Source organism: Paenibacillus germinis, from assembly GCF_013141785.1.
GTDB lineage: Bacteria > Bacillota > Bacilli > Paenibacillales > NBRC-103111 > Paenibacillus_E > Paenibacillus_E phytorum.
Genome location: NZ_WHOC01000040.1, coordinates 1 through 107,837, shown reverse-complemented (window position 1 = coordinate 107,837; position 107,837 = coordinate 1). Strand labels below are relative to the sequence as shown.

Annotated in this window: 85 protein-coding genes, 4 pseudogenes and 1 other annotated feature; of the genes and pseudogenes, 19 read left to right on the top strand and 70 right to left on the bottom strand. The window is 44.6% G+C overall.

Annotated elements, in window-relative coordinates; translation table 11 throughout:
* Window positions 1-597 precede the first annotated feature (597 nt).
* From GC102_RS08165 to GC102_RS08135, 7 genes are all read right to left on the bottom strand, one after another.
* A complete protein-coding gene (locus GC102_RS08165; RefSeq protein WP_171689045.1) occupies window positions 598-2,040 on the bottom strand; it encodes an alpha/beta hydrolase family protein in 1,443 nt (480 codons plus the stop codon).
* A 79-nt stretch (window positions 2,041-2,119) separates the two neighbouring features.
* Window positions 2,120-2,809: a 4'-phosphopantetheinyl transferase family protein gene (locus GC102_RS08160; RefSeq protein ID WP_171689044.1), complete on the bottom strand. Its 690-nt coding sequence runs from the start codon at window positions 2,807-2,809 to the stop codon at window positions 2,120-2,122.
* Between the two features lie 15 nt (window positions 2,810-2,824).
* On the bottom strand, window positions 2,825-4,027 hold the full coding sequence (locus GC102_RS08155; RefSeq protein ID WP_171689043.1) for an ABC transporter permease: 1,203 nt from the start codon (window positions 4,025-4,027) through the stop codon (window positions 2,825-2,827).
* Window positions 4,027-4,713, bottom strand: coding sequence for an ABC transporter ATP-binding protein (locus GC102_RS08150; protein WP_171689042.1), 687 nt, complete (start codon window positions 4,711-4,713; stop codon window positions 4,027-4,029). Before GC102_RS08150 ends, GC102_RS08155 begins: the two co-directional genes overlap by 1 nt.
* Entirely contained in the window at window positions 4,710-5,819 is a 1,110-nt protein-coding gene (locus tag GC102_RS08145) for an efflux RND transporter periplasmic adaptor subunit (protein WP_171689041.1), read from the bottom strand. The genes GC102_RS08150 and GC102_RS08145 overlap by 4 nt, the downstream gene beginning before the upstream one ends.
* A 254-nt stretch (window positions 5,820-6,073) precedes the next feature.
* Complete coding sequence (locus GC102_RS08140; RefSeq protein ID WP_171689040.1) at window positions 6,074-8,182, bottom strand: hypothetical protein; 2,109 nt, start codon at window positions 8,180-8,182, stop codon at window positions 6,074-6,076.
* 186 nt (window positions 8,183-8,368) lie between these two features.
* Window positions 8,369-8,539 (bottom strand): hypothetical protein, encoded by a 171-nt coding sequence (locus GC102_RS08135; protein ID WP_171689039.1) that lies wholly within the window; start codon window positions 8,537-8,539, stop codon window positions 8,369-8,371.
* Window positions 8,540-8,731: 192 nt separating this feature from the next.
* On the opposite strand from GC102_RS08135, the gene GC102_RS08130 reads away from it, so the two are divergent.
* Complete coding sequence (locus tag GC102_RS08130) at window positions 8,732-11,215, top strand: beta-propeller domain-containing protein (protein ID WP_246320793.1); 2,484 nt, start codon at window positions 8,732-8,734, stop codon at window positions 11,213-11,215.
* A gap of 63 nt (window positions 11,216-11,278) precedes the next feature.
* Here GC102_RS08130 and GC102_RS08125 read toward each other — a convergent pair whose 3' ends face one another.
* From GC102_RS08125 to GC102_RS08115, 3 genes are all read right to left on the bottom strand, one after another.
* Window positions 11,279-12,508, bottom strand: a complete 1,230-nt coding sequence (locus tag GC102_RS08125) for an MFS transporter (protein ID WP_171689038.1) — start codon at window positions 12,506-12,508, stop codon at window positions 11,279-11,281.
* Between the two features lie 308 nt (window positions 12,509-12,816).
* A complete protein-coding gene (locus GC102_RS08120; RefSeq protein WP_171689037.1) occupies window positions 12,817-13,125 on the bottom strand; it encodes a hypothetical protein in 309 nt (102 codons plus the stop codon).
* A 119-nt stretch (window positions 13,126-13,244) separates the two neighbouring features.
* Complete coding sequence (locus GC102_RS08115; protein WP_171689036.1) at window positions 13,245-16,295, bottom strand: glycosyl hydrolase; 3,051 nt, start codon at window positions 16,293-16,295, stop codon at window positions 13,245-13,247.
* A 317-nt stretch (window positions 16,296-16,612) separates the two neighbouring features.
* Here GC102_RS08115 and GC102_RS08110 point away from each other — a divergent pair, with 317 nt between their 5' ends.
* Window positions 16,613-16,894 (top strand): ABC transporter permease family protein, encoded by a 282-nt coding sequence (locus GC102_RS08110; protein WP_216627981.1) that lies wholly within the window; start codon window positions 16,613-16,615, stop codon window positions 16,892-16,894.
* A 202-nt stretch (window positions 16,895-17,096) separates the two neighbouring features.
* Here GC102_RS08110 and GC102_RS08105 read toward each other — a convergent pair whose 3' ends face one another.
* Window positions 17,097-17,564: a NanQ anomerase/TabA/YiaL family protein gene (locus GC102_RS08105; protein ID WP_171689035.1), complete on the bottom strand. Its 468-nt coding sequence runs from the start codon at window positions 17,562-17,564 to the stop codon at window positions 17,097-17,099.
* 12 nt (window positions 17,565-17,576) lie between these two features.
* Window positions 17,577-18,542 (bottom strand): N-acetylneuraminate lyase, encoded by a 966-nt coding sequence (locus GC102_RS08100; RefSeq protein WP_171689034.1) that lies wholly within the window; start codon window positions 18,540-18,542, stop codon window positions 17,577-17,579.
* Window positions 18,543-18,674: 132 nt separating this feature from the next.
* Here GC102_RS08100 and GC102_RS08095 point away from each other — a divergent pair, with 132 nt between their 5' ends.
* Complete coding sequence (locus GC102_RS08095) at window positions 18,675-19,574, top strand: AraC family transcriptional regulator (RefSeq protein ID WP_171689033.1); 900 nt, start codon at window positions 18,675-18,677, stop codon at window positions 19,572-19,574.
* A 19-nt stretch (window positions 19,575-19,593) separates the two neighbouring features.
* Here GC102_RS08095 and GC102_RS08090 read toward each other — a convergent pair whose 3' ends face one another.
* The 8 genes from GC102_RS08090 to GC102_RS08055 form a co-directional block, all read right to left on the bottom strand.
* Entirely contained in the window at window positions 19,594-21,453 is a 1,860-nt protein-coding gene (locus GC102_RS08090; RefSeq protein ID WP_171689032.1) for a glycoside hydrolase family protein, read from the bottom strand.
* A gap of 93 nt (window positions 21,454-21,546) precedes the next feature.
* Entirely contained in the window at window positions 21,547-26,625 is a 5,079-nt protein-coding gene (locus tag GC102_RS08085) for a CBM96 family carbohydrate-binding protein (protein ID WP_171689031.1), read from the bottom strand.
* 97 nt (window positions 26,626-26,722) lie between these two features.
* Entirely contained in the window at window positions 26,723-28,318 is a 1,596-nt protein-coding gene (locus GC102_RS08080; RefSeq protein WP_171689030.1) for an extracellular solute-binding protein, read from the bottom strand.
* A gap of 57 nt (window positions 28,319-28,375) precedes the next feature.
* Window positions 28,376-29,266 (bottom strand): carbohydrate ABC transporter permease, encoded by an 891-nt coding sequence (locus tag GC102_RS08075; protein ID WP_171689029.1) that lies wholly within the window; start codon window positions 29,264-29,266, stop codon window positions 28,376-28,378.
* Between the two features lie 3 nt (window positions 29,267-29,269).
* Window positions 29,270-30,244, bottom strand: a complete 975-nt coding sequence (locus tag GC102_RS08070; RefSeq protein ID WP_171689028.1) for an ABC transporter permease — start codon at window positions 30,242-30,244, stop codon at window positions 29,270-29,272.
* A gap of 181 nt (window positions 30,245-30,425) precedes the next feature.
* Window positions 30,426-32,747, bottom strand: a complete 2,322-nt coding sequence (locus tag GC102_RS08065) for a helix-turn-helix domain-containing protein (protein WP_171689027.1) — start codon at window positions 32,745-32,747, stop codon at window positions 30,426-30,428.
* 46 nt (window positions 32,748-32,793) lie between these two features.
* A complete protein-coding gene (locus GC102_RS08060; protein WP_171689026.1) occupies window positions 32,794-34,413 on the bottom strand; it encodes a response regulator in 1,620 nt (539 codons plus the stop codon).
* Window positions 34,394-36,193: a sensor histidine kinase gene (locus tag GC102_RS08055; RefSeq protein ID WP_171689025.1), complete on the bottom strand. Its 1,800-nt coding sequence runs from the start codon at window positions 36,191-36,193 to the stop codon at window positions 34,394-34,396. The genes GC102_RS08060 and GC102_RS08055 overlap by 20 nt, the downstream gene beginning before the upstream one ends.
* Before the next feature lie 178 nt (window positions 36,194-36,371).
* On the opposite strand from GC102_RS08055, the gene GC102_RS08050 reads away from it, so the two are divergent.
* From GC102_RS08050 to GC102_RS08040, 3 genes are all read left to right on the top strand, one after another.
* Complete coding sequence (locus GC102_RS08050; RefSeq protein WP_171689024.1) at window positions 36,372-37,730, top strand: ABC transporter substrate-binding protein; 1,359 nt, start codon at window positions 36,372-36,374, stop codon at window positions 37,728-37,730.
* Between the two features lie 119 nt (window positions 37,731-37,849).
* Complete coding sequence (locus GC102_RS08045; RefSeq protein WP_171689023.1) at window positions 37,850-38,788, top strand: carbohydrate ABC transporter permease; 939 nt, start codon at window positions 37,850-37,852, stop codon at window positions 38,786-38,788.
* A gap of 11 nt (window positions 38,789-38,799) precedes the next feature.
* Window positions 38,800-39,639: a carbohydrate ABC transporter permease gene (locus GC102_RS08040; protein WP_171689022.1), complete on the top strand. Its 840-nt coding sequence runs from the start codon at window positions 38,800-38,802 to the stop codon at window positions 39,637-39,639.
* Window positions 39,640-39,731: 92 nt separating this feature from the next.
* Here the strand turns inward: GC102_RS08040 and GC102_RS08035 are convergent, their stop codons facing one another.
* The 9 genes from GC102_RS08035 to GC102_RS07995 form a co-directional block, all read right to left on the bottom strand.
* A complete protein-coding gene (locus GC102_RS08035) occupies window positions 39,732-40,535 on the bottom strand; it encodes a polysaccharide deacetylase family protein (protein ID WP_171689021.1) in 804 nt (267 codons plus the stop codon).
* A gap of 17 nt (window positions 40,536-40,552) precedes the next feature.
* Window positions 40,553-41,464, bottom strand: a complete 912-nt coding sequence (locus GC102_RS08030) for a carbohydrate ABC transporter permease (RefSeq protein WP_246320792.1) — start codon at window positions 41,462-41,464, stop codon at window positions 40,553-40,555.
* A 2-nt stretch (window positions 41,465-41,466) separates the two neighbouring features.
* Window positions 41,467-42,417 carry an ABC transporter permease gene (locus GC102_RS08025; RefSeq protein WP_171689020.1) on the bottom strand — a complete coding sequence of 317 codons (951 nt, stop codon included), beginning with the start codon at window positions 42,415-42,417 and terminating at the stop codon, window positions 41,467-41,469.
* 88 nt (window positions 42,418-42,505) lie between these two features.
* Window positions 42,506-44,185, bottom strand: a complete 1,680-nt coding sequence (locus GC102_RS08020; protein WP_171689019.1) for a type 2 periplasmic-binding domain-containing protein — start codon at window positions 44,183-44,185, stop codon at window positions 42,506-42,508.
* A gap of 99 nt (window positions 44,186-44,284) precedes the next feature.
* A complete protein-coding gene (locus GC102_RS08015; RefSeq protein ID WP_171689018.1) occupies window positions 44,285-47,074 on the bottom strand; it encodes a cache domain-containing sensor histidine kinase in 2,790 nt (929 codons plus the stop codon).
* Window positions 47,071-47,853, bottom strand: coding sequence for a response regulator transcription factor (locus GC102_RS08010; protein ID WP_171689017.1), 783 nt, complete (start codon window positions 47,851-47,853; stop codon window positions 47,071-47,073). Before GC102_RS08010 ends, GC102_RS08015 begins: the two co-directional genes overlap by 4 nt.
* Window positions 47,854-47,975: 122 nt before the next feature.
* On the bottom strand, window positions 47,976-49,049 hold the full coding sequence (locus tag GC102_RS08005) for a sialidase family protein (protein ID WP_171689016.1): 1,074 nt from the start codon (window positions 49,047-49,049) through the stop codon (window positions 47,976-47,978).
* Window positions 49,050-49,088: 39 nt separating this feature from the next.
* Window positions 49,089-50,039 carry a D-2-hydroxyacid dehydrogenase gene (locus GC102_RS08000; protein WP_171689015.1) on the bottom strand — a complete coding sequence of 317 codons (951 nt, stop codon included), beginning with the start codon at window positions 50,037-50,039 and terminating at the stop codon, window positions 49,089-49,091.
* Between the two features lie 23 nt (window positions 50,040-50,062).
* Window positions 50,063-51,232, bottom strand: a complete 1,170-nt coding sequence (locus GC102_RS07995; RefSeq protein WP_171689014.1) for a mandelate racemase/muconate lactonizing enzyme family protein — start codon at window positions 51,230-51,232, stop codon at window positions 50,063-50,065.
* Between the two features lie 364 nt (window positions 51,233-51,596).
* On the opposite strand from GC102_RS07995, the gene GC102_RS07990 reads away from it, so the two are divergent.
* Window positions 51,597-54,032 carry a sialidase family protein gene (locus tag GC102_RS07990; RefSeq protein WP_171689013.1) on the top strand — a complete coding sequence of 812 codons (2,436 nt, stop codon included), beginning with the start codon at window positions 51,597-51,599 and terminating at the stop codon, window positions 54,030-54,032.
* 262 nt (window positions 54,033-54,294) lie between these two features.
* Here GC102_RS07990 and GC102_RS40865 read toward each other — a convergent pair.
* The 7 genes and pseudogenes from GC102_RS40865 to GC102_RS07955 form a co-directional block, all read right to left on the bottom strand.
* Window positions 54,295-54,420: pseudogene (locus GC102_RS40865) on the bottom strand (alpha-L-fucosidase); the annotation flags it as partial.
* A gap of 45 nt (window positions 54,421-54,465) precedes the next feature.
* A complete protein-coding gene (locus tag GC102_RS40000) occupies window positions 54,466-60,426 on the bottom strand; it encodes a rhamnogalacturonan lyase family protein (protein ID WP_171689049.1) in 5,961 nt (1,986 codons plus the stop codon).
* Window positions 60,427-60,779: 353 nt separating this feature from the next.
* A complete protein-coding gene (locus GC102_RS07975) occupies window positions 60,780-61,541 on the bottom strand; it encodes an SDR family NAD(P)-dependent oxidoreductase (protein WP_171689012.1) in 762 nt (253 codons plus the stop codon).
* A 162-nt stretch (window positions 61,542-61,703) separates the two neighbouring features.
* Complete coding sequence (locus GC102_RS07970; protein ID WP_171689011.1) at window positions 61,704-62,654, bottom strand: aldo/keto reductase; 951 nt, start codon at window positions 62,652-62,654, stop codon at window positions 61,704-61,706.
* A 96-nt stretch (window positions 62,655-62,750) separates the two neighbouring features.
* Window positions 62,751-63,068, bottom strand: a complete 318-nt coding sequence (locus GC102_RS07965; protein WP_171689010.1) for an NIPSNAP family protein — start codon at window positions 63,066-63,068, stop codon at window positions 62,751-62,753.
* Window positions 63,069-63,329: 261 nt separating this feature from the next.
* Window positions 63,330-63,431: a YjcZ family sporulation protein gene (locus GC102_RS07960; RefSeq protein WP_171689009.1), complete on the bottom strand. Its 102-nt coding sequence runs from the start codon at window positions 63,429-63,431 to the stop codon at window positions 63,330-63,332.
* A gap of 2 nt (window positions 63,432-63,433) precedes the next feature.
* Window positions 63,434-65,242: an alpha-1,3-galactosidase-related protein gene (locus GC102_RS07955; RefSeq protein WP_216627980.1), complete on the bottom strand. Its 1,809-nt coding sequence runs from the start codon at window positions 65,240-65,242 to the stop codon at window positions 63,434-63,436.
* 519 nt (window positions 65,243-65,761) lie between these two features.
* On the opposite strand from GC102_RS07955, the gene GC102_RS07950 reads away from it, so the two are divergent.
* A complete protein-coding gene (locus tag GC102_RS07950) occupies window positions 65,762-66,946 on the top strand; it encodes an MFS transporter (RefSeq protein WP_171689008.1) in 1,185 nt (394 codons plus the stop codon).
* Window positions 66,947-67,197: 251 nt separating this feature from the next.
* Here the strand turns inward: GC102_RS07950 and GC102_RS07945 are convergent, their stop codons facing one another.
* The 3 genes and pseudogenes from GC102_RS07945 to GC102_RS07935 all read right to left on the bottom strand — a co-directional run bounded on the left by GC102_RS07945 (window position 67,198) and on the right by GC102_RS07935 (window position 70,133).
* Window positions 67,198-68,604 (bottom strand): MATE family efflux transporter, encoded by a 1,407-nt coding sequence (locus GC102_RS07945; RefSeq protein ID WP_171689007.1) that lies wholly within the window; start codon window positions 68,602-68,604, stop codon window positions 67,198-67,200.
* A gap of 716 nt (window positions 68,605-69,320) precedes the next feature.
* Window positions 69,321-69,629, bottom strand: a pseudogene (locus tag GC102_RS39345) (winged helix-turn-helix transcriptional regulator); the annotation flags it as partial.
* 45 nt (window positions 69,630-69,674) lie between these two features.
* The gene (locus GC102_RS07935; RefSeq protein ID WP_171689005.1) at window positions 69,675-70,133 is read right to left on the bottom strand and encodes a VOC family protein; all 459 of its coding nucleotides are present in this window, start codon (window positions 70,131-70,133) and stop codon (window positions 69,675-69,677) included.
* 199 nt (window positions 70,134-70,332) lie between these two features.
* Here GC102_RS07935 and GC102_RS07930 point away from each other — a divergent pair, with 199 nt between their 5' ends.
* Entirely contained in the window at window positions 70,333-71,088 is a 756-nt protein-coding gene (locus tag GC102_RS07930; RefSeq protein WP_171689004.1) for a YheC/YheD family protein, read from the top strand.
* A gap of 57 nt (window positions 71,089-71,145) precedes the next feature.
* Here the strand turns inward: GC102_RS07930 and GC102_RS40535 are convergent.
* The 15 genes and pseudogenes from GC102_RS40535 to GC102_RS07855 form a co-directional block, all read right to left on the bottom strand.
* A pseudogene (locus tag GC102_RS40535) lies at window positions 71,146-71,253 on the bottom strand (zinc-binding dehydrogenase); the annotation flags it as partial.
* Window positions 71,254-71,281: 28 nt separating this feature from the next.
* Window positions 71,282-71,860: an alpha/beta hydrolase gene (locus GC102_RS40290; protein WP_171689047.1), complete on the bottom strand. Its 579-nt coding sequence runs from the start codon at window positions 71,858-71,860 to the stop codon at window positions 71,282-71,284.
* A 194-nt stretch (window positions 71,861-72,054) separates the two neighbouring features.
* A complete protein-coding gene (locus GC102_RS07915; RefSeq protein WP_171689003.1) occupies window positions 72,055-73,308 on the bottom strand; it encodes an MFS transporter in 1,254 nt (417 codons plus the stop codon).
* A 217-nt stretch (window positions 73,309-73,525) separates the two neighbouring features.
* Complete coding sequence (locus GC102_RS07910; protein WP_171689002.1) at window positions 73,526-73,972, bottom strand: cupin domain-containing protein; 447 nt, start codon at window positions 73,970-73,972, stop codon at window positions 73,526-73,528.
* 100 nt (window positions 73,973-74,072) lie between these two features.
* A complete protein-coding gene (locus tag GC102_RS07905; protein ID WP_171689001.1) occupies window positions 74,073-74,516 on the bottom strand; it encodes an SRPBCC family protein in 444 nt (147 codons plus the stop codon).
* Window positions 74,509-74,829 (bottom strand): ArsR/SmtB family transcription factor, encoded by a 321-nt coding sequence (locus GC102_RS07900; protein ID WP_171689000.1) that lies wholly within the window; start codon window positions 74,827-74,829, stop codon window positions 74,509-74,511. The genes GC102_RS07905 and GC102_RS07900 overlap by 8 nt, the downstream gene beginning before the upstream one ends.
* A gap of 141 nt (window positions 74,830-74,970) precedes the next feature.
* The gene (locus tag GC102_RS40285; protein ID WP_312883194.1) at window positions 74,971-75,741 is read right to left on the bottom strand and encodes a carboxymuconolactone decarboxylase family protein; all 771 of its coding nucleotides are present in this window, start codon (window positions 75,739-75,741) and stop codon (window positions 74,971-74,973) included.
* 4 nt (window positions 75,742-75,745) lie between these two features.
* The gene (locus GC102_RS07890) at window positions 75,746-76,135 is read right to left on the bottom strand and encodes a MerR family transcriptional regulator (protein ID WP_171688998.1); all 390 of its coding nucleotides are present in this window, start codon (window positions 76,133-76,135) and stop codon (window positions 75,746-75,748) included.
* A 227-nt stretch (window positions 76,136-76,362) separates the two neighbouring features.
* A complete protein-coding gene (locus GC102_RS07885; protein WP_171688997.1) occupies window positions 76,363-77,238 on the bottom strand; it encodes a DUF8832 domain-containing protein in 876 nt (291 codons plus the stop codon).
* A gap of 258 nt (window positions 77,239-77,496) precedes the next feature.
* Window positions 77,497-78,564 carry a sensor histidine kinase gene (locus tag GC102_RS07880; protein WP_171688996.1) on the bottom strand — a complete coding sequence of 356 codons (1,068 nt, stop codon included), beginning with the start codon at window positions 78,562-78,564 and terminating at the stop codon, window positions 77,497-77,499.
* On the bottom strand, window positions 78,561-79,256 hold the full coding sequence (locus GC102_RS07875; RefSeq protein WP_171688995.1) for a response regulator: 696 nt from the start codon (window positions 79,254-79,256) through the stop codon (window positions 78,561-78,563). Before GC102_RS07875 ends, GC102_RS07880 begins: the two co-directional genes overlap by 4 nt.
* Window positions 79,257-79,280: 24 nt before the next feature.
* Window positions 79,281-79,901, bottom strand: a complete 621-nt coding sequence (locus tag GC102_RS07870; protein ID WP_171688994.1) for a nitrite/sulfite reductase domain-containing protein — start codon at window positions 79,899-79,901, stop codon at window positions 79,281-79,283.
* Between the two features lie 24 nt (window positions 79,902-79,925).
* Entirely contained in the window at window positions 79,926-82,355 is a 2,430-nt protein-coding gene (locus GC102_RS07865; RefSeq protein WP_171688993.1) for a heavy metal translocating P-type ATPase, read from the bottom strand.
* Window positions 82,356-82,457: 102 nt separating this feature from the next.
* Window positions 82,458-82,661 carry a copper chaperone CopZ gene (copZ, locus tag GC102_RS07860; RefSeq protein WP_171688992.1) on the bottom strand — a complete coding sequence of 68 codons (204 nt, stop codon included), beginning with the start codon at window positions 82,659-82,661 and terminating at the stop codon, window positions 82,458-82,460.
* 16 nt (window positions 82,662-82,677) lie between these two features.
* Window positions 82,678-83,010, bottom strand: coding sequence for a metal-sensitive transcriptional regulator (locus tag GC102_RS07855; protein WP_171688991.1), 333 nt, complete (start codon window positions 83,008-83,010; stop codon window positions 82,678-82,680).
* Window positions 83,011-83,304: 294 nt separating this feature from the next.
* On the opposite strand from GC102_RS07855, the gene sigZ reads away from it, so the two are divergent.
* Window positions 83,305-83,874, top strand: coding sequence for an RNA polymerase sigma factor SigZ (gene sigZ, locus GC102_RS07850; RefSeq protein WP_171688990.1), 570 nt, complete (start codon window positions 83,305-83,307; stop codon window positions 83,872-83,874).
* Window positions 83,875-84,301: 427 nt separating this feature from the next.
* Here sigZ and GC102_RS07845 read toward each other — a convergent pair whose 3' ends face one another.
* Window positions 84,302-84,466, bottom strand: coding sequence for a hypothetical protein (locus tag GC102_RS07845; RefSeq protein ID WP_171688989.1), 165 nt, complete (start codon window positions 84,464-84,466; stop codon window positions 84,302-84,304).
* Between the two features lie 392 nt (window positions 84,467-84,858).
* Here GC102_RS07845 and GC102_RS07840 point away from each other — a divergent pair, with 392 nt between their 5' ends.
* Window positions 84,859-85,380, top strand: a complete 522-nt coding sequence (locus tag GC102_RS07840; RefSeq protein WP_246320791.1) for a YceI family protein — start codon at window positions 84,859-84,861, stop codon at window positions 85,378-85,380.
* Window positions 85,381-85,558: 178 nt separating this feature from the next.
* Window positions 85,559-85,774, top strand: a pseudogene (locus GC102_RS07835) (DUF1801 domain-containing protein); the annotation flags it as partial.
* Between the two features lie 235 nt (window positions 85,775-86,009).
* Here the strand turns inward: GC102_RS07835 and GC102_RS07830 are convergent.
* From GC102_RS07830 to GC102_RS07790, 9 genes are all read right to left on the bottom strand, one after another.
* Window positions 86,010-86,816, bottom strand: coding sequence for a response regulator transcription factor (locus tag GC102_RS07830; RefSeq protein WP_171688988.1), 807 nt, complete (start codon window positions 86,814-86,816; stop codon window positions 86,010-86,012).
* 17 nt (window positions 86,817-86,833) lie between these two features.
* Window positions 86,834-88,669 carry a cache domain-containing sensor histidine kinase gene (locus GC102_RS07825; protein WP_171688987.1) on the bottom strand — a complete coding sequence of 612 codons (1,836 nt, stop codon included), beginning with the start codon at window positions 88,667-88,669 and terminating at the stop codon, window positions 86,834-86,836.
* A gap of 113 nt (window positions 88,670-88,782) precedes the next feature.
* A complete protein-coding gene (locus GC102_RS07820; protein WP_171688986.1) occupies window positions 88,783-90,417 on the bottom strand; it encodes an extracellular solute-binding protein in 1,635 nt (544 codons plus the stop codon).
* A gap of 40 nt (window positions 90,418-90,457) precedes the next feature.
* Window positions 90,458-91,333, bottom strand: a complete 876-nt coding sequence (locus tag GC102_RS07815; RefSeq protein ID WP_171688985.1) for a carbohydrate ABC transporter permease — start codon at window positions 91,331-91,333, stop codon at window positions 90,458-90,460.
* A 17-nt stretch (window positions 91,334-91,350) separates the two neighbouring features.
* Window positions 91,351-92,301, bottom strand: a complete 951-nt coding sequence (locus GC102_RS07810) for an ABC transporter permease (protein WP_171688984.1) — start codon at window positions 92,299-92,301, stop codon at window positions 91,351-91,353.
* 201 nt (window positions 92,302-92,502) lie between these two features.
* Window positions 92,503-93,012 carry a GyrI-like domain-containing protein gene (locus tag GC102_RS07805; RefSeq protein ID WP_171688983.1) on the bottom strand — a complete coding sequence of 170 codons (510 nt, stop codon included), beginning with the start codon at window positions 93,010-93,012 and terminating at the stop codon, window positions 92,503-92,505.
* A gap of 113 nt (window positions 93,013-93,125) precedes the next feature.
* On the bottom strand, window positions 93,126-93,656 hold the full coding sequence (locus tag GC102_RS07800; RefSeq protein WP_246320790.1) for a P-loop nucleotide/nucleoside kinase family protein: 531 nt from the start codon (window positions 93,654-93,656) through the stop codon (window positions 93,126-93,128).
* Window positions 93,657-93,730: 74 nt separating this feature from the next.
* Entirely contained in the window at window positions 93,731-94,177 is a 447-nt protein-coding gene (locus tag GC102_RS07795; RefSeq protein WP_171688981.1) for a GyrI-like domain-containing protein, read from the bottom strand.
* Between the two features lie 181 nt (window positions 94,178-94,358).
* Window positions 94,359-94,997: a cell wall hydrolase gene (locus tag GC102_RS07790; RefSeq protein ID WP_171688980.1), complete on the bottom strand. Its 639-nt coding sequence runs from the start codon at window positions 94,995-94,997 to the stop codon at window positions 94,359-94,361.
* A 470-nt stretch (window positions 94,998-95,467) separates the two neighbouring features.
* Here GC102_RS07790 and GC102_RS07785 point away from each other — a divergent pair, with 470 nt between their 5' ends.
* The 4 genes from GC102_RS07785 to GC102_RS07770 all read left to right on the top strand — a co-directional run bounded on the left by GC102_RS07785 (window position 95,468) and on the right by GC102_RS07770 (window position 99,450).
* Window positions 95,468-96,907 carry a DUF7948 domain-containing protein gene (locus GC102_RS07785; protein WP_171688979.1) on the top strand — a complete coding sequence of 480 codons (1,440 nt, stop codon included), beginning with the start codon at window positions 95,468-95,470 and terminating at the stop codon, window positions 96,905-96,907.
* A 257-nt stretch (window positions 96,908-97,164) separates the two neighbouring features.
* Window positions 97,165-97,569: a hypothetical protein gene (locus tag GC102_RS07780; RefSeq protein ID WP_171688978.1), complete on the top strand. Its 405-nt coding sequence runs from the start codon at window positions 97,165-97,167 to the stop codon at window positions 97,567-97,569.
* A gap of 38 nt (window positions 97,570-97,607) precedes the next feature.
* Complete coding sequence (locus GC102_RS07775; RefSeq protein WP_312883190.1) at window positions 97,608-98,315, top strand: glycosyltransferase family 2 protein; 708 nt, start codon at window positions 97,608-97,610, stop codon at window positions 98,313-98,315.
* A 274-nt stretch (window positions 98,316-98,589) separates the two neighbouring features.
* Window positions 98,590-99,450 carry an alpha/beta hydrolase gene (locus tag GC102_RS07770; protein WP_171688977.1) on the top strand — a complete coding sequence of 287 codons (861 nt, stop codon included), beginning with the start codon at window positions 98,590-98,592 and terminating at the stop codon, window positions 99,448-99,450.
* A 305-nt stretch (window positions 99,451-99,755) separates the two neighbouring features.
* Here the strand turns inward: GC102_RS07770 and GC102_RS07765 are convergent, their stop codons facing one another.
* The gene (locus GC102_RS07765) at window positions 99,756-100,316 is read right to left on the bottom strand and encodes an MOSC domain-containing protein (protein WP_171688976.1); all 561 of its coding nucleotides are present in this window, start codon (window positions 100,314-100,316) and stop codon (window positions 99,756-99,758) included.
* A gap of 94 nt (window positions 100,317-100,410) precedes the next feature.
* Complete coding sequence (locus tag GC102_RS07760) at window positions 100,411-100,668, bottom strand: SDR family NAD(P)-dependent oxidoreductase (RefSeq protein ID WP_246320789.1); 258 nt, start codon at window positions 100,666-100,668, stop codon at window positions 100,411-100,413.
* Between the two features lie 341 nt (window positions 100,669-101,009).
* Between GC102_RS07760 and GC102_RS07755 the strand changes: the two genes are divergently transcribed.
* Window positions 101,010-101,573 (top strand): CBO0543 family protein, encoded by a 564-nt coding sequence (locus GC102_RS07755; protein ID WP_171688975.1) that lies wholly within the window; start codon window positions 101,010-101,012, stop codon window positions 101,571-101,573.
* A 222-nt stretch (window positions 101,574-101,795) separates the two neighbouring features.
* Here GC102_RS07755 and GC102_RS07750 read toward each other — a convergent pair whose 3' ends face one another.
* On the bottom strand, window positions 101,796-102,149 hold the full coding sequence (locus GC102_RS07750) for a winged helix-turn-helix transcriptional regulator (protein ID WP_171688974.1): 354 nt from the start codon (window positions 102,147-102,149) through the stop codon (window positions 101,796-101,798).
* 134 nt (window positions 102,150-102,283) lie between these two features.
* Between GC102_RS07750 and GC102_RS07745 the strand changes: the two genes are divergently transcribed.
* Together GC102_RS07745 and GC102_RS07740 are read left to right on the top strand one after the other, a co-directional pair.
* The gene (locus tag GC102_RS07745; RefSeq protein WP_171688973.1) at window positions 102,284-103,174 is read left to right on the top strand and encodes an alpha/beta fold hydrolase; all 891 of its coding nucleotides are present in this window, start codon (window positions 102,284-102,286) and stop codon (window positions 103,172-103,174) included.
* The gene (locus GC102_RS07740) at window positions 103,171-103,686 is read left to right on the top strand and encodes a dihydrofolate reductase family protein (protein ID WP_171688972.1); all 516 of its coding nucleotides are present in this window, start codon (window positions 103,171-103,173) and stop codon (window positions 103,684-103,686) included. Before GC102_RS07745 ends, GC102_RS07740 begins: the two co-directional genes overlap by 4 nt.
* A 145-nt stretch (window positions 103,687-103,831) precedes the next feature.
* Here the strand turns inward: GC102_RS07740 and GC102_RS07735 are convergent, their stop codons facing one another.
* The 3 genes from GC102_RS07735 to lysS all read right to left on the bottom strand — a co-directional run bounded on the left by GC102_RS07735 (window position 103,832) and on the right by lysS (window position 107,393).
* Window positions 103,832-105,085: an ankyrin repeat domain-containing protein gene (locus GC102_RS07735; protein ID WP_171688971.1), complete on the bottom strand. Its 1,254-nt coding sequence runs from the start codon at window positions 105,083-105,085 to the stop codon at window positions 103,832-103,834.
* A 76-nt stretch (window positions 105,086-105,161) separates the two neighbouring features.
* Window positions 105,162-105,686, bottom strand: coding sequence for a protein-tyrosine phosphatase family protein (locus GC102_RS07730; protein ID WP_171688970.1), 525 nt, complete (start codon window positions 105,684-105,686; stop codon window positions 105,162-105,164).
* Window positions 105,687-105,932: 246 nt separating this feature from the next.
* Entirely contained in the window at window positions 105,933-107,393 is a 1,461-nt protein-coding gene (gene lysS, locus GC102_RS07725) for a lysine--tRNA ligase (RefSeq protein WP_171688969.1), read from the bottom strand.
* A gap of 88 nt (window positions 107,394-107,481) precedes the next feature.
* Window positions 107,482-107,749, bottom strand: a binding site (T-box leader).
* Window positions 107,750-107,837 lie beyond the last annotated feature (88 nt).

Below are 107,837 nucleotides of genomic sequence, written 5' to 3'. Positions count from 1 at the left end.
TTGTACAACAATTCGAACCCATTTATCGCGAAATGGCCTGTATGGGGCTAAATTGTTGTACATTCTGCAACATCGGAGGGATATGAGGTGGGATTTAGGCAGAATTGTTGCACTTTATACAACATCATTCGACCGAGAATGTGGATTCTATAAAATAAGGTATCTACGTTCGCGAGCATAGTGGATATGAGCTGCTAATCTAGGTTGACTGGGAACGAGGAGCCTCTATTTCGGCGAAAATGCCGATATGGGGCTGGTACGAGGAACGTAGCGGCGTTATTTTGGTGTTTTCACGGCTTTTACAGCACGAATACTGGAAATAGCGGTCCCTAGTTCCGCGAAAACGGGAAATAAGCGGTTTTGAGCAAAATAAGGTCTCTACGTTCCGCGAGCATCGTGTAGTACTGGGTAGAACAGATAATTCCAATCGATACACCGAAATAAAGCCAGCAGCTACGTTTCCCAAAAAATAGAAAGGGGGGTACCCTCAAGCTCTACCTCGAAACTTATACTTTCTGGCGTATGTGGCAAAAAGACCCGATAGAGGTCACTTTTTTCAAAGTATCCATCTTTCGGGTCACCGTTCACGTTTGCGAATCATTTTTTCTCTACGGTTACTTCCATAAAGGGCGATATCGGTTCATCCAAAATAGTAGATGCCTTTTGATTCAAATATTTATCGAAAAATGCGAGCACGTAGCTATTAATGATATGCCGTGCCTGCATGGGGGACAATTTCAAGCCATCCATGAGGCGAAGCCCGGGGGACCATAAATAATAGTCCGTAAAGCTCATATGCTTGATCCCACGGATGGTTACCGCATATCCGCCACCGTTTCCGAACAAGACGCGATTTCGAATCGGTATCTCCGTCTTATATTTGTCGTATGCTTGTTTGGTAACCCCGATCTTTGCCAATTGCTGTTCGGTCGGTTCCACATCCTTGTTCGACTCTACAACCTCCGTCTTCATCTGCATGAAGGGTTGTTTTAGGCCGTTTACAATGGTTTTGCCGAAAGGAGTTCCATCCATGTTGATGCCGGCTTTTAGCCGTTGATCCGCATAGAGCGTTTGGATCGTTGCCGCCCCTCCAAAGGAATGGCCCAGCATGCCGATTTTATCCACGTTTATTTTTCCGGTTAGCAGACCCTGCGGATCTTGTTGATTCAGCTTTTCGAATTGGTCCAGTACAAACTGAGCATCCTTCACCCAGACTTCGATCATTCGATCCCAGCCGTCAATGTCGATTACGGCAGGAAGCTTTTTCGTCTTGGGAGCGATGCGCTGATCAGGAAACACCGTCGTCATGGCATAGTAGGGATGCTGAATGGCGGCAACCAGATAACCGTTGCTTGCCAGTTCCTCCATTTGAGACGTGCTCGTAAACCGCGTACCTGGCAGTCCGTGCGAGAACACAATGAGCGGATATTGGGATTGTTTTACAGCGAGAGGTGGCATCACATAAGAGTTTGTTTTTACATAGCGCAAATAGTGGAAAATGAATGCAGGGATTTTGTATTCCTGCTGCATCGCTTGCCCAAACTGACGATACTCAGGTATATAAAGTGCCTTAGATGAGGCTTGATCGATTTGAGCAGGATACCACAATTGAACAAGAAGCTCTCGCCGATCATTGGGGGTGTCCGTTAATATTTCCTCTCTTGACGCATCGGTCCAATGATAGGTGACTGTCCCTACCGAATAAGGACCGGATGGAGAGTCGATTTTTAATACGGGAAGTAGGATAGGCAGTATTGCAGAAACAGCCAATAAGAACGGCAGCAGGAAGCTCCGAATTGAATGGGACTGCTTACTTCGCTCTTTACGGCGTCTAGTCTTTACAAACAAATACAGTAAATAGCCTGCTGTCAGAGCATAGAGCGGAACCATTTGCCATCTGTAGCCTTCGAAAATAAAATGAAACAGGGCAATACCAATAGCCAAGCAGCCTGTTACGCCAACCGCTTTTCGCCAAAACCATCTATCAACGATCCATAGCATTACATTGCCTACAAGCATCATGATCTCGAATATTCGCATGGAGCCCTCCCTTCCAGTCATCTTTACCATTATGTTCCAAATACGCACATGATATAAGAATTCGGATAGGATTGGTAATTTATGTCTCGAGCAAGTCGACGTCAATTTGAATGACTTTAACAGGAAAATGCCCGGATATCGCACATAGGGATAGTTTATAGGCCGGATCAATCTCATATTGTTTAAAATGATATTTCGTTATTTCGTCTCCGGCGATCAGCTGAATATCCGAACCTTGCTTGTTGATGCTGAACGAATCCAGAGAGAGGCTAAGCCCTCTCCCATCTGCTTTGATTAAGCTTTCCTTTAACGTCCAGATGTCAAAAAAATAGGCCAAACGATGCGAGGAGGGCAAAGTCATCAATTGCTCGTACTCCGAAGCGGAAAAATATTGACGGGCGATTTGCATATCAATCGAGTGAATCTTCTCAACATCGATTCCCACAGCATCTGAATCAATGGCGCAGACGACCCAGTCTCCAGCATGTGAAGCATTGAAGTAGACGGAATCTGTGCCGTCAAGGTGGGGTTTACCATAGGCATTCATGCCAAAACGAATCTTATGCCGAGGCAGCTTCGTCATCGTGCCAATCGCATACTTGACCAACAACTCCCCCACCAACGAACGAACAGCATCATCATATTTCAACATCCGCCGGACCTTGCTTTGTTTCTCCAGCGATAATTGATGAAACATCCGGTCAAACTTCTGTCTATCCAGTTCTTCCGATAGATGCACAGCAAAAACCTGCATCGTGAGCAGATACACACCCTCCTACTTCGCTTATTCGTATCTTAATGATTCAATAGGCTGCATGTTGGCCGCCTTTTTAGCGGGATACCAGCCAAAGAACAGACCTACAGCCGTAGAAAAGCCAAAAGCGATCGCGATCGTCCACCCTGACAAAATGAATTGCCATTTGGTGATCAGCGAAAAGGCAAACGAACCTAGTACGCCGATTGAAATACCAACAACCCCGCCAAGAAAGCAAAGAATGATTGCCTCCATCATAAACTGCTGCAAGATCAGCCCTGGCGTAGCTCCAATTGCTTTGCGGGTACCGATTTCCCTCGTGCGCTCCGTAACGGACACTAGCATAATATTCATGACGCCGACACCGCCGACTAACAAGGAAATGCCTGCAATAGAACCTATCAGAATCTGCATGACATTAAATACAACATCAAGGTTTCGCTGGAAATCCTCTACCTTCTGAACTTCATAATCACCGCTCTCTGCGTTATGTGCTTTGGCTAAATGGCTCGTTATCACTTTTCCGGCCTTATCCTTTTGCATGGGATCCGCGGTGTTTGCAATCACCATCAGTGAATCCAGTTCATTGTTAGTGCCCTCTTTGAGCAAAGGCAAGGAATCATAAGGCATATAAGCCGAATAATTATTACCATCCAGCCCTGATAAAATCGATTTATCGGACTTGTACACTCCAACGATCTCGTATTTATTTCCATCCAACGTGATCTTTCGGTTTACAGCCTGTTCTGCGGATCCAAACTGTTTGATTGCATAGTCCGATTCTACGACGATCACCTTTTGGCGCGACTTTTGTTCGCTTACGGTAAAAAATCGGCCCGATTCCGTTTTCAAGTTCATAAATTTGACGATGTCCGCAAACGTGCCTGTCACGTTAAAATTGATCACCGTGTCCCCCGATTTGGAAGACATGGTCATGGCTAATGAGCCTGAAGCAGCTTGAACGCCTTCTAGCCTGCTCACCTGCTTTAAATCCGTCATCGTTATTTGGATCTTATCGGCTTTGGTCGCGGTAGTGGACGGCGTTACGAAGAAAACGCCTGGAGAATATTTGGCGAGCTCGGATACGACGGAGCCTTTGCCAATTTGGCCGATGGATACAACCAAGACGACAGATGCAACACCGACGATAATGCCGATCATCGTAAGCAAAGAACGGAGTTTGTTCACTCTCAAGCTGTCCAAGGAAATCAATAGATTTTTCCATATACTCACTATCGCTCACTTCCCTTTCGGCGATCTTCGATGATTTCCCCATCTCCGAAGCGGAGTATGCGTTTGGCATGCTCGGCAATGTCCATTTCATGGGTAATGACAATCACCGTAGATCCTTCATCGTTCAGCTGAGTGAATAGCGCCATAATCTCATGAGACGACTTTTGATCCAAGTTACCTGTCGGCTCATCGGCCAGTAGTATGGCTGGATTCATCGTCAACGCTCTCGCTATCGCGACACGCTGCTTTTGTCCGCCGGACAATTCGCTCGGGCGGTGATGAACGCGCCCTCCCAAACCGACTTTCTCCAGCAAGCTGCTTGCCCGTTCCGTACGAACCGAAGATGCAATGCCTCCGTACAGCATCGGGAGCTCCACATTGCTCTGAACCGTTTGCCTGGCGAGCAGGTTGAAATTTTGGAACACGAACCCAATCTTCTTATTCCGAACCTTGGCTAATTCTTTTTCCGTCAACGATTGGACTTCTTGACTATCCAACTTATAGGTACCCCCACTTGGAATATCCAAGCAACCCAAAATGTTCATAAGCGTCGATTTGCCAGATCCCGAAGGTCCGATGATCGCTACGTAATCCCCTTTCTCGATCGTCAGATTCGTCGGTTTAAGGGCTTGAACTTCCAAGGCGCCGTTGCGATAAACTTTATGAATTCCCTCCAATGCGATCATTTGATTACCACCTGCACGCCTTCTTTCACGTCAGCGGAAGGTCCTTCAATAATCTGATCACCCGATTGCAGTCCTTCGAGAACTTCGATAAATTCGTCGTTTTCTTCCCCAAGCTTAACGTTCGTTCGAACAGCTTTATTATCAACAACCTTAAATACGTAAGACTGTTGACCATCCCGCTTTACAGCGCTAAGAGGCACGATATGGTGAGCAGCGTTCTCGATGGTTATTTGAACGGTCGCTTTATATCCGGGACGAAGCTCTACATCCGACTGTTCGAGATCGACCCTGAACTCAACGACTGACTCCTTGGCATCCAGCTCGGATGTGACGGCAACCGGTGATATATAGGAAATGCTTCCTGCATAGGTATTCGTGAATGCGTCGCCCGATACCTTAACCTTCATCCCTACTTTAGCTAAGTTGGCATCGTTTTCCGCCAAGTTCGCTTTGATCTGTAATTGAGACACGTTTGTAATCATAAATGATGATGTTCCCAACGTGATCTCTTGTCCTTCTTTGATGGAAATCCCAGTCACGATACCGTCGATATCAGCAAGTAATTGATTCTTTTCAAGCTTTTTCTGGATGTCATCGATATTGGACTCTGCGTCTTGAATTTTTAGATCGTACAATTTCGCATCAACAGCACTATTGTCGTCAAAGGATTCCAAACTCACAGCTGAGCCAGTTTCGCTCATTTCTTTTTTCACCGTTTCCAACGTTTGCTTTCTCACTTTTTCCTGATCTTTCAGAAACTTCTCCTTCTCAGCGAGATTCAATTGAAGTTGATGCCTCTCTTGTTTCAGCTTCGCATTCAAATCCGTCGTGGATAACGTAAGCAGCTCCTGACCTTTTTTGACAGGATCGCCTTTTTTGACGTGAATTTTCTCAATGATACCACCGGAGGTTACAAATTGTTCCTTGATGACTTTTGACTCAATCTTACCGTTCGCGAATACTTCTTTCGTTATATTCCCTTCTTTCGTTGTGGAGACTTTTACGGCAACCGCCGTACTTCCTTTTGAGGTTAAAACACCTGTAACTAGTACGGCAACAACCACTAGGACGACAACCAATACTCCCCAAAGCACTTTTCTCAACACGATCATTCTCTCCCCATTCTTTAGGTATCTAAATGTATGCTTTTGTGCCAAAAAGCACTAAAGTTTCTTGACACAAAAGCATGAGATGAATAGTTGAAACCCTTCTTGAAGGAGTGGAACAATCACAGATGGATGACTAGAAGGATGAATCATGATTATATTAACCTTGTTATGTTTTCTGTGTGTTATTTCCAAATAAAGGTTTTATTGAGATAAATGCGAAGTCCTGACGCTCCGATCAAATGCTCCCCACTTTAATCCGTTGTAATGAACCAGTCCGCCTTTTGGGTTGCCAATAGTTTTCTTTGCCCTTGAAATTCATCATATAAACTAAGCTTATACTGCTTCAAGAAAGAAGATTTGAATATCAAATCGGCATCTGTTACTTGTATTTTAAAGTTTTCATGTTTGCCGATTTTCAGCTTCGTCCCCACTGTTTTGGGCGTTTCACCTTCGACTGGATCGAAATCCTTCATCTCGAACGACTTCTCAAACGACTTTTCTCCACCACCATCTTCAAACACAAGTACCAGCTTGTGTCCGTCTACATTCGTTTCTAGATAGCCTTCGCGGCTGATTTCATAATTGAATTTAAGGGTAAACGTGCTGTTTTCGACCATTGATCCAAATTGATAGAGTGAAATCTGATAAGGGTATACGATAACGTTCTTCAGTGAGTCCTTCACATCAGCCTTTACTTCAGGAAGCATGAACGCCACGGGTTTCACGTAAGAATCGGGTTTGCCGCCGCTTTCAGTCAGCTTTCCTTCCGTTACGGACTCACCAATAATTAAGTGCATGTTTTCCGTCGAAAACCCTTTAGGGAGCGAAGCCGATACGTTCAGCAGTGCAGTGCCATTCGGACTTACTTTATTTTTGACTTCGGCAACCGAAGCTGGAAGCACCGTTCCGTCAGCTGCCCTGAAATGAGCGACTAGCTTTGTGGGCGCCGTATATCTTTTTTCCATATTTGTCGCTTCTACTTGTGCGATAACCAATGAGCTTGTCTGGCTTGTATAGCGATTAAGGCTGCGGATCTTAAAGTTGGTTTTTCTACCCGCATCGTCAAGGGTATACGGCTGATCCAAACTGTGGAAGGGAATCGCCAGCAGCTCGGATTGACTGGTAAACTCAACCACATCCGTTGTGACCGTGTCGCTTTCTTTCTCCTGAAGCACCAACTTCATTCGCGAATATTTAGATGTATAAGGAATTTTACCTACCATTTGTAAATTTAATGACGAATCGGATGCTATACCGACTGCACTCGCCGTTTGCACGACATTGGCTTCGATTTTAACCGCATCGTCTAGAAGAAAGTATCCGGTCAAATTCGGTATGGACAGCGTATCCGGACCTTTATTGCTTAAGGTAATATCTGCGCTCACTAGATCCTGATCTTCCCATGGGAGCCGGTATAAAGCATTCATTTCAGCCGTATAAACGCCGGATTTGCTTGTGAAAGAGTAGGCTTTGCCGATGGAACCGCCTTGATTCAAGGTTGCGGCAGGAAGCTGAAATGCGGCCACAGGCAGGTTGATTTTCAAATCGGTGGCAGTCTCCGTTATGACAAGCTCCCAATGATCCGAAGAAACGGCAATCGGAATCGTTCCGGATAACTGGATTTCTTTGCTTTCTTTCGGTTTGATAGCTAAATCTTTGAGTCCTTTCGTTTCCAAAGGATACAGAAGTCCTTCCGCTGTGCGAATCGAAAATAGGTAGGCCGGAATTGTAATCGCGTTTGAACCGACATTCTCTAGTGTTAAATAAACGGTAGGCACATGATATTTTTCGTTTTTGTTGCTGACGAGCTTCTTGATCGAAGCTTTTATGTCCGTTTCTCCGACTCGAAGGATCGATCCCTCTTGGGATGGGGTCACATCCGTGTAAGTATCGGGTACGGAGACTTCACCGAGCACTCTTTCGAATTTTGTCCGGTTTAAATCCCAATTCATAAACTCTACAACCAAATCTTGAAGCTGCGTGTTTTCATTCACGTTTGCATAATAAGTCATGTCCACACTCGAGCCTGGAGCAACGTAAGTCTTGTCTTTATCAGAAGGAAGTGAACGTGCGGAGAATTGGCTGCCTGATTTGTTTTTTAAGCGGATCCAATAATCGATCACTTTTAATGCGCTGCTGCCTCCATTGTGAATCGATATTTGGATGACAGCCAGCTTACTGTTCTGAGATGTCGTCAAATGAATTTGCTTTAATTCAAAGTAACTTTGTTCCGAAATGGAGACCTTTCCAATGATCGCGGATTCCTCCCCATTGGCAATAGCGGGTGTTACAGTGCTTAGAGTGAGCGAAATGGAAAATGCCAATGCTGCCAGTTTCATGATAGGCGACTTCATAATCATTATTTCATCCTTTCTCCAATTCAGGGATTTTTTGAAAGTATTCGTTGCAAATAGCTATAATCCTCTGGCTTCATAATTACTTCATTTTTAGCCAGCGAACTCAGGCGGAAGAATTAAAAAAGGAGCAACTGCGAAAGCGTGCTCCATGACTATGGTTACCTGGAATTTATAAGTAAATCTTGAATATTACCGGACTAAGCCAACTCTATTGATAAAAGGAGGTTGCAATTTCATCAACCAACTTGTTTCGTTTTCTTTTTTTACTTTCGCTAAATCCCATTCCATCGGCACGGATTGTTCTATTTCCGCTTTTCTTTGAGCCATCATTTTTTCCAAAGCATACATGTTGATATCCATAAGTTTTCTCCCTTCGTGACTGATTCCTATGATTAGTTTAATTTTTTTTTATTTACACGGTATTAAATACAAATAGATTAATTGTAAATGCCATTTCCATCATTCCTTGTAAATTGCTGGTTTGGATAACAAATAAAAATATTTTTGAATCGCTGAAACAAATCTGAAAGCTCATCCGTTAAGAGGATATAGATGAAAATAATGGAAATCCCCAAAACTTATGAAAAGAAAAGGATGAAGAAGATGAAGAAGATGAAGAAAAAAGGTTTGGTCGCCGGCCTCTTGCTTTCCGCTACGATCTTAACGTCCGCCTTTGTCCCCGTTACCACTAACGCCGATCAGGCACCAGTGGTCCGGTTTGAGGGCCAGCCGATCGCATTCTCGCTGCAGCCTAAATTAATAGACGGTATTTTAATGGCGTCTGTTCGGGATCTAGCAAAGGTTTTAAGCATGGAAGTGACATGGAATGAGGCAGAACGGCTTGCGGTTGTTACTGGTAACGGGTTCGAGCTGAAGCTGCCATTGAATTCGGATTATGCCTACGTGAACGGTAAAGCAAACACCATTTACGGCAGCACGCAAATGGTAGATGGTTCTATGTACGTTCCGCTACGCTTCTTTATGGAAAGCGCAAATCATGTTGTTCGCTGGGATTCGGCAACTAGCTCAGTGAACGTCACGAAGCAAGCTGACAGCTTGCCGGTAGTCGGTACCTATGACCACTTGGTCACACTTTTAACGCAGAATGAAAATAATGGGTACGCCAGAGTTAGTCTAACAACCAAACAAATGAAATCTGAAACCACCTCAGGTAACGCTATGGTTCCAACAAGCGACAGTGTTTCTGTTGTGGTCCAAGATTCGGCCAGGGCAGCAGCACCCGACTACTCCGGCACGAACGTGCAAGTACAAGGCGTGGATGAATCCGATGTCGTCAAGACAGATGGAACGTACATTTATACAGTAAACAAGCAGCGTATCGTAGTCACTCAAGCTTATCCCGCCGACCAGATGAAAGTGCTGAGCATTCTTGATTTCCCGGGAAATCAAGACACTCAGTTCCAGCCAAGTGAAATCTATGTGGACGACATTCATCTGATCGTACTTGGTAATTCTTATCAGAGCTATAAACCGATCCCATATAATGGGTCAGGTAGCGTCACAGAGAAGAAAATGATCCTCCCTATGCCTATGAGATCCCAGGGTAACGCAAAGGTCATGGTTTACGACCTCACTGACCGGAGCAGCCTGAAGCTTCTGAAGGAAGCTGAGCTTGAAGGAAACTACGTTTCTTCCCGCAAAATCGGATCGTCGCTCTATTTTATCTCCAATAAGTACGTGAATTACTACCAATACCGGGAAATGGCGGATAAAGAAGAATCGAAGACAGGGCTAGCTCCTGCTTATCGAGATTCGGCGGTAGGCGATTCCTTTACCTCTATTCCGCTTGATCAGGTCTATTACTTGCCGAAAGCCCTGGATCCTAACTATGTTCTCATCGGAGGCATCAACCTGAATGAATTGAAGCAGACGATGAATGTCACTTCTTACCTCGGCTCAGGCCAGAACGTGTACGCATCCGAAGAGAACTTGTATATGGCCGTGACGAATTATGAGCAGATGCGGATTCAACCAATCAGGATGCCTGCTGGTGATTCTGCACAAGGCATAAGAGTCGGTGAGCCAAACGATGCCAGCCAGCCTTATGAGCTTCCTAAGCAGGAAACGATCATTTATCAATTCGGGCTAAACGCAGGTAAAGCAGAGTACAAGAATACAGGTAAGGTGCCAGGACGCTTACTCAATCAATTTTCCATGGATGAGCATAACGGCTACTTCCGTCTTGCTACAACAACAGGCGAAGTAGGACGGACAGATGAGGGGACTTCGAAGAACCATGTTTTCATACTTGACACGAACCTGAAAGAGAAAGGCAAGATCGAAAACATCGCGCCAGGAGAGCGGATTTATTCCACCCGCTTCATGGGCGACCGAGCTTACATGGTTACTTTTAAAAACACCGATCCGCTATTCGTCATGGATTTAAAGGATCCCGCTGAGCCGAAATTGTTAGGTGCATTGAAGATTCCTGGCTACAGCGATTATCTGCATCCTTATGACGAAAACCACATTATTGGCTTCGGGAAAGATACGATCGAGGTCGACAACAAAAATCCGAATGGACCGCAGTCTATTGCCTATTACCAAGGCATGAAGGTGGCGCTGTTCGATGTAACCGATGTGAATAATCCGAAGGAGAAATTTAAGGAACTAATCGGGGACCGAGGTACGGATTCCGAGCTGCTGCACAATCACCGTGCCTTGCTCTTTAACAAGGAAAAAAATCTACTTTCTTTCCCAGTTAACGTAATGAAAATCGACCCGAATCAGACGACAAACAATCCGAAGGTGCCTGCTAGCACATACGGCAAGTTTGCTTTCCAAGGCGCGTACGTCTACAACCTTGATTTGGAAAAAGGCTTCCAGTTTCGTGGCGGCATAACCCATCTTACTCAGGAAGATCTGCAAAAAGCCGGACAATACGTTTATGCCGGCGATAAACAGGTACAACGTGTTCTCTATATCGGTGACACGCTGTACACCGTCTCGAACGGATTAATCAAAGCGAACGCTCTCAGCACTTTGCAGGAAAAGAACTCGGTGGTCATTCCTTAGTCCTTTTCATGACGAATAAAACCCCGATTCCTACAAGGATCGGGGCTTGTTCGTGCTCTAGATTCATTTATTTCCAACAACCGTGTCTCCAATGCTCGGTTGCCGGACGTCCATTGATTTTCGTTTGGCAATGAACAACGTCAAGATCCCGCTTGATATTGTAATAATGGCGAGTGTCAATAAAAATGTAGAGATCCCGAACCAATCGAGACAGGCGCCGGTCGCAAGCAGCGAAATCTGAAACATGACGCGGTCAAGCATGCCTCGAAATGAGAAAAAGCGGCCTTGTGCTTCTTTCGGCACTTTGATTTGGAAGAGTGTCGATACCATCGGAAAGAAAAAAGCGACAGCACAACCAAACAAAACAAAGGAACCAAGAACCGCATAGCTGCTTTCACTGAAGGACATTCCTGCAAAAGAAAGCGCAAATAATAACATAAACAGCGTAGAGCTGGTTACCAGATTACGCATGCCGATCGCACGCTTCGCGAATAAACCTGCAATCAAAATGCTCGTGCCTTCCAAAGAATAGATCCAGCCCATCAGTTCAGGTTTATGCTGAATTTGACTAAACTTCAGTACAAGCAAATTAAAACCGCCTAGAAACAAGGTAATAACTCCGCTATTGATAAGTGCGATGAATATAGACGGTTCTGCCCGAATGAGTGGAAACAACTCCGTAAAGCGGATTTTCTCCTGCTTTCTTGCAGCGGAATCCGCAGTATTGGGAATCCTCAATTGTGTAATAAGCATCACGAGGATGACATAAAAAGCAAGCGACAGCGCGTAGACCGTGTACAAATTCATCATGGATACCAATATACCTGCTGCAGCAGTGCCGCCGATTCTCGCTATTGTAATCACGTTAAAGTTTAAGCTGTTCGCTTTAAGCAGTTCGGAGGCCGGAACGACGGAAGGCAGCGCTGCTTGTACGGTAGGCATATAAACAGTAGCCGCTACTTGCATGATGACGACGGACAACAGCATAATGGCGACGGATTGGTAGTGAATAGCCGCAAACATAACAATCGGAGCCAGGCAGCGGAAAAGCCCTGATATAAGCAATATTTTTTTCTTATCATAGCGGTCTGCCCACACCCCTGCTTGCGGCGAAATGAGTACACCTAGAAATAAACCGCACATCAAGATCAAGCTCTTGCCTAAATCCGACGGGACGTGGCTTTGCATAAATTGCAAATTAGCAATGATACTTGTCCAAATACCTGCGCCTTGAATGGCTTCTCCGATCATCATGAAAACAAATGTCCGATTCCGAAGTAACGATTGATTCATACCTAATCTCCAATCTATGATGACACTCAGAATCTTCCAATTATAGCACGTATGTTCGTCATCTGTCCATTAGAACACGAGGACGAAGAGGATCTCCGGCCAATGATTAATTTTAAGGCAAATGGGTTCGAATTGTTGTACAAACTAATACAAACTACAACATTGGCAATCGTTCTTCGGTAACCCCTCGAAATTGCTGTATCCACTTTTGTACTCGTTCCCTTTTCCAAGATCATCTCATCGCGCTTCGAGTAAAGAACAATATTGTTGATAAACAACTGTGTATTGGAGACCCATGAATTGATGTCCTACTGTACTCCGGGAAAATCAATGAATTTCGGATTCGTATGGAATTTTTGAACTTTCTCGCTGAGGAAATAAAGCAACTTTTGCCTTTTGATCATGTCAAAATGTTTCTCGTAGCTTTCCATCGTATTATGCAGCATAAGGGTATTGTACTTAACGATTTCCTTCCGCACGTTTTGTTTGGAGACAGCGAAAGAATAAATCGTAAGGGTACTCAAAAGCAAAGTAATACACAAAAAGCCTGCGAGGAGTCGAAGAAACAACGAGGTGGATCGATTCTTGATATAAGGGATCGGATGAAGATTTCTCATGCAGGCTCCGCCTTTCTTTGGATAATACCATTTAATTAGAGGAAGTACTGCCATGTAAAGGCGGTTTTTCGCTTGGTCTGAAAATAATAAAGCCCGCGCTAACGCGGGCTAAGATTCCACTATGCATTTACTATGGGGGCGATCTGATAAATATGAATTTGCCCCATCAAACCATATGGACGAAGGACATATTCGGGTGAATAAGCCTGTCCTGTAGGACGAAAAGACCACCAATCAACCCAAGTTGGATTTGGCCCGGCCTCATGCAAGGGACCAAGTAGATTTCGCGGACTGCCAACAACCTCGATATCAATGGAGTTGATTCCATTTGTGAGTGAGCCCGTAAGTTCTAATCCCCTCGCAGGTCGCCATGGGATTGGCTGCTCATGCTGTCCGTTTACTTTAATAGTTAACGTGACTGCCTCATAAGGACCAAGTTCCAACACGATCCGATTGCCTTCATCAAGATTCACATCAAGGTCGAAGTGGTAGACCATACTTCCGCAATAATGCGGATATCCTTGCAAGCACCAGTCTCCAAACCTTAGACTCGGCGGTTCTTTAACCAGACACCGATTGCTGTCAAGAGCGAAATCGCCGATTAGAAATGCGTCCTCTATCTCCATGTCATGGGTATAATCGCAGCTGATCTCCAGTATATTCTCTCCTTGAAGCAGTAAGGGAAGCTTAAGTTTTGACATACTGCGGTCCAAATACCAGCCCTCCGGCTTATCTGATATTATTTGTCCGTTGAACAGAAAGCGAAACCTCTCCGCTTGCTCGAAAACAATAAACGTTTCCGTTACCGGGATATCCTTCACGTGGAAAGCAAAACGGAAAGTGACTGTCGTGCCGTTATTCTCATGGTTATCATGAATCCAAAAATGTCTCTGAAGATTGCCATTGGCAAAAACCTGTCTCATATGCAGCTTCTCGCGAACGAGTTGTTGAGCTTGCCAAACATTCATCATCTCTGACCATGATTCATCTTTGATCCGGTATTGGCAGGAGTCAAGTACAATCGCGTTAGGAGCTGTCTTCGTGAACCGGGTAACTGGCCCTAAGCTGATCAATGGCTGCAGATTACCCCATTTTCGTTCTGCAGGCAACGTTATCTCTCTAGAACGGGAAATGATATACAATTTGGAATCTGCTTGACCGAAGTGCTCTTGGAAGATGATATCTCCATTGTAAGATTGAACAGGCTTCTCCCAACTTTCACCTGTAAGCGGGTTCCATTCTTCTATCCGTCCACTTCCTTTGATTCGAACTTCTACATCACATCCAGATTCTCGGTCATTATTGACGACAAATAAAACCGTACAGTCCGACAGCTCTCGACGCATGCACAAAAGTTGGTCGGCCTCTTGTCCGTTATGGTCTATTAAGCTAAGCGTACGGCCTGCATAAGATCCCAGTTCTTTCAAAAGCTCATGTTTGGTGTGAAGCTGATGAAATCGTGGGTGCTCAAACAAGGATTGCAACTCAGGCGTTTGTTCTCCATCTATGCACAATGGAACCTCTCCGCATGACAGTACACTTCCTCCAGCGTCCAGGTAAGTGATCAGCAGTTCATACGTCGTTCTAAGCAAGTTATGGAGTCCGGGCAGTACGACAACCTCGTAACTTGCTTGTCCAACGAGTAACCTATCTTTATGTACACTGCCGATCTCCTGCAGGATCAACTCGTCTCCTAGATCAAAATCATAGTGTTCGCCAAGCAGTTGATGGATGAGATCGTTAAATTCCCTATTGTACGCCTTCAATTCTTCGGTATTTCCAGCTTGATTGCGCCATTCGGCCGTGAGAACATCCTGACCAAGTCTAGTCCACACTGAAGTAGCCGGGTGAATCACCAATACGTCTCTGACCACGGATCCTTCACTCAGCACCCCCCCAAGCCGTGCGAAATAGTCTTCCATGACACGGTTATGTTCCCACCAGTTCACATTGTAATTAAAGGAAGGCGGATAGTCTCGTTTACGGCATCCACGAAGTGAATACAGCGCTAAGTGATGAGTCAACAAGTTAACGCCAAGCGCGAACTGCCAGTCCCCGATCCATTTGCGGCTTTCAAACGTCAGCCCCCATCCTGTGACGCCATACGTTTCCGTAATGACCTTTTTCTTCCCATATTGATTCGCAACGCTGGACACTTGCTTGATCGTCAGACTCTCATCCGTTTGCTCGCACAGCGTATCCACTCCGGGAACATCTAGATAACGATAATGAGGCATGATGGCTCCGCAGTGCCGGACCGACCCCACGATATCTCCTTCATCACAGAAATGCCCAGCAAAGGAAAGTCCGTTCACTCCGCACCAATTGCCTATCTGCCTCGTGTAGGCATCGCAAAACATTTCGGTGACGGTCTTCCAGTAGTCATGACGGATCTTCGAGGAGAACGGACCCAAGAAAAAGAAGTAAGGGAGCTTATCCCAAATCTCATAGCCGTTCTTATCTAAGAAAGTTTGGGGCAAGAGATCCGACCAGGATATCCAAGTCAGCTCTGGTTGGTTTAGCTGCTCCTGAAATCCTCGAATGCTTGGTTCATCCGTAAAAATCCCTGGTACGGTATGGCCAAACTCCTCTCCCACGGCTTCCTTATAACGTTCATATGTCGTCTCGATAAATAATCTGGCCGATTCGGGATTCATGTTGTCCGGATAAGTTTCGCCGTGGCACCACTCATTCGACGATGCGATATGACGGCGCATGACCAAGTAAACTTCCTCTTCCCTTAGCAAACTAAAAACTTTTTTCCAATTGCTTATTCTTTTGCAGCTAAGCAACTCATTGCCGAAAATACTCGCTTGGTAGACCGCCTGAATGGTATCGTCTGTTTCATAATCGCGGCAAATCGTTAATGATAATGCTTTAGCCCGCACGGCGTCGCCGCCTAATCGGGGCACCCTACCTCCGCCCATTCCTGAAGAATAGCGGTCTTCATCATATAACCACGCAGAAACGCCTTCCTTCTTCGCTTTTGCAACTGTCTCTTTAATACGTTCTATAAATTCATCACCTAAGTATGGCGTTTCTAGCCCTTCCCTTACATGGATCATAAAGCCGCCCATTCCCTGTTTCTTGAATCCTTCAATTTGTGCGTCCAATTCGTTCTGCGTAAGCATACCGTTCCATGACCAGAACGGCACGGAGCGATGTTCCATAGGAGGCCTCCTAAATTTTTCTCTTAGCAGGTCGTAACCGGTTGGCTCTTTCCTTGTTAACTGGCTATTTTGCAATCCTGACTTTTTCAATTAAATGGCCTCCGTTGTAGAACTGACTCAAAAGATCTTTATTGCTGAGTTCTGCATTGAACCTATAATAGAACTCTTCTTCGAAGGCGTAAATAAGCAGAAACCTATAATGTTTAACTATTTTATGATTTCGTAAAAAAATACCAACTTTCTTAAAAACTACTCATGCCCAATTTTACCTGAGAGGATACTTTTACATTTTCTTATAATAATCAACGAACAAATTCATGCCTCTCAGCAGGCCAGTCGTTGCCGTCGTCACGCTATTTAACGCAGTCAGCCATTGGAACGATTGGTTTACTGGAGCGTTCTTTGTACGGGATGCTGCTTTGCGGCCTTTATCCACAATTCTGCAGGAGATGCTAGCCACGGCTGAAGCTATGCGAGATACGCTCAATCAGGCGGCAGGCACAAACTACGAGCTGCTGGATAAAATCCAAGTGACCGGAAATTCCATGAAAATGGCAACCATCATGATCGTAGCAACTCCTATGCTTAGGAGAGGATGACAACAGATGAAAATATTGAATCCTTATGGACAAACGGGAACTTGGCTGAGAGGGAGTTTTCACAATCATACTTCGAATAGCGATGGCTGGTTCCCTCTCGAAATAGAGCGGTAAAGATTGATTACCATAATTTCCGGAAAGCCAAACATCCTGAACCAAAAGCGGTGTGCGCCGCCATGGCTCAGGATGTGTCCGTTTCGCTTTATAGTAAATCGCGGTGAATCTTAACTACGAGCTTAACCAGATTCACACTCCCTGCCGGATGACAATTCGGACGGTGAATTTCGCCAGGCCAATAGACGGTAAAATCGCCCGGTAGAAGCCGGATTCGTCCTTCGTTCTCAACATGCTCGAATAGTATGTAGTCGCTCTGCTTCAGTTTGTCTTCAACCGCATAGTTCAGATCCGAAGATGAGGCGAAGCCTTGCCACTCTTCCCCTTCTAACACGAGATGGATGTCGGCATAACAGGCATGAGCCTCGGCGAGCTGTTCTTCGAACAGCTTGGTCATCGGTCTCTGCTTCATGACGTACATGTTCTTCCCTTCAAATTCAACCGTAGAACGCATATCGGCTGTGTTCAAATTCATGACGTAATCGAGCGCACGGCGTATGGTTTCACCGTATGGGTATTGGTGATCCCGCTTATGATGGATCGTATCTATAATCATCGCAAAATCCTCCTAATGTCCGATACCTGTACCGCTCCGGTGACGACACAGCACGTCATTCCCTACGTAAAATACCTTGATTTGTTCGCATTCTTTATCGGTAAACCGTTTAAGCGGCTGGCGGACGGCCCATGATGAGATAACTCCCTGCAAGTAAAGCATATATTTCTCATATGGAATGACATCGAATTGGATCATATGGGCGATCACCTCGTTAGCCTCGGATTGCATCGCCTGAAGCGTCGGCATATGAGGTCGTTCTTCCGCCGCAATCAGCTTATACATCTGCGCGAACAAACCGGGCATCATGTTAAACGTGCTGCCGATAGCGCCGTCCGCTCCCGCATAAGCGCCTCCTGAATAGATTTCGTCATGTCCATTGAAGATCAGGAACTCGCTGCCGCATCTCGCCCGAATCTGCTGCATCTCAAACAAATTCAGCGATGTAAATTTCACGCCAATGCATTGCGGATTGCGGCTCATTTGCTCGTAGAACTCCATGGACAGGCTAACCCCCGTCGCTCCGGGGAAATGGTAGATGATCATCGGTAGCGGGACCGCAGCCATAATGGCCTCGTAATGCTCTCGGATTTCTTTCATCGTCACCTTGTAGTAGAATGGAACGACGGCCGATACCGCGTCGACGCCTTGCTTTTCCGCGTGTTTGGCAAGTCTAATCGATTCCAACGTGCTAATGCATCCGACGTGCGCAATAATCGTAACTCGTCCCGCAGCGGTCCGAACCACCGTCTCCAAGACTTGCTCCCGTTCATCGGTTGTCAAAATAAATCCTTCGCCCGTGCTTCCCCCCACATAAAAACCATGGACGCCCTGACCAATTTGATGCTCCACCAAATTTGCCAATGATTTGAAATCGATTGCGCCATCCTCATGCATCGGCGTCAGCAGCGCCGTAAAAATACCGCGAAATGCGGAACGTTTTTCATTTTTTGTTGTCAGTTCATTGTTTGTGGTCATATCGTATTTCCTCCCTTTGCGCCATAGCGCTTGTTCTAGTCGTGATGATTGTATTGTAGCGCTAGGCACAGCGACGTATTTCTCATTTTTTTATAAAAACTCTCATTTCTTTATAAAACTGGCTCCATTATAATGAAGCTACAACGCAAGGGAGGCGAAGGTTCCATGTACCCGCAATACTTGTTCGAATACCCAAATGTCGAAACGGACTTTCCTTTTTATATGAAAAAAAAGAAGTACACCTCGGTCCCTTCCCATCGCCACGACTTTATCGAATTTTCGTTCGTGCTGGAAGGGAAAGGCAAGGAACGTATCAATGGTACCGAGCATGACTTGCAGCCCGGCACCATCGTACTTCTGCTGCCTTATCAGATTCACGAATACGAAGCTGCCCCGGGCGAAACGCTGCTGATGTATATTTGTAATTTCGATATGAAGCTGCTCACTTCGGGCCTGGAATCGGCCTGGGGCGTGAACGAACTTCTGTTTGGCAGCAATAATTCCAGATCGGCGCATATCCGGTTGGAGGACCACGACTTCGAAGAAGGGCTCCAGCTATGGGAACGACTATACCGGGAATACGAATCGTCGAAAGCTTGGAAGCCGATCATGCTGCGAGCGCTGCTGCTCGAAACATTGACACAGTTCGTTCGGGGCGGCGACAAGCCGGACGGAACGCGGATCGAAGATCAGCGCCCCAAAACCGCCAAGAACATTTGGCCTATTGTCCAGTATGTTCACGACCATTATCTTGAACCGTTAACGCTGACATCGTTATCCAAGCAGTTTCAAATGCATCCAGCACAAATCAGCACGCAGTTCGGAAGCGAATTCGGCATCCATTTCGTCGATTTTCTTCATGAGCTTCGGATCCGCCATACCTGCAGCCTGCTCATATCCTCGGAGATGCCGATCTTACAGGTCGCCTTCGAATCCGGCTTCTCTTCATACCCCACGTTCTCGCGCGCTTTTCATCGCATGAAGGGGATGTCGCCGCGTGATTACCGGGAGCAGCAAGGGCGGGAACGCTAATTCTAGAGAGCTCCGGAAATCACTTTAATACTTCCACCGACCGGATGTACTCAACGCTTCCGTCGTAATAATTGCCGATCCGAAAATCGCTGGCATTATTCTGCAAGTTTCTAAAATTCGCATCAGTTATCGTAAATGCTGCTTCCTTCCACGTATTGCTTCCTGTCTTAACAATTTGCAATGGTTTGTATACAGCGTTAAGCGCATTGTACTGGATCAATATGTTGTCGGTTCCGGAATCGTAATACGAAACTTTGATTGTCAACTGTGTATCCCCTGTTCGGGCGAATCCGTCGGATACCTGAAAATAGAAATATTTATTATCGCCTGATATTTTGCGCGCCTCCACACCGCCGATTGTCTCCACTGTTGTATACGATTCTTTAGTTGGATCACTCGATTGAAATTGTTCCATCAACGTGTAGTTATTGACATTTTTAAATATGATTTTCGCGTGGTTGCTTTGTTTCTTCACCGTTACCTTGCTGAAGGATTTCATCCCATTGTTATCTGCATAAATGCGAAAATCGGAATAACTGTTTTGCCTGTTGGCGAATTTAATGTCGTTCAGGGTATATGTTTGGGTTTTCCACCCACCTGTATTGCCTATATACACTTTAGCCATTGTTGTATAGGCTCCCCCTTGCCCATCGTATTGAAGCTGCCATGAGCCGGACCCGCTGTCCAGATATGTCACTTCTATCGTAGCCGTTGTATCGAGCCCCTCATTCGTGTCATAGAGCCACTGATCGTTCAACCGAAAATAAGCATATTTATTGGAGGAAATCTGGATATAAGATCCATAGCTCGTAACTCCGCTATCTGCCGGAGACGTGTTCATAAATAACGTGAGCGCACTTTCCACTTGCGCGCCAAAGAAGCTTTCGGCACCGTTCAACGCTTGAAAATGGTACAAAGCCTTTAACGGTGATAAATCTTTAGCGACAAGACCGAAATTGTCCTCTTTAACATTGCTCGTGTCTGTGTCTCTATAATTGTACCAAAATACTTTGGCGACATTAGGCCATCGTTTATTCATCGCATACACTTGATCCGCGTAGTCAGCTTTTTGGTATTCATTGGTTCCCATCGAAGAATAGCCGGTTTCCGTTATCCAGATAGGCTTGCTTCCCAAGGTCGCACTGTACTTATTTACGATGTCCATCATCCCGTTATATTTACTAACCAGAAGCGGCGATGATCCGTATGCATGGTAATTAATGATGTCAAAATAGTTCCCTGCTCCCTTGCTCATCAACGTATCGAACCATGTTCCGAGACCATAACTTGATAAAGCCAATCCCCCCATTAATACGGTATTGGATGAGTCTGTCGCTTTGACACCGTTATAAGCTTTCTGCAGAAGGGTGTTGTAATCGTCGATACTGCTCTTCCAAAAGGCCGATGAGTCCTGCTCATTCCAAACCTCCCAATAGTTGATTTCCCCTTGATACCTTGTGGTTATAAAATTGACAAAGCTTTCCCAATCCGCCCAATTGGCTGGTTTATACCTGGCTATATCCGGGGAAGGAAGCCCTGGCATAGAGGAAGCCCAAGGTGCTGTATAACATAAAATCCAGACAATATGGACGCCCTTTGCGGTCAATTGATTGACCATATTATCCAAATGATTCAAGTAGGCCGTGTCATACACGCCTTTGGCTGTTTCAATCCTGCCCCATTCCGGGGAAATGCGGATCCACTGAATTTGGGAATCGGCGATTTGATTGATTTCCGTTGTGTAATCCGTCGTGTAGCGTTGCAAGGGGTCATTCACCCCAAAGTAGTCGGCATCGATGGCGTTGGCTTGGTTAAGCGGTAAACCGATGATGCCTACAAGACAAATCATCAAGAAAATCCCTATCTTCCTCAGAAACATATAAAATCCCTCCATTCAATTTGAAAATAAAGTTTGGATCGCCATGTATTAGGAAAGCCCCGGTCAGAATTGCTTCCTAACCGGGGCAGGCCATCATTCTAGCGCGTGGGCAAGTTCAATCAAGATGTCTGCCAACTCGTTCGGAATCCGTTTTCCTTTTTGCGCTGATATCTCGTTCACATAAGCGCCATACTGCGAATGTTCCAGCTTTTTGACAAGTGAGTTGACCACTCCTTTCGATCCTTCTCCGGTTACGAGACGCTCTGTTAATGCCATTAAGCTGTCCCCTGTCACTAGAATCGTGTAGCTTGATGTTTCGATTGTAATGTGGCCTGCCGCATCCTCAGCGGTGGCCAACACCTGGTGTGTGCCTAACCCGAGCGTATAGGCAGGACTATCAACCAGCAGCCCGTTGCAATTGCTGTATACGATGCCTGACACGCTATCTGCAGCCGAGCATGCTATCTTCACGTTCTGATCGACTGTAAATGTGCCAACGCCGGAAATCTGCACAATCGGGGAAGTCTGATCAATTGTGAATATAACCGACTTGGTTTGCTCTACATTTCCTGCAGCATCGATTGAGCGGTATAACAACGTGTGCGCTCCATCTTCTGCAAACCTAAGTTCCTGCGTATATGGCTGCCATGTGGCACCGCCATTTAAACTATACACGGACTCTGTCACACCGGACCGATCATCCGTGGCGCTCAGGTTAACTTTGACATCGGATACATACCAATCGTTATGCTTCGTTCCGGCAAGCGCAGCAACCGTATTCGGCGGGGTATCATCTGAAACGATCCACTGCATGGAACGAAATTTATTAGACAATTTGCCGTCGCCGATCCCGCCTCCCCATTCGATCCAACCTTTCCTACCGTTACCATCATTGTCATTAACCAATAAAGAGAAGCTGATGACCCCGTTCCTTTCCGCTTTGATCGGCGTTAATTCCGACCAAGGAAGCGCCAACTCATAAATCGTTTCGAGCTGATTTTCATCTCTCGTTACGACAAGATCGCCATTGGTCACCAACCCTTTACTTACTCCCGGAGGTGTAATCCAACGATAAATTTGCGGACCGTTTGGCGTTTGGGAAATCCCGTATTCATACCAGCTGCTACTCTCTCCCGGGAGTCCGTTCGAAATTGCGAATTGAAAGCTGTCATTCTTATAAATATCCGCTCCGGTAAAGGGTGCAGACATGGTGTTATCTTTGACCTTTGCTGTGATATACAGACGATTCGAATCGAAGTTAAGCCAAAATTTCCCGCTTAAATCATTTGCGCCTTGATAACCAGTCATCTTGACCGTACCCTTGGACAGGTCGATTGTGGGGGATGCTGCTGCCGTTTCTGGATCGAGCGCTCCATCAACGTTAACCGTCCCTAGCATAATGGGGTTGAATTCAGCCGTGCCTTCATACGTGAACGGATCATAATCATCGAAATAGACCGTCACTTTAAGCGCATTGGTTACCCCTAGACCGTAACCCGTAAGCGGAATATCAAATGTATCTGCGGAACTGGACTGAACCATAGCATGCAATTCCTTCGTTCCCGATTGCGTACCGAACTTCCATTCGACTCTTTTAACTTGCAACCCTTTGGTGGCAGAAAGATTGTTGATCTGAATTTGAAGCGTTTTGCTCATCGTATCTACGTCGGCAAAAATGGGACGAACCTTGACCTCATAGGACTGAAGAGCTGTAACCGAGCTCCTTATCATGCCGATCTTGTCATTCCCTTTCATCAAGTAGCCCTTAACCAAGCGGACTCCGGGTTCATTCAAATTCGAGACGGTCAGCATTTGGGTAACCTTATGACCACCCTCAGCAAATACTGGATATGACTCGCCCTCAACCTTCAAGCTAAATGAATATGGTGCAGATGTTGTATTATCGGTTTCCAATGTCATCTTGATTGGATCCCCAACCCGAGTGGGATCTCCATGCAGAGAAAACGTGGAATCCTTTTCGACTCCGGAAATATGCCCTTTTATAAAATACGGCTCATCGTTTAATGTCACATATACATTCCCATTATGAGGAACATACGTATCTGTATTTCCCATCATATCCGTGATTTGGATCGAATTGGCGGTATGAATAACAGCCGGGACTGACGAACCTACAGCCCACAATGCTCTTATTTGTTCACCGTCCTTTTGGAAAACGTAACTTCGGATGTCAGTATCCGTCGAATCCTTACTTACGAACCGTGCGCCGCCAAGCGCTCTTGACATGGTTGCATAAGCCGCGTAGGCAGGCTTAGGCGTGTAAGCGCCCAGTTTATCATTGGGATTACGGATGATGCCGAAATTATCTTCGTTATAATTGAGCTGAACGCCATCGTTCATAAAATCGTACCACATGATTTTATCGATACCGTTCGCGATTGAAACGACATAACCACGAATCAGGTAATTCGCCTGCTTCTGTTCGTCCACTCCTCGACTGTCCCGTTGTGTCGGCCAGCCTGTCTCGGAGATCCAAATCGGTTTCAGCTGCCCGTTATTGTAGGTTCGAATCAAGTCCTTCAAGCCATTAATTTGACTTTCCAACCGCTCTGGCTCACCGGGATATACATAAGGATGAACGGAAATGACATCCAAATACTGCATGCCCCCAAGCTGGAATACTTTCTCCATCCAATTAAGATCGATAGCCATGACCATGCCCACGACAGGCAAGTCGGGATGCGCAGCCTTGACTGTTTCATACGTTTTTTTCAGCATTGGAAAATAGTTTTCCGGTTTCGAGTCTGCCGGACCGTTTCCTCTGTCCCCGAAGCCTCCGTTGAATTCGTTGAAAACCTCGACGGCATCAAGCTGGCCTTCGTAACGATCCGTGTACGCTTTCACATAATTGGCGAACCCTTCACGGCCCTCATCGGTATAAGGGGTGCTGTTGTTATCGTAAAACGGGTTGTTGAACCCGGAAACAAACGTGAAATCAAAATGATCATCATTCAACTTAGCCATGTAATCATCGGGAGAAGGAGAAAAGGTGTATGAACCCTTTTGCTTTTCAATACTGTTCCATTCTCTGCCGTCCCGAACCATATCGATACCGGCGTATTTCATCATTTTTATCATATTAGCAGCATCTGCCGGCGGGATACGGTGCAGATGGGTCGCCATCCCGAATGGAGAATTCTCACGCCCAGATTGATCTAGGGGAGAAAGCACGGCAAACGGAGTTTTGATGGAAACGGGATCGCTGATGTTCGATTGGACCTTAATTTGTAGAGTGAAATAGCCGAACGTTGTAAAAGGAACCGTCAAAATGGTCTCGCCCTGTGCAACCGGGCTGATCCCCGCAGAAACCTCAGCTCCTTGATAATCATAGACTGTCCATGCTACGTTTGGCCTTGTGGTGATGACCTTAAATTGAATAGCTTCTTGATCGATAAATACATTGCCTGGACGAAGCTGTACCAGTTTGGTGGATGGCAACATCGTTGTCACAAAGGGGCCATCCGTGCTCCATTGATTCAGGTCGTTCACGGCCTCGACCTTAAATGTGTACTTTTGATCGATTTGCAGCCCCGTAACCGTATAAGAGCTTGCAGTACTGGCAACCGTCCCCAAGGCGATGCCGTTTTGATAAATTTTATAACCGGTCACGCCTACAGGGTCCGCCGCAGCCGACCAGTTTAATTGCATGCCCGTTTCGTTGAAATTCGAAATGGTGAGGCTTCCTCCGGACGGCCAATTGGGAGCGTTTGCATTTACGCGATCGGTGGAAAGTTCCAGATATGGACGGTTCACCGTATTTTCCATGCTGTTAATTTGCACAGCATGACCTTGCGCAGCTTGCTCCAAGAACGCGAAACTGACCGTCTGATCCAACGCCTTTTTCCGTTTCACAAAAGCAGTCACATCGATTTCATACCAGCCCGCTGTTTTGCCTACATCAATATTAGCTATGTAAGTATCGGGAATTGGCTTGGTATTCCAAGTTACCGTGTTTGCTTTCCATGCATCATTCTCCATGCCAAAAACTTGGACACCAATCGTCGAATTCTCGGTATCAATGGCATATATCTTTAATTTGGCCGAGGCGATCTCGCTAGCAAAATAATTTAAATCATATTTCATATACGTTTGCCGGTTTAAATTGGCATCTGCATCAAAATTCTTCACGCCTAGCAATGCAGATGTTCCATAGTTATCATTCGCATTCCCTCCGCCCCGGACATAGGTGTCCTCGAGTGGCAGCAAAACCGTCTGTTTAGGGTTCGGCAATGTTCCAGTCACATAGGGCCCGTCGTTACTCCATTGATTCAGGGCATTACCGGCTTCTACCTTGAACGTAACCTTCTGTCCGACCTGCAATCCTGTCACTGTATACGAGGTTACCGATCCGCCAACCGTTCCGATGACATTTCCGTTTTGATAAATGTTATAGCTGGCAACGCTAGCAGGGTCTGCAGCCGCCGACCAGTTCAACTGCAGGCTTGTTGCGCTCACGTTAGAAATGTTGACGGATCCCCCAGACGGCCAATTGGGAGCGCTTGCATTTACGCGATCAGCGGAAATCTCCAAATACGGACGGTTCTCTGTATTCTCCACGCTGTTGATGTTCACAGCATGGCCTTTTGCCGCCTGCTCCAAAAACGCAAAACTTACCGTTTGATCCAATGCCTTTTGCTTTTTCACAAATGCCGTCACATCGATTTCATACCAGCTCGCTATTTTGCCAACATTGATATTGGTTATATAATGTTCGGGAATTGGCTTGGTATTCCAAGTTACCGTGTTTCCTTTCCATGAATCGTCTTCCATGCCGAACAATTGAACGCCGATCGTTGAATTCTCCGTGTCAATGGCATATATCTTTAACTTGGCCGATCCGATCTCACCTGTAAAAGTGCTTAAATCATATTTCATGAAAGCTTGTCGGTTAATATTGATATCTGCATCAAAACTCTTTACACCTAGTGTTGTAGAGGATCCAAAGTTCGTATTCGCGTTCCCTCCACTTCTGACATAGGTGTCTTCGCTCGGATTTATTTGTGAGATTACTGAATCAGATCCTGCAGCTAAAACTGACATTTTATCCTTTGCATAGGGAATAAGAGGGGCAACAAAACCTTGGAGTAAAGCGCCTATCATTGTAGAAACTAAAACCAAGCTTGTTACCTTCAAACACATTTTTTTTATCATTTACTCACCTCATATCGTTATTTTAAAATTTTAGTCAAGCACTTCCCCCGGATGATAGACATCCGGAGAAAGTGCTTGCCAATTTCGTTGCCGATTGTTATTTAAAATTGCTTTTGTTCTTCTGGTACCAATCCTGAACCTGTTTATCCACGTTATCTCCGCCTAGACGTTTCCATTCTTTGCGTAGATCGTTCAGCCCGTCCTGGGCTGTTATGGACTTCCCACCGGTAACCACTTTCGTTTCAATTTGCACAGCAATCGGTGAGAACGTAGCGATCAACTGAGTGAGTTCAGGAATATCCGGGCTGTACGGAATATCTCTCCGGTATACATTCTTCATCGTCAATTCAAGTGACTTCGCCTTCAACTTGGCATAGTTCTGGGATATCTCATCCTTCGCCGCCATGTCTATGATCAATTTGGGTGTCATAATCGAATCGATCATGAGCGCATATTCGCCGGCATAACTGACTTCCTTGATAAATTTGTCCTGATTAATTGTCTGCCGAGCGCCATCAACCGTTTTATAATGTACGTTCTCCTCCCCATACTTGAGAGGTACCCATCCATCCTTCAGCATCCAGTCTATAAATTGGATGGCTGATTTGATTTGGTCTTCCTTCATCTTGCTGTTAAATACAGTAAATACGCTCGGTGGCGCTTCCTGATATAAGCCGTCCTTGCCATACTTGGTGCTGATCGATTCAAGCGGAGTCAACTTTGCATCTGGCACATTTTTCAGCAAATCGCGATAGGCGTTATCCATACTCCCCGCACCCCATTGCCCCAAATATATGCCTGCTTTACCGGTCGTCAACAACTGGCTTGATCGCTGAAAATTAGTGTCTGTAATATACTCCTTGTCGATAAGCCCTTCGTCAAAGAGCTGCTTCTGGAATGCAAGCGAATCCGCATAACGGTCAAGGAGCCTACCGTATTCCAGCTTGCCGCCTTCCACATACCACTGATTTTCCTGGGTAAAAAATAAAGCGCGTAAAATACCGACACCGCTACTGCTTAATGAAATCGGTACGGTGTCCGCTTTGCCGTTGCCATCCGGGTCACCGTCTCTAAATTTGCGAGCGACATCGAGAAATTCCTCTGCCGTAGTCGGAGTCTTCAGACCTAGCTTATCTAGCCAGTCCTGGCGAATCCACATGCCGTGATTGGCAACCGTATCTCGAGCGAACGATACCGCATACGTTTGACCGTTGACGTTTAGATAAGGCTTAAGCTCCGGATGTTTTTCCAGATATGCTTTATACGTCGTGCTGTACTTGTTGATATAATCGCCGATCGGCTGAATAACGCCTTGGTTGGCCAATTGGCTGATATAATTTCGGTCGTATTCCCAGATCAAATCAGGTGCCTCACCGGATGCAATTAGAGCGTTCAATTTGGGCTGCGCCTGGCTCCGGGTAACGGGAACCCATTTGACATTCACAGGTGATTTCTCATTGATCCACTTTGTCCACCGGTTGTTTTCATAGGTGCCTTCCTCTGTCGGAACTGTACCGCGATCAAACATGGATATGCTGATTTCTTTCTTGGGACCTGGGCCGGGTGCGGTGGTGGAACCCAGTGAACTGCTAGGTTGCACTGAATAAGTCTGGTTGGAGCTGCATGCGACGAGTAAAGTCAAAGACATAGTTACAGCGAGAACGGCATTTCCTGCGTGTTTCAACTTGCTCATTCTTTTATCCCCTTTATCTGTATGATATGAGTATCTAGAGTCAGTTCGCTCAGGATATCAACCTTTGACCGATCCGATCAAAACACCTTTGACAAAATATTTCTGGAGGAATGGATATACGCAAAGAATCGGCATCACAGCAATGACGACAGCAGCCGCTTTAATCGCTTCAGGCGTAAGCAGAATGCGTTCCACCGCATCGTTTCCTCCAATATTGTTTAATAAATTCTCATCCACCTTGTTGACCATCTGATACAGCTTCACCATGACGGTCAGTTTGGCCGACTTTGTGATATAGAGCATCACATTAAAGTAGCTGTTCCACCAACTAACGGCATAAAACAAGGATAATGCTGCCAAAATCGGCTTGCAGAGCGGGATAAAGATCTGCATTAATATTCGCCAATCGCCGGCACCATCCATCGCTGCAGACTCCTCAATTTCCTCCGGCAGCCCTTCCATGAATGTTTTCATCACAAACATGTTGTAGGTACTGATCAATCCCGGCAGCCAAACAGCCCAGTACGAGTTCATTAATCCTAATGTTTTGATGAGGATAAAGTTGGGAATGATCCCGGCGACAAACAACATCGTAACCGTGATCATCATCAGCAGCGCTTTTCGACCGAGAAGTCTCCGTCTTGAGAGCGGATACGCTGCCAGAATCGTCATGACCAAATTAAGTGCCGTTCCGACAACCGTGACAACAACTGTGTTGCGCATGGCCATGAATAATTGGCCATCGTCAAACAAACGTTCATAGGCAACTACATTGAACTCGACTGGCCATAAGAAAACTTCGCCGGAATTAATCGCTCTGCTGCTGCTGAAGGATGCCGCAATCTCGTACCAGAACGGGAATAGAGTCAGTAATGAGATACAGCCGAGAAGTATGTAAATACTTATTCTTGCAAATCCATTAAGAATCTTTTTGTTTGTCCTATACATGGCTTACCATAACCCCCGTTCACCGGATATTCGAATCATCCGGTTGACGCCAACGATCAAGATCAGGCCAATGGCTGATTGGAACAGTCCTATCGCCGTTGTATAGCTGTAACTCATATTCTGCAAACCTACTCGATACACATAGGTACTAATTACATCCGCAACATCAAGTACGGAGTTATTTTGCAGAACGAGCGTTTGTTCCAAGCCAACATCCATCATTTGGCCCATTCTAAGAATAAGCAGAATGGCAATCGTACTGCGAATGCCCGGTAATGTAATGTGCCAAATTTGCCGCAGCTTATTGGCACCGTCGATCTTCGCTGCATCATAGAGCTGCGGATCGATTGAGGCCATTGCCGCCATATACAGAATCGTCCCCCACCCTGCTTCCCTCCAAGTGCTCGATAATGTATACACAATCGGCCACCAGAACGAATCAGCCATGAAGTAAACGGATTCCCCTGCGGTTAATTTCTTGATGACCATATTCACAACTCCCGTGCTCGGTGATAACACGGCAACCACAATTCCGCCGAGCACTGCCCATGACATAAAGTGAGGAACGTACAGCATATTTTGCACAAAGTTCTTATACCCTTTCCGCCCTACTTCATTAAGCAGAAGAGCAAGGACAATAGGGACAGGGAATCCAAGAACAAGACTGTACAAGTTAAGTACGAGTGTATTTCTTAATATCCTCCAGAAGTCCGGGCTAGCGAAAATCATTTGAAAATGCTTGAGTCCAACCCACTGGCTTCCGAATACGCCATCCGCAAACCGATAATTCTTAAAAGCAATGATCTCACCGAGCATCGGAGCGTATTTGAACAGGACATAAAAGCTGAGTACGGGCAGGAGCATCATATACAAATGTTTATCCTGCATCATCCTTTTCCATACCGACTGCCTGAACCTTCCGATTCCAACTGTTTGTGTCCCGGTCCTTAATTCTGTTGCCGGGAGCCTACCCTTCATATCGTTTCACCCTCTCGTTATATCGTTCTGTCAAACCTTCGTTCGCTTACGGTTTTGATTGTAGGTTAGGCAACAAGAGAAGGAAATAGACGTGTTATGTGCTTCGTGCCTTTTTATGTATAAGATCAGGTTACATTTCTTTAGGGTGGTACCATAATCTTGGGTTTTTGCTCCTTGAAGCTTACTCCGACGCAGCTTTTTCTTCAGACTCGAGCACCCACTCCCGATATTCGGTAGGCGTCATGCCCGTATATTTTTTAAAAGCTCGAAGATAGCTGCGCGTATTCGTATACCCAACCCGTTCCGCTATATCATTTATCTTGCGGTTCTTAACAACAAGCAGCTCCTTGGAAGCATTGATCCGGATTTCAATCAAATAATCAATGAAGTTTTTCTCCGTATATTCTTTGAACAGCTTGCTAATGTATGTCGGATTTAACTGAAACTTTTCGGACAGCAACTCGAGAGAAAATCCACTGTCACGATAATGCTCTCGAATGTAAGGCAACAACTTGTCGATTGTCTTATTATTTCCCCGTTGACTGCGTTTCCCTTCAATTTTCCCTGCTAATCTTTCAAGTATGGTTTTGACAATCCGCTGAGCATCCTGCCAATTGTCGCATTGATGAATCCGTTGATGGAGATTACCCATCTCTTCAAGCGTTTCCTCGGTATTTATGCCGACCGAAGCAACGACCTGCAATGATTTCATGATCAAGTCGTAAGAGAGCTGCTTTATCAAATCGGGAGATAAGCTGCCGTTGACCGCTTCTTGAAACAATTCGGTAATATATCCTTCTAATTTCTCGTTTTCAGTCTGCTTTAACGCTTCTGCGATTCGATCCGTCATCTTAATCATGCGGTAATAGTCCTGATTATCAGTCCCCAAATCCTCGATAGAAATGACGGAATGACGGCCGATTACCATTTTGTATTGCAGGGCTTTTTGCGACTCCTCGTATGATATAGGTATATCTTTCATATCCTGATAGCATCTTCCTACACCAATGGTCACCTGAAGCCCGAATTGCCTCTTCATGACATCCAAAACCAACTCGAGGACGGCTAATGCACGCAGATGGTTTTGTTCCATATCTCCTTCTGCAAAGCTAAAAACGATGGCAGCGAAACCCGCACCTAAATCGACTGCAGCCCCCGAATGTTCCATGTTCATCAACTCTTCTGCAACGTTGCATAACGCATACGTATACAAGGTTTCATCCTTCGGGCTAACGCCGCCCTCCTTACCGATCTCGGCCGTACACACGACAAACCTTTCAGAAAATAAGTGGATTCCAGTAAATTCCAGGTGATGGCGCACGGATGCGTACTCCGTTCTATAGCCGGACAGCATGTCCAAGATGATTCTCCATTTCAATACTGGCTTGGAATCCCGGACCTGCTTCTCTAGTTGTTCACGGTCTACGAACATTTGGTCGAATACCGTTTCTAGGTAACCCAGCCCAACAACACTTCTCATCGACTCATGTTCCGGATGGACTGGCTTGAGCGCTCCTGACATTTTCCCAACTAATCGGTCCAAGGGCTTAAATGTCCGACGGTTTACGTAAAAAAGAACAGTCAGAGCTAAAAGAACCATGCCGACGGCAAACGCAATCATCAAACTCCGGGTAGATTCCAAAGGTTGATACACTTTAGATTTGGGAATAACGCTGACAATTCGCCAACCCGTATAATTAGAGGCCGTATAAAATATCGATTGCTCAATCCCCTCCATTTTCACTGTGAAATGTCCGCTTCCGTTATGGCTCAGAATCTGTTGAATATAGGAAATGTCTGACAAGTTCTTATATAATTGCGTTGAGTCGTCATGTGTCACTATGTTTGCTTGATCATCGATAATGAAGGTATGTCCGCCATGGTCTTCTTCATACACATCCTTGATCATCCGATAAAGAACATCTTCACTGATATTGATGGCAACAAGTCCCTTTCGATATTCAGGGCTGCTGATGGATGGATAGGAACGAATCAGCGTGACGACATCCTGTTCTTTTTCGCCATCCCATACTTTATGAGTAGTCAGCCATTTCGAATGCCCTTTCATCTTGATGTAAGTAGCCAACCAGTTGTCTTCCGAGACATCCCTCTTCATATAAGTTTTATCGGTCAGAATATCGCCACTTACTTCCGAATAAAGGAATATAGAAGTAAACAGTTCATTCGTGTGTACAACAGTTTTCAGTTTGTTTGATAATCCAAAAAAATTCGAATATTTTTGAGCTGCATCATCATAACTGTCATACATGAAATATACATACTCCAACTCCTGCGACATATTCAGCAAGTCTCTCTCCGTTTGGCGGAACACAATTTCGATTTTATCATCGATCTGCTTTAACAAGGCAATATGGGTATTCTTCAGATCCTGCTCCAAACGTCCCACGGTTCCAGCATAAGATAACCAAAAGGTTAAAAAAATGATCGTTATAAAGACCAAGCTGTAAATGAACATGACCTTGCCAGAAATACTGAATTTCATAGACTACCTCCTCTTTACTGCAATCGCTCACTTTATATCGCTAGTCTTATTGACGGAATTCAGTAGGGGTCATCCCGATCCTCTTCTTGAAAAGCCTACTGAAATATTTTTCGTCTTGGTACCCCACTCGATTGGCGATTTCATACGTTTTCAGATTAGAACCGAGCAGCAGTTCCTTGGCCTTATCCATCCGAACATGGGTTACATAATCAGTTAAATTTACACCTTCCACCTGTTTAAACAAAAAGCTTAGATAGACAGGCGACACAAATACTTCTTTGGCAATTGTATCCAAAGAAAGGTTACTGGCATATTTGGTCTCTAGCATAGCTTTAGCGGCTTCCACAACGTTATTCCTGCCGGATTTCCGCAAATCAATGGTCAGCTGAAGCAAATAGCGAAGGAACGTTTTGCAGATTTGACTAAGTTCCTCCAGAGTAGCAGCGGATAATACCAACTGAATCTGCTCTGCGGTCAATAAATGATTCAACTTCAACTTCGGATGCAAATCGGAAATAACACTGGCACCTGTTATCATGGCTTGCAGGCTCTCCGTTTTCGTTAATGGAATCGTGATCTCCTTCTCTTGCAGATCATTGAAAAATACCTGCATCCACGCCTCTAATTCCTGAAGATTGCCTATCTTAAGTGCCATACGCAGCCGCACATAAGCCGATGATGTATCTTCAATGGTGGACGATTCCATCATCGGAGGCTCCATTCCATCATTCTTCCTCTTGCCTTTTGACGTTTCCCAGTCCACATCATCAATAAAAATGACTTCGTTCGGTCCGGTATAATATTTATATTCCAAGGCCGTTTTAGCCTGCTCATAGGCCATCTTTCCGTCAAAAACCAATTGTTCGCAAAGGGCTCCGATACCAATGGTGACAAAGTATTTTAATGTTTGCCTTATATTTGCCACCAAAAGCCGCAGGTCGCGGTGAAGTTCTTCCATTGAAAATGTCATATTTACAATAATCGCAAATCGATCCGATAACTCAAGAAAAATGCATTTATTTCCCCAGCATTGCAGCGTTTCTTCAGCGATGTTCTGGATAGCAAAATTCATCAGCTGTTGATCTTCATAATTATAATTTCTGAGAATTTCGGGATCCTGCTCAATTTGCAGCAAGACAATCCGGAAGGGCTGCAAGGTCAATGGAACCATCAAGTAGGCGGTTTTTTCCATAAACAACTTCTCATTGAGTCGAGCTCCTTCCAGTAGGGACCTTAAAAACCTGTCACGGATTAGCGGCATATTTTCCTGTAACTGTCGGTTCCGTTCATTATCTTCTTCCCATTCCGTTTTGAGCTTCCTGAGTACATCAAACAGCATGTCCGTATCCGGAGGCTTAAGAAGGTAGTCTGTCGCTCCAAGCTGAAGCGCTTGCCTGACATAGTCGAATTCATCATGGCCGCTGAGAATGATTGATTTAATTGGCCATTTCCGATTGCGAATTTCTGTCAGCAATGCCAACCCTCCCATGGTTGGCATCTGACAATCCACTAAAATCAAATTAGGCTGATTAACTTCCATTTGCTCTAAAGCTTTCAGTCCATTTTCCGCTGGGGGAAGCCATTCAAATCCGTATTCCTCCCATGGAATTAAAACTTTCAGTCCATTTATTACGATCGGTTCATCTTCAATGACCATGACTTTCATATAACTTCCCCCATTGTTCTTCGTTTTCGATAATTGGGATTCTAACAATCACAGTGGTGCCAACATCTAGAACACTATTGATTCGCAGGGCATATTCAGAACCAAACATCATCTGCAACCGTTCATTCACATTTCTCAGACCATAACCACCTTTACTTCTTACAGGGATATGTAACAGTTGTTCTACTTGATCCGTATTCATTCCACAACCATTATCCTGGACGGTCCAAACGATATCGCTCCCTTGAACATAAGAACGAATCAAAAGCACTCCCTGCTGATCTGTTTTCGATTCGAATGCATGAAGGATGGCATTTTCCACGATCGGCTGGAGAAGAAGCTTCATTGTAATACAATGGCCGATTGTAGAATCGATATGATATATGGGAGTGAATCGATTAGGGAATCGCGCATGTTGAATATTGATGTAGGCTTTGATTTGATTCATTTCATTTTCTAATTTGTAGAAATCTTCCCCCTTATTCAAAGAAAGACGAAACAATTCACTGAGCGAATGAACGACTCTGGCCGTTTGGTTATCTCCGTTGATTTTTGAGCTAAAGAAAATATAATCCAACGTATTGTAAAGGAAATGCGGCTCGATCTGCGCTTGAAGTGTTTTCAATTCAATCATTTTCTGATTCGTTTGACTGATATACACTTTCTGAATGAGATCATTCAATTCTGCGACCATTTCATTGTATTTTTGCGTGAACAGCCCGATTTCATCTTTTGATTCCACAGCAACCTTCTGATTAAAGTCCCCTCGTTTAAAGTTGTTCATGGACCGCAGCAATTTCTTAATAGGCAGTGTAATACTTTTGGAAAGCAAGATAGACACCACTACGGCAATGAGCAGAAGTGAAAAGGACAACACGATCGTACTGATGAGCACAATGCCATATTGCCTTTGAATATCTTCCATAGGGGTAAGGCTCACGATATTCCAGCGATATGACGCAATGGACGTGTTGGCAGCTAAATATTTTTTATTTGCTATTTTGTAAATCCAGGTTTGATTAGGCTCTAGCAGGTTCTGAATTTCATTTACATTGTCTTTGAAATGATTGCTCATTTCTTTATCATCCAACTTGCTGGCAACAAGATGATAATTGTCATCGAACAGAAGCAGATTGGTCGTTCGGCTGATCTGTACATCTTGAATGGCCTCTCTTAGGGCATCGCGATTGATTCCAAGAAAAAACATACCCAACTTTTTGTCCGCATCATACAAACTTAAAATACGTCGACCTAATACGATGTCATTGTAATTATGAGCGTATATAAACAGGGGGGAACCCGAATAATCCAAGTGAGATTGGCCGTTGCGCGCAGCCGTAGCCATATAGAGCGGAGAGTCTTTAAATTCCTCATAAGGTACAACCTGTCTGAAGAATCCCGAGAAATCCTTATAAATAAACTCATTTTCGCCATACAAAATAATAAATGAAATATACTTTTTAGCTATTTTTAAATTAGATAAATAATTAAATATGGTCTTTTGCGGGTCGCCCGAATACGGGGGGCTGGCCACGCTAAGCAGCGATTGAATGGTTTCATTGCCTACGATAAAGGAGGAGAGGTCGGTGGCATCATCCAGCATATTTTGAATGTTGCCAGCGATAAGCCGGATGATTTGCACTTGATTTTGCATCGTCTGCTTTTCCAAAAAGCGGGTGGCAATAGTGTAGGAAAAGATGCCAAGACCAATGACGGGAATAAGCACGAGCGAAATGAAGGAAACAAGCATTTTGGTTTGCAAGGTTTTGAATTGAAACATCCTATTTTCTCCTCAATCATGTTAATTACTAGCATTATAAAGCTTTGCAAACATCTAAGGTATAGCATTTCCCCACTTGCTTGAATAAGTCCACCAATCCTTAAAATCGTCACATTGTAATAAAATTCCGGAACATTTACGATAAATTTGTATCCAAATCATCAAGGAGGGGTTAAACATGAAACAATTAAAAAAGCCTGCAACGATCCTAATCAGTCTAGTAGTACTGGCAAGTGTAGCGTTGACTGGCTGCGGTTCGAAACAAACTGAAATTAGTGGACAAGGGTCAACACCGACAGCAGCAGCGAAAGAAATCGATTGGAAAACCGTGAAAGCGGATATACGTTTCGTCTATCCGGGAACTTCAGAGGCGGAAAAAGAGTTAGCCGAACAATTTAAAACAAAAATGAAAGAAAAATATCCAAACGTAAACATTGAGTACATGTTCTTATCCTGGCAGGATATGGAGAAGAAGCTGCCCATTATGCTGTCATCTGCCGATTATCCGGATATGACGATGACCCAAGACGTCACCAACCTTGTTCAACTGGATGGATTGGAGGATATATCTCCCTATTTCAATAAAACTGGTGCAGCATTGAAAAAAGATAATTTTCTTCCAGGTACACTGGAATATGCGGCCAGAGGAGATAAAATCTATTCCGTTCCGAATCTAGCCAACTCCTTTACCCTCATGGTAAATGAACAAATGTTGAACGAAGCAGGTATGAAAGTTGAAGAATTAAAAACTTGGGAAAGCGTGGAGAAAGCAGCACAGCTCATGACCAAAGGCGATAAGTATGGCTTTGGGTATCCTCTGGGCGTAGCTCGGTTTGCTTTCAGAGTTCCATTTACGGCCGCATATAGCAATGGGCTTCTGCTCAGCGATACATCGGATGCATCAAAGAAAAAATATATCGAGACGCTGGATCATTTCAAAAAACTAGAAGCCTTTGAACCGAAAGCCCATTTCACTTGGGGTTATCCAGAAATGTGGCGGTCGTTTAGCAACGGCGAAGTGGGCATGGTTGCGGCAGGAACCTACTTTTCCGCTAATGTGTACAGCATCAATCCGGACATTATAAAAGTAAGTAGAGCGATTCCTTATCCTAAAGGTCCATCCGGAGACAAGGCACAAGCACCTGTATCGAGCGTTGGAATCGGAATGTTCAAAGGCAGCAAGAATAAAGATGTTGCATGGAAGCTAATTGAAGAGTGGTCCTCTTCCGAGTTTAATTCGTCAGAAGCAGCCGTAGTCAACGTCACCGCTATGAAAAACGCAAATTTGGATGAGATCGTCAAGAAAGCTGAAAAAGTTTACCCAAAAGCCATAGATGGCCACAAGCGAATTTTGCAAGACTTTAACCAAATTCTTGTCAATAACGGCGTTCCAATGGCTACCATCGTAGGCCAACCCGAGATGGAGACCGTTGTGCAAGATCATATGACGAAGCTTCTTATGGGTAAAATGACTACCGAAGAAACTTACTCGGCTATCAAAGATGGAATCAATAAAATAAAAGATAAGTTTAAATAACTTAAGTCATCATTCATCGGGGAACCGACAGGAAATTTAAGTCGCTGTTCCCCGTTTTTATTTGTGAATCGTGAATCAAAATGAGTAAGTTTTACTCTTATAAAGGAGGAAGTTCACCTATGGACACCCCAATCAAACAAACTGCTTCTTCTATTGCCTTAAGAAATAAACATCACCGTTCCCTTATCAAACGGTATGCTTTCGGCTATTTGCTGCTTGCGCCAGTCGTATTATATGTTGCCTTGTTTCAATTTTATCCTTTGTTCGATACGATTCGTCTCAGTTTCTTCAAGTATTCACTTCTTCAAGGCGGTGGCATGCAATTTACGGGCTTGAATAACTACAAAGAGTTGACCGTAAACGACGATCATTTCTGGTTCATTCTTAGCAATAGTCTGGTTTGGGTTATCGGTTCAACGTTACTCCAATTTCTCATAGCTGTTCCAGCTGCCCTCATCTTAAATCAGAAGCTTCGCCTTAGGGGCCTATGGCGTGGGTTAGTTATGGTACCATGGGTTTCCCCTGTTGTTGTAATCGGCATCATTTGGAAATGGATTTATGACGGACAATATGGGCTGCTCAATTACTATTTAAAGCTGCTGCATCTGCTGCAGGACAACATCGTGTGGCTTGGACACGAATTCTGGGTGTGGCCTTCACTGCTGCTTACTTCTACGTGGAAAGGATTCCCTTATGTCACTTTGATGCTGCTTTCCGCCCTACAGGGGATTTCCAGTGAGATGAAGGAAGCGGCCGAAATTGACGGCACAACGAATTGGCAGAGATTCCGTTATGTCACACTACCTTTGTTAAAACCCATCATGTATGTCACCGGTATGGTTTCAATCATCGCTTCTTGGACGAAGTTCGAAATGATCTGGGCATTGACCAATGGTGGACCGGGTTATACAACCAGCATTTTGCCAACCTATTTATACACCCACGCGTTCGTTTATTTGGATTTAGGCAAAGGCGCTGCTATTGGAACTTTATCGATGCTGATTGTGTTGATTATGGTATTTGTTTATGCCAAATTGTTTGGTAAAGATAATAGCTAAGGGGCGAGAACATGAGAGAAACTTACTTGATGAGAACATGGAAATACACGATTTTGTTTCTATTATTAGTTTTTACCTTGGTACCTTTTCTTTGGCTTTTGGATACTTCATTCAAGAGCGACGAAGCCATATTTGCCTCTAAACCGACTTGGTGGATATCGCCTTTTACTTTGGATAGTTATACATGGGCTCTCGGAAAAAAAGGGATCCAGCTTGGAAAACTGCTGTCCAACTCTCTAATCACATGCGCGATTACCGCGCTGATAACGGGTTTGATAGCTTGTATCAGCGGTTATGGTTTAGCCAGATATAAAGTTCCAGGGATCAAATTAATATTCGTACTGCTCGTATTAGCCCAGATGATTCAGGGACCGATGATTATGATTCCATGGTATAAATTTGCATCCTCGATGTCGCTTTTGAATACCAAAACAATTCTTGTGATGATTTATTGTACAATGACAATTCCTGTTGGCGTCTGGATCATGAGCGGTTTTTTCAAAACAATCCCGATCGATCTGGAAGAAGCGGCATACATGGATGGCGCATCGAAATTAAAAACATTATTTGTTGTTGTGATTCCCCTTGCTTTGCCCGGGCTAGTGGCCATTAGCCTCTATTCCTTTATTCTTGGTTGGAACGATTACCAATACTCGCTTATTTTAACAAACTCCCTTTCTGCAAAAACGGTCCAGGTCGGCATCGCCGAGGTGATGGAAAGCATGGGTTCGACCAATTGGGGAGGCATTCTGGCCAGCGGTGTGATTATCATCCTTCCGATTATTCTGATCTTTGCTATCATTCAGAAATTTCTCATTGAAGGTTTAACCGCCGGAAGTGTTAAAGGATAATTTCTACACAATAACGAGTGTTAAGAAGGCTAGTAACCTTTAACACTCGTTTTAATGTTTCTATAACAACCATTTTCCTCGCATTCTTTATCTCACACGACCAGTCTTTTTGTTTCTCCCGGCTTTATTTCAACAGCTTGTCCTTCCAAGCTGAACCATACGGATGAGGCGGAAGGATTATGAACCAACTCTCCTGAAACAGCAAACCGCAATTGGTGCAATGCTTTCACATACAGGACGATTTCAATATTGGTCGCATACCAAATATCGGGATGGTGACCGATCAGTTCGCCAAAACGCTCAAGCTGGTCCCAGTTTTGATTATTATTAAATTCATAGCTGTGCCCCCATACATATAACAGAGACATTCGAGGATGACGCGGTCGATCATCCATAAACTTTTGGCCGTATTCCAGCATATCGCGATGATGGCAAGTCGGAGACCACAGTAAAAAATCCTCCGGCATGTCAAAGCTGCCATTATTGAGAGTGGTTCGTGCATATTCCACTCCCAGTGCAGGAAGCAGCGCCACAACCTCCTTGTTCCAAGCGCCGTGAGGGTAAGACAACCCCTTGACGGGATATTCGGCAAGATGCTCCAACTCTCGGCGATCCTGCAAGATCTCATCGGCAATTCTTTCCTTTGGAGACAAATTCAAAAACGGATGGCTGACCGTATGAGCGGACACCTCATGCCCGCTAAATAATTCTTTCACTTCCTCACGATCCAAATATCCTGGTTTTCCCAGGAGTCCGGAATTCAAGTGAAACGTCCCCCGGATGTCGAAACGATTTAAAATACTAACCATTTTCCGGTCAAATTCCCGTCCGTCATCGTAGCTTAGCGTAAGAGCTTTACTCTTTCCGCCAGGAAATAGATCAAAACGAATACGCATATCAATCCCTCCAAATTTTAACCTTTCACGGATCCTAGCATAGCGCCTTTAATGAAATATTTTTGCATCCATGGATATATCAATATGATGGGCCCTATCGAAAGCAGCGCAATTCCAGAGCGGACGTTGCTCATTGCAAGTTGCGCTTGCTGTGCATTATTATTAAACATCAAATCATTGCTTTGTTCGCTTACCGATGCCAGCATTTCACGCATAATCACTTGTATAACGGTCAAATTGCGGTCGCGGATATAAATCATGGCATCGAACCATGCATTCCAATGCTCGACTGCAGCCCAAAGTGCTATAGTGGCCAATACAGGCGTCGAAATCGGCAAAATGATTCTAAACAGAAGCGTCAAATAACCGGCTCCGTCGATCACGGCGGATTCCTCCATAGCTGTATCCAGCGACATAAAGTAATTTCGCATGATGATGATACTGAAAATGGCAACGGCCCCCGGAATGATGAGAACTAGAAAGTTGTCGAGCAGCCCTAAGCTGCGAATGATCAGATAAGTAGGAATTAACCCCCCGCTGAAAAACATGGGAATGATGAAATAAGTGGTAATCCCCCCGCGAAAAGGCAGTTCTTTCTTGGCAAGCGGATAAGCAGCCAATATGGTAAATAAAACCTCCAACGCAGTGCCGAGCGCTGTACGTAGAATCGAGTTCATATACGGCCGAACGATTTCCCCGGAGGAGAGCAAAAACCGATAGGCTTCAAAGGACCAATTTTTCGGCCAAAAATGAAAACCGAGCGTTGTCGCTTCTCTTCCGTCGGAGAAGGATAGCACCACCACCTGCCAGAACGGATAAAGTATGACTAATGAAAAAAGAACCATAAACACGCTATTTAAACCAACAAACCACCAACCAGGTTGGAGTCTGATAGGGATTCTGCCTGCTCTTTGTTGCACTTGCCTCATTTTCACCACACCCCATAGTCGTTGAATTTGCGCACTATCTGATTCACCGTGACGAGCAGCACAACCCCCACCAGGTTTTTGAACAAGCCGACTGCAGCGGAATAATCTAATCTAAATTCGACGAGACCCGCCCGATACACATAGGTATCAATAATATCTCCAACTTCATAGACCAACGGACTATACAAGTTAAGAATCTGATCAAACCCGCCAGATAAAATGTGACCTAAACGAAGAAGAAATAAAATCGTGATCACAGGTATAAGCGAAGGTAGTGTAATATAAAGCATTTTGTGAAAACGGTTAGCCCCGTCTGATTCTGCCGCTTCATAGATTTCCGGTGAAATCGAGGATATCGAGGCTAAATAGAGAATCGACGCCCATCCCACTTCCTTCCAGGCATCGGAAATAAGCAGAAGAGGGATAAAATAAGCTTTACTGGATAGAAAGTTGATCGGATTTCCGCCAAATAAGGTAATGATGTAATTGACAACTCCCCGCTGCGGGGAAAAGACCTCAACGATCATGCTGGCAATAATGACCCAAGACATGAAGTGCGGTAAATACGAAATGCTTTGTACAGTCTTCTTGAATGTCTTGTGTATGATTTCGTTGATCAGCAGCGCAAAAATGATCGGGAATGTAAAGCCTACAACAAGCCGCAAAACGCTGATGATGACCGTATTTCGGAGTGCTCTTATAAATACGAAATCATGAAACATATTTTTAAAGTGTTCAAAATTATTCCAAGGGCTGTCCCAAATGCCAAGCCCAGCTTTAAAGTCCTTAAAAGCAATGATAACGCCATACATCGGCGCATAATGAAAGATAGCAAGATGCAGGACAGGCAAAAGCAAAAGAACATACAACATTTTCATTTTTTTTACTTTTTTCCACTTTAGAGCTCTGGATGTGTTCGCTTTAATGACAGATGTTTCAACTGAGATAGCCATGTTACCTCCGCCTTTCTAAAAAGTGGGGAGACTTGTCTCCGACAAATCTCCCACGTTCCCTATCTTATCCGTTTTTTCTTATTTAAAATTACTTCTTACGGAGATCGGCGACTTTCGGCGCTTTTTCCAGCTCGGCAAGAAGCTCATCACCACCGCTGCCACGCCAATTTTTCACGTAGGCATCCCAAGCAGAATCGACATTCAGCTCACCCGTAATGGACTTAAACAAGAATTCATCCGTTATCGTTTTTAATTTTGCAGCGTATTTGGTATTCAACTCATTGTATTTGGTTTGATTGTAATAATCCCATTTGAAGGGCCGATAGGCCGTTTTCCTGCCTGTTTCGGCACCAAAATACAGATCTGTCAATTTGGAAACGGCAGCATTACTATAATACGCATTGACATTCCCTAATTGGATCGGCAAATTGTAGTAACCTATTCCATCTTTTTCACGATCGACTTCCGCTGTCTGTTTAGGAATGACTGCCGACTTATAAGGCTCAGCTTCCCACGAATAATCTTTTCCTTCTTCACCAAACGCTGAGAGCATGAGCCCATCTTTGTCCAAGTTCAAATAGTCAAAGATCTGGAGAATGCGAGCTAATTTTTCATCTGAGACATCCTTTTTGATGACCATCGCGTAACCGAATCCATCTACAGGCGTATACGCAGCTGAACCCTGCTGACCTTTAGAACCGATAGGCGGCGGGGTAAAAAGAAATTTCGCATTCGGATCCTTCAAGACAAGATTTCCGGGTGGACGATTAAACGTAAAAGGTACCATTCCTGCCGCTTGAACCTGCACCTGCGCAGCGCCGTATTTCCCGGCAGCGAACTTTTCCCAGCTTTTAGCACGGTTTAATGTGGTGAATTCCGGATCGATATACCCCTTTTTATTTAAAGTGGCCATATAGGTTAGAAACTCTTTATAGTTCTGGCTGATCGCATAACCGACCACTTTCCCGTTTTCCTCCAGATTGTAATCCCAACCAAAACCAAACGCGCCGGCTTCCGTATTTAAAGCCCAAGAAGCATCGCTGTTGTTCAGAAGCAAACCGTACGTATCTTTTTTACCGTTACCGTCAGGATCATTATTGGCAAACGCTTCGAACATTTTCTGCTCTTCTTCCAGTGTAAACGCTTGCTTTGAGAAGAAAATTCTTTCAGCACCGCCGGAAGTACCCACGGGAACGATGTCCCCTTTAGGTTTAAATCCGAGTTTTTCCATCCAATCCAGACGGTAAACCTGGCCCCAAGTGAGATTATCCCAATCTTGTTTATAACCCGTAAGGGCATAATATTCGCCATTCTTACCTGGGACTTGATTCACTTTCCACCCCGTCGGCTGATCGCTTAAAACTTTTGCGTAATTAGGCGCGTACTTCATGATCATATCCTTGGATATACTTCGAGTGACAGCATCCGTATAAAGCTTATCCGGTGCATCCATGAAGGCGATATCCGGCAATTCTCCCGAAGCAACCATCAGATTTTTTTGTTCCTTGTTGTTTACATCCAGTTTTCGATTCTTCAATTTCACATTGAATTTCTTTTCAATCATTTGTTGAACCTTGTTATTGTCTTCGATCTTGCCTCTTGCCCCTTGGCCAACCCAACTGATTTCCAGCGCTTTCGAGGTATCCGCTGGCTTGTCTGATGCATTTGTAGCGTTCGGTTCGCTTGTTGTTTTCCCTCCCGAACATCCGGTAGCCATCAAGACCACTGCCAAGCTTAGTGCGGCAACGCTTACTTTTTTACTTGTCATGTCCATCCCCCTATTCTTATCGCTTGCCTTACCTATTCATTATAAATAAGAAGCCCCTGAGATCAGTAACACAATCATCAGGGGTTTATAATACGAATCTCATACATTTGAGGACGCTTCCATCGAGTTGACGTCCTGGTACGGAAGCCGGATTGTCACTGTCGTTCCAACATCAGGACTATCGATCGATAAGCCGTATGCATCACCAAAATGGAGTTTAATTCTGCTATTCACATTATATAATCCGACATTTCCCCGATCTCTATTCTCCAAACGGAGGCGGATCTCATCCAGCTTTTTTGGCTCTATGCCTGGGCCGTTATCCTTAACGACCACCTCGATATGATGCTCCTTTTTCATACAGCTGACATTAATCCTAATCTTGCTGTTATTCAACTTAAGGGTGTGTCTTATGGCATTCTCGATAATCGGTTGGAGGATCATCTTAATAACGATACACTCGTTCAGCGTCTCGTCCAAATGCCAATCGAGATGGATCCTATCCTTATAGCGGTAGCTCATGATCTTCGCATAGGACTGGCAGTAAACGACCTCATCTCTAAGGGTTGTTAATGAGCTGTCTTTCCCCATGGCGTATCGAAACAGTCGACTCAAGAGTCCAATCATATCTACAGCCAAATGGCGTTCTCCCTTTTCGATCATATACATGATATTCTCAAGTGTATTATAAAGGAAATGGGGATTAATTTGTGCCTGCAGCGCCTCCATGTGCAGCTCTTTTTTCTCAAATTCAAGGGATAGCTTCTCTTCATTCGCATAGAGCGTATCCTGTACCAGCTTGTGAATCCTCTCCAGCATATAGTTGAAAGAAATTCTCAACTGTTCAACTTCATCGATCGCAAAGGCTTTATGGAGAGTTAATTGATTAACACGATCAAGATCAATGCTCAGATAACGGTTTTGAATGGAAGCTAGCGGTTGAACTAAATACTGTGACATCAAATAGGAAAATAGGAGAATCAGCAAAAAAAGAATGACCAACAAATAAATATCATCGAAAAAGAGACGTATCACTTGATCTCTTATCTCCGAAGCATCGTATCTGGCGATCACATACCAGGGTAAAGCAGCGATTTTCTTGGAAAAATATATGGCATTGTTCGTGCGGAATAGTGTTCCCTCCGATCGATCCAACTGAAACGGAATGTCGGCTTTCTGCCCGATTTTTCCCATATCAGGATGGGAAATTATGCGTCCGTTTTCATCAATGATAAACGCTTCACTGCCGTTCCCGTTCAGATCGGCATACAGATTGGTGAAGAAAACACCGTTTATATCCGTTTTCATATAAGCAATCGGGCTTGAATAACGATTAATATCAACGATTCCTATGCTTAAGCTTACAGTGGAAGATGCCGTATCTGTCGGTGGAAGCCAGTAAAAAATATTTTTACGGCTAGCGCGCATTTGTTCGAAAAAAGCCGGTTCGATTTGGGTCGCATGCTTATATCGATTGCTGTAGATCAATTGATTATTTATATTGTAGATGCCAATGGCATCCTCTCTGAGAATGGGCAAAAAACTGTCATAAATCAGTTGATCCATATGCTGTTGAAGGTTATCGCCTGGCTGATCAACGTAGGAAACAACAAACGCATCGTAAGCCAGACGGGTCATGGCAGACTCTTTTTGATCGGCAAATAACTCTACCCTGTGAGCTGTCTTATCAAACAACGTATAAAAGGTTTCTTCCAATTCCTGCGTGATGATTTTTGATGATTGCACATAAAAAACCGTAACGAAAAGACATATAGGTAGCAGGATCGTAATTAATAAATACACAAAAAAACGGTCCCTTATCGTGAACCTTTTGTATCTATTCCTTCCATCTTCTACAGGCTCCCATCGTTCCTCCAAGCTGCGCTGCCTACCGATCCAACTGATCAGACTGTGCAAGGGGAACAAAATTTTGCGGCCTATCAAATGCGATAGAAAAAAAGTAAGTAAAGCGCTGCCGCCTAAAATAATGAGTGAATATCCCCCAAGCGCTAGAAGCTGCCTTTTATGAAACCCCGATTCGGTTTCGGCCAAGACGATACGGATGTCATGAAATCCGATATCCCGAAAAAAGTAACGTTTCCCCGAGAGTGGAACTCCGTCCATTTGCTGCGTATTCTCCGCACTTTTCAGCAGTTCATTTATTTCTGGAGTGACTTCGCTCCCCTTAAACAATACCTGGTCCATTGCATCCAAGACAGCCAGCGATTCGCCGTATGGAACAATATGGTTGAATGACCCTGCATTTAAATTGATCGTGAGGATTCCGAGTGTACCTTCTGGACCTTTGATAGGACACACAAAGTAACTCGATTTGTTCCATATGTCCAGCAGATTTCGCAGCGCGTCATCTTTGATGTCCAACGATTCCAAGCCAAATGCTTGATAAGTCTGGTTTAAGGACACGAACGTGATCTGATTGTCCAGATTGGCAAGAGACAGTTGATTGCCTTCAAAATAATAGGAGGAATATTTGGCATTCGAACTATACTGGCCTCCCCTTGTCCAAACCGTAATGCCACTGATGAACTCATTTCCTTTATTCAGATTAAATAGGGAGGACTCTATGTTTTGCGACAGGCTCACCTTTTCATACGAGGTTGCGTTTTGTCGCTCCAATTTGTCCAACGAATTGATTAATATGGTGTTGTTGCGCAAACTATCTATGGTTTGGTAAATATCTTCGAATTGCTTGCGCACATCCGCAGTTGTTTGATTCAATTTCATGGCTTGCATCATATCGGTTTTCTCATCAATATATCGGACGGTTTTCACATAGAGCACATAACCGATAATGATGAGCATCAGTGAAACGATCGAAAGGGAGAAAAGCAACAAAAAACGATTCAGCTTTATCTCTTTTCGCCTCATTTCACGTCTTCCTTGGACAGATCGACCGATCCGACCGATTCTCTATAGGTTTGCGGCGTTACACCGCTTAAACGTTTGAATATTTTATTGAAATACGAAAAATTGCCATAACCGACACTCATCGAAATTTCAAAAACTTTATAATCGGTATGCAGCAGTAGTTTCATGGACTCGTTGATTCTAACCTCATTCAGGTAATCAATAAAATTCATTCCCGTTTCCCGCTTGAATAATGTGCTGAAATAGTTCGGATTGACGTGCAGCCGTTCCGAGACGTCTTCAAGTCTGATTCGCTCTGTATAGTTTTCAGCAATATATTGCTTCGCAACAGCAACATAAGAATTGCGATCTCCATTCGTCTTTACGACCAAAGGATTAACGGAATAAACGGGTTGCCCAGCCTCGTTCTTTAAATCATTAGCGACATCTCGGAACAGCTCGAGGAATTCGTCGCGAATAATCGGCTTAAGCAGGTAACCCTTCACCCCAAAACGGATCGCTTCTTTAGCATATTGAAAATCATCATAGGCGCTCATCAGCGCAACCTTGATGTGAGGAAATTCACTTTTCACGCACTGAGCAAGCTCTAGTCCTGTCATATTCGGCATTAAAATATCCGTCAAAATGACATCCGGATGACATTCGCGTGCCATTTTTAAAGCCTGCTCTCCATCTGAAGCACACCCTGCCACTTCAAATCCAATTTCTCCCCATGGCATGTTGTTGATGACCCTTTCGCGAATAAACTCCTCATCATCAGCAATCAATACTTTGAACATCGGATCCCTTCCCCCCTGTTACAAGCGCTTACAAATAGAGAAGATTGTTTCTCCTTATAATTAGATGTTACCTTGATAAGTATGAAAAAACAACTACCGTCTATCGACGATAGTTGCCTTGCCTAAACCATTATTGCGGTGTCTAACACTGCCGCCATTAAATCAATCCCGGTCCGTTTGAAAGGTGGATCTGTTTCCGGCGCATCGAATGCCGGATCCTCAACCTGCATATAGGTAATGATTGCTTTGCCGGATTTCGTGAACAAGCAATTCAGATTCGTATATTCATTCGGTCCCTCCGCAATATTACCCACCCTTTTCCATGATTCCCCGCCATCTGTAGAAACGGCTGCGCTCAAAGGCGTGCGTCGCCCGAAATGATGCTTGCCGGGTTCGAACTTGCTATCGTTCCATAGTAAAAGGATGGCATCGGTGCCGGGGATCCGCCGTAAGCAAGTGCATGATTCCGGCGATTTCAAACCGCTTGTTTGCGGTAAGCTCCACGTGTTGCCACCGTCAATAGACGTGCACAAAAACACCGCGCCCAATTGAGACCTGATGGACATTAGAAGACGTCCGTCACTCATTTCAGCAACCGAGGCTTCCATGGCACCACGCATAGGCAGATCTACGGAACTAGCGGCACGCGTCCACGTAACTCCTTCATCATCGCTAAAGTAGCATCCGATCTCATTGTGCTGACCACCTTGATGGCCAGTGCCAAAGTGGAATGGAAGCAGTAAACGACCGTTGGACAACAGGTTGATATGGTTCGCACCGCCTTGCAGCCATTGACCCTTCGTACGTTCCCAAATGTGCGTTAACAGTTCCCAGGTTTCGCCTCCATCCTTCGAGACATGTACTTCCATTGTGGAGCTGGATCCCCCCCGATGGCCTCTTAAGCAATGGAGTATTAACGTTCCATTCGGAAGAAGGCACAGACCAGGAGCCTGGACATTGTGATCTTCTGGATTAACATCGATCAGCATCCGCTCGCGTTCCCAAGTCATTCCGCCGTCAATGGAGGTTTTGGCATAAATCCGGCATAGATCGAAATCGCTTCCAAAAGAACCATCATACTTGTGCCAAACCGCTAACAATGAACCATCCTCCAACTCAGCGATTGAAGCCGTATCGTTCCTTGGGTTATTTGCAGAGGATTCCGCAATTGTCGCGTATTTTATTGAACTCATCATGTCATTTCACCTCGCACCTCGGTCATGGTTAACATTTTTTCACAAATTAACCTGATTAAGAAATGGTTTCCCGTCACGGTAATTCATCAGATTGTTCAAGACCAAATGACAGAAACGGTCGAATTCTTTGACCGACCGCCCACCCGAATGAGGTGTAATAATCACATTATCCATTTCCCATAACGGACTTCCCTTCGGAAGCGGTTCTACCTCAAAGACATCAAGCCCCGCCCCCTTCAGCCTACCGCTAATCAATGCCGCATGCAGGACATTCTCATCGACGATACTTCCGCGGGCCAGATTATAGAAATAGGCTCCTTCCTTCATAGAAGCGAACATTTTATAATCAAACAATTTCTCGGTCAATGCGTTGCCGGGCAAGATCAGGATCACATGATCAGCATGCATTATAGCTTCCTTTAATTGAGTGCTCAAGTACATTTCATCCATGTACGGGTGTGATTCTCCGATTTCACGTCGCACCCCAATGGTACGAACGCCCAATGCGCGCAGACGTCGCGCGATTTCTGTCCCGATGCCACCCACACCGACGATGCATGCCGTGCTGCCATACACCTCTTCATATTCTGATTGACGACTCCATTTATGCTTGCTCATATCGCGTATATGATGCGAAATACGGCGCGTCAATGCGAACATCATAGCAATTAAATGCTCTGCTACGGCAACCGACATAACACCGCTAGCGTTACAGAGCGTAAAAGTGGTACGTTCTTGAAGCTTGTTGCCCAAAAAAGCGTCATAACCAACGCTTCCTAATTGGACAAGTCGAACCGGGCTTCCTGCAATCCACTCTGCTTTCGGCCAACCAACCACAATTTGCGATCTTCCTATCTTTTCACGGTAAACAGCCTCAGGAGTTTCTTCGTCAATCTGTTCCATTGTTGCCCAACCAGACAATACCTGTCGGATGCGTTCCATGTGTTTCTCCGTAAAGCCATTGACTGCAACCAAGACGTGAGGTTTCATGGTTTATTTCTACCACCTTCCTATTAGGAAACCGTCAGCGGAACCCGATATACAGAACCTGGAAGGTATGGGTATTTCTCTTCCAGCCCATCTGGCCAATGCACACCCAACCCAGGTGTCGACGGAACCTGTATGTTGCCGTTCTCCATTTTCAAAGGTTCAACCATCATTTCATCCCGCAGAGGATTTGGTACATTAGAAAGCTCCAGAATCGTACAGTTCCTTGAAGCGAACGCTGCGTGGAAATTCCCCATGATGCCCACACCTCCGCACCATGCATGAACGGCAATAGGAATGGACTTACGTTCGCACATTTGCGCTACCTGACGGAACACACTCAATCCCCCGATAACTGCCGCATCAGGCTGGAACAGGTCGAGTGAATTCGCTTTCAAATACGATTCAGCTTCTACTAGGCTTGTTACCGTCTCCCCTCCTGCAACCGGAACGTTGATGTTACGCCGAATTTCCGCAAATCCTGCATAGTTGGTTACCTCCGCCGGTTCTTCAATCCAAAGGAGGTTGTATTTCTCAATACGTTTTGCAATCTCAATGGCAGTCTTTACAGACCATGGATATTTCGCTAATCCTTGTGCAGCATCAACAGCCAATCCGATATCCGGTCCAAGTGCTTCGCGGCATATGGCTACCTTCTCTTCAATCGCGTCGATATCCGGCAACAGGTTGATGCGAATTTTCACCGCCCGGAATCCTTGCGTCACATAGTCACGCATTTCTTGTTTAAGTTCGTCAATCGGCTTATTATTACCACCGCTCGCATAAGCCATAATTTTATTATGCACCTTACCTCCAAGCAATTCGTAAACAGGAACGCCAAGCGCCTTGCCTTTTATATCCCAGAGCGCCATCTCGATACCGCCAATCACGCATTGCGTTAACCCCATTCGTCCCAGGTAATAATTAGCAATCCGCATCCGATCGGACATCTCAAGGACGGACATCGGGTTTTGCCCGATCAGATCGTGCTCCATCTGTTCCGCTAACCCTCTGACTGCTTCGGGTGCATAAGTGCCCGCGTAGGTTTCACCCAAACCATAAATGCCTTCATCGGTTTCCACTTTCAGAAAGGCCGTTGGACGGTATCCCGTTTTCAGACAAATTTCCCGCTCCGCATCCCCTTTATTTGCGTACGGAGCGCTGACAAGAATACATTTAACAGCTGTGATTTTCATTCCGGTTATCCCCCCTCGATGTTCAATTTCACCAAATAACTCGTTTGTTCCGCTATTTATTATATATAAGAAGCACCTGAACGCCGTAACACAATCATTAGAGGTTTATAGTACAATCTTCATTGATTAGGCTACACTTCCATGCATCGGATCGCCGGAAGTCCATTCACCATAATAGTACTTGAATAAATCCACCAAATCTAAAATTCATCCCGTTATCTCATAGAGTTCATAGTGATATTATGAATAAGCATCCAAATTCTACAGGAAGGGTGTGTGATAGCAAGTATCTGCATTTGTATGCGCTTTAAATTTAATGCAATATGGTTCATGGCAATTGTTATGTTGAGAGGAGATTTTATTTATGAAAGATAATCAAAAAAAACTTCTTTATAGCCTCTGTTTCACTTTCATATTTATCTTGACGCTTGGGTTTTTCTTAATTGTAGTTTCATCCGTTGCTCATGCAGCTTCACCACCTTCTTATACGCTTGATGAAAAGGCAGCTTATCAAAATGATGGTTCAAATAACTTTTGGTGGACTCACATGCGGTGCGCGACCATCCCGAGCGGTTCAAGTCCCCAAATTATGTGTACCGTATCCAAAGATAAAAATGAAAGCCCTACCAATTTAACGGATGTTTTCTATGATATAGCCTACACTTCCAGCACGGATCTCGGGGAGACTTGGTCTTCGCTTACAACCATTCCTCAATACCAATGGAAGACATTACCAGATGGTTACCAGGGTATGTTAATTGATCCCGTACCCGTTTATCACAAAAAAACAGGAAAGATCATCCTTTTCGGCATGGCACAATCATACAGTCTTAATTTGACCAAGAAACATAACTACCCCGCTTATGCGATATACGATCCTGCCACTTCAACTTGGAGCAGTGATTGGTATTTATTGGACTGGCCTAATATATACGGTCATACCGGCAGTGTTTATCCATATGAATTAGACGATGGTACCGGAGACATTCTTTGGCCAATCAATTTATTGGACGGGACGGGCACCGTAAAGGTTATTAAAATATCATTTAATGACACTGCGCTTTCTTATAATAGCCAAGGTACAGCCATACCGAATCCAGGGGACAACGGGAACCGTTCCGGCATTGAAACCTCCCTTACTAAGTACAATAACGAATACTTTATGACCATTCGCGATGATATACAGAACAGGTTGGCCAAAAGCAGCGACGGTTTGACCTGGCAGTCAGCGGTGACCTTACAATGGGAGGACGGAACGGCCATAACAGGAAGTATGAATACACAAATGCATTGGGTAACGCAACCGAATGCACTCTACCTGGTCTATACCCGTCAAGACCCTTCTAACACGGATATACTCAGGTATCGGGCTCCCTTATGGATGGCTGAAGTCGATCCGGTTACGCTTCGCGTCAAAAAAAACACGGAACAAATCGTGATGTCTATAACGGACAACAGGGCGCAATTAGGCAATTTTGGAACGACTACTATCACGCCTGACTTGAGCATCGTGACAAGCAACGAATGGAGATCCCTCGTTCCGAATCGGGCCATCGTTTCGAGAATTTGGTGGAATAAGTCTATCGTCGGTAACTGGAGCTTAGATGAAACTTCTGGAACTACTGTTGTGGATTCCGCTACCGGCCTTAATCACGGAACCATAGTGAACGCGACACGAAACACGAACGGCAAATTCGGCAGCGCTTTAAACTTTGACGGCAGCGGCGATTATGTTAACTTAGGCGATCCTGCCAGCGGTGCTTTTGATTTCGGAACCTCACAAAATTTCTCAGTTTCCGCTTGGGTGAAAACCAGTGTAACGGGCACAACCAAATATATTTTGAATAAAGGAGACACGAACTCTTCGTACTGGTTACGATTTGAGGCAAACAATACCATTAAATTTCTTCTCGACTATGGCAGCACCTTTGATGCCGCACAATCGACAGCTACATATACGGATGGGCTATGGCATCATGTTGTTGGTGTCGCCGACAGGCTAACGGGTATTAAACTATACGTCGACGGTGTTCTAGTCGGGCAAGATACCAGCCCTACAAGCGGGACCATTTCCAACTCCCTTCCATTAACAGTAGGAAGCAACTCTACAAGCACAATGAATGGTTTAATTGATGAAGTTAGACTATACAATTACGCTTTGAATTCAACGGAAGTGGGACATTTATACGGGGTGAGCGGAAATTGGAAGTTTGATGAGACCAGTGGAAATACCGCCTTGGATTCTACCCCCAACGGTTATCACGGAACGATTGCGAATGCTGTTCGGAGTGCGAGCGGTATGTTTGGAAGCGCCTTAAGCTTTGATGGAAATGGTGATTATGTATCTTTGGGAGATCCCTTCAGCAATGATTTTGATTTCGGAACCTCAGGAAGTTTTTCCGTTTCCGCATGGGTGAAGACAAGCATAACGGGTACAATCAAATATATGATGAATAAAGGAGATTCAAATGCCGCGTACTGGTTACGATTTGAAACAAATAATACGATTAAATTTTTGTTGGATTACGGTAGTACCAGTGATGCCGTCCAATCAACAGCAACCTTTACAGATGGACAGTGGCATCATGTCGTGGCTGTAGCCGATAGAGTTTTGGGGCTTAGGCTATACGTCGATTCTGTTTTGGTCGGTCAAAACACTAATCTTACGGGAGGAAATATATCTAATGCATTTCCGTTGACCGTAGGCGTCAACTCCGCAAGTACAATGAACGGCCTGATCGACCACGTTAGCATATACGCTTATCCATTAAGTGCAACTGATGTACAAAGCTTTCAATAGATTTCCAACAATCACATTAGAAAAAAGGTAGGCACTGCTTCTAGCAGCATCTACCTTTTTTCTTCCCGAATTATCCGACGCCATATAAGTAATGGCTATACAATTGGGATTCTACCGATCAACAATAATAACCTGCAAAGCTCCTAATTAAAGCTGTGTCCACGCCAGACGTTACGCGAAGCCGCTGCTGCTTGGTGCGAATCGTTTCGAACCTATCGATTTTTTTGTGGCCTATGGCGCTTCCTTTAACCAGCTCGCGATCCTTTCGGATTGGCACATCGCACTCGGCAGGCACCCATGCTGGAGTTTCCGGCAGCCATGTCAACATATCGTTGGTGTACATGCTGAGCTTAGCCCATTCAGCCGTGTTCCAGCACGGATACGGCGCAAATGCTCATAATTTATATGATTTTAACAAATTAACCACATTATTTTATTTTCGTTCTCCCACTAAAACGCTAGCTGTTTGAATCGTTGTGTTTCCTGCTAAGTCAGCAGCCGTATAGGTGATAGTGTATGTGCGCCCATCCCCTTTACCTGATCTCTCTGATCGAAGCATAAATTCCGTGTCCAATGTACCGATTTGTGCTCCTTGAATGTCATCTGACGTGTCTCCGTCTCCTAACCCATTATCAGGTTCGTTGCTTGTAATGGATGTAAGAACAACAGATGAGTTGCCAGAAAGGGTATCATTTGCGCTAACAGTTGCTTTCACAGGAATCATTTGGTGATTTGGCGGCCACAGAGAAGTTTGATCCAGAACCAGATTTAATGTAGGTGCCGTTTGGTCAATTTTTACGATTACCGTATGTGGAGATTCAGCGTTACCTTTCTTGTCAACGCTCCAGTAAGTGAGAGTATGCGTCCCCTCTTCTGTGATGATAATGGAAGTACCTTGCTGCTCTGCACCACCATCGACCGTGTAGTAGGTGCCACCCACGCCGGATCCGTTGTCACTAACGGTTAGCGTTACTGTTACGTCTTTGTTCACCCAGCCTGCAGGAGCGTCATCGGTAGTCGTTGGTGGTATTGCAGGTGCTGGCTCGTTCACAATCGTAAGATGCGGTGCAGCCGGCTCTTCCATGCCAGCTCCAAGGTAGAAGCTTGTGTGAGGAGGTTGATTGTAACCGGTATTTTGCCAAGCGACCCCTAAGCGGTATATCGGATCATGCATTAGCGTACGCAGCTTTGTATTGGTCACCGTGCTCGTCGTATAAATACGCAGCTCTGAGCTGTCTGTATTTCTCCACACGATTTCTTCTCGCCAATCTCCTAATAGGTCGGCCTGCAAGTTCGGCGTTGATTTCGTGCTGTTGTTTGACAACGCCCCTTCAGCTGTAAACAACCGGTTCGTCGTATGGTTCACATAGTCCCACTTATCAACGTGGTTGGCGTCTAGAAGCTCGCGGTTCAGGTCGCCGTCCCACCAGATGCCGAAGTTTGTTGAGCTTGGAATGGTCGTGCTGATCAATTCGCCTTTCGCGCTGTAAAGGCCTGTGAGAGGAATATGCTGAGCATTCGTGATCGTTGCAGCCCACACCTCTTCCCCCAAATAGTTCGGATCGATATCTGCCGACATACCGCGTCCGGTATCAATTCCTGTCTTAATACCCCAGAGAATTTCACCCGTTTTCGCATCACGGAAGTCCATGCCATAAGGGGAATCCAGATGCTCATGCACATTGAAGAATTCTAACCCTGGTCTGGAAGGGTCCAGGTCGCCTAGATGCTGCGCGTCCCCGTGACCGAGTCCGGTGTTATATAGCGGTGTACCATCATCATCGATGGCCATAGCCCCGAACGTGATCTCATCCTTGCCGTCGCCGTCTACGTCGCCGATGGACAAGTTATGATCTCCTTGTGCTGTATAGGCAGCTCCAAGTCCTTCATCATTCGTATCGAAACGCCATTTTTTCGTCAATGCGCCATTCTTGAAATCGTAGGCAACAATCACCGTTCTTGTATAATAGCCACGGCTGAAAATCAAGCTCGGGTGCTCACCGTCGAGGTAAGCAACTGCTGCCAGGAAACGGTCCACCCGATTGCCATAAGGGTCGCCCCAATCCGAAACGACTCCGCGAGGCGGATCGTAGTCCGTCGTTGCAATTGCTTTTCCAGTCAAACCATTAAAGACGGTTAAATATTCAGGTCCTTCCAGCACATAACCACTGCTGTTCCGGTGATCGGCCGTTGCGTCACCAATAGCCATACCTGTTCCGTCAATTGTGCCATTGGCTGTTTTGAACGTAACTTCCGCTTTGCCGTCCCCATCCAGGTCGTAAACCTGGAACTGTGTGTAGTGCGCTCCAGCTCGAATGTTCGGTCCAAGGTCGATTCGCCACAGGCGAGTACCGTCCAGCTTGTAGGCATCGACATAAACGTTGCCGGTATATCCGGCCTGAGAGTTATCTTTGGAGTTGGACGGATCCCACTTCACGATCAACTCGTACGTGCCGTCGCCATCCACATCGCCGACACTAGTGTCGTTCGCACTGTAGGTGTAGGCCTCTCCGGATTTCGTGATGCCGCCCTCCGGCTTCTGGAGCGGTATGGCCATATAATTGTTTTGCCATACAGATGCTTCTTTTGAAGCCACTTTCTCACTACCTCCGTTAACGGTTTTCAGAAGATATACAGATGTATCCGTTCCCGCTTCATCGAGCAGATTTGTTGCGCCTGTGATCGGTTCTGCATTTACTTTGACACCGCTGCGGTACAGATTGAATGCGATGTTAGATGGGTCTGTACCAAGCATTTTCCAGCCTACATAGACACCATTATCTTGTTTAACTGCTACAAGCGCGCGATCAAGATACTCGGCTTGCCGATACAGTACGGTAACAGCTGGAGTTGCCAGTGTTTCGGACTGCCCGGATACACCTCCTGCGCTTACGGCAGAAACCTTGTAATAGTACGGAATGGTCGTAAGTACTGTCGCATCGGTATAGCTGGATTGGCTGGATTTTCCAATTAACTCAAAGGCGCCATTGGTAGACTCAGCACGGTAAATGTTATACGTTTTAGCTCCTGCGACCGTATCCCAGCTAAGGGTGAGATCATTCTTATTCACACTCACCGCTTGAAGATTAACAGGTATCGCAGGAATTGGAACATTTGGATCAATCATGGATACGGTGAGAGATGTGGATGGGCCGGTTTCCGTTGATGCCAAGTCCACTGTCGTCACTTGGTATTCGTACTCCATCCCAACATCAACAGTGTTATCAACATAAGTGCTCGTCGTTGTGCTGCCCAGAAGCTGGAATTTCGATGTGCCGCTTACTTTGCGGTAAACATGATATTTCGCCACGTCCTCTACCCCCGTCCACGACAGGGAAACGGAAGGACTTTCCGGATCTGTGTTCTTCGCATCGATTTTCAGAGCTGTAGGCGCCATTAAAATCGGTGTAATTTCCAAACCATTTACGATAGCGGTTGCACCGCCGAACTTGAAGTTCATTTGTCCATCACTAACGGAAGTCTGTGAAATAATTTTTTCAACGACGGATTTGTTGCCCGCAGTAACGGTCCCAAAGTCTGTACCTTCGATGGCAATGGTCGTTCTTGCACTTCCCAGATAGTCTCCAACGTAAAGTTTAACGGAATAAAGACCATTCGGCAGATCCACCATGAATTCCCATCCGACATTGAAATAGCCGAGCCAATCACGGAGTAGGTCCGTACCGGTAGCACGATCACGGCCAATCATTCCTGTTGGGTCTTTGATGCCATAACCTTTTGCTGCTGTGTATGTGCTGAAAAGATTGACGCCGGTATACCCATCTTGAACTGGAGAGGTAGCCAAACCGAAGTCGAACTTGATCGTCGCATGCTTTGTTTTGATTACGATAACATCTGACTGCTCGGACTCCCCTTTGCCGTTAACTGCTGTAACTACTACATCATAGGTTAGCCCTTCCGTCATACCTTGTATCGTAGTCGTCGGAACTGTCGACGTACCCACTAAGACGTAAGCGGTGTCTGATGCTAACTTTCTATAAATCTTATAAATATCTGCACCTTCTACTTCATTCCATGTCAATACAGCTCCTGCGTTGCTTACGCTGCTTGCCACTACGCCGATTGGCTTCGATGGAACTGCAGCAGGAGGTGCAACATCCGTGACATAGGCGGAAAGTGGAATGTTCAAGTCTTTAATCCCGCCTGACAGAAGACGCGCGATTTGGATCGCTCCATATTCCTGGAAGTGCGTATCGTCCGCATTACCGCTAGGGAAGGCGGTGTAGGTACCAACGGGTACATGGAGGAAGACCGCGAGCGTTCCAATTGGGCCGATAGTGTCATAGTACGCACGACTTAATGCGCTGAGATCCGCGAGTTTTACATCCATTTCTGTTGCCAGTTCTTTCATCGCAGCTACGTAGGTCGGGAAGCTGACATTGAAGATGCCGGTTGTCGCGTTAAAATCCCTGCGGCCGACAGGCGTTACTAAAACTGGTATAGCTCCACGCTGCCTAGCGCCATTGATATACGTCTTCAGATAGTTTTTATAATCTTCTGGAGATGCATATCGTTCTGGCACGGAGATTGTCGCATCATTATGACCGAATTGGATCAAGAAGTAGTCATTCGGCTTGATCGCTCGCAAAATGTTATCCAACCGGCCTTCCGTGAGGAACGTTTTACTGCTGCGTCCTCCGATGGATTGGTTGCTGAAAGTGATGTCGGAAGTGAAATATCGGGAAATCATCTGCCCCCAACCGGCTTGAGGCTTCCAATACGAATCGTAGGTCTGTACCGTAGAATCCCCTGCGATATAAACCGTTGGCATTTCTCCAGCCACCCGATCCGCTAGCTTTGAAATGACAAGCCCATTAATTTTGGGCGCAGAACCCGAGAAGTTGATATTCAACTGACCATCAACCAGGGCAACTTCGAACGTCTGCTCCAAATACTCACCAGCTGCCTTAGGTGTGAGCGCAATTTTGTTTGCCGTCATTCCTTCTACGGAAACAGCCACTTCCGTTGCCGCATTGGCATCACCTGCCGTAACCGTAACAGCATAATCCCCGTTTGGCAGATCTACATTGAAGGAGGTACCAGCCGGCGATAGATAATCGGATTTCAGTGAATCCGATGTGCCGCTGTTGCCAGAGCTGACGAGCGAAGGATTGGCAAATCCGTATTTCAGCTGGGCTGTGTAGGCCACTGGAGTCGTTATACCGAAATAGCCGTCAGCTACGGCCCCAGGACCGAAATCTAACTTCAGCGGCAGTCCAGCTGGAAGCACATTAGGCGCAACATATATCATGCTTGCTGCCACGCTCGAGGCTTCAGACACCCCTGCCGCATTCGTTGCTTTAACCTGATAGTAGTGAACAGCCGATGTATCGGCCGTGGAATCTGTGTACGTAGTCGATGTTACTATGCCGAGCTCTGTATAAATTCCCGTAGTAGACTCCGAACGGAATACCGTATAACCCGTTGCTCCATTCGATGCTGACCATTGCAAGGACACTTTGTCCGAAGTGACACCACTTACAATCAAATTGGCAGGAACAGCCGGAATTGCAACTGACTGTTTCACTGCCGCCGTTACCGGACTGCTTGCTGCGGATTCAAGACCCCCTGCATTCAGAGCAGTCACTTGATAGGAATAGGTATTTCCTACAGAAACTGCCGTATCGGTGTAAGAATTTACCGTCACTTGTTTGATAAAATCATAATTCGTGACGCTATTCGTCGCTCGGTACACGTTGTAATAGACCGAATCCGTTACACTGCTCCAACCCAGTGATACGGAGGCTGCACCAGGAGTGGAATTAATATTGGTTACAGCGAGTGATTGAGGAGCCGAAGGAGCCGTCGCAGCTGGCACCTGTTCAATGACGAGACCGTTCAAATAACCAGCGCCTGTTCCGCTGTAGCCTGTAGAGATGCCAACTGTTAATTGACCGTCAGTTACCGTGGTGCTGTAGGTTGCTTGTGCAATAGCTACCTTCGTTGAAATCGTTCCTTTCGTCACCCCTTCGAGAGCTACCGTCGTTTTCGTTGTGGACGTACCTGCGAGCAGATCGCCTGAATAAATCGTCACGTTATAATTGCCGTTCGGCACGTCCGCTAAGAATGTGAAGGGCGATCCCAGAATAAAATCGTTCGTCAAGTCCGAACCGCCTGATCGATTCCTTGAGGCTCCTGCTGGCAGCGCTGTTTCAAGCCCATATCCCCGTTCCTGCGTATAGGTTAACTGATCATGAACTTGATTATAGCCTGCCATGACCGGGCTGCTCGCTGAACCGAAATCAAATTTCTTTACAAACGCCTCGGCTGCATGGGCAGTAGATTCACCATAAGGCAGAGCTGGGAGCATATTATAGGAAACCATAAGACCACACAATAGAGATGCTACAATTCGACTTGCTTTCATTTTCATCATACTGAGTCCTCGCCTTCTATCTGTTTTCCCTTCTCCTATGTGTCTGTTCACGTTGCGTAGCATCACACCTCCTTCCAAGTGGGAATGTTTTCCTCTTCACATCATAGATGGTTTTTTTCTTCTTTCCCATGTAAAAAAACGTTCTCTTTGTTTAAAAAACAGTTATTTTGAATGCGCTTCCAATGCAATGTATAGCAAGTATTTAAACGCATTATTAAGCAAAATAAGGTACCAACATCCTGAACACTTTTTTTCTAAGTGTCCAGTCTATGGGTACCCGTTTACTATTTTAGAGGCGTTTATTGTTCCATGAAGTAATGCTGCTGTTTCCAGCCGAGAACTTCCTAGTTTTATATCGTCGGCATTACGTTGCCGCCATTCACGGGAATAAATGCTCCCGTAATAAAACTCGCCAAATCAGATGCCAGAAACGCTACCACATTGGCGATTTCCTGATCGGTACCTCGGCGTTTCATCGGTACATTGCTTTCATACGACTCTTGGCGTTCCGTAAGGTTTTCCCGATCCTTATCGCTGATCGTCCAGCCTGGTGCCACTTGATTAACCGTCACCTGATATTCGCCAACTTCCTTTGCCAGTACACGGTACAACCCGTCCATCCCTCGTTTGCCGCTCACGTAAGCGGATTGGGAAGGGAAGTTTTGCATGGAGCATTCCGTATTAATACCGATAACTCTGCCCTTTTTGCGTTTCACCATGTCCGGTAAGAATGCTTTTGCGAGCAGTACACTTTGTATAACGCACGATTCAAACTGGCTGATGTAGTCTTCTATTGGCTGATCGAGTACCGGTGTCCATTTGTACTGTACAACGGCATTTGCAACGACAATATCTACAGCTCCTGTAAGTCCGAGCGCGCGCTCCTTCATCGCAGTGACCTCACCCGCTTTGGTCACATCGGCTTGAACAGTAACAGCACGGCGCCCGATACCTTCGATCTCAGCCTGTAATTCGGCCGCCTTCGACTCATTCCGCATGTAGTGAATGACAATATCCGCGCCACATAGAGCCAATGTTCGGGCCATGACACGGCCAAGCTGTCCCGAAGCCCCGGTAATAAGCGCTGTTTGACCTCTCAAATCAATGTTCATAAAGACTGCCCCTCTCATTGTCATGAAGTGCATTAGCACTTCATCCAATTCTCTTCTCACCTATACCGATTGCAATGTCAATCAACTTCCAAGTAAGATCGGCCTCCTGCGACTAACGCATGAGGCCGATCTGGATGAACGCTTAGAAGAGTGTGTCAAGCCTTAATCGACAGCTATGTTGCGAATTTCTGCAAGTGTAGCATCATCCAAAGTCACATCAATTGCCGGCAGTACGCTTAAGATGTGGCTCGGCTTGCGAACGCCTACAAGAGCACTGGTCAATGCCGGATGAGCGAGATCATACGCAATGGCAAGCTGAGGCATGGTCATGCCGTACCGGCTCGCGATAACTTTCAGCTTCTCAACGCGGTCCACGTTTTTCCTCAGACCCTCCCCGGTATGTGCAGCGTTGCGGGAGCGCCAATCGTCATCTGAGAATTTGGTGTCGTAGGTATAATTTCCTGACAGGAGACCTGAAGTTAGAGGGCTGTAGGCGACGACTCCGATTCCTTTCTCCAGACAAAACGGCAGAATCTCCTTCTCAACGGCAGGCCTCAGGATGGAATACGGCGGCTGAAGAGAATCAACATGTCGTACGGAAAGCGACGCTTCCAATAACGAAACATTGTAATTGCTTACGCCTACATAACGTACTTTGCCATCTTGTACAAGCTTATCCATGGCGCGCATAGTCTCTTCCGCCGGAGCGTTCGAATCCGTATCCGGCCAGTGCATTTGATACAAATCAATATAATCGGTACCTAGACGACGCAACGATGCTTCCGCTTCGCGAAGGATGGAGTCATAGGTTCCGTTCTTGGAAATGTTTTTGTTCTCGTCCCAAACCAGACCGCATTTGGTTGCCAACACCACTTTGTCACGCTCGCCCTTCAACGCTTTCCCGATAACTTCCTCGGAATGGCCCAGACCATAGACAGCCGCAGTGTCAAAAAAGTTGATCCCGTTGTACAAGGCGACGCGCACGCTTTCTTCTGACAGCTCATCATCCTGGTTGCCCCAAGCGCTGGCCCAACCTCCTCCCCCGATTGCCCAGGAGCCGAAGCCAATAACTGAAATTTCCGGACCATTCTTGCCAAGTTTACGATATCTCATGAGTATAACTCCTCCTACTTCCACACCAATTTTGATTATTACTGTTTATCGTATATGCTACAGCTATGCCGTTACCGTGCGTAAGTTTGCGGAGCCCTATACTTTAAAATATTCCGCTCGTTTCATAAAAATCTGCTCGACGCGTTCAACAATTTTTCCGTCCTGCTCGGATTTTTGTTTTACCTCGTTCCATTCCTTGTCCTGCGAGAAAGTTTCCCACTGTCTTGTCCGTTCTTCCATGCTTTCGTATTTCATCGTGTAATATAGCTTGGGTTGTTCCTCCAAATCCTCCCAGAAATCACACACCTGCATGCCGAGTCTGGCAAAAATACCAAGCGTATGATCGGAAAAACGCTCTCGAATCGCATTGATTCTGCCCGGAAGAATCGTATAAATTCTCAATTCGTAAATCATTCGTCATTCACCTCCGATCATCTAACATTTTCAATTATAGATAATGATTCCTGTCATGAGAAGAAGTGAATAAATTTAAACTAAGTTACTTTAAGTTAACTGTAGGCATAAAATAGGCAGGTAAATCAGACCGCTGAATACTATGTAATACTACTCGGTTGCTTTCGTGGAACAATGAGAAAAAACGACCCGTGTTCGCATCTGTTTCGCGATATGGCCGTCTTTATTTTTCTCGATATTTTTTTGTTGGTTTAAGGATTATTAAATTACAAAAGCTGATGTGATGATTACCAAAAGAATAAAAAGAACCAAGACAAATGCGCTTGAACGTCCATAACCCTCACCATAACCTACTGCTCCCATGTTTACTTATTTGTTCCGATCACTTTTAACTGTTGTACCGGTTGGACCAATACGGCTGTCGGTGCCATTAGTACTAATCGGATGAATCGGTTCAAGCCCTCGCCGGCGAAAACGTTGTCCTTGATTGTCACATCGCTGCATGCTGTCAGACTAATCGCGTCGGTTATCATAGGGGATTGCAGCAACTTGACGGAACTGAGGATCGTATTAGCGGCAAATGTCAAGTGTCGTGTACTCTTGGCGTCCAACACCGCCGTTTCCTTCATCTCAACCCGATTGTTCTCGATGACAATATTCTGGTGAACGGGATGGTCAGACCGTACCTCCGTATTCTCCGGGGCGATGTAGATCACGGGATGCCCGGATTCTCCGCATTCGACAAATACATTGTTGCGGATCATCAGATCCTCCACTCTACCGGATTCATACCAATTCTCAGCATCGTCTGCGACTAGGATAGCGCTCATAGTCATGCGCTCGAAAATATTGTCTGCGATCAATACCCTTTTACGTGTTGTCACCAATACACCGCGAGTCGGAATCCGGGCCATATAATTATTTACAATCTCAACTTCCGGCGTCCATGTCACATTCTCAACTACATCGTCTTCTATTATTCCTTCTGGCGCTAGTCCTTCTAGTGTCACTAGAATCTCACGCGGGTTAACGAGCTTGGCAGAGGCAACCTTAGCGCTGGCGTAAGCTCTAAGTGTGCCAGCATGCACGAATTCGATCTCATCTCCAGGGAAGAAGGCTTCATACCCATAGCTCTGTGCATGCATAAATCTAAGAAGCACCTGATTGGGAGCGGCTTTCTCTGCCACACGCAGATGCGTACCGTGTACATTGATTGCATCGTCGTGAGCCCCGACGAACTTGCTGTCCGCAACCCTTATCATCCCACGGCAGCTTGATACGTGAATGCAGTCTGCGAAAGCCGCGACGGTGCGTCCAGTCTCCGGACGCGGCGCCACGTCCATGCTATCGAACGATATGTTCTCACTGAACTGGCAAACGATGCCTAGTCCGTGCATAAAGTGCATGCCCACATTTCGCCAGGCTGTATTCCTGCTCCTGAGGACGAATGCACCAACCTGATTTCGTATGCCGTCGCGTGTCTGCAGAATCCAGCCGGGTGCTGCAAAGGGGATGTAGCCATCGCCATAATGGAACCGCAACAATCTAGGTTCAAGCTCCTCTACGTATAATGCCAGATCTGTCAGACTATCGATCCGCCATGTCATATTGGACGTATGATCGTAAGCCTGCATAGGTCCATTGTTGAAGCGCCAATCATCACCCTTCCAATGAAGCTTGCCATTTTGAATGTCATAGTGGCTATCATGATGGACCCTGACATCCAGATAACCGTTTCCTACTGCCTCCACTTTCATCTCCACAACGGTCGGATGTTCGTAGTCCGTATTAAGGTTACGGATCGTAACATTCTCGCACCCGTCAAGTACGAACATCGTTATCTTGCTATGAAAGACGAATAAGGAGCCATTGCCCTCGAGTGTGACATTATTTAACCCTTTGATTAGAATGCCGATTGTTTTCGTGACATCCGGATTTTCTTCCTCACTGGTCGTGTTGGAGATATAATACGGTAATCTGGCTGCATGTTCGTCGTAGAAGTCATACCTTCCCTTCAAGCAATTCACTACAACCGGGCCATTGATCTGGGAGGCGGCTTCAAGTGCTTGCCGCATGGGGATTACCGTATCTTTCCTCGAATCCGGAGTTCCTCCGTAGTCACTGAGATGAATGACAGCAGGCTCAAGGTCTTCCATATCTTCAGGAGTAAGCATCGATGAGATCATCCTTCGCGTATAAACAAGGAAATGCTTCTCTGGACAAGCAGAACATTTCTTTGATCGATTCAAATCGATTAGTTACTTTTCTATTCTTCACGTAAGCGCAGTTTCCTGCGCAATTTTCTATAACCGTCGCCATATCTGATATCGACCCATACATCGTTCTCCCGCCACTCTACCATTTCCGCACATAGGTGGATTTATGTGGCGAAAATGTGGTCTGATTGAATTAATAAAAAAGGCAATTACGACATAATCCGGTATGCCTCATTACTCCTTTCATGCATGCAAAAGGGACATGCGAATCATAAGTCGATTCAGCCTGTCCCTTTTTCGGGTTACTATGAGCCTATAAATGTTCATTCTTACTTTTTAGACTATTTCCATTCAAGCACGCCCAACATCCTGATAGCACCTTTTTTTGAGAATAATTGAGTTTATGACAAAACTTGTCACCATTATACTTTACGATAGAAAACGTAAGCAATACAAAACCATTAGGAGTGATCGACTATGCGTAGATATACCGTCCTGTTCTTCTTAATCATGTTTATGATCGGAACCGATACGTTCCTCATCTCGCCCTTGCTCCCGACGCTTCAGACGCAATTCGGCGTATCGACGGGAATCGCCGGGTGGATGCTTGGCGCCTACACGCTAGGCTCGGCCTTATTCGCCTTGATCGCCGGACCTCTGTCCGACGGCTGGAACCGAAGAACCGTTCTGTTGAGCGGCTTGCTCGGTTTCTCCGTCTCAACGATTCTGTGTGGCTTCGCAGACAGCTTCTGGACGATGTGCCTTTTCCGCTTCCTCGCTGGCGTCAGCGCAGCGTTCACGGCACCCCAAGTGTGGGCATCCATTCCCGCCATCATGCCGGCGTCCAGAGTATCGAAGACAATGGGTATCGCCTTCGCTGGACTAGCTGCTTCTCAGGCACTTGGCGTGCCGATCGGAAGCTGGCTCGCTGTCGCCCATTGGTCCGTTCCTTTCTGGACGATTGGAATCGCTTCGTTGCTGCTCATCGTTGTCGCCTTCTACTCGTTGCCCGACATGAAGCCTAATACGTTCGAACGGACGTCAATCCTTCACCGGTATGTCCCGCTGATCATGAGTGGCAAGGCAAGGAGCTGCTTCCTTGCCTACCTTCTCCTTCACTTAGGAAGCGGTACCGCATTTGCCTTCATTGGCAAGTGGATGGCCGAACGCTTCGAACTTCCAATTGGACAGATCGGTACTGTGATGATGTTCCTCGGGTTTGGTACTTTGCTGGGAAGCATGATTAGCTCTTATGTGACTGGAAAGCTAGGTAATTCGAACGCGATTATAGTAGGAATGTCGATGCTCATGGTACTATACACAGTTATGCCCCATCTGACGAACCTCCGTTTCGTGACGATCATCTATCTGATCATTTTCGCGACCCTTGGGATTATCTTCCCGATTGTCATGGGTGCGCTCACTTCGCTGAATGCCTCCATCCGGGGAACAATCTCCAGCCTGGCCAACTCGACGATGAACAGCGCTAACACACTCGGCGCATGGATAGCTGGCCTGCTCTATGTCCAGTTCGGCGGATATTCATCGATCGGCATCTTCTCGGCGGTCTGCCTGGCACTGTCGCTCGGGACGTTCCTGTTCGGAGGCGTCCTTGGGAGGAAAGCGGAGCATACAAGCCAAGAATCGGCGTCCGCTTCCTAAGACAAGGAAGACATTTCGGTCAAATGAAATGCAGCAATGACTTCCCATTCTTCGTTAAATTTCGCACCGTAACAAGGCTGCCGATCGTTCCTGCGGCAGCCTTAGTATAAACGCATGGAAGACATACACGCCAAAAGCAGCTCCGCCTAACGTTTGAAAGACGGACCCGCTTCGATTCCATTTTTACAGAACAACACAACCAATCCCAAACATAGGCCAACGGCGACGTTAATATGGTTTATATTCCCATATCACTTCCCGCTTGCGGGCTCTACCAGGCGGTGCCTGTACCACCGCTCCCCGCGATAACGCCACAGGAAGATCGCACCGCGCACTCCCCACTCCAATTGCATAGCCGCCCACACCCCGAACACCCCGTAGTTTAGCGTGATACCAAACACATAGCCGAGCACAACCCGAAACAACCACATGGTCAGCATCGAAGAGATGGAGGTGAAACGAGAATCCCCCGCTGCTCGCAACGCGCCCGGCAGCAGAAAACTGATCGACCATAGAGGGATTTGGGCTAACATATTGACCAACATAATGAGATACAGATCATCCATGATTTCGGCCGGTGGGCGGAACAGACTAACCAGAGGTTTAAAGAACGGGATCAATATAAGCCCCGTCACCAGAAGGGAGCCAGACGCCAGCCACAGAAACGACCTCGTAAATTTGCGGGCATCCTGAATATTCCCCCTCCCAATGCATTGCCCTACCACAGTGACTAGTGCTGTAGACAATGCAATAGCGGGAATTTGTAAAAGCATAGCGAATACGGAACTGATGGCGTTAGTTGCAATGGCGTAAGTGCCTAGACTGACGATGTAGATTTGGGTTAACATTTTCCCCCCGTTAAAGAACAGCTGCTCCGCAGCGAACGGCAGCCCGATGAACATGATTTTCTTAAACATGGAAAAATTCCAGTTCATCAATTCCTTAAGGCGAATTCGCAGGCTATCATCCATACGGAGCAGGTAGAACAATGCGCATGCCGCTGCCAAATAACGGGAAATATTCACGGCCACGCTCAAACCTAGAACTCCCATTTCCATAAAATGGACAAACAAGACATTCAGCAATACGTAAGAAAAATTTAGGATTAGGGACAACCCCAATGTCACTCTAGTCCTGCCGATCCCCCTCAGCGCTCCGCTGACCGCTTCCTTGAACGCGATCCCGAGATAAGATAAAGCACTTCCCACAAGGTAAGTGCCGGCATGGTCAAACACCTCCGGATCCGCCGTTCCAAAGAGTAACTTCAGGATCGGATGATAAAATAGGAGGACGACCAGACTGAGCGTCACCGCAACCAGAGTCACCGCGGAAACCGAAGCCGCCGCGGCCTTGGATAACATCTTATCGTTCCCACTGCCCTTGTACTGCGCCACCACCACTGTGCCTCCTGTCGCCAAGGCGACGAAGACATTAACCAGGAAGAGATTGAGCGAATCGACCATACTTACTGCGCTGATTGCCGCCACCCCTGACGAACTGATCATCGCGGTGTTCACCAGGCTTAAGCCGACGAGGAAGGCCTGGTCGATGAGGATCGGGAGAAGCAGCGATATGACCTGTCGGTAATCAATGGATTCCCCTGAAAGATATTTGTTCAAAATAGCATGGCATCGAGCCTTATAACGAAACGGAATCATCCTAGATTCACTTCCCATCCGAGAACGTCCAACGAACAAATCATACCAACAATATTCAACAGTTACCCCCGCTATCCTGCCCGTTCGTAGTTGAATAGCAAAAAAAGGACCCACAGCAACGGGCTGAGGGTCTAAGTTTTATATTTTAAAGGGGTCGACGTTTTCCGTTAGTTCAGAGGCATTTTATCCATTTTTCTTAAGAATGAAATAGATGGGAATTGCCGCATATATGGCAATCGAAATATACGGGGAGATGAAAGCGATACCTATTGCGAAGATATAAACGAGTAAATGCAGCCAAGTATTCTTGAATGAGAGCGCATCCTTACTAGTGGTGAACGGATGATCGGTACTCTTTCTCAGTATATGGTGATACAGATAATAATAACTCCCTCCGCAGAACAGGCCGATTACACCATACAAAATAGAAGGGAAATGAAGGCCCGGGTATTCACCCATCAGCGCTGTTGGGAAAGGAATGAAAGCAATAAACATCATTGAGAGTTAGCGATAACGCTATAATGCTTCATCTCTAAGATCGCATTGAAGAAGGGTTTAACTAATGCAAAGAAATGCTGAAAATCGGTGCTAGTTCGAAATCCTTGCATATGTCCCTCCATTGAGTCCCATTCGATTCTGACAATGAAATGATTAGTTTCTTCAATGCCCTTTATAACTTCGTCTGACGTCCCCACCGCCCTTACTTGCAGATCGAATTCGCGCATACGTTGTTTACCCCATTCGCACATAAGCTCAAGAATTGGCTCAACACCTTTGCCATACTCGGTGAGGGAATATTCGACTCTTTTAATCCGCTCGTCAAATACAATCCTCTGAATCAAGCCATCCTCCTCCAGCTCCTTCAATTGAAGGGTCAGTATTCGCTGAGTGATACTCGGCATCCGCTGATGAAGCTGGCTGTAACGTAAAGTCCGCTTGGATAAATGCCTCAGTATGACTGTCTTCCACTTCCCACCCAAAACATCTAATGTCACTTCTACCGGACAGCCATATATTTTGGTCATGGTCATACAACTCCTTTTCCATGCTTTAGTAAGATACAACTGGTACTAATCATTTATCTGACGCATCGCACCTAAAACCAGATTATACCCATCAGGGTCTTGTATGTATGCATTTTTAAACTCCCACTTTCCGTGCACTCCAGTAAAAGGCTCAATCGCAATAATTCCACTTTTGCCACGCACTTCTTCAACCAGTGTGTCCAGGTCATCCCAAGTAACATGAATAAATGAGTCCCAACCGTAATCAGGACCTTCCCATTCGGTCGGATAATCAGGACGCTTTTTTGAGGTGCTATTTGGTCGCACATCATCTGGTGAAACAGCTTGTTGTAGAATAAAAAGCATGCCATCTCGCTCAGCGTGCCCCCATTCGTCTACCTTACAATCAAGTACATCACTATAGTATTCCTGCGATTTTTTTAAATTTGAGACCAACCTAACTTGAATTGTTTGACCGAATCTTGCTCTCCGATTTGTGGATACCTCCGCAACCTGCTCGTTCATTATATATTTCTCCTTTCGATTTCAAAGATTTTCTTAAAAACATACATGATTACATTCGATTATATACCATAATTTCCCTGCGCTTAAGGACGGGGATGTTCGATTGCTCTGTTAAAAGTACGACTCCAATCACGTCTAGGCAAATGTTGTGACAAGCAATTATCAAAAAGCGTATTCTGTGATATGGGAGGTTATCGTTATGAAATACAGGAGCAAATCTCTTAAAAGCAAATGGATTAAAACTAAATGGCTAGTTAAGCATAGAAAGCTAAAAAAATACATCCCTCGTACGATGTTATTCAACAGTAAAACTCTTAATTTAATGCTGTCGGCTTTTTCTACCCTATATTTTAAACCTACCGACGGTACAGGTGGAGCAGACATCATTCGAATCAAAAGAAAAGATAGTGGGTATCAAATTCAACTTAAATCCGTTAAATCGTACTACTCAAGCAGGAAAGGTTTATACATGAAGCTTCGCCGATTTTCAAAAGGAAGATCATTTTTGCTTCAGCAGGGTATACTCTTGGCCAAAACTATGGGGAGACCATTCGACGTTCGTGTTATGGTTCAGAAAACGACAAAAGGAAAATGGGTAAGCAGCGCTATATTTACAAAAATAGGCAGGACGGGTAAGGTCGCCACGAACTATCATCAAGGCGGAACGCTTGGTTATTTCTTTCAAACAATGGCCGGAGCAGGATATAAAGGCGCATCTATCCGAAGTAAGAAAACAAAACTAGAATGGTTGGGAAGTACCGTCGGAACTCAGTTCGATGGTTATAAGGACGGCTTTAGAGAGTTAGGCTTGGATGTTGCTTTAGATGTTAAAGGAAAACCTTGGATCCTCGAAGTTAACACGAGACCCCAGTTTTATCCTTTAAAGCACATGAAGGATAAAAAAATGTATCGTCGTATTTTAACTTTTTCCAAGCAGTATGGAAGGTCTAAATAAGTAAGGAAATATTTCCAATTTGTTAAGAGACTGCCGACGTCGGCAGTCTCTTTAAAATCACTCTATACCTCGAATCACCACTTTACCAAAATTGCTTCCAGTCGCATAATAGTGAAACGCTTCTTTTGCTTCCTCAAATGAAAATACGGAATCAATAACGACCGTGAGCTTGCCCGTAAGGCACGCCTCATTTTCATTGCAACTTTCGCAACTCCTCGTTGATCAGCGTATACACATCATGGCCGTCTTCAAACACATCGGTCATCGCATAAAACAGGTGGATCATGCCGAGATATCGCTTTTGCGTAACCTGTACGCCGTTCTCGACCAGCTTTTGACCATACTGTTCGCCTTCATCGCGCAGCGGATCGTATTCTGCGGTGATGACCAAAGCCGGCGGTAATCCGGCAACATCGCCGTAGAGCATTTGATAGGCGAGAGAGAATGTACCTCGCTTAATAGCTTGCTGCGCCACGATTGCAGCCAAGTTGCCTCCGACGCTTTCCCCCGCCACGGTGATTCTCGCTGGATCGAAACCTAGCGTTGCTGCGTTGTCGTACACCCATTGTGCCGCATAGATGGCTTCATCGACAGGTACAGGGAATTTATGCTCCGGCGCAAGGCGGTAATCGACGGAGACGACCGCATGGCCTGTTTCTGCTGCCAGCTTGCTGCACATCGGATTGTAATGCTCCATTCTGTTGAAGTCGAATCCGCCTCCGTGGTAGAACACGATCACCGGCAGTTGTTGGTTTTCGCTCGGACGGTAAATTTTGGTCTACCTACTTAAAAGTGGCTTTTTTGCTGTCTCTGGCATTGAACCGGGTTGTGCAGAGATAAATAAAGATGCAGCATCCTTGGGGACGCTGCATCTTTGTGTGAAACCCGATGAGTAAAGAAAATATGTTAACTTGAGTCATGCAAAATGAACTTCGTAACACTAAAGGAATGACATTCACGTCCACGTCAAGACTGTCCTTGCAGTCTCCGATCCAGCATGCCCTGCACGAACCACGCATATACGGCATACCCCGCCAGTATGGCAACCGCCGTAAGAAGGAAGGGCAGCGAATAATGATTCCCAGCCAAAATATAGCCCGCCCAGTAAGAGGCGATAGTGTTGCCGATGCTGCGCGATACCGTCCGCATGACAGCGAACAAGTTGCGGTCTTCTTCGGCAACAGCCGACATGCATTCGCTGTCCATCAAGTTGTTTAACATCGTGAAGCCCGTCCCGCGAATGAGCAGCAGTACCGCAAATACGTAGGACGGCATGGCGAGCGCCATCAAGGCTACGACAAACATGTTATACAGAAACAGGAACACAAACGTCCTGCGGCTGCCCCATCTCTCTACAACGTACGGCATAATGATCGAGCCGATAAAGAAGAAAAATCCGGACAACGCGAGCAAACTGGAGATGTTGCCGTCCTCCATCTGAAACCGGAATTTCAGGATGACGTTCAAGAACGGGCTAAGCAGCCCGAACGTAAATCCGGAGTTGAAAATAAGCAGCGAAAGCAGCAGTAGAAAATACATCGCATGCCCTCGCTTCGGTCGGTCTGAAGGCTTCGCTGGTTGAACATCGCTGATCTTTGCTGCCGCAGTGTCTTTCACTCTTGCATGTGTAGAAGGAAGCAACAATCCCCGCAAAATGCCTGAAAGCGCTAAGCAACCACCAGCAACGAAGAATGCAAACTGGTATAACGTGGTATGCCCAGGCAGCCAATCCGGCAGGTAGCCGCCGAGCCATGTGCCGAGTCCGGTAAAAAATGTAAATACGGCGAACAGCAACGAATACGCGCTCGTCTCTTCTTTCTTGCTACGGCAATATTGGAAAATCAACTGAATTTCGGAGTTCACGATCGCCGTAATGCCGAGCGACCAGATGAGCTGTGCGACGGTAACCGCGCTAAGGCTGGTTCCGAAGCCGAAGAGCGCGAGCGACAGGAATGCCAGGAGCATGCCTGTGACGAGCATCGTTTTGCGCCCTATTCTCTTCACGATGAAACCCGCAGGCAGACTGGCCAGGCCAATTGTCAACGCCCCCAGCGACGTTATTCTACCGATGTCACCTTTGGAGAAGCCGAGGTTCAAGAGATGTAAATTCAGGATGAGGCTAAAGATTCCTACTCCGATGCCAAACAAGCTCTCGGTCGCGATGAACCGCTTCACGCCAGGAGATAAATCACGAACTAAATTTACGGTATACGTCCACATGGATGCACCTTTCTTTTTGCTACTGTATGTGCTTTATCTTACATGGCGGCGGCATCCGGTTCAATCCTCTTTCTTCGGAAAGACCCAAAATTGAGTTTTTGTAGTGAAATTATTCCATAACACTATGCATTGTTCTGCCTTATTAGTTATGAAGGCTGCCGATTCATTCTATCGGCAGCCCTCACTTTTTTTATATTAAGCTCTTGTTCTCCGAGAATTACTCAACACTCTTCCCCCATTTGACAGGTTGTTCCAGGATTACTCCGTCTGTCTCTACCCACTGGGTAAGGCTGTTCTCTTTGGCTTGAATAACGATAAAATACAGGTCTTCCGAAGCGGATGTATTCTGCAACACTCTCACTCCGTCAGGAGCGATTCGAACGGAAGTTCCTTCGAACACATCAAATTCGTTTCCGTCCACTTGAAATTGACCTTGTCCTTTAAGAAAGATGTAGAGTTCCTCATTTTCTTGGTGTTTGTGATAGAAGGGGACTTGCGCCTTTGGGGGCAGATTATTGAGTGAAACTTCCATACTCGTAAGTTGTAAGGAATCTTTTAGAAAGATTTTTCCTTTTAGCATTCCTTCCGTGACGTTTCCAAAATTCGAAAATGCACCTGCATGGTTAACGGAGTAATTCGCTTGATTCGGCTCCAATTTGTTCATCTCTCCTTAGTTCTAATTGTATAAGTAACAGAGTGACAACTGTCCTTCGAAGAGCGACCCAAAGACGCCCTCTGAGGTTTATCCTAAACCAAATGTTAAACTAAAAGGCTGCAAGAGTTTTGCCTGTTTCAAGCAGGCTCTTTAAATTGCTTAGAATAACAGGCCAGCCATTATTAAATCCTTCAATCTTGCCTTCATCTTTACGAATATCTTTTTCTAATAATTCCTCATGTCGGAGCGACAGTTTTACAGTAGCGTCCATGGGTGTTAATTCATAAGTAACCGTAGACATTCGCTCTACCTCAACGTCCTTGACGCTCCAGGTAATTGTTAGTAATCGATACGGCTCATATACAAGAACTTCACCATAATGTTCAACCTTATCTTTATTCATCAATTTAAAGCTGGAGCCAACTTGCCAATCCGAGACGATTTCACGACCGAAAAAATACTGCTTGGTGAATTCACTGTTAGTTAGGGCTGCCCAAAGCTTCTCGGGTGTAGTTGCGATGTAAGTCGTGTAAACGAATGAAGTTTTATTCATGACTAGAATCCTCCTCTAAAGCTTGCTTTAGTGTGTTTAATGCCTCAATCCGGTGACGCTCAAACTTACCGATCCAGCGTTCATAAATTTCCCCGATAGGTACAGGGTTAAGATAATGCAGCTTTTCACGGCCTTGCCAAACGACAGTAACAAGATTTGCCTCTTCCAACAGCAAAAGGTGCTTCGTAACAGCTTGACGACTCATTGTCATTTGACTACAGAGTTCTGATAAGGTTTGTCCGCTATTCGCGTACAAGAGGTCGAGTAATTCTCTGCGTGTTCCATCTGCAAGTGCTTTAAAAAGTTTGTCCATGCCTCTATTATATGCAACTATCTAGTTGCATGTCAAACTATAAAAAAACCTGCAGCATATGCCACAGGAACTAGACGTGGTAAGCCTTATAGAATGAACAAAAAGAGGAGCCGCCAAATGGCAGCCCTAATGGAGTCTAAATTAATGCGATAAGAAGATCTCTTTCGCAACGGTTATTGCGTTTAACACCTTAGGAAATCCCGTGTAAGGGGAGCATTGTAACAGTGCCTCAATAATTTCTTCTCTCGTTAGACCTACACGAATTGCGGCATTGAGATGAACACGCAACTGCGGCTCACATCCACCTTGAACAGTCAAGGCTCCTAACGTGACGAGTTGACGTTGTTTAGGATTTAATCCTGAGCGGCTGTAGATTTCACCAAACGCAAAATCGATGATTTGTTCAGCTAATAGCGGGGCAATATCGGCAAGTGAATCAACAACCGCGTCGCCATGTTTGCCGTCAATTTCTTGAAGTTTAGCCAAGCCTCTTTCCCGTCGTTCTCCTACATTTTGTAGCAGCTCGTCCTCGATGTTTACTTCGATATTTTGTTCTGCAAATAGTTGTTTCGCAACGCCAACGGCATTTAAAGCACGCGGGAAGCCGCAAAAAGGAATGCAATGGGTGGCAATCTCTATAATTTCATTCGGCGTAATCCCAACTTTTAAGCCGAAGTTCATGTGCCATTTGAGTTGATTTGGAGTATCGCCTAATGAAATTAACGCTGAGATCACGATCATTTCTCTTTGTTGATAGGTGAGTACGGGATTACTGAAAACTTGCCCGTAAAATTCAATGATGTATCTACTGATATGCGGGGATACGTCACTTAAACCATTGACGACTCCTTGGATACCTTCTTCATCTGTTTCTTGAAACAGTTTTCTTCCAATTTCATATGGTGAATTCATCACTTTAGCTTCCTCCAGTAAGTGAGTTTTCTAGTTCCCATTGACGGTAAATCTCTATTTTTTCGTTAATGACTTCATAATGTTCTTGAAGCCTCTCGATCTGATCTGCTAACTTGTTCTTGTGGGATTCCAGCAGAACTCTCCTTTCTTTGGTCGTAGCGGAACCTTGTCTTCTCAGATCGGCGATCTGTTGCATTTGCTTGATGCTCATTCCTGTGGTGCGAAGCCTTACCAAAAAACGAATCCATGCTAGATCGTTTACAGAATATTGACGGCGACCATTCGAACCCCTAGCTATCGCATGAATCAGACCGTTTTTCTCATAGTAACGCAAGGTGTAGGCGGTGATACCAGTAAGGTTAGAAATGGCTTGGATGCTCAAATATTGTTCCATAGTGTAAGTTTACATCTTAGAGCGCGCTCTAAGTCAATAGAACTACGATAAGACGATGTAAACCTTTTTCACCTCCTGAATATCGTATCATACCATGCTTCACCGATAGGAACCTCCGCCTTCGAACTTGAAGTCAATAATACTCTATTAATCGTAACTGGTTGATTTGGTATTTGGATTGTCCCATGTACGAATAGCCCAGTTAAGGAAACTGGGCAACAATCACATTACGGTACTTTTACAACAAAAGGTACCGTAAATACTTTACCATTTTTCTGGAATTGTCCCCAAATCTTATATACGCCGCTATGCGGGAATGTCGTCATAAATTTGGCATCCGGTCCCGACGCCTTTTCATCTGTCGGATGCACGTGAAGATAATTTTCAGCATCTTGGGTTAAGATCACGACGTGTCCAACTGCTCCAAGGTAAGGCTGCAGGTCTGTTACAGGCTGCTTCGACTGAGCGTCTTTTATATTGAAGTTCAAGTTTAGTTCCATGCCCGCCATAAGGTGATCGATCGAAAGCGTTACTTCCTTACCGTCAACCACTTTAGTTAATGTTGCATCAGGTTCAATTGCTTTTGCCGACGGTGCGTTTCCTTGTACCGTAATCCACTGGCTCTTACTCATTGCTCCCATACCCGTTGGAGTGATATCAGCGATTACCTTGAACTCACCTGCAGTCGGAAATTGAGTGGTAACGGTAAACTCACCTTTACCTTTGTAATCGGGGTGAATGTGATTAAAGAAAGACAAATCCTTGCTTACAATGATAAAATGCATCTGTTTTTCATGTACGGTATCAAATTTATCAATCGGTTTACCGTCTTTGTCCTGGATTTTAATCGAGATTGTCGTATCTTGGTTCGGCATCGTTTTATCACCAGCAAGCTTAAACTGTGCTTGGACATTTCCAGCTTGATTGGAGCCTGCCTCTTTTGCCATACCACTATGATCCATTCCCGCCATATTGCCTTGTGCGGCATTATTCGTTGATCCTGATGTCCCGCTGTTCGAAGAATGGTCCATCGAACTTCCTGATTTTCCGCATGCCGTTAAGAGCGCAGCCGTAAGTACAATTGAAATCGCTACTTTATTCATGATTTCCTCCTAATATTCTTATGGGGCCCCGCAAAGTATTGTCTAAACTCTTATCGAAGCAATTCGGGAAGAATGACCGCTTTAAGTGGTGAGTTTAGACGCCGATCGAGTCAAAGACTCGATGCGGACGGAATATGCTTCAGAGCTTGGCGTCACTTTGTGGGGCATTGCAGGGATCTTAGAGCGTAGCTCAAAGTCTCTCCTCTTTTTATCACCTTATTATAAGAAATACATGTGTAGATCTTGTGAGGATCGGTATTAATTCTTAGGGAAATGTATCGCTACAGATGTTCCTTCACCAACCCGACTTTCCATTCGAATGGTTCCTCCATGTGCTTCCACCAATTTTTTTACAATCGTTAATCCAATCCCACTCCCTCCTGACTTACGATCGCGGGATTTTTCTACGCGGTAAAAACGTTCAAATACAAAACCTAGATCATCTTCATTTATACCAATCCCAGTATCCGATACAACAATAACCACTTCGTGTTGTTCTTCCTTCACTTCAACAGTTACTTGTCCCCCTCGGGGCGTAAACTTTAGCGCATTCGTTAAAAGATTCACCACAATTTGACCTAATCGCTGCCTATCCAAGGTAGCTTCTACATTTGTTAAACCTTCAAAAAAAAGGTTAACTCCCTTTTGATCAAAAGAAGTCCGGCTCGCTTCGATAATCCGATGAACTATTGCTGAAACATTTTCTTCATGCAGCTTCAGCTTGAAATGTGGGGACTCCATTTCTGTTAATTGTTCTAAATCGCCAACCAGGAACCGCAAACGTTCAATCTCCTCATAACAAGATTCTAGCCGCTCAGGAGTTGGCAACCAAACGCCATCAATCATCGCTTCCATATGGCTTTTAAGTGTTGCTAGCGGCGTTCTTAATTCATGCGCTACATCAGCAGTCATCGTTTTACGTAACTGCTCTTGGTACATGAGCTGTTCGGCGAGATGATTAAGGGAGCCCCCTAGATCGGCGATCTCGTCATTGCCTTTGACTGACGTTCTTGCTCCAAGCTCTCCATTTGCCATTCGCTCTGCGACTTTTTTCATGTGTATCAGAGGGGCTGTGAGCCTCTTAGCGACAAAAAGACTTAACAAAACCGAGAGCAAAATACCCAAAATGGCGGACCAAAGAACAGACTGTACTAATGCCTGCTCAAAATGGGTATCAAATGCTGGAGAGTTCATATCCATAGCTTGGTGTTGATACAAGGAGAAGTGGTAATGTGTCTCTAAGATAAATGCTATCGTTGAGATGAGCAAAACACCGGAGGCTACGCCAATAAATGCGATGACGATTCGTGCGTATAATCCTTTCATGATGATTCGCCTCCAGTAAAACGGTAACCTACGGAAAAGACGGTAACGATGTATTGAGGCTTTTTGGGATCAGATTCTATTTTTTGACGGAGGTTTTTGACATGCTGATCGATCGAGCGAGTATCGCCTTCAAAATCAAAACCGAGTACTTTTTCAATTAATTCCTCCCGTGTAAAAGTTCGGTTTGGATGATGTGCCAAAATCAACAGCAATTTATATTCATTTGGAGTCAGACTTATCAAATTCCCCATTTTATAAACTTCATGTTTCATCGGCCGAATGACAAGGTCGTCATTATGAAACGAGATGATTTCTGCAAGAAGTGTATCATCTTGCGTGCGACGCAATATGGCTTTTACTCTTGCAGTTAATTCACGTGGGCTAAATGGCTTCACGACATAATCATCGGCACCAAGTGTTAATCCTTGGACGCGGTCATCTTCAGAAACTTTCGCAGTTAGCATGATAACAGGAACAGGAGAAAACTGCCGTATCGCTCTGCATACATCTTCCCCGGACATGTCCGGAAGCATCAGATCCAAAATAAGAAGATCAACATTTCCGCCGCGAACGAGTTCAAGTGCTTTGTTCCCTGTACCGGATTGAATAATAGCATATCCTTCATTTTGCAAATAGGATGCTACAACTTCACGAATCTTTTCTTCATCATCAATGATTAAAATTGTCTTCATAAATCGAACAAACCCCCGTTACACTCACTCTGCAATTGCCTCATGCAATGCCTCGATTGTTATCCGATTGATAAATTTCGAGAACTTTTCCTTCATTTTGCCATGTTGTTGAAAATGATGGATGAGCTTTTGAACCATCGGAATCAATCTGTCTGCTTGAACATCGGACATTAGCAAGACCGCAAAAGATGGTTTTAACGATTTGGGCTCGCCACCGACATAAATATCAAACGTATCTCTCATTTTGACCACACCGATATCTTTCAAGAGCGGCTCGCTCGTTCCGAGCGCACAACCCGCATAGCCGATTTTTAATGGTACCGGCGTTTCGATCCCTGAGATCGCTTTGTTTAACGCTTCAGCCATTTCAAGCCCTGCATCTTCTGCTCCACGGCAAAAGTTACACGTAATAAGGCTTTTGGTCACAAAGCCAGTAGGATATATTTCTAAGCCGATGTCAGACAACTTTTCCTTCACTTCATCCATTTTCTCTACTTGCATTTCAACATACAATTGTTTAAATGTCGTTAATTCTATTTTAGCATCCGCACCGACGATCGATCCCAGAACCGCCAATTGTTCTGGTTTAAAGATGGTTCCCCCAATTTGAAACCCTGGGGTAACTGCAAACTTCATCACCTGCATCTCTTCCCCTCCCATGAGTGCCGATTATAACTTCACTCGTTGCAAGCGTAAAGCGTTTAACACAACTGATACTGAGCTGAGTGCCATAGCAGCTCCAGCTACCCAGGGTGCCAAAAGTCCAAGTGCCGCAATCGGAATCCCGAGCGTATTGTAACCGAGTGCCCAAAACAGGTTCTGTTTAATGTTCGTCATCGTTTTACGGCTCATGTAAATGGCGTCTGTAATGCTTGTAAGTTCTCCGCGCATCAGAGTCACGTCTGCTGCTTCCATTGCAATATCAGTGCCGGTGCCGATAGCTATGCCGACGTCTGCAGTCGCAAGAGCAGGAGCATCGTTGATGCCATCCCCCACCATGGCCACTATCTTTCCTTGTCCTTGAAGTTTCTTCACTTCTTCGGCTTTGCCTTCTGGTAGAACTTCCGCGAGAACATGATCGATGCCAACTTGCTGCGCTATTGCATGTGCTGTTCGTTTGTTGTCACCTGTCATCATGATGACCTCGATGCCCATTTGTTTTAAGCGAGAGACTGCTTCTTTCGATGTGTCTTTGATCGTATCCGCTACGGCTACCATACCTGCGTACTTGTTATCCACCGCTACAAGCATTGCGGTTTTACCATCTGACTCGAGCTTTTCCATAGCAGTATCTGCTTTAACGAAGTCGATGGCTTCACGCTGCAGGAGCTTACGGGTTCCAACCAGTACTTCCTTGCCTTCTACGACAGCTCGAATTCCGTAGCCGGGAATAGCTTCAAACTGCTCAGTAGCAGTCAGTAGGATACCTTTAGCAACAATCCCAGCAACAATCGCCTCAGCAAGCGGGTGCTCTGATTGTTTTTCAGCAGAGCCGATTAGTCTAAGAATTGTATCCTCTTCATCCATGTTTTCAATTTGAACGTCTGTAAGTTCCGGTTTGCCTTTCGTTACCGTACCCGTTTTATCAAGCACGATGGTTTGCACTTTTTGCATGGATTCTAAATGTTCCCCGCCCTTAAACAGAATGCCAAATTCCGCCGCGCGACCGGATCCGGCCATAATCGATGTTGGTGTTGCAAGTCCTAAAGCACAAGGACAAGCAATGACAAGGACAGCAATAGCTTTTTCTAGTGCAGTTGCAAACTCGCCAGGAGCAACCCAGATATACCAAATCAGAAATGTTACAACAGCAATTCCTACAACTATCGGGACAAAGATACCTGAGATCACATCTGCAATACGCTGAATAGGCGCTTTAGAGCCTTGGGCTTCTTCTACAACTTTGATAATTTGAGCGAGAGCTGTCTCTTTACCAACACGAGTGGCTTTAATTTTCAAGCCGCCGTTTTTATTAACAGTAGCGCCAATAACGGCGTCACCGGTTTTCTTCTCAACAGGGAGACTCTCACCCGTAAGCATGGATTCATCAACAGCTGACAAACCGTCTAAAACTACACCGTCGACTGGGATCTTCTCACCCGGTTTTACAAGAACAATGTCCCCAATGACAACTTCTTCAACGGGTATAGCTATTTCTTCACCATTCCGAAAGACTAACGCTGTTTTCGCTTGAAGCCCCATCAATTTTTTGATGGCTTCAGAAGTTCTCCCTTTTGCCAACACTTCAAATAATTTCCCTAAGATAATCAACGTAATAAGAATTGCGCTTGTTTCGTAATACATATCCGGCGCATGGCGGTGGACATCTGTAGAAACTGCCCACTGAAGTGTTAGATATAAACTATAGAAGTACGCGGCTGATGTTCCGAGAGAAACAAGCACATCCATATTGGCGCTTTTATTACGAAGGGCTTTGTATGCCCCTATATAAAATTGACTACCGATAATGAATTGTACCGGTGTGGCAAGAACAAGCTGCACCCAAGGATTCATCAAGAACTCTGGCAGGTAAATCCACGATGTAAATGTAAAGTGGCTCACCATAGCCCACAGAAGTGGTAACGAAAGGATTGCCGATACCGCTAGCTGTATTTTCTTGTGGCGTATCTCCTTTTGCTTATAATCACCTTCAGCCGCCACTTCTTCTTTACGTATGGCTTTGTATCCGAGCTGATCGACTTTGTTAACCATATCGCTTACAGAAACTTCGGCAGCACTAAACTCAACATGGGCAGTTTCTAATGCAAGGTTAACAGTAGCTTTGCTAACCCCTGGCATTTTATTTAATCCTTTTTCAATACGTGTTGCGCATGCTGCGCAGGTCATTCCAACGATATTAAAATCAACCGCATCCTTTACGGTGCTATAACCCAGATTCAGTATTTTTTCTTCCATGGCAGATACGCTGATTTGAGTCGGATTATACGTTACAGAAGCTTTCTCAAGTGCAAAATTCACGTTGGCATCTGCAACACCTTCTAATTTTTTCAAGCCTTTTTCTATTCGGTTCGCGCATGCCGCACAAGTCATACCAGTAATTTGCAGACTCGCTTGTTGCTGCTCTAATGGTTTCGCCATTTCTGTCCCTCCTTCATCAGATACCTTATACCCCAGAGGGGTATATTTTCTTGAAAAAAAATAGGTGTTACATTGGAGCCGCATGAAGCGGCTCATTTATCTTTATTTCGCGACGTCATAGCCTTGCTCTTCGATTGCTTCTTTAATAGCGTCCAAAGAAACTTTGGACTCATCGAAATCTACAGTAACGGATCCACCACTCAAATCAACTTTGCCGGAAGCACCAAGTTTCTTAACTGCGCCTTCTACGGAATTCACGCAATGACCGCAGGACATACCCTCTACTTTGAGTGTAACTGTTTGCATTCTAATCTCTCCCTTATTATTTCATTAATTTATTCATGGTAACCATGAGTTCTTTAATAACCTCATTATCGCCTTCTTGAATGCGTTCGATGACACAGCTGTTTAGATGATGCTCGAGAAGCAGTTTCCCAACACCGTTTAAAGCTGATTGAACCGCAGCAATTTGATTTAACACATCGTCACAATACGTATCCTTCTCAATAAGACCTTTCACACCGCGAATTTGTCCTTCGATGCGATTGAGCCTAGAAATCAAATTGTTTTTTGTTTTATCAGAATGATGACTTTTTCGATCACTGCCCGAATGACAACTGTCCTCATTTACTTCTTGTTTATCCGGTTGTTCCATAGCATTTTCCTCCTCACATTTAGAATATACCATACCCCCATACCCTATATCAAGTCTTTTTTTAAATTTTTCCAATTTCAGATTTCAATCTTTCAAACACAAAATATTGGGTTAGTATTCAGAAGATGAACAGTTAAAAATACTTCAATCCATAAAAAAATCGTTTTATGATTATTATTTCGCTGAATGGTGATGTAGTATAGCTGTAGAAAGCTTTCCACCTGGTTTTCTTGAAAAGTGCATCCATTTGCAAATTCGTACGTCTCAGTAATAAAACAATTCTGGAGGAAAAGTATGAACACCGAGGAAATATGGAGATCATTTTACAGTCCTTTGCGGAATTTCATTATTAAACGGGTAAAAAGTGAGCACGATGCTGATGACATTTTACAGAATGTTTTTATTAAAATACACGCTAATTTAGATACTCTAAAGGACGATCAGAAGCTGCAATCTTGGATCTATCAAATTACTCGAAATAGTATTATTGATTATTACAGAAAAGAGCAATTCCAACTGAAGGTTGAATTACCAACAGATTTACCTTTAGAGGAAACTGAGGATCTAAATGAGGCAATTAAGGAAATAGCCACTTGCATCAGACCAATGGTTGGACAGCTCTCCGATAATTATAAGCATGCTCTTGAACTAACTGAATTAGGCGACTACACTCAAAAACAACTAAGTGAGCAGCTAGGTATTTCTTTTTCTGGAGCAAAATCTAGAGTGCAGCGTGGCAGGGAGAAGCTAAAAGAGCTCTTGCTTAATTGTTGTAATTTTGAATTTGACCGGTTAGGTCATATCATTGATTACACCTCTCGAAATAATAACACAACAAAATGCAGTACATCGGATTGTTGTTGACTTAGATGAAATACGAATTGCGTCCTTACGTATTATCGTGCGTCTACAGATATGTAACACACTTTAGTCCTTAGGGAGGAAAAAAATATGAGCAAAGAAATTAATATGAACGAACAAAGCAATAGCGAAAGCTGTTGTGGGGGACCTGCACCAACTGAGACAAACGCGTGTTGTTCAGATGATGCAAAAGCAAAGGCCGCGGGGCAGGATGCTTGTGGTTGTGATTCGAATTCAGTAGTAACAAAGACTGTTTCTAATTCCTGTTGCTAGTAATTGCCGACGTGTCTAACGAAGACAATCTAAATTAACGAAATAACGCCAGTGTAACGGATATCCCGCTGCACCTGGCGTTATTTTATTAACTCACTAGTTTATAGCTGAAGAGCCCCATCAATATCTCCGTTAATTGCTGCTAATTCGTACGTCATTAATCCTCTGTTATTAATGCCGAATCGGCAAGTAAATAATAGGTTTCTTGGTCTGTCCCGAATACGATAACTCGCCCTTCGCTATCGTAATCCATATCATTTACTTCTGAATAGAGCAGCGATGTTACATTGCCATTTCTCTTGCTGATTACATGATATTTCATCGCGCATGCCTCCCCATTTCATCTAACAATGATTATACATCAAAGCTATTTCGCGAAGATGCGGGAATTAATGGATCAAAGTTCGAATTAAGAAGTCAGTCTCGAGTCGGAGTAATCTTTCGTTCTGGCTAACCTTTTTGGTAAATGGAATGTCTTGTATAATTTATAGGAATCGAAACTTTCATGTTATTTTAAGCTTGTTTTCAGTAGATTTTCAGATAATATTGTTAGTATAAAAATCAAAATTATCAACACTACACTTCATAGTGTTGAATCAATATTTTTTTGCACCAAAACACTACGTTGTGTAGTGTTGATGAAGTGAGGCAATGTACAGAGGCAGTTCTTTTAATAAATACTATTATAGATTACATCTACATGGAGGGAAAAAGATGAAACTAAAACTAACAATGTTGGCTGTTGGAGCTTTTGTTGTGATAGGAGGAACTTATTATGCTTATGATTACTATGCCGGCAATCACGTGACCATTCGAGAAGCTATACCTGTGAATAGCGCTTCTACTCAGGTCAGTACAGCTGCTGCTGTTAATACAGGAAAATTGAACGGGGACTGGAGCATTCAGCCAGATTCTAAAGTCTACTTCTCAGTGACCACATCCAAGGAAAAAGTTAACTTTGAAGGCAGCACAGTGACAGGAAAATGGGCATTAAACACTACTGACCTGGCCAAAATGAAAGCTGAAGCCGTCGTTGGTATCGATACGCTTCAATCTGGAAATTCCCAAAGGGACGGTCACATTAAAGGTCAGCAATATTTAAATGCACAAACGTTCCCTGAGGCCAAGTTTACGCTCAAATCAATCGATAACTTTCCGAAAGAATGGAAAGAAGGTGAGAAAGTTTCCTTTGACATGCTAGGAACCCTCACAATTAAAAATAAACGAAAGACGTAATATTTAAAACCGACGCTGCTTATAATCAGGATGTTATTAATCTTGGGGGCAGTACCTCCGTGACTTTTGATGATTTTGGGATGAAGAATCCTCATACCGTTGTTCTGGACACAGAAAATAATGTATCAATCACTCTAAGTCTGGTCATGGGCAAGAAGACAACTTAATCGTGGGGACCCATCTAGTTGGATTTTCACCTCGAAAAGCCAAAATAAGTTTGTATTTTGCGACGGGTGACACAAAACGAGAGGATTTATTAAAGGACTTTGGCATACATACGGCAGGAAAAGCGTGTGTGTACATCAATAAAGTAGCAGATATCAACGTTGATGTATTGAAAGCGTTAATAAACCAATCTGTAACATTCTTGAGAGAATTCTATCCGAATAATTAATGACTGAAAAAATGTGCGTTAAGAAAAGAGGCTGTCCTATAAGTCCTAATTGGAAAAATACCTGAAAGTCGATTCCATTGGAAAAATCCAATGGAAGTATGAATTTCGTTCTGAATACCAATTCGAATTTCCCAGAAGATCAGTAGGCCCTAAGGGGCTGTCGCTAGTAGATTCTACTTTTGAGACGGCCCCTTTTCTTTTATTAAAGTCTCCTGTTTCTATTTATTTGGGAACCCTATAAGAACTTGTTGCGATACTCGGTCGGCGTCATACCATACTGCTTTTTGAAGCTCTCTCGGAAATGATCCTGGTCTGTATATCCGATCCAGTCGCAAACCTCGTAGATTTTAATGGAGGGATCCTTCAGCAGCCGCGCCGCTTCCTCCATACGAAGACGAATGATCGCATGATTGATCGTCATACCGGTTACTTCTTTAAAGAGCAGATTCAAATATTTATCACTTAATCCAACTGAAGCGGACACATCGGATAGCGACAATTCCTTGCGCGTGTATTCTTCTTTCACATACTGGAGCGCTTGCTCGACCAGCTTCTTCTTTTTCAAACTTCCGGACCATTCCCCGAGAGGCAGCGTTTCTGACAAATTCGGAAGTTTGTCCTTAGCGGCTTGTTCGGTGAGAGCCAAGGCTTGACGCTCGGCCCGTTCTTTGCGCAGCACTTCAACCCCGTGCGCAAGAACTCTTTCAATCTCACTCGGGTCGATCGGCTTCTGAACATAGTCTAGCACCTGCAGTTTAATAGCCTGCCTGGCATGCTCAAACTCATTGAGTCCGGATAATATAATACAGCGAATATCCGGATTGCGAGCTCTTACGGCCTCAATCAACTCCAGTCCATTCATCTTAGGCATCCCAATATCGGTCAAGAGAAGATCCGGTTCCTCGCGGTCCAGCCAGGCCAGGACCTCCTCTCCATTCTCAACGGCACCCAACAAATCGATACCTAAAGCTTGCCAGTTAATGGCGTGAACCAACGTTTCACGAACGATCTTCACATCTTCTGCAATCAGCAGCTTGAACATTCAGACCCTTCCTTTCTTCATACCGGCAGCTCTGGATGATAGGGCAGAACAACTTCAACACAGGTTCCCTCGTCTACCCCTATATAACGCAAACCATAAGCTTCACCAACATGCAATTGGATTCTCCGGTGTACATTCATAGTACCGTAACCGGTTCCTATGCCGCTATTTTTAGTGCCGACATCTCGCGCAGGCTGCTGCTGAAGCATAAGGTTCATTTTATCTGCATCGCAGCCTCGTCCGTTGTCTTCGACACGCAGCACAAGCTCCTCCCTCTCTAATCGGGCTGAAATAGTGATTCGACAACCGGAATGATGATCGATAAACCCGTGAATGATGGCATTTTCAGCCAGAGGCTGCAAAATTAAATGCACAATATTTGCAGACAACAGCTCATCCGGCACTTGGATATCGACGTTCAGATCATCCATCATCATCTTTTGAATGAGGAGATAGGCTTCAACCTGCTTGACTTCACCTTCCAAGGAAATCCAGGTTTGACCTCGATTCAGGCCGTAACGAAAGACGTTGGCGAGTGAACGAACGATCCGGCTCGTTTCCTGATCTCCCGCCATAATAGCCCGGCAGTTAATTAAATCCAAGGTATTATATAAGAAATGAGGGTTGATCTGGGCATGCAGCAGCTCCAGTTGAAGCTGACGGCGTTCAATCTCTTCGGTAAAAGATTTCTCAATCAGACTATGCAGGGTCACGAGCATGGCAGCGAACTTCTGGTTCAGCTCATCCACCTCATAGATTCCTGTGTTTTGATAAGGAAGTGGCATTTTAAATTCCACAACTTCTGGACGCTGGATAGCGTTAACCAGTCTGGTGATTGGAACGGTGACCCGCACAACGATTCTTCTGAGCCAGAAGCCAGCAACTAGCAAAGCAGCCAACGTTATAGCAACACCTAAAGCGGATATCGCGAAGGTGTACTGGCTGAAATGGCTTTCTGGAACGACCGATAACAACTTCCAGCCGTTCTTCAGTGTTTCGAACATGACCCTGTGGCTTTCTCCGTCGATCCTTGTTATGATTGACCCCTTTGCTCCGATCAGTGAGCTCACATAGGGAAACTTTGCTGCGTTTTCGAGAAATTCATAGCGCTCGCTGTAGATAACTTGATTCGTTTCATCCAGCAGCAGATGGTAGCCCTTCTCCAAATGAGCATTGTCAAACATGCTCTTGATGCTCCGAGTATCCGCGCCGACGATCACCGTACCGAGGCTGCGGCCGTCTTTGAGACTCGTCTTTTTCCTCGCGGAATAGATCATAGCGGCATTCATCGGATCCCTCTTCTGGCCCCACCATACGTTCTGACGCTCCCCGCTGCTCAGTCGGTGAAACCACTCCTGACCCTGCAAATCTTCATTCTTGAAGATTCCTGTTATCGGGTAGAAATCATCTGGCGCCATGTGATAAAGCCCGCTCCCCGGTTCCAACGCAAGAGAAACCACGTAGGATTGTTGCGCAACGTCAGGTGACCCAATGTCATTCAAGAGGGACAACAAAGACAGATTCTGCAGGTTAGTCTCAAGCGTGTAATAATTATCGGCCGCCTCGAAGGTTTCCTGATAAGTGGCCTCGAGCAGATTCTCTATCGATTGATTACTTAAAATAAAAGCGGCAACATTATTCATTGTATCGAACTGGTATTCGATATTCCTATACACGAATTTCATCGACTGTTCCGCCATCTTGAGGGTATGGTCGTTCTGAACCCGGATGAGGATGTAACTGGCTGCCGTTGCAAATAAAGCGATGAAGGTGACAATCAACACAAAGATCGGAAGACTGAGCCTTGACAGTAATCCTGATTTGCCGTTCCGTTTTTGTATCTGAATCGCCATCATCCCCATCCCTTTCACTGGCGTTATGGCTAAAGCCCCGTCAACCGATGATCATCGGTCGAGGGGCTTCCCATTCTCTTCTAAAGCTTCTTCAACAAGGCCAGGCTTTCCTTCTACTTGCCCGACTTTTTCTTCAAGGATTCTTCGAGCTCATTTAATATTTTTGTGCCTCCCTGTGACTTCCATTTTTCTGCAAATTCGTCAAACTTCTTGATGTCTGCGCCCATAATGATTTGCGTGAAGACAGAATCGCGTAAGGTATTCAGCTCCACCAGTTTAGCTAATTTGGTTGGGGAATCCAGATAGTTGGAAGCATCGGTAATTTGGAACTTATTATTTATTGCGACATCCAGTGCCTGTGACTGGCGAAGTGGAAGCGACTCTAGGTAACGCGGCCAGCCTTTCAAGCCGGGAGCAAACAGATAGCTTTGAATACCACGGAAGTTCCCGTTCTTATCCTGCTGTGTCTTGGGATCGATTAGATCGGTAACCACCCTCATCTTGCCGTTCTCTATTTTATAGTCTTCCCCTTCAATGCCCCATACGGTAAGCATCTGATTCTCAAGCGATAATGAGTTCTCGATCATAGCCAGTACTTTCTTAGGATCTTTCGTCTTAGCGCTGATCGCGTGCATTTGGCCGAATGGAGCACCTGCAGGGGCTACAGCTTTGCCATCCGTACCTACAAGCGAATCAGTCAGAGTCAAATATTTGTAAGGTTGACCGGACTGATCGGCGAGCTTTCCGTCTGCTGCGAGTTTACCACTTTTCTTTAACTCGTTAGTTTCAACTTGGCTATCGTAATCGTTCGGCGTGGACCACCAGCCCATCCAAGAGAACAGCTTACCGCTATACAGCTTCGCCCTCAGCTGCTCTTCCTTGATCGTTGCGAATTCTTTGTCGATAAGTCCTTCTGCATACATTTTTTGCAAATACTGCAGGGCTTCTCTCATCTTGGGATCGATATCGTAATTGCTAAATTTTCCATCATTCTCGGTAAAAAAGCCAGGTGTCACACCAAACGCGCCGAAAATGTGGTCAAAAGAATTATTCGCGTATTTCTGCTGACCGATTTGTGCTGTATAGCCTCCGAGCGGGATCACGTCCTGTTTCTCTGCCTTGCTTTTTTTCAACAAATTGTAGTATTCATCAAGGGTTTTCGGAACCTTAGCCCCCATACCCTCCACAAAATCCTTACGCAGCACAAGATTCCAGCGGTATCCTGAGCCTGGTCCACCTTGATAAGGAATACCGTAAATTTTACCGTTTACTTTCGCCTGTTCGAAAACATCCTTCGGTACTTCCTTTAGAATATTCGGTGTATCCTTCTCATTGATCAGTGTCGTAAGATCGGCGAAAGCGCCTTGCTGCGCATATTTTTGGAAATCGTCGGCGAAATCAATTCGTACTACATCGGGAATTTCACCGCTCGACATCTTCAGATTCAACTTCGTTTTATACTGCTGGACGTCGACCATTTCGGGGATGATCTTGATATTCAGCTTTTTCTCAACAGCTTGCTTGACGGCATCTTTCGATGGATCGTAAGGCTTGGATATGTCTTGGGCTTTTAACCATTTCAATTCATAGGGCTCTTCTGTTTTCGGCGATGCCGAAACTGCACTTCCTGAAGGCGAAGACGAAGCTGCTGGAGGGTCGCTGGATTTGCTGCACCCCGCAACCGTTACGGTTCCGACTAATATGGCGGCAAGCACGCCGTTCGACCAAACTTTCAGTTGATTTGACATGAAAAATAGACCTCCTTGATTTATCTTTTATATGTTCACTTTAACCTTTCACAGAGCCGATCAACATGCCTTGTTCAAAATGCTTCTGAATGAAAGGGTAAATGATGAGCATGGGTAGCGCTACGATGATAATAGCAGCCATTTGAATGCCTATCGTAGGTGGAGGCGTTGAACCTGCCGCTTCAAGCAGCTCCGGCGGGAGGCTGGAACTTGCAATAATTGTACGAAGTACTAGCTGCACCGGTGCTTTGTGCCAATCGGTCACATAGAGCATCGCATTGAAGAAATCGTTCCAATAGACGACCAAATAAAGGAGTCCAATCGTTGCTATGACCGGTTTGGATAAGGGCAGAACGATCTGCCACAGGATCCTGAACTCGGATGCCCCATCCATTGAAGCGGATTCCCGCAAGCTATCGGGGATGCCTTCAAAAAACGATTTCATAATGATCATGTTAAAAGCACTGAAGGCCATAACCAAAATCAGCACATAACTTGTATCTAGTAATCCCAACTGTTTCATGGTGATATAAGTAGGAATCATTCCGCCCTTGAATAGCATGGTGAAAACAAAGAAAAGCATGATCATCCGCCGACCGGGCAGCTTTTTCTCCGCGAGCGAGTAAGACGCCGTTATCGTAAGGAACAGCGCAAGCAATACCCCGCCCGCTGTATTGCGAATCGTATTGCCGTACGCCGAATAAATAAGCGAGCCTTCCTGCAGCAAGTACTTGTAATACTCCAAACTGAAGGAAGTCGGAAACAGAATCAATCCATTTTTCTCGCTGAAAATATGGTACGGCGTAATGGATACGGAAATAACATACCAGAATGGAATGACAATGATAATAGTCAGTAACGTTAGAACGATATAATTGGTGGAGACAAAGGCCTTCTCGCCTTTTGTAAGCTTCATCGGTTCTCTTTCCTTTCTTAGAAAATGCCGGAATCATTGATTCGCTTGGCGAATTGATTGGCAACCAGCATCATCACAAGTCCGATTGCACCCTTGATGACGTCAGCCGCAGCGGCAAGACTGAGACTGAACTGCTCGATACCTACACGGTAAATGTACGTATCCAGAATATCTCCGACCTCAAAAACCATCGGATTGTACAAGTTGATCACCTGGTCCAACCCAGCGCTCATGATATAACCGACCCTCAGGATGAAGATAACGATGATGGTTCCCATAATTCCTGGCAAAGTAATGTGAATAATTCGCCCAAAGCGTGAGGCCCCATCCATAATAGCCGCTTCGTACACTTCCGGATTAAGCCCAGCGATGGCGGCAATATAGATGATCGCTGCCCAGCCCATCTCTTTCATGGCATCCGTAACGACAAGAATCGTTCGGAAATAAGCAGGTTCGACGAGCAGATAAGCAGGATCGCCACCGAAGAATTCGATGATTTTATTAATGACTCCTGTTTCTGGTGAAAGGAGAAGCGTAATGATCCCTCCGTATACGACCCAAGACACGAACCTCGGCAGGTAGACGGCCGTTTGAAGTGACTTTTTGAACCAAGCAACTCTAACTTCATTCAATGCAAGCGCTAACAGGATCGGGCAAAGAAAGCCGCTGATCATTTTGTACAAGCTGATAAGCAGTGTATTCTTGAATGCATGGAGGAACATTTCGGATTCAAATAACATCCGGAAATATTTGAATCCGACCCATTCACTGCCGGAGAATCCCTGAATTGCGTTGTAATCCATAAACGCAATGCTGATGCCATAGAGCGGGAGATAGTCAAAAATGAGTACCCATACAACAGCGGGCATCAGTAGAACATATAACAGCCTATATTTCCATAACCTCCTTGCATACTTCATTAGCGGCTTTTCTTTTGTCTCGGTGATCTTGGCGGTCACCATCTCCATCTCTTTATCCTCCTAACCTCTGGCCGCACCCGGCTAAGAAAGTGCTTACATGATTAAGCTTAGCGGAAATCGCTGGGGACGAAAACCGGAGTGAAGGACAATAATACAGGGGAAAAGTCCTATGTATAGAAAAAAAAGCATATCTGTGCCTATGCGGCAGAGATATACTTCAGAAGCTTCAAAGGTTAAGGTGGTCTCGGTTTATTTCATACGAATAGGGAAATACAAGTCTATCTCGGAGTTTGGATCATCTGGCTGCGTATAACGCTGATCATAAAACTCGAATTCATATTTACCTGTGCGGGTACCACCGTCATATTCGTAAGGACTGTTCGGTAGCCAATGTCCCCAGAAATGCCCAAAGGCATCACCGATACCGTCAAGAGGACCCCGATGCGTCAGCACGATATAACGCGCAGCCGGAACTTCGATCCGCGTCATGCCCTCGGGTATGTCACCGTCCTGAGAGATTTGCACAGCGGCCGTATAATTGAACGGCTCGCCGGGCGCGTTGTCCGGATTTTGCAGCATGAGTCCGAAGCTTCGCCAGCCGAGCTGGCTAGGAACTTCTGGAATGCGCTTACTGAATCCCCCCCACAGCTTAGCAATGGCGTTCTCGGACGGTGGCACAGACATATCAAATTGAATCGTTTCGGTAATGCCAACAACGCTGAAGGCAGGTTTTTCGATGATTTTAGTTTCGATAATCATGAGTAGTCATTCTCCTTATTTTGGTTTGGGGTTGGCACTTGATTGTTCTACATGGAATTTTTATCCATACGAAAATTATAGAGTACATATGTTCCCTTGTAAACGCTTTTCAATCAAGGCTTAATAAAAACATTAAAACTAGAGTTACTTATGATTTCTTCTACGATCTCTTTTGGTTGTTTTAGAGTAGTGTCATATATAAACTGGTTAAAAGATGGTAACAAATCTAATTTATTTAGTAAAAATAAAGAGCGTTCTAAGGAATCAATATCCCCCCTATTGCTGAGACGTTCAATTAGCTTTTCTTTATCTGCTCTCAGTACAACATACTTTAATTCTAAATTTAAATCTGATAAACGTTTACAAAACCAATCTAGTTCATCCTCCACTACAAAATCAATAATTATATTTAAGTTATGGTGTATAAAATTCCTCGTTAAAGCCAGGATGTTCTCCCATGTTAGACTTAATCGTTCTTCCCATGAAGGTTGCAATTCTCCCTTGAACATATGAAGTAGATCATCTCCCTCAATAAGAACGCATTGTTTAACATTGCGTGCAAGTTCTTTCGAGATAGTTGATTTACCAACCCCAATTGGACCAGAAATGAGATAAATTATCTGTTTCTTGTCTTTTCCCTGCAAATCAAACATCCTCTCAAAAATGATAAATAGCAATATCCGTTAGGTAATAATTCCCCCTGTATGCTTAGAATAAATCATTGCAAAGGAATAAGAACTTCAGCCTTGTCGGGCCACGATGGGTTTTCAAAATAATATATCTCTAATGCCAGAGCTCGCCTGTCACTTTGTTGGCCGTCGGCATCCAAATAATTATGAATGACTTGATATGGATCACCTGCGGACTTTACTTTCGCATAACGATGAGGAGGGATCGTAAAACCGATCATTCCTTTGGGCACTTCCGAAAGGTTATCGACTTCCATACAGATCAAGTAAGTAAATAGAACCTCTGAAGTAAAACTCGGGCTAATATATCGTTCAGGATGGATGACGTTGCGTATTTCATCTTTGCGTTTGTGAAACTCTTGCTTCATTGCTTCTACTCTTTCTGGAAGGTGTCCTTGAAAAGAGGATGTGACATACAAGCCTACAAGTTTTATCTCTTGCAGTTCAAGCAGCTGAACTTGATTTTCGGAGTTCACTAGTAATCAATCCTTTCGATTTATATTATTGCACTATAAATTCAAGGAACTATATTGAATATCCTTTATTTTCCATTGCATATGCTAGCTGGTTTTAGCGTAATGACACAAAATTAAGATTACCTTTACAATTCACAAAAAAAAGCCGCGATTTACGCGACTTTTGTCATTGTATCTACTCTTAAAGGGTAAATACGTGATTACCAATGGTAATCTTGGCGGTTCTTTTTTTGCTCCAAGATGCCTGTGCAATATCAGGATTGTAAAAATAAAGGGCCCCAGTTGTTGGATCCATACCATTCAAAGCGGCTTTTGCCGCGCTAAAGGCTGATAAATCTGGTTTAAGATTAAACTGACCATCATAAACGGCTGAAAATTGACCTGGCTGATGGATAACCTCAGTGATGGAATCAGGAAATTTTTCGGACTGAACTCGATTAAGAACGACAGCTCCTACGGCAACTTGTCCTACAAAGGACTCCCCTCGGGCTTCGGAATGAATTATTCGCGCCAATTCATCCAGCACCGACTGTTTGGGTGAAATCGTTTTATTTAGTTTAGACAGAGTTAAGGAATCGGCTTCACCATCAACTGACAAGCCATAACTGGCTTGAAATTTCTTTACCGCATTCTTAGTCTGGTTACCGTAATAACCGGTAATACCAGTTTTAAAGTAACCGAGTGCGCTTAATCGTTCTTGCAAATCCAGTACTTGGTCACTTTGTGTGCCCTGACCTAACGATTGCGCACCGACCGGTGCGGCCATCCCCATTACACCAAGGGAACAGACACAGATAAGAGCCTGTATTTTCTTCTTCATGTTTCAAGATAACCTCCTCTTCCTTTTACGCGCCGCACAGGCAACGACATGCAGCATTACAAATTTAGGGGTGTTGATCCGACTCAAGATGTCGCCTTACACGCTCGAAAATAGGGAACAGCACCAGGCTGTCCCTATAGACTTCGGGAGAAATACCTATTAAGGGTCGCATACAGCGCATTTTCATAAAAGCTTGATAGGTCTCCTCATAGTCTTTGGGGACGACTCTATCAATACCATCTCAAATTCAAAGGCTGTAATAGGAAACAAGTATGCCTTGGTTTGATCATTAATAAAGGTAATAACAAGGGCTACGGGTATAAAAGAACCGGATTTGGTACAAATGTTTCATGCCTATTTATTTATATTAAGGGTGCATACCCAATCAAGCAATTATAGACATGCGTATCTATGTATCAGTGTACATGAAATCATGGCATGAGCCTATCAGAAAGGGGAAACGAGATCCCATGCAGCCTGAGGAAGAGACGAAACAGAGTATATTGGAGACTTATGGGCTTCCTATAGCGTTTGTTCCCAATCGTGGACAGTTGGATGATGCGGTTCGTTTCTATGCGGAAGGCAGAGAATTTCGTTATACCTATAGCCAGGAACAAGTAGGGATGACCTTCTTTGAGTCTGATCCTAAACTGTCGTTTTTTCATAAACCGAGTCTGGCTCGGCGGTTTTTGAATGCCCGTTCTGACGTGACCCCTGAAGGAACATCACCGGAAACGAGACGCGGTAGCGATACTAATGAACATGCCTCGAATCTCCCCATCTATCGGGAAGTCGTCTACCGGCAGGTGTGGCCTGGCATTGATGTGGTATTTCAAGGACACGAAGGGAATATGAAATATGATGTGATACTGCAGCCGGGTGCCCAGATGGAGGATATTCGGTTCATCTGTGAGGGGGCAGACGAGATCCGGATCGATGATGCCGGTAATTTGTTGATCGTTACCCCCTTCGGGACGTTCATGGACCTCAAACCGGTGGGTTATCAGAAAAAGGATCACATCCAAAACCCAGTCGGATACCGGTTTGTAATTAGGGCCGAAGCGGATGGAAGCCAAAGCATTGGATTTGAGATGACCGAAGGCTATCATACAATTTATTCTTTGGTCAGTAACGCATACGCGACTGAAGACACTAATTCCGCCAACTTCCCCACCACGCACGGCGCCTTTGCCACTACTTTAGACGGTATTAAAGAAGAATTTATTATAATAGTGAGAATTACCTGCCCCGTAATGCAAGGACCGCCGGGACTTCTAGGGGAATCCGGACCTGTCAGTTTACCAGAACCTCAAACAACCCTTGGACTGGAAGGCTGCCTTGGGCCTCCTGAATCGCAAGGATTACAATGTGAGCCTGTACCTTTCGGGCCGCCGGGTTCTCGAACACCCAATAAGCGAAAACGAATAAGTAAAACGAATAGAATAACTTGCACCAACTCACTGAGAGCGGATCTTGTTTCATTAGACAAAAATATAAAAAAAATGATTCAAGGAAAAAACATTATCGGTTTGGGCTCAAGACGAGTTGTATATGATCTGGGTAATGGTTACGTTCTAAAGGTAGCTAAGTCCAAATATGGGATAAAAAGTAACAAGAAAGAAGTAACGATATGCATGACATCTCCATCCGAGATAAAAAAACATCTTGGCCACATCCTAAAGCACGATGATAGATACAATTGGATAATAATGAAAAATTATCATAAAAATTTCCGAAAAAATAAGGAAAACATGAAAAAATTTTTTGATATGAAAGGGAAATTTAGGAGAAATCGAATAATTCCTTATGAGATTTCAGGTCGCGATGGACCCAATTATCAAAACCTGCGTCTAAATTCTGACGGGGAGATCGTTGTGATTGACTATGGAAATTTTAAATATCAATTTTAATTGTTGCCCAAAGTAATGTGAGTGTTCTTCATACACATGACATATGTACAAAATATAGCATTTTGTTCAACTGGCGGTAGTGATTGTTGAAATATTCAGTAATACCAGTCGATGTCGCCCCCCCCCACCCGCAGCGCTTACAAAATCCCCCTTACTTCCGCTTCACTGAGGGCCTAATTATGGTTAATTTTGTAACTTATTAACGCGGTTGAATAGAATAACACCACACCTTATGACGGGAAGGGGTACATTGTTACATGAAGAAGAAGATTAAAAAAATGAAAGTTATCGGGGTAGGTAAGTGGCGAGTAGTACTTGATTTGGGAAATCGCCGTGTAATAAAAGTTGCTAAATCTAAAAATGGGATATCAAGCAATAAGCAAGAAGTAATTGTATATAAGTCAGCTCCATCTCGGATCAAAAAACACCTGGGAACAATCAAAAAGTATGGGGATGGATATCGCATTTTAGTAATGAAAAAGTACAATCGGATGTTTCCCAGATCAAAAAAATATAAGAGAAAGCTATTCGCTTTGAGAGGCACATTCATGAGGAATGGAATCATTCCTCATGATCTTAATTCTAATAACTTACGTTTAAAAAATAATGGACTAATCGTTATTATTGATTATGGGAATTTTGAAAACCGCCGCAAAAAGTGAAATGCACACGTATTTTTAAAATTTTAGGAGGAGATATCGTGAGCAAAAAAAAGCGGGGAGTATCGATCATCACGTGTACGAATAGGCCAAGTTTTATTGGTAATGTCTTGGCAAATTATAAAAGACAGCGTTACCCGATAAAAGAATTAATTATCGTATTAAATAAAAGCGGCATGAAAATATCCAAGTACCGCAAAAAAGCAAAAGACCATAAAAATGTTTCGGTTTACAGGAGGAGGGAAAAAGTCTCTCTGGGTGAGTGTTTAAATTACGCAATAAAACGGACGAAGCACCCCTATATAGCTAAATTCGATGATGACGACTACTACTCGAAATATTATTTGACTGAGCAGATGAAAGCGCTGCGTCGTTCGAAAGCGCATGTTGTAGGAAAAAGAGCCTATCTGGCTTTTATCAAAACGAAAAATCTGCTCATCCTCCATTCGCCCAAAAAACAACATAAATTCGTTACATGGGTGACCGGTGGAACCCTATTATTTAAAAGGCGTGTTTTTAATAAAGTCCGATTTCCAAAAGTTTCGATAAATGAAGATGTGATCTTTGCAAACAGATGCAGGATTAATCGCTTTAAAGTATACTCCTCAAGTCCTTACAATTATGTAATGATCCGCAGAAAAAACAAAAAAGGCCACACATGGAAAGCCAGTGACGATCATCTCCTATCAAGAAGCCAGATAGTTGCAAAAACCAGGGATTTCCGAAAAAAGAGCACCCGAGCACAATAAGATACTTCAAATCAATCTAACATATGCACCAAATTCTTTGTAATATGAACAAGTCATAGGGAGCTGCCGCGGTAGCTCCTTCATCATTTATATAATGTCCTTAATCCAATAAAGGGTTAGATATTTCACAGAAATATAAACTATGCTATTCACTATGGCTTGGGAATGTACTTTTATTAGTGATGATCCGATAATAACTCTTTCCATTAACTATTGCCTCTTGTAAGATTTATATAGAAGAAGGGTCAAAAGAAATGCGGAGGGATCATCATTTATGAATACTTACCCTGAAGACTTTGAAACATACACCGCTCGTGATGGTGCTCAACTTCCATACCGTTTTTTTGAGGGTCCATCCGATGTTGTGCTTATTTTTCTACACGGCATCACGGAACCTAGCTTGTATTTGAGGGAATTCGGCCAATATGTATCCCAACTTGGGCTCGCCACCGTATACCTTCCGGATCTACGTGGATATGGAAATCATCCTATTCGACGCGGCGACATTGACTACATCGGGCAACTTGATGATGATTTGGAAGACATGTTCTGTTTTGTTCAGAAGCGTCATCCCGGTGCGAGGATCATTGTAGGAGGCCATTCTGCGGGGGGTGCAACCGCAATCAGACAAACAATACGACCGATTCATAAGGACATTTTTGCCTATTTACTCGTTTCACCAGCACTTAGCCCCAATGCGCCACTTGATCGAAAAGGCGGATCCGGTAACGAATCCAAGGTGAGCATCCCACGATATCTGTTGTTAATGCTGCTCAATGCACTTGGCATTCACCGTTATAACCACACTATTGTATACCGCAGACTCACACCGGTTGAAAAGCTGCATGGGACTGAATCCTGCAATCTTAGCTATCGGCTCGCCATGTCGCGCATGGTGGGGAATAATTACGAAAAATATTTGTCGAAGTTGACCCAACCGACTTTCGTCATTGTAGGGGCTGATGATGAGGTATTCGACGCTGATGCATATAAACCACTTTATGAAAGATTTTGCAAGGCTGAGGTCCGCATCATCGCTGATCAAAATCACAACTCGATTGTAAAAACAGAAAATGCACTCTCAATCATGGGGAACTGGCTCAGAGTGATGCGGGGAGAGGGACAAGCAAAATGAACTAGTGAAGATAACGCAATTAAACAGCGTCTGCTGTAATCAATATGACTGCCCAAGCTATACTGCCCAGCAGCTGCAAATGATATGCTCCCTAGAGAAGGATTCCGTGTCATATGCCCTTCTTCAAATGCAAAGCGAAAAAGGGAGCGTACAAATCGAATCCGAGAATACGTTTGTCAGCTTCATACAGCATCCATAATCCTTCAATGTCATAATAAAAACCCTCCCAACTCTAGCTTTGCTAGAGTTGGGAGGGTTCAATCTTTGTTGCTTATTGTTGTGCTATCGTTTTCTGTCCCTCGGTATTACACTCGTTCTAAAGCACGAAATGGTTCAGGTGGTAGGTCAACTCGGACTGGGTCCCCAACTCGAATTTCTCCCCCAGTTAGAACGATAGCCATTACACCAGCCTTTCGGATTAGATTCCCGTTCTCATCGTGGTCCAAAACCGCATTCAATAGCCCTGACTGGAAATTTTCTATTTGTATACAAGGATTGCGAAGTCCCGTGATTTCAACAACTGCTATTTCACCGATATACAGCTTTGTGCCTTTTGGCAGTCCGAGTAAGTTTATACCACGGGTTGTAATGTTCTCGCCCAGCTGCCCGGGCTCGACGTGAAAAGCCGCACTTCGTAATTCATCGAACAATTCCGAATGAACTAAATGAACCTGGCGAAGGTTGGGTTGATTCGGATTTTGTGCGACTCGTGAACGATGCTTTACGGTCTTTCCCATGTGTGCGTCGCCTTCCACTCCCAGACCATCAAGAAGCCTAATGACCTCGACAGTCTCTTTGCTAAAAGTATGCGTTGCACTAAGGCTGACAGACACAACTTCTCCAACTTGAGATCCAAGGTTAGCCATTCACAACGCCTCCACTCCGAATTGAAAACAAACTCCTCAGATAGACAACTGAAATTGTTAATTAAATTTAGGAAAGTTTGGTGCCTAAGATGGTTCACATTTCTAATCTTCCATACCTCTCATTTACTGTAATCGCAGCTTGACGGATGCTTTCTTGATTGTTTACATCCATCATCACAAACGAAACATCCAGATCTGACTCCTTTAGTTTTTGCGCAGCTTCATGACCCATCTCTGGATTCCGACTTGCCAAAATGACCTTAAAACCATTCAAAGCCAATTGTTGGACCAACTCATATCCAATTCCTCGATTTCCGCCGGTAACAAAGGCAACTTGTTTATCCTGTGACATTTAATTCTCCATTTCTCGCCTGCTATAACCTTGGCTAGGCAATTGCATATTTTTCATTTAATTCCTTATTGAGAAAATTGTTTTGTGGGACTATACATGAAAATTCTCAGTAAAATAAATACTATACTTAATATCAAGAACAACAGTCCCCCTAATATGAATGGGTAAGAAGCTACAGTTTTCATGGCATTTTTAGAAAGTAATTTCCCTCCCACTCCTATCCTATTTGCCACACTCAAAAATAACTAACATTAAACTTATCGTTTTCCCAGCTCCAGAAACGATATGCGTATATAAACTTGATTTTGTGAAAACCTATCCCAAAAGGGGGCAACAGTGCTATGTCGGATGAGCAAAGAGAAGCACTTAAGGAGTTGTCAGACCGTATATCCTCAGTAACAAATGATTGGTCGATGTACTGGAAAACATACTCCAATATAGATACATGGCAATTTTGGGTAATGATAACATTTTTTATCGTGCCTTTGATTGTCTTAGTTTTTAGGATTGACAGAAAAAAAGCCTTTCGGATTGGCTTTTATGGTCTAGTCGTTCACGTATTTGCTTTTTATAGTGACTTGTACGGCACAACACAAGGGTTATGGGAATACCCCTACACATTAACGCCTTTTTCACCATCAAGTTTAGGCTTGGACGCTTCTCTAATTCCTGTTACTTACATGTTACTGTACCAATGGACGGTTAATCATCGGAAAAACTACTATTTGTATATTGGTTTATTAGCTATTGCTTTCGCCTTTGGGTTTAAGCCCTTACTTTCCTCCATTGGATTGTTTCATTTAGTGAAAGCAAGTTATGGTTATCTGTTCTTATTTTACCTCGCAGGAGGCTTTTTTAGTAAATGGATGACCGATTTATTCAAATTAGCACAAGAGCGTGCCTAAACACCATCTATTTTGAGCATTATCAAAATAGATGGTGTTTTATTAATAAACCTCGTAGCCTGCACTTCCGGAAGCTCCCTTGGACAGACGAAAGATATGGTGAACCTTTTCATAAATAAAAAGGACTACGTCGTAAAAAAACGGCGTGATAGTTTGTGAACTAATATAAAAAGGCATAACGTCTCAGGCGTTATGCCTTTTTATATTACTTCCACCGATGTTTTATGAAAGGATTTCCTCAACTATTTCCGTCCCACGCTCAGGACTTAAGCCATTTTCCTGAACCCATGCCCACATAGCGGCAAAAATAGGCTGCAGATTCCGCCCGCGCTCTGTTAGCTCATATTCGACGTGTAAGGGCACACCGGGGTATAGCGTGCGCGTTATTATTCCCTTCTCCTCCAATACCCGCAGCCGATCCGTTAACGTCTTCGGACTAATCGGGTTCAACCTTCGGCGAAGCTCTCCAAATCGCTTAGTGCCGACAAACAACTCCAGCAGAAGAGGGAGGGTCCACTTGCCATCCAAGATTTCCAGCAAAGGATCAATGGCTTCGATACAAGAGCGATCCAACATCGGCGTTTCCTCCATAGTTCATTTTTTGAAACTATTGCACTTTATTGTAACTACTTTTCAAATGTACCACAGTCCGCTACCATTGAAAACAGAGCGCACAAAAAAAGAAGGCATCAGATGGGAGGAAGACGACAATGAAAAGACCATTTGAAGTGGATGTGAAGGAGTACCCGTTTAAAGACCGATGGCTGCCATACCGCAACGGAAATATTCATTATATTGACGAAGGAAACGGACCGACAGTTCTTCTCCTTCATGGGAATCCTACGTGGTCATATCTTTACAGGAATGTCATTAAAGAACTGCGCGGTGAATTCCGTCTTATCGCTCCGGATTTTCCCGGCTTCGGAATGTCCAAAGCGCCATTCGGCTATGGTTATACGCCGCAAGAGCATTCGGAGGCTATATCGGACTTCATCCGCCGCCTGGATCTGAAAGACTTTATACTAGTGGTCCAAGACTGGGGTGGGCCGATCGGCCTTAACTACGCCATACGGAACCGGGATCAGCTGCGCGGAATCGTCTTGATGAACACTTGGGCGTGGCCTGCGACGCTGCTTCCTATGAAATTGTTCTCGCTTGTGATGGGGGGATGGCCTTTCGGATATTGGCTACAGACTCGCCGCAACTTCTTCGCCAAGGTCATTGTTCCGCACGGCATCCACCATGCCGAGAAAGTAACGGAAAGCCTGAGGAAAGCTTATACCGACCCTTTCCCGACACCGGAGTCCAGAATCCCGACATGGGTATTCCCCGGGCAGATTCGCAAGGCCCGGTCTTGGCTGGCGGCTATTGAATCGGGACTGCCCTCGTTATCCGATTTGCCCGCGCAAATAATGTGGGGGACAAAAGACAGCGCCGGCTTTCCGCTTGAAGTCATGACCAAATGGCAGAGCTATCTGCCGATGAACGAAACCGAAATCCTCGACGATTCTTCTCACTATGTGCAGGAGGATCGACCGGATCGGGTAGCAGCATCAATTCGAAAAATATGGACTAGAACCTCTGGAGGAAAAATCATATGAAAACTATTTTATTGGCAACATTAAGCGCCAATGGTAACTATGCACAGTCGAGTCCCGAGAACCCGCCGAAGAAGGAAGCACTTGGCGATTTTGCGAAGCATGCCCAAGCAGCCGGGAATTTTATTGTAGGACGCCGAACCTTCGAGGCTATGGCTGCCAGCGGCGGTGCAGGCGGCGGTCCCTTTTCCGAATTGGATATCGTTGTGGTTTCCAAGAACGTTGATGCCCTTCCGGGGGCAACGATTGCGAGATCACCGCAGGAGGCCCTGAACTACCTGCAGCATAAAGGACATCAAACCGCAGTCGTAGCAGCTGGCGCTGATCTGCACAATGCATTTTTAGGTCAAGGGCTTGTCGACGAGCTGATCTTCAATGTAGCGCCTGTATTGGAGGGCAAGGGCCTTCATCTAATGATCGACACAGATAATTATACGTTCAAAGATGTTCAGCTTCTGGATACCAAGCCTCTTGGCAGCGGCGTCATCCAGCTGCATTACGCGGTTAGCCGCTAGTGCAAGTGTTTGATCCTACCAAACTGTCAAAATAACATTAAAGCGATAAGATAACCATTAAAATGGCTTCTTATCGCTTTACTCTCGTTCCTCGTTATGACTGTGCTTATTATTCCTTCGTAACCAGCCTAGAGAGATCAGGTCATCACTCCGTGGATTGCCCTTCTAAAAGCTTAACGATTTCATCCCTTTTTTTCTCGTCTACAATGTTCTTAGCCTTAGCAAGCGCTGTAACTCCATCCTTGTCTTTCACCTGCGTCTTCGCTCCTTTACTCAACAACAATCGGATTACCTCGGCGTTGCCTTCAATAGCGTGCTGATTGAACTCCACGGCAAAGGAGAGCGCTGTATTGCCCTTCTCGTCGGCTGCATTGACATCCGCATGGGCATTGATCAACTTTTCGACCATCGTATAAACACCCTGAACGGAGTCATAGCCGTAAGGATTAACCGCCCTCATTAGTGGAGTCGTTCCTGACCAATTACTTTTCGGCATCTGAATGGGATCTGCCCCGTGCTCGAGCAACAGCTGAACAATTTGCCGAGATTGTGGCATACTCATATTTACAGCTGCTATTAACGGCGTTTCGCCATCTGCGTTTGCAGCGTTCACATCGGCTTTATACGCTATAAGATTTTTTACAATCTGGACGCTCTCATCGGTTAATCCAGAATTGGCAAAAGGATGAAGCGCCGAAAGCAGAGCCCCCCCGCCTAAATTCGGATCGGCTCCCATCGCAAGCATCTTGTTAACCAAACCAAGCTGTTTTTTACTCGATACCTGCATTAGCGGGGTCAATCCATTTGCACTTACATTCACCTTGGCTTTAGCATCCAGAAGACTTTCCGTTAAATCAATGGCTCGTTCCGCAGCATAATGCAGCGGTGTGTAACCATTGGAGTCATCGACGATATTAAGATCAACTTGCTTTTGAATCAATAGTTCAACCAAATTGGCAACGTGCGGCTTCCCTTGAAACATATGAGCCATTTTGAAAATCTGAAGAAAAACTGGATTGAGATCGGCTGGTGCTATCGCATCGACTTGCTTTTTAGTTTCATTCAGATCCCCACGCCCTGCCGTTTCAAATAATTGGAGGGCAGTCATCTCAATTCGCGATTTGAGCTGCTCTGTTGGCGTACCGTACTTTATGGATATTTGCTGTTCAGTCTCATTGAACTCTACTTGGGCTCTCATACTTTCAGCTACAAAGCGGATAGGCACGTAGGCATGTCCGTTATAGTTCAGAACGGTGTACTCACTATCTAGCTGCTTAGCAACCCCATTAAAAAGAAACTTCACCTGGTACTTAATAGCTTGAATAGCATCAGATGCATATACAGCCGTAGAAAAGGTAATACCGGCACCCAAAACCATTCCAATCACTATTTTTTTCAATGTATATTTCTCCCTTCTAAATAAACTAAAGTCCGACATTTCTTCAGCTAATTCTTCCTCACTATTCTGTTTAAACTCAGTTTGGGTATTCTCGCTTCCACTCTTCGATTAGCGGTTTGAAATTTTTATCAGGCTCTATTATAGGGCGCTTTGTTTTTATATCTTTTAAAGCTTGTGTAAAAGAGCCCCCTTTTTCACCCAAAAACCACAGTAATAACATAACAGAACGAGACCTCCCTTGATGACAAGTAACAAGAATTCGCTTGTTTTGTCCGATCCTATTTTGAAGGGCTTCCTTTGCTTTTGGTAAAAACTCTTTCGCTTCACTTAATTCACCATCACGAAATGGAAATGCAATATATTCAATTCCTTCAGGTGTATATACATTACGATTTGACGATCTAATATCTCTTAAATCAATCCAAACATCAATCATAGGAGTTGGTTGATTTTCAAATTTTCCAGTTCGATTGATATTACGGGCTTCTACGGCTCCATACAACAACTCGTCTATGTCATCTTCACCGCCGAGATATAGTTTATCTTTCATTATCTCGGAGTAACCATATTTGCTTTCCCAATCTGGAGGTTGATGTTTCATAATACACCCCTAATTTCTTTGCTCTCATATTACCATATTTAGGAATTTATGATCAGCTTTTTCTTAGGATTATTAAAGTATTGTTGTTGAGTAATTCTACCCTTAATAAAAACAAGGAGCAGCTGCCACGGCAGAACTGCTCCTTGTTTTGCTCAACTATCGTTTCCCGTTAGTTGAATAAGGTTTAGTCCTTGAATCTATATATAATTGGCAACTCAGACTCAAATCACTACTTAAGAGTAAATTTTAAAGTTTTTTAGTCAACGGAAATAAAACACAATCTTTAATAGTATCACTATCAGTTAGCACCATTAACAGGCGTTCAATGCCAAATCCCCAACCAGAAATGGGGGGCATCCCATATTCCATCGCTGCTAGATAATCTTCATCCATCTCCATAGCTTCTAAGTCTCCATTGCTCTTAAGAAGGGCTTGAGCCTCTAACCTTTTTCTTTGTTCTAATGGGTCAACCAACTCTGAATAGGCATTAATAATTTCTGCTCCATTCACCACTAATTGGAACCGATCTGTAAGAGTAGGATTTTGATCATTGCCTCTAGCTAATGGGGATAAATCGATAGGGTGCTGGACTAAAAAAGTCGGTTTTACCAGTTGAGGTCGGCACATTTTCTTGTAAAGAAGATCAATGAAATTACCTCTACCTAAAGATTCAATATCCGATTGTTCTATGTGGATATTTTTCCTCTTGGTTTCTTGGTATAAATCTTTAACATCAGGATAAAGGTCTATATCAATCCCAGTGTCTCTTAAGATTAAATCCCTAAAGGAGACAATGTCCCATTCTAATGAAAAATCAATCATGTGACCTTTTATTGTAATGGTAGTTGTATTAAAGGTTCGATCAAGAATATACAGGACCATATCACGCATTAATTTCATTGTATCCTCATAGTTCCAATATGCAGCATATCCTTCAACCATTGTAAATTCTTGAAGATGCTGAGGACTGATCCCTTCATTTCTAAAACACTTTGCAAATTCAAATATTTTGGTAAAACCACCAATAATTAATCTTTTTAAATAGGTTTCAGGGGCAATGCGTAAGTTTAATTCAGTGTCTAACGAGTTATGATATGTCCTAAAAGGTTTAGCAATTGCACCCGAGGAAGTATGCTGTAAGACTGGTGTTTCTACTTCTAGGAAATTTTGATCCTCAAAGAATCTCCTAATGGCACTTACCATTTTAGTTCTAGCTAATAAACGTATTTGAGTTTCCTTTGTCATTATTAAATCTAAGTATCGTTGCCTATATCGAGTTTCAATGGAAGTTAATCCGTGCCATTTTTCTGGTAAAGTACGCAAAGCTTTACCAAGAAATACATAGCTATCAATTCGCAGTGTTTTCTCATTTGTCTTGGTCGTATACATATGTCCTTCAACACCGATAAAATCCCCAATGTCCATTAATTTATGAAATTGATTAAAAGATATCTCACCAACCACTTCCTTACTCAAAAGAAGCTGTAAACTTCCTTCTATGTTCGATATGGTAATAAAAATAAATTTACTGAAGTTCCTAATACCCATTATTCTTCCAGCAACTCGCACACCGGATGTTCCATCTTTAAGCAGGGCTGCCTCATAAAGTTCAGAATTTGTAGTAAATTTCTCAGGATATACCGGGATTCCCTGGGATCTTAAACTGTCTAATTTCTCTAATCTAAGGATAATTTGTTCATTACTCATTCTTATCACTCCATTTTTTTGTTATCGGGACTTAAAAGCACGTATACAACTAAACAACAAAAAAACTCCCACCCCCAAGATTATTCATCTTGAGGACGAGAGTTGTTAGCTCCGTGGTACCACCTCAGTTTTATTGATATGTTACCATATCAACCTCTTCGGGTACGGCAATATTTTATTGATTATACCCTATCTCATTAACGGGAGACCCCGTCGCAGCATCACTAAGAATTACATCTCAGATCCGTGCGAAGCTCCGAGCCTTTTTTCATTAAGATCATTATTACTCCTTCACACCAAACAGGAGCTCTCTGCAAATAATTAATCAAAATTACTTTTCTCATCATAGCAGCATATTCTTTTTTTGAAAATTAAAAATATTTTAGCAAAATTGTATCATTTAGTCAAATTTTTGTCATAATCCGTGTTTGTCTTAATTTAACT

Excerpts from the sequence above, each read along its gene's own strand:
- GC102_RS08070 (WP_171689028.1), bottom strand. The coding sequence starts at position 30,244 with ATGAAGGGTAGGCTCCCGGCAACAGAATTAAGGACCGGGACACAAACA.
- GC102_RS07865 (WP_171688993.1), bottom strand. The coding sequence starts at position 82,355 with ATGGCGAAACCATTAGAGCAGCAACAAGCGAGTCTGCAAATTACTGGT.
- GC102_RS07760 (WP_246320789.1), bottom strand. The coding sequence starts at position 100,668 with ATGTCACAGGATAAACAAGTTGCCTTTGTTACCGGCGGAAATCGAGGA.
- GC102_RS07970 (WP_171689011.1), bottom strand. The coding sequence starts at position 62,654 with ATGAGATATCGTAAACTTGGCAAGAATGGTCCGGAAATTTCAGTTATT.
- sigZ (WP_171688990.1), top strand. The coding sequence starts at position 83,305 with ATGAACACCGAGGAAATATGGAGATCATTTTACAGTCCTTTGCGGAAT.
- GC102_RS07990 (WP_171689013.1), top strand. The coding sequence starts at position 51,597 with ATGAAAGATAATCAAAAAAAACTTCTTTATAGCCTCTGTTTCACTTTC.
- GC102_RS07950 (WP_171689008.1), top strand. The coding sequence starts at position 65,762 with ATGCGTAGATATACCGTCCTGTTCTTCTTAATCATGTTTATGATCGGA.
- GC102_RS07755 (WP_171688975.1), top strand. The coding sequence starts at position 101,010 with ATGTCGGATGAGCAAAGAGAAGCACTTAAGGAGTTGTCAGACCGTATA.
- GC102_RS08025 (WP_171689020.1), bottom strand. The coding sequence starts at position 42,417 with ATGGCTATCTCAGTTGAAACATCTGTCATTAAAGCGAACACATCCAGA.
- GC102_RS07955 (WP_216627980.1), bottom strand. The coding sequence starts at position 65,242 with ATGCTTACTCCTGAAGATATGGAAGACCTTGAGCCTGCTGTCATTCAT.
- GC102_RS08080 (WP_171689030.1), bottom strand. The coding sequence starts at position 28,318 with ATGAGCAAGTTGAAACACGCAGGAAATGCCGTTCTCGCTGTAACTATG.
- GC102_RS08005 (WP_171689016.1), bottom strand. The coding sequence starts at position 49,049 with ATGATGAGTTCAATAAAATACGCGACAATTGCGGAATCCTCTGCAAAT.
- GC102_RS08050 (WP_171689024.1), top strand. The coding sequence starts at position 36,372 with ATGAAACAATTAAAAAAGCCTGCAACGATCCTAATCAGTCTAGTAGTA.
- GC102_RS08150 (WP_171689042.1), bottom strand. The coding sequence starts at position 4,713 with ATGATCGCATTGGAGGGAATTCATAAAGTTTATCGCAACGGCGCCTTG.
- GC102_RS07995 (WP_171689014.1), bottom strand. The coding sequence starts at position 51,232 with ATGAAAATCACAGCTGTTAAATGTATTCTTGTCAGCGCTCCGTACGCA.
- GC102_RS08135 (WP_171689039.1), bottom strand. The coding sequence starts at position 8,539 with ATGGATATCAACATGTATGCTTTGGAAAAAATGATGGCTCAAAGAAAA.
- GC102_RS07825 (WP_171688987.1), bottom strand. The coding sequence starts at position 88,669 with ATGGCGATTCAGATACAAAAACGGAACGGCAAATCAGGATTACTGTCA.
- GC102_RS07885 (WP_171688997.1), bottom strand. The coding sequence starts at position 77,238 with ATGAATAAAGTAGCGATTTCAATTGTACTTACGGCTGCGCTCTTAACG.
- GC102_RS08140 (WP_171689040.1), bottom strand. The coding sequence starts at position 8,182 with ATGATTATGAAGTCGCCTATCATGAAACTGGCAGCATTGGCATTTTCC.
- GC102_RS07905 (WP_171689001.1), bottom strand. The coding sequence starts at position 74,516 with ATGAATAAAACTTCATTCGTTTACACGACTTACATCGCAACTACACCC.
- GC102_RS08100 (WP_171689034.1), bottom strand. The coding sequence starts at position 18,542 with ATGACCACAAACAATGAACTGACAACAAAAAATGAAAAACGTTCCGCA.
- GC102_RS07875 (WP_171688995.1), bottom strand. The coding sequence starts at position 79,256 with ATGAAGACAATTTTAATCATTGATGATGAAGAAAAGATTCGTGAAGTT.
- GC102_RS08115 (WP_171689036.1), bottom strand. The coding sequence starts at position 16,295 with ATGGAACATCGCTCCGTGCCGTTCTGGTCATGGAACGGTATGCTTACG.
- GC102_RS08020 (WP_171689019.1), bottom strand. The coding sequence starts at position 44,185 with ATGACAAGTAAAAAAGTAAGCGTTGCCGCACTAAGCTTGGCAGTGGTC.
- GC102_RS08040 (WP_171689022.1), top strand. The coding sequence starts at position 38,800 with ATGAGAGAAACTTACTTGATGAGAACATGGAAATACACGATTTTGTTT.
- GC102_RS08015 (WP_171689018.1), bottom strand. The coding sequence starts at position 47,074 with ATGAGGCGAAAAGAGATAAAGCTGAATCGTTTTTTGTTGCTTTTCTCC.
- GC102_RS07880 (WP_171688996.1), bottom strand. The coding sequence starts at position 78,564 with ATGAAAGGATTATACGCACGAATCGTCATCGCATTTATTGGCGTAGCC.
- GC102_RS07780 (WP_171688978.1), top strand. The coding sequence starts at position 97,165 with ATGAAGAAGAAGATTAAAAAAATGAAAGTTATCGGGGTAGGTAAGTGG.
- GC102_RS08010 (WP_171689017.1), bottom strand. The coding sequence starts at position 47,853 with ATGTTCAAAGTATTGATTGCTGATGATGAGGAGTTTATTCGCGAAAGG.
- GC102_RS08120 (WP_171689037.1), bottom strand. The coding sequence starts at position 13,125 with ATGAGAAATCTTCATCCGATCCCTTATATCAAGAATCGATCCACCTCG.
- copZ (WP_171688992.1), bottom strand. The coding sequence starts at position 82,661 with ATGCAAACAGTTACACTCAAAGTAGAGGGTATGTCCTGCGGTCATTGC.
- GC102_RS07975 (WP_171689012.1), bottom strand. The coding sequence starts at position 61,541 with ATGAACATTGATTTGAGAGGTCAAACAGCGCTTATTACCGGGGCTTCG.
- GC102_RS07750 (WP_171688974.1), bottom strand. The coding sequence starts at position 102,149 with ATGTTGGATCGCTCTTGTATCGAAGCCATTGATCCTTTGCTGGAAATC.
- GC102_RS07945 (WP_171689007.1), bottom strand. The coding sequence starts at position 68,604 with ATGATTCCGTTTCGTTATAAGGCTCGATGCCATGCTATTTTGAACAAA.
- GC102_RS07810 (WP_171688984.1), bottom strand. The coding sequence starts at position 92,301 with ATGGAGATGGTGACCGCCAAGATCACCGAGACAAAAGAAAAGCCGCTA.
- GC102_RS08060 (WP_171689026.1), bottom strand. The coding sequence starts at position 34,413 with ATGAAAGTCATGGTCATTGAAGATGAACCGATCGTAATAAATGGACTG.
- GC102_RS07790 (WP_171688980.1), bottom strand. The coding sequence starts at position 94,997 with ATGAAGAAGAAAATACAGGCTCTTATCTGTGTCTGTTCCCTTGGTGTA.
- GC102_RS08085 (WP_171689031.1), bottom strand. The coding sequence starts at position 26,625 with ATGATAAAAAAAATGTGTTTGAAGGTAACAAGCTTGGTTTTAGTTTCT.
- GC102_RS07765 (WP_171688976.1), bottom strand. The coding sequence starts at position 100,316 with ATGGCTAACCTTGGATCTCAAGTTGGAGAAGTTGTGTCTGTCAGCCTT.
- GC102_RS08105 (WP_171689035.1), bottom strand. The coding sequence starts at position 17,564 with ATGATTATAGATACGATCCATCATAAGCGGGATCACCAATACCCATAC.
- GC102_RS08110 (WP_216627981.1), top strand. The coding sequence starts at position 16,613 with ATGCCTCTCAGCAGGCCAGTCGTTGCCGTCGTCACGCTATTTAACGCA.
- GC102_RS07745 (WP_171688973.1), top strand. The coding sequence starts at position 102,284 with ATGAAAAGACCATTTGAAGTGGATGTGAAGGAGTACCCGTTTAAAGAC.
- GC102_RS40285 (WP_312883194.1), bottom strand. The coding sequence starts at position 75,741 with ATGAATTCACCATATGAAATTGGAAGAAAACTGTTTCAAGAAACAGAT.
- GC102_RS07845 (WP_171688989.1), bottom strand. The coding sequence starts at position 84,466 with ATGAAATATCATGTAATCAGCAAGAGAAATGGCAATGTAACATCGCTG.
- GC102_RS07930 (WP_171689004.1), top strand. The coding sequence starts at position 70,333 with ATGAAATACAGGAGCAAATCTCTTAAAAGCAAATGGATTAAAACTAAA.
- GC102_RS08125 (WP_171689038.1), bottom strand. The coding sequence starts at position 12,508 with ATGAATCAATCGTTACTTCGGAATCGGACATTTGTTTTCATGATGATC.
- GC102_RS07890 (WP_171688998.1), bottom strand. The coding sequence starts at position 76,135 with ATGGAACAATATTTGAGCATCCAAGCCATTTCTAACCTTACTGGTATC.
- GC102_RS40000 (WP_171689049.1), bottom strand. The coding sequence starts at position 60,426 with ATGAAAATGAAAGCAAGTCGAATTGTAGCATCTCTATTGTGTGGTCTT.
- GC102_RS07965 (WP_171689010.1), bottom strand. The coding sequence starts at position 63,068 with ATGATTTACGAATTGAGAATTTATACGATTCTTCCGGGCAGAATCAAT.
- GC102_RS08035 (WP_171689021.1), bottom strand. The coding sequence starts at position 40,535 with ATGCGTATTCGTTTTGATCTATTTCCTGGCGGAAAGAGTAAAGCTCTT.
- GC102_RS07900 (WP_171689000.1), bottom strand. The coding sequence starts at position 74,829 with ATGGACAAACTTTTTAAAGCACTTGCAGATGGAACACGCAGAGAATTA.
- GC102_RS08075 (WP_171689029.1), bottom strand. The coding sequence starts at position 29,266 with ATGTATAGGACAAACAAAAAGATTCTTAATGGATTTGCAAGAATAAGT.
- GC102_RS08000 (WP_171689015.1), bottom strand. The coding sequence starts at position 50,039 with ATGAAACCTCACGTCTTGGTTGCAGTCAATGGCTTTACGGAGAAACAC.
- GC102_RS07730 (WP_171688970.1), bottom strand. The coding sequence starts at position 105,686 with ATGAAACATCAACCTCCAGATTGGGAAAGCAAATATGGTTACTCCGAG.
- GC102_RS08165 (WP_171689045.1), bottom strand. The coding sequence starts at position 2,040 with ATGCGAATATTCGAGATCATGATGCTTGTAGGCAATGTAATGCTATGG.
- GC102_RS07840 (WP_246320791.1), top strand. The coding sequence starts at position 84,859 with ATGAAACTAAAACTAACAATGTTGGCTGTTGGAGCTTTTGTTGTGATA.
- GC102_RS08045 (WP_171689023.1), top strand. The coding sequence starts at position 37,850 with ATGGACACCCCAATCAAACAAACTGCTTCTTCTATTGCCTTAAGAAAT.
- GC102_RS07910 (WP_171689002.1), bottom strand. The coding sequence starts at position 73,972 with ATGAACAAATTGGAGCCGAATCAAGCGAATTACTCCGTTAACCATGCA.
- GC102_RS08130 (WP_246320793.1), top strand. The coding sequence starts at position 8,732 with ATGAAAATAATGGAAATCCCCAAAACTTATGAAAAGAAAAGGATGAAG.
- GC102_RS07935 (WP_171689005.1), bottom strand. The coding sequence starts at position 70,133 with ATGAACGAGCAGGTTGCGGAGGTATCCACAAATCGGAGAGCAAGATTC.
- GC102_RS08055 (WP_171689025.1), bottom strand. The coding sequence starts at position 36,193 with ATGTTTCAATTCAAAACCTTGCAAACCAAAATGCTTGTTTCCTTCATT.
- GC102_RS07870 (WP_171688994.1), bottom strand. The coding sequence starts at position 79,901 with ATGCAGGTGATGAAGTTTGCAGTTACCCCAGGGTTTCAAATTGGGGGA.
- GC102_RS07820 (WP_171688986.1), bottom strand. The coding sequence starts at position 90,417 with ATGTCAAATCAACTGAAAGTTTGGTCGAACGGCGTGCTTGCCGCCATA.
- GC102_RS08090 (WP_171689032.1), bottom strand. The coding sequence starts at position 21,453 with ATGTTTCTGAGGAAGATAGGGATTTTCTTGATGATTTGTCTTGTAGGC.
- GC102_RS07915 (WP_171689003.1), bottom strand. The coding sequence starts at position 73,308 with ATGTGGACGTATACCGTAAATTTAGTTCGTGATTTATCTCCTGGCGTG.
- GC102_RS07855 (WP_171688991.1), bottom strand. The coding sequence starts at position 83,010 with ATGGAACAACCGGATAAACAAGAAGTAAATGAGGACAGTTGTCATTCG.
- GC102_RS07785 (WP_171688979.1), top strand. The coding sequence starts at position 95,468 with ATGCAGCCTGAGGAAGAGACGAAACAGAGTATATTGGAGACTTATGGG.
- GC102_RS08095 (WP_171689033.1), top strand. The coding sequence starts at position 18,675 with ATGAAGCTACAACGCAAGGGAGGCGAAGGTTCCATGTACCCGCAATAC.
- GC102_RS07960 (WP_171689009.1), bottom strand. The coding sequence starts at position 63,431 with ATGGGAGCAGTAGGTTATGGTGAGGGTTATGGACGTTCAAGCGCATTT.
- GC102_RS07815 (WP_171688985.1), bottom strand. The coding sequence starts at position 91,333 with ATGAAGCTTACAAAAGGCGAGAAGGCCTTTGTCTCCACCAATTATATC.
- GC102_RS07770 (WP_171688977.1), top strand. The coding sequence starts at position 98,590 with ATGAATACTTACCCTGAAGACTTTGAAACATACACCGCTCGTGATGGT.
- GC102_RS07740 (WP_171688972.1), top strand. The coding sequence starts at position 103,171 with ATGAAAACTATTTTATTGGCAACATTAAGCGCCAATGGTAACTATGCA.
- GC102_RS07830 (WP_171688988.1), bottom strand. The coding sequence starts at position 86,816 with ATGTTCAAGCTGCTGATTGCAGAAGATGTGAAGATCGTTCGTGAAACG.
- GC102_RS08030 (WP_246320792.1), bottom strand. The coding sequence starts at position 41,464 with ATGAGGCAAGTGCAACAAAGAGCAGGCAGAATCCCTATCAGACTCCAA.
- GC102_RS08065 (WP_171689027.1), bottom strand. The coding sequence starts at position 32,747 with ATGAAATTCAGTATTTCTGGCAAGGTCATGTTCATTTACAGCTTGGTC.
- lysS (WP_171688969.1), bottom strand. The coding sequence starts at position 107,393 with ATGAGTAATGAACAAATTATCCTTAGATTAGAGAAATTAGACAGTTTA.
- GC102_RS07805 (WP_171688983.1), bottom strand. The coding sequence starts at position 93,012 with ATGATTATCGAAACTAAAATCATCGAAAAACCTGCCTTCAGCGTTGTT.